96 protein-coding genes, 1 pseudogene and 1 riboswitch (1 of these 98 cut by a window edge) are annotated in these 114733 nt (G+C 66.4%); of the genes and pseudogenes, 67 read left to right on the top strand and 30 right to left on the bottom strand.

Annotated features, from left to right (window positions below; translation table 11 throughout):
* Positions 1 to 910 carry the 5' portion of an IS110 family transposase gene (locus WKB25_RS09160; RefSeq protein WP_340570074.1) on the bottom strand. The gene continues 5 nt to the left of window position 1, outside the view, so only the first 910 of its 915 coding nucleotides appear in the window; its start codon is at positions 908 to 910; the stop codon falls past the left edge of the window.
* Between the two features lie 692 nt (positions 911 to 1602).
* Between WKB25_RS09160 and WKB25_RS09155 the strand changes: the two genes are divergently transcribed.
* Complete coding sequence (locus WKB25_RS09155; protein WP_340570073.1) at positions 1603 to 2592, top strand: fumarylacetoacetate hydrolase family protein; 990 nt, start codon at positions 1603 to 1605, stop codon at positions 2590 to 2592.
* A 14-nt stretch (positions 2593 to 2606) separates the two neighbouring features.
* The gene (gene maiA, locus WKB25_RS09150) at positions 2607 to 3275 is read left to right on the top strand and encodes a maleylacetoacetate isomerase (RefSeq protein ID WP_340570072.1); all 669 of its coding nucleotides are present in this window, start codon (positions 2607 to 2609) and stop codon (positions 3273 to 3275) included.
* Positions 3276 to 3308: 33 nt separating this feature from the next.
* On the opposite strand, the gene WKB25_RS09145 is transcribed toward maiA, so the two are convergent.
* From WKB25_RS09145 to WKB25_RS09135, 3 genes are all read right to left on the bottom strand, one after another.
* Positions 3309 to 4781 (bottom strand): UdgX family uracil-DNA binding protein, encoded by a 1473-nt coding sequence (locus WKB25_RS09145; RefSeq protein WP_340570071.1) that lies wholly within the window; start codon positions 4779 to 4781, stop codon positions 3309 to 3311.
* Positions 4762 to 6045 (bottom strand): putative DNA modification/repair radical SAM protein, encoded by a 1284-nt coding sequence (locus tag WKB25_RS09140; RefSeq protein ID WP_340570070.1) that lies wholly within the window; start codon positions 6043 to 6045, stop codon positions 4762 to 4764. The genes WKB25_RS09145 and WKB25_RS09140 overlap by 20 nt, the downstream gene beginning before the upstream one ends.
* A 90-nt stretch (positions 6046 to 6135) precedes the next feature.
* A complete protein-coding gene (locus WKB25_RS09135) occupies positions 6136 to 7263 on the bottom strand; it encodes a PilT/PilU family type 4a pilus ATPase (RefSeq protein ID WP_025878450.1) in 1128 nt (375 codons plus the stop codon).
* Positions 7264 to 7384: 121 nt separating this feature from the next.
* Here WKB25_RS09135 and WKB25_RS09130 point away from each other — a divergent pair, with 121 nt between their 5' ends.
* From WKB25_RS09130 to WKB25_RS09045, 18 genes are all read left to right on the top strand, one after another.
* Complete coding sequence (locus WKB25_RS09130) at positions 7385 to 7750, top strand: DUF4398 domain-containing protein (protein WP_340570069.1); 366 nt, start codon at positions 7385 to 7387, stop codon at positions 7748 to 7750.
* A complete protein-coding gene (locus WKB25_RS09125; RefSeq protein ID WP_340570068.1) occupies positions 7747 to 8631 on the top strand; it encodes a hypothetical protein in 885 nt (294 codons plus the stop codon). The genes WKB25_RS09130 and WKB25_RS09125 overlap by 4 nt, the downstream gene beginning before the upstream one ends.
* A 323-nt stretch (positions 8632 to 8954) precedes the next feature.
* Positions 8955 to 9191, top strand: coding sequence for a YdcH family protein (locus WKB25_RS09120; protein ID WP_099820399.1), 237 nt, complete (start codon positions 8955 to 8957; stop codon positions 9189 to 9191).
* Between the two features lie 304 nt (positions 9192 to 9495).
* The gene (locus WKB25_RS09115; protein ID WP_340570067.1) at positions 9496 to 10866 is read left to right on the top strand and encodes a pyridoxal-phosphate dependent enzyme; all 1371 of its coding nucleotides are present in this window, start codon (positions 9496 to 9498) and stop codon (positions 10864 to 10866) included.
* A 123-nt stretch (positions 10867 to 10989) separates the two neighbouring features.
* Positions 10990 to 12165: a cystathionine gamma-synthase gene (locus tag WKB25_RS09110; RefSeq protein ID WP_340570066.1), complete on the top strand. Its 1176-nt coding sequence runs from the start codon at positions 10990 to 10992 to the stop codon at positions 12163 to 12165.
* Between the two features lie 49 nt (positions 12166 to 12214).
* A complete protein-coding gene (locus tag WKB25_RS09105) occupies positions 12215 to 13558 on the top strand; it encodes a glycosyltransferase (RefSeq protein WP_340570065.1) in 1344 nt (447 codons plus the stop codon).
* Positions 13555 to 14349, top strand: a complete 795-nt coding sequence (locus tag WKB25_RS09100; protein WP_340570064.1) for an ABC transporter permease — start codon at positions 13555 to 13557, stop codon at positions 14347 to 14349. Before WKB25_RS09105 ends, WKB25_RS09100 begins: the two co-directional genes overlap by 4 nt.
* Entirely contained in the window at positions 14346 to 15563 is a 1218-nt protein-coding gene (locus WKB25_RS09095; protein ID WP_340570063.1) for an ABC transporter ATP-binding protein, read from the top strand. Before WKB25_RS09100 ends, WKB25_RS09095 begins: the two co-directional genes overlap by 4 nt.
* 74 nt (positions 15564 to 15637) lie before the next feature.
* A complete protein-coding gene (locus WKB25_RS09090; RefSeq protein ID WP_340570062.1) occupies positions 15638 to 17164 on the top strand; it encodes a methyltransferase domain-containing protein in 1527 nt (508 codons plus the stop codon).
* On the top strand, positions 17161 to 18072 hold the full coding sequence (locus WKB25_RS09085) for a GDP-mannose 4,6-dehydratase (protein ID WP_340570061.1): 912 nt from the start codon (positions 17161 to 17163) through the stop codon (positions 18070 to 18072). The genes WKB25_RS09090 and WKB25_RS09085 overlap by 4 nt, the downstream gene beginning before the upstream one ends.
* Complete coding sequence (locus WKB25_RS09080; RefSeq protein ID WP_340570060.1) at positions 18069 to 19040, top strand: GDP-mannose 4,6-dehydratase; 972 nt, start codon at positions 18069 to 18071, stop codon at positions 19038 to 19040. The genes WKB25_RS09085 and WKB25_RS09080 overlap by 4 nt, the downstream gene beginning before the upstream one ends.
* A 22-nt stretch (positions 19041 to 19062) precedes the next feature.
* Entirely contained in the window at positions 19063 to 21342 is a 2280-nt protein-coding gene (locus tag WKB25_RS09075; RefSeq protein WP_340570059.1) for a glycosyltransferase family 39 protein, read from the top strand.
* Between the two features lies 1 nt (position 21343).
* Positions 21344 to 24415 (top strand): glycosyltransferase, encoded by a 3072-nt coding sequence (locus tag WKB25_RS09070; RefSeq protein ID WP_340570058.1) that lies wholly within the window; start codon positions 21344 to 21346, stop codon positions 24413 to 24415.
* Positions 24415 to 24966 carry a hypothetical protein gene (locus WKB25_RS09065; RefSeq protein WP_340570057.1) on the top strand — a complete coding sequence of 184 codons (552 nt, stop codon included), beginning with the start codon at positions 24415 to 24417 and terminating at the stop codon, positions 24964 to 24966. Before WKB25_RS09070 ends, WKB25_RS09065 begins: the two co-directional genes overlap by 1 nt.
* Positions 24967 to 24968: 2 nt before the next feature.
* Complete coding sequence (locus tag WKB25_RS09060; protein ID WP_340570056.1) at positions 24969 to 25406, top strand: GtrA family protein; 438 nt, start codon at positions 24969 to 24971, stop codon at positions 25404 to 25406.
* On the top strand, positions 25403 to 26386 hold the full coding sequence (locus WKB25_RS09055; protein ID WP_340570055.1) for a glycosyltransferase family 2 protein: 984 nt from the start codon (positions 25403 to 25405) through the stop codon (positions 26384 to 26386). The genes WKB25_RS09060 and WKB25_RS09055 overlap by 4 nt, the downstream gene beginning before the upstream one ends.
* Positions 26387 to 26465: 79 nt before the next feature.
* Positions 26466 to 27320: a GNAT family N-acetyltransferase gene (locus tag WKB25_RS09050; protein ID WP_340570054.1), complete on the top strand. Its 855-nt coding sequence runs from the start codon at positions 26466 to 26468 to the stop codon at positions 27318 to 27320.
* Positions 27310 to 28071 (top strand): PIG-L family deacetylase, encoded by a 762-nt coding sequence (locus WKB25_RS09045; protein WP_340570053.1) that lies wholly within the window; start codon positions 27310 to 27312, stop codon positions 28069 to 28071. The genes WKB25_RS09050 and WKB25_RS09045 overlap by 11 nt, the downstream gene beginning before the upstream one ends.
* A gap of 18 nt (positions 28072 to 28089) precedes the next feature.
* On the opposite strand, the gene WKB25_RS09040 is transcribed toward WKB25_RS09045, so the two are convergent.
* The 4 genes from WKB25_RS09040 to WKB25_RS09025 form a co-directional block, all read right to left on the bottom strand.
* Complete coding sequence (locus tag WKB25_RS09040) at positions 28090 to 29499, bottom strand: mannose-1-phosphate guanylyltransferase/mannose-6-phosphate isomerase (protein ID WP_340570052.1); 1410 nt, start codon at positions 29497 to 29499, stop codon at positions 28090 to 28092.
* A 15-nt stretch (positions 29500 to 29514) separates the two neighbouring features.
* A complete protein-coding gene (locus WKB25_RS09035; RefSeq protein WP_340570051.1) occupies positions 29515 to 30873 on the bottom strand; it encodes a phosphomannomutase in 1359 nt (452 codons plus the stop codon).
* A gap of 123 nt (positions 30874 to 30996) precedes the next feature.
* Entirely contained in the window at positions 30997 to 31935 is a 939-nt protein-coding gene (locus WKB25_RS09030) for an electron transfer flavoprotein subunit alpha/FixB family protein (RefSeq protein WP_340570050.1), read from the bottom strand.
* Positions 31935 to 32681, bottom strand: coding sequence for an electron transfer flavoprotein subunit beta/FixA family protein (locus WKB25_RS09025; RefSeq protein WP_340570049.1), 747 nt, complete (start codon positions 32679 to 32681; stop codon positions 31935 to 31937). Before WKB25_RS09025 ends, WKB25_RS09030 begins: the two co-directional genes overlap by 1 nt.
* Positions 32682 to 32894: 213 nt before the next feature.
* On the opposite strand from WKB25_RS09025, the gene WKB25_RS09020 reads away from it, so the two are divergent.
* The 6 genes from WKB25_RS09020 (at position 32895) to rfbD (ending at position 37714) form a co-directional block, all read left to right on the top strand.
* Positions 32895 to 33221, top strand: coding sequence for an EamA family transporter (locus tag WKB25_RS09020; protein ID WP_340570048.1), 327 nt, complete (start codon positions 32895 to 32897; stop codon positions 33219 to 33221).
* Between the two features lie 81 nt (positions 33222 to 33302).
* Positions 33303 to 34193 (top strand): class I SAM-dependent methyltransferase, encoded by an 891-nt coding sequence (locus WKB25_RS09015; RefSeq protein WP_340570047.1) that lies wholly within the window; start codon positions 33303 to 33305, stop codon positions 34191 to 34193.
* A 113-nt stretch (positions 34194 to 34306) separates the two neighbouring features.
* Positions 34307 to 35362, top strand: a complete 1056-nt coding sequence (gene rfbB, locus WKB25_RS09010; RefSeq protein WP_340570046.1) for a dTDP-glucose 4,6-dehydratase — start codon at positions 34307 to 34309, stop codon at positions 35360 to 35362.
* Between the two features lie 14 nt (positions 35363 to 35376).
* Positions 35377 to 36264, top strand: coding sequence for a glucose-1-phosphate thymidylyltransferase RfbA (rfbA, locus tag WKB25_RS09005; RefSeq protein WP_340570045.1), 888 nt, complete (start codon positions 35377 to 35379; stop codon positions 36262 to 36264).
* Positions 36261 to 36818, top strand: a complete 558-nt coding sequence (gene rfbC, locus WKB25_RS09000; protein ID WP_340570044.1) for a dTDP-4-dehydrorhamnose 3,5-epimerase — start codon at positions 36261 to 36263, stop codon at positions 36816 to 36818. The genes rfbA and rfbC overlap by 4 nt, the downstream gene beginning before the upstream one ends.
* Positions 36815 to 37714 carry a dTDP-4-dehydrorhamnose reductase gene (gene rfbD, locus WKB25_RS08995; RefSeq protein WP_340570043.1) on the top strand — a complete coding sequence of 300 codons (900 nt, stop codon included), beginning with the start codon at positions 36815 to 36817 and terminating at the stop codon, positions 37712 to 37714. Before rfbC ends, rfbD begins: the two co-directional genes overlap by 4 nt.
* A 41-nt stretch (positions 37715 to 37755) precedes the next feature.
* On the opposite strand, the gene WKB25_RS08990 is transcribed toward rfbD, so the two are convergent.
* Positions 37756 to 40368, bottom strand: coding sequence for a DEAD/DEAH box helicase (locus WKB25_RS08990; protein WP_340570041.1), 2613 nt, complete (start codon positions 40366 to 40368; stop codon positions 37756 to 37758).
* A gap of 173 nt (positions 40369 to 40541) precedes the next feature.
* Between WKB25_RS08990 and WKB25_RS08985 the strand changes: the two genes are divergently transcribed.
* Both WKB25_RS08985 and WKB25_RS08980 read left to right on the top strand, forming a co-directional pair.
* Positions 40542 to 41273, top strand: coding sequence for a CoA transferase subunit A (locus tag WKB25_RS08985; protein WP_340570040.1), 732 nt, complete (start codon positions 40542 to 40544; stop codon positions 41271 to 41273).
* A 1-nt stretch (position 41274) separates the two neighbouring features.
* Positions 41275 to 41907, top strand: coding sequence for a CoA transferase subunit B (locus tag WKB25_RS08980; RefSeq protein ID WP_340570039.1), 633 nt, complete (start codon positions 41275 to 41277; stop codon positions 41905 to 41907).
* Between the two features lie 32 nt (positions 41908 to 41939).
* Here WKB25_RS08980 and WKB25_RS08975 read toward each other — a convergent pair whose 3' ends face one another.
* Positions 41940 to 44006, bottom strand: coding sequence for a glycoside hydrolase family 99-like domain-containing protein (locus WKB25_RS08975; RefSeq protein WP_340570038.1), 2067 nt, complete (start codon positions 44004 to 44006; stop codon positions 41940 to 41942).
* Between the two features lie 118 nt (positions 44007 to 44124).
* On the opposite strand from WKB25_RS08975, the gene WKB25_RS08970 reads away from it, so the two are divergent.
* Entirely contained in the window at positions 44125 to 44715 is a 591-nt protein-coding gene (locus tag WKB25_RS08970; RefSeq protein ID WP_340570037.1) for an alpha-ketoglutarate-dependent dioxygenase AlkB, read from the top strand.
* An 84-nt stretch (positions 44716 to 44799) separates the two neighbouring features.
* On the opposite strand, the gene WKB25_RS08965 is transcribed toward WKB25_RS08970, so the two are convergent.
* The 4 genes from WKB25_RS08965 to WKB25_RS08950 are packed head-to-tail and all read right to left on the bottom strand — an operon-like array spanning position 44800 to position 48309.
* Positions 44800 to 45441 (bottom strand): ABC-type transport auxiliary lipoprotein family protein, encoded by a 642-nt coding sequence (locus tag WKB25_RS08965; protein WP_340570036.1) that lies wholly within the window; start codon positions 45439 to 45441, stop codon positions 44800 to 44802.
* Positions 45438 to 46364 (bottom strand): MlaD family protein, encoded by a 927-nt coding sequence (locus WKB25_RS08960; RefSeq protein WP_100551507.1) that lies wholly within the window; start codon positions 46362 to 46364, stop codon positions 45438 to 45440. The genes WKB25_RS08965 and WKB25_RS08960 overlap by 4 nt, the downstream gene beginning before the upstream one ends.
* Positions 46365 to 46367: 3 nt before the next feature.
* Positions 46368 to 47195 (bottom strand): ABC transporter ATP-binding protein, encoded by an 828-nt coding sequence (locus WKB25_RS08955; RefSeq protein ID WP_340570035.1) that lies wholly within the window; start codon positions 47193 to 47195, stop codon positions 46368 to 46370.
* A 1-nt stretch (position 47196) separates the two neighbouring features.
* On the bottom strand, positions 47197 to 48309 hold the full coding sequence (locus WKB25_RS08950) for an ABC transporter permease (protein WP_340570034.1): 1113 nt from the start codon (positions 48307 to 48309) through the stop codon (positions 47197 to 47199).
* Positions 48310 to 48410: 101 nt separating this feature from the next.
* Here WKB25_RS08950 and WKB25_RS08945 point away from each other — a divergent pair, with 101 nt between their 5' ends.
* On the top strand, positions 48411 to 49670 hold the full coding sequence (locus WKB25_RS08945; protein WP_340570033.1) for a threonine/serine exporter family protein: 1260 nt from the start codon (positions 48411 to 48413) through the stop codon (positions 49668 to 49670).
* 132 nt (positions 49671 to 49802) lie between these two features.
* Here the strand turns inward: WKB25_RS08945 and WKB25_RS08940 are convergent, their stop codons facing one another.
* From WKB25_RS08940 to WKB25_RS08930, 3 genes are all read right to left on the bottom strand, one after another.
* Complete coding sequence (locus WKB25_RS08940) at positions 49803 to 50186, bottom strand: H-NS histone family protein (protein ID WP_089238647.1); 384 nt, start codon at positions 50184 to 50186, stop codon at positions 49803 to 49805.
* 221 nt (positions 50187 to 50407) lie between these two features.
* Positions 50408 to 52111, bottom strand: a complete 1704-nt coding sequence (locus WKB25_RS08935; protein ID WP_340570032.1) for a proline--tRNA ligase — start codon at positions 52109 to 52111, stop codon at positions 50408 to 50410.
* Positions 52112 to 52170: 59 nt separating this feature from the next.
* Complete coding sequence (locus WKB25_RS08930) at positions 52171 to 52548, bottom strand: DUF4124 domain-containing protein (RefSeq protein WP_340570031.1); 378 nt, start codon at positions 52546 to 52548, stop codon at positions 52171 to 52173.
* 80 nt (positions 52549 to 52628) lie between these two features.
* Here WKB25_RS08930 and pssA point away from each other — a divergent pair, with 80 nt between their 5' ends.
* The 3 genes from pssA to rimI are packed head-to-tail and all read left to right on the top strand — an operon-like array spanning position 52629 to position 54411.
* On the top strand, positions 52629 to 53408 hold the full coding sequence (pssA, locus tag WKB25_RS08925; protein ID WP_100462840.1) for a CDP-diacylglycerol--serine O-phosphatidyltransferase: 780 nt from the start codon (positions 52629 to 52631) through the stop codon (positions 53406 to 53408).
* On the top strand, positions 53405 to 53917 hold the full coding sequence (locus WKB25_RS08920; protein ID WP_340570030.1) for a hypothetical protein: 513 nt from the start codon (positions 53405 to 53407) through the stop codon (positions 53915 to 53917). Before pssA ends, WKB25_RS08920 begins: the two co-directional genes overlap by 4 nt.
* A complete protein-coding gene (rimI, locus tag WKB25_RS08915; protein WP_100551513.1) occupies positions 53914 to 54411 on the top strand; it encodes a ribosomal protein S18-alanine N-acetyltransferase in 498 nt (165 codons plus the stop codon). The genes WKB25_RS08920 and rimI overlap by 4 nt, the downstream gene beginning before the upstream one ends.
* A 66-nt stretch (positions 54412 to 54477) precedes the next feature.
* On the opposite strand, the gene WKB25_RS08910 is transcribed toward rimI, so the two are convergent.
* From WKB25_RS08910 to WKB25_RS08890, 5 genes are all read right to left on the bottom strand, one after another.
* Entirely contained in the window at positions 54478 to 55299 is an 822-nt protein-coding gene (locus WKB25_RS08910; RefSeq protein WP_340570029.1) for an EamA family transporter, read from the bottom strand.
* Positions 55300 to 55428: 129 nt separating this feature from the next.
* A complete protein-coding gene (locus tag WKB25_RS08905; protein ID WP_340570028.1) occupies positions 55429 to 58287 on the bottom strand; it encodes a valine--tRNA ligase in 2859 nt (952 codons plus the stop codon).
* Positions 58288 to 58321: 34 nt separating this feature from the next.
* Positions 58322 to 58513 carry a YqaE/Pmp3 family membrane protein gene (locus WKB25_RS08900; protein WP_025879360.1) on the bottom strand — a complete coding sequence of 64 codons (192 nt, stop codon included), beginning with the start codon at positions 58511 to 58513 and terminating at the stop codon, positions 58322 to 58324.
* A 19-nt stretch (positions 58514 to 58532) separates the two neighbouring features.
* Positions 58533 to 58958: a DNA polymerase III subunit chi gene (locus WKB25_RS08895; protein WP_025879359.1), complete on the bottom strand. Its 426-nt coding sequence runs from the start codon at positions 58956 to 58958 to the stop codon at positions 58533 to 58535.
* Positions 58959 to 59055: 97 nt separating this feature from the next.
* Positions 59056 to 60534 (bottom strand): leucyl aminopeptidase, encoded by a 1479-nt coding sequence (locus tag WKB25_RS08890; RefSeq protein ID WP_340570027.1) that lies wholly within the window; start codon positions 60532 to 60534, stop codon positions 59056 to 59058.
* 104 nt (positions 60535 to 60638) lie between these two features.
* On the opposite strand from WKB25_RS08890, the gene lptF reads away from it, so the two are divergent.
* Together lptF and lptG are read left to right on the top strand one after the other, a co-directional pair.
* Entirely contained in the window at positions 60639 to 61721 is a 1083-nt protein-coding gene (gene lptF, locus WKB25_RS08885) for an LPS export ABC transporter permease LptF (RefSeq protein WP_340570026.1), read from the top strand.
* Positions 61718 to 62824, top strand: a complete 1107-nt coding sequence (lptG, locus tag WKB25_RS08880) for an LPS export ABC transporter permease LptG (protein ID WP_099820361.1) — start codon at positions 61718 to 61720, stop codon at positions 62822 to 62824. Before lptF ends, lptG begins: the two co-directional genes overlap by 4 nt.
* 82 nt (positions 62825 to 62906) lie before the next feature.
* Here lptG and WKB25_RS08875 read toward each other — a convergent pair whose 3' ends face one another.
* The gene (locus WKB25_RS08875; RefSeq protein ID WP_340570025.1) at positions 62907 to 63395 is read right to left on the bottom strand and encodes an RDD family protein; all 489 of its coding nucleotides are present in this window, start codon (positions 63393 to 63395) and stop codon (positions 62907 to 62909) included.
* Between the two features lie 56 nt (positions 63396 to 63451).
* On the opposite strand from WKB25_RS08875, the gene xerD reads away from it, so the two are divergent.
* Together xerD and WKB25_RS08865 are read left to right on the top strand one after the other, a co-directional pair.
* Positions 63452 to 64429 (top strand): site-specific tyrosine recombinase XerD, encoded by a 978-nt coding sequence (gene xerD / locus WKB25_RS08870; RefSeq protein ID WP_340570024.1) that lies wholly within the window; start codon positions 63452 to 63454, stop codon positions 64427 to 64429.
* Between the two features lie 100 nt (positions 64430 to 64529).
* Positions 64530 to 65321, top strand: a complete 792-nt coding sequence (locus WKB25_RS08865) for a thioredoxin fold domain-containing protein (RefSeq protein WP_340570023.1) — start codon at positions 64530 to 64532, stop codon at positions 65319 to 65321.
* Positions 65322 to 65442: 121 nt separating this feature from the next.
* Here WKB25_RS08865 and WKB25_RS08860 read toward each other — a convergent pair whose 3' ends face one another.
* Entirely contained in the window at positions 65443 to 67554 is a 2112-nt protein-coding gene (locus WKB25_RS08860; RefSeq protein WP_340570022.1) for a glycosyl hydrolase family 18 protein, read from the bottom strand.
* Between the two features lie 742 nt (positions 67555 to 68296).
* Between WKB25_RS08860 and purL the strand changes: the two genes are divergently transcribed.
* From purL to pncB, 17 genes are all read left to right on the top strand, one after another.
* The gene (gene purL / locus WKB25_RS08855) at positions 68297 to 72181 is read left to right on the top strand and encodes a phosphoribosylformylglycinamidine synthase (RefSeq protein WP_340570021.1); all 3885 of its coding nucleotides are present in this window, start codon (positions 68297 to 68299) and stop codon (positions 72179 to 72181) included.
* 438 nt (positions 72182 to 72619) lie between these two features.
* Positions 72620 to 79807, top strand: a complete 7188-nt coding sequence (locus WKB25_RS08850) for an ESPR-type extended signal peptide-containing protein (protein WP_340570020.1) — start codon at positions 72620 to 72622, stop codon at positions 79805 to 79807.
* Between the two features lie 186 nt (positions 79808 to 79993).
* Entirely contained in the window at positions 79994 to 81847 is a 1854-nt protein-coding gene (locus WKB25_RS08845; RefSeq protein ID WP_340570133.1) for a S8 family peptidase, read from the top strand.
* A 135-nt stretch (positions 81848 to 81982) separates the two neighbouring features.
* Positions 81983 to 83704: a type II secretion system ATPase GspE gene (gene gspE / locus WKB25_RS08840; protein WP_340570019.1), complete on the top strand. Its 1722-nt coding sequence runs from the start codon at positions 81983 to 81985 to the stop codon at positions 83702 to 83704.
* 24 nt (positions 83705 to 83728) lie between these two features.
* Positions 83729 to 84949, top strand: coding sequence for a type II secretion system F family protein (locus tag WKB25_RS08835; protein WP_340570018.1), 1221 nt, complete (start codon positions 83729 to 83731; stop codon positions 84947 to 84949).
* Positions 84950 to 84996: 47 nt separating this feature from the next.
* On the top strand, positions 84997 to 85440 hold the full coding sequence (gene gspG, locus WKB25_RS08830; RefSeq protein WP_032951922.1) for a type II secretion system major pseudopilin GspG: 444 nt from the start codon (positions 84997 to 84999) through the stop codon (positions 85438 to 85440).
* Between the two features lie 6 nt (positions 85441 to 85446).
* Positions 85447 to 85941, top strand: coding sequence for a GspH/FimT family pseudopilin (locus WKB25_RS08825; RefSeq protein ID WP_180166719.1), 495 nt, complete (start codon positions 85447 to 85449; stop codon positions 85939 to 85941).
* On the top strand, positions 85938 to 86357 hold the full coding sequence (locus WKB25_RS08820; RefSeq protein ID WP_025876704.1) for a prepilin-type N-terminal cleavage/methylation domain-containing protein: 420 nt from the start codon (positions 85938 to 85940) through the stop codon (positions 86355 to 86357). Before WKB25_RS08825 ends, WKB25_RS08820 begins: the two co-directional genes overlap by 4 nt.
* On the top strand, positions 86354 to 86986 hold the full coding sequence (locus tag WKB25_RS08815) for a type II secretion system protein J (RefSeq protein WP_340570017.1): 633 nt from the start codon (positions 86354 to 86356) through the stop codon (positions 86984 to 86986). Before WKB25_RS08820 ends, WKB25_RS08815 begins: the two co-directional genes overlap by 4 nt.
* Positions 86983 to 87846: a general secretion pathway protein GspK gene (locus WKB25_RS08810; protein ID WP_340570016.1), complete on the top strand. Its 864-nt coding sequence runs from the start codon at positions 86983 to 86985 to the stop codon at positions 87844 to 87846. The genes WKB25_RS08815 and WKB25_RS08810 overlap by 4 nt, the downstream gene beginning before the upstream one ends.
* Entirely contained in the window at positions 87843 to 89012 is a 1170-nt protein-coding gene (locus tag WKB25_RS08805; RefSeq protein WP_340570015.1) for a PilN domain-containing protein, read from the top strand. The genes WKB25_RS08810 and WKB25_RS08805 overlap by 4 nt, the downstream gene beginning before the upstream one ends.
* On the top strand, positions 88987 to 89706 hold the full coding sequence (gene gspM / locus WKB25_RS08800; protein WP_208081807.1) for a type II secretion system protein GspM: 720 nt from the start codon (positions 88987 to 88989) through the stop codon (positions 89704 to 89706). The genes WKB25_RS08805 and gspM overlap by 26 nt, the downstream gene beginning before the upstream one ends.
* Positions 89696 to 90484 carry a hypothetical protein gene (locus WKB25_RS08795; protein ID WP_340570014.1) on the top strand — a complete coding sequence of 263 codons (789 nt, stop codon included), beginning with the start codon at positions 89696 to 89698 and terminating at the stop codon, positions 90482 to 90484. The genes gspM and WKB25_RS08795 overlap by 11 nt, the downstream gene beginning before the upstream one ends.
* Positions 90485 to 90493: 9 nt before the next feature.
* Positions 90494 to 92704, top strand: a complete 2211-nt coding sequence (gene gspD, locus WKB25_RS08790) for a type II secretion system secretin GspD (RefSeq protein ID WP_340570013.1) — start codon at positions 90494 to 90496, stop codon at positions 92702 to 92704.
* A 395-nt stretch (positions 92705 to 93099) separates the two neighbouring features.
* Complete coding sequence (locus WKB25_RS08785) at positions 93100 to 93954, top strand: glycosyltransferase (RefSeq protein WP_340570012.1); 855 nt, start codon at positions 93100 to 93102, stop codon at positions 93952 to 93954.
* Positions 93951 to 94790 carry a glycosyltransferase family 2 protein gene (locus WKB25_RS08780; RefSeq protein WP_340570011.1) on the top strand — a complete coding sequence of 280 codons (840 nt, stop codon included), beginning with the start codon at positions 93951 to 93953 and terminating at the stop codon, positions 94788 to 94790. Before WKB25_RS08785 ends, WKB25_RS08780 begins: the two co-directional genes overlap by 4 nt.
* Before the next feature lie 84 nt (positions 94791 to 94874).
* On the top strand, positions 94875 to 96062 hold the full coding sequence (gene pncB, locus WKB25_RS08775; protein ID WP_340570010.1) for a nicotinate phosphoribosyltransferase: 1188 nt from the start codon (positions 94875 to 94877) through the stop codon (positions 96060 to 96062).
* Here the strand turns inward: pncB and WKB25_RS08770 are convergent.
* Positions 96053 to 96418 (bottom strand): type 1 fimbrial protein, encoded by a 366-nt coding sequence (locus WKB25_RS08770; RefSeq protein WP_100462866.1) that lies wholly within the window; start codon positions 96416 to 96418, stop codon positions 96053 to 96055. The two genes, pncB and WKB25_RS08770, sit on opposite strands and share 10 nt — an antisense overlap.
* Positions 96419 to 96840: 422 nt before the next feature.
* Here WKB25_RS08770 and WKB25_RS08765 point away from each other — a divergent pair, with 422 nt between their 5' ends.
* The 4 genes from WKB25_RS08765 (at position 96841) to WKB25_RS08750 (ending at position 101877) form a co-directional block, all read left to right on the top strand.
* A complete protein-coding gene (locus tag WKB25_RS08765) occupies positions 96841 to 97380 on the top strand; it encodes a fimbrial protein (protein WP_049469455.1) in 540 nt (179 codons plus the stop codon).
* 86 nt (positions 97381 to 97466) lie between these two features.
* Complete coding sequence (locus tag WKB25_RS08760) at positions 97467 to 98195, top strand: molecular chaperone (protein ID WP_089238705.1); 729 nt, start codon at positions 97467 to 97469, stop codon at positions 98193 to 98195.
* Positions 98196 to 98287: 92 nt separating this feature from the next.
* The gene (locus WKB25_RS08755) at positions 98288 to 100852 is read left to right on the top strand and encodes a fimbria/pilus outer membrane usher protein (protein ID WP_340570009.1); all 2565 of its coding nucleotides are present in this window, start codon (positions 98288 to 98290) and stop codon (positions 100850 to 100852) included.
* Positions 100843 to 101877, top strand: a complete 1035-nt coding sequence (locus tag WKB25_RS08750) for a fimbrial protein (protein ID WP_340570008.1) — start codon at positions 100843 to 100845, stop codon at positions 101875 to 101877. Before WKB25_RS08755 ends, WKB25_RS08750 begins: the two co-directional genes overlap by 10 nt.
* A gap of 99 nt (positions 101878 to 101976) precedes the next feature.
* Here WKB25_RS08750 and WKB25_RS08745 read toward each other — a convergent pair whose 3' ends face one another.
* Together WKB25_RS08745 and ettA are read right to left on the bottom strand one after the other, a co-directional pair.
* Entirely contained in the window at positions 101977 to 103293 is a 1317-nt protein-coding gene (locus WKB25_RS08745; protein WP_340570007.1) for an NCS2 family permease, read from the bottom strand.
* Between the two features lie 130 nt (positions 103294 to 103423).
* Complete coding sequence (ettA, locus tag WKB25_RS08740) at positions 103424 to 105088, bottom strand: energy-dependent translational throttle protein EttA (RefSeq protein WP_025876664.1); 1665 nt, start codon at positions 105086 to 105088, stop codon at positions 103424 to 103426.
* 251 nt (positions 105089 to 105339) lie between these two features.
* Here ettA and WKB25_RS08735 point away from each other — a divergent pair, with 251 nt between their 5' ends.
* The 6 genes from WKB25_RS08735 (at position 105340) to ribD (ending at position 110053) form a co-directional block, all read left to right on the top strand.
* On the top strand, positions 105340 to 105816 hold the full coding sequence (locus WKB25_RS08735) for an RcnB family protein (RefSeq protein ID WP_340570006.1): 477 nt from the start codon (positions 105340 to 105342) through the stop codon (positions 105814 to 105816).
* Positions 105817 to 106000: 184 nt separating this feature from the next.
* Positions 106001 to 107254, top strand: coding sequence for a serine hydroxymethyltransferase (glyA, locus tag WKB25_RS08730; RefSeq protein WP_340570005.1), 1254 nt, complete (start codon positions 106001 to 106003; stop codon positions 107252 to 107254).
* A 67-nt stretch (positions 107255 to 107321) separates the two neighbouring features.
* The gene (locus tag WKB25_RS08725) at positions 107322 to 107741 is read left to right on the top strand and encodes a hypothetical protein (protein WP_340570004.1); all 420 of its coding nucleotides are present in this window, start codon (positions 107322 to 107324) and stop codon (positions 107739 to 107741) included.
* Between the two features lie 29 nt (positions 107742 to 107770).
* The gene (locus WKB25_RS08720; RefSeq protein ID WP_340570003.1) at positions 107771 to 108214 is read left to right on the top strand and encodes a hypothetical protein; all 444 of its coding nucleotides are present in this window, start codon (positions 107771 to 107773) and stop codon (positions 108212 to 108214) included.
* 94 nt (positions 108215 to 108308) lie between these two features.
* Positions 108309 to 108830, top strand: coding sequence for a transcriptional regulator NrdR (nrdR, locus tag WKB25_RS08715; RefSeq protein ID WP_025876654.1), 522 nt, complete (start codon positions 108309 to 108311; stop codon positions 108828 to 108830).
* Between the two features lie 137 nt (positions 108831 to 108967).
* Positions 108968 to 110053 carry a bifunctional diaminohydroxyphosphoribosylaminopyrimidine deaminase/5-amino-6-(5-phosphoribosylamino)uracil reductase RibD gene (gene ribD, locus WKB25_RS08710; protein ID WP_340570002.1) on the top strand — a complete coding sequence of 362 codons (1086 nt, stop codon included), beginning with the start codon at positions 108968 to 108970 and terminating at the stop codon, positions 110051 to 110053.
* A gap of 68 nt (positions 110054 to 110121) precedes the next feature.
* On the opposite strand, the gene WKB25_RS08705 is transcribed toward ribD, so the two are convergent.
* From WKB25_RS08705 to WKB25_RS08695, 3 genes are all read right to left on the bottom strand, one after another.
* On the bottom strand, positions 110122 to 110766 hold the full coding sequence (locus WKB25_RS08705; RefSeq protein ID WP_340570001.1) for a hypothetical protein: 645 nt from the start codon (positions 110764 to 110766) through the stop codon (positions 110122 to 110124).
* Positions 110753 to 111634 (bottom strand): hypothetical protein, encoded by an 882-nt coding sequence (locus tag WKB25_RS08700; protein WP_340570000.1) that lies wholly within the window; start codon positions 111632 to 111634, stop codon positions 110753 to 110755. Before WKB25_RS08700 ends, WKB25_RS08705 begins: the two co-directional genes overlap by 14 nt.
* 150 nt (positions 111635 to 111784) lie before the next feature.
* Positions 111785 to 112408, bottom strand: a complete 624-nt coding sequence (locus WKB25_RS08695; RefSeq protein ID WP_340569999.1) for an outer membrane beta-barrel protein — start codon at positions 112406 to 112408, stop codon at positions 111785 to 111787.
* A 243-nt stretch (positions 112409 to 112651) separates the two neighbouring features.
* A riboswitch (FMN riboswitch) is annotated at positions 112652 to 112798 on the top strand.
* Between the two features lie 77 nt (positions 112799 to 112875).
* On the opposite strand from WKB25_RS08695, the gene WKB25_RS08690 reads away from it, so the two are divergent.
* The 3 genes and pseudogenes from WKB25_RS08690 to WKB25_RS08680 all read left to right on the top strand — a co-directional run.
* A complete protein-coding gene (locus WKB25_RS08690; protein WP_340569998.1) occupies positions 112876 to 113502 on the top strand; it encodes a riboflavin synthase in 627 nt (208 codons plus the stop codon).
* A complete protein-coding gene (gene ribB / locus WKB25_RS08685) occupies positions 113499 to 114599 on the top strand; it encodes a 3,4-dihydroxy-2-butanone-4-phosphate synthase (protein WP_340569997.1) in 1101 nt (366 codons plus the stop codon). The genes WKB25_RS08690 and ribB overlap by 4 nt, the downstream gene beginning before the upstream one ends.
* 7 nt (positions 114600 to 114606) lie before the next feature.
* Positions 114607 to 114733 (top strand): annotated as a pseudogene (locus tag WKB25_RS08680) (6,7-dimethyl-8-ribityllumazine synthase); the annotation flags it as partial.

Below are 114733 nucleotides of genomic sequence, written 5' to 3'. Positions count from 1 at the left end.
CGGGGGTCGGTCCGCTTTGGGCGTCACGTACTCGGGCGTTGAGGATCACCAGCATCTTGCGCATCACTGCCACGATGGCCACTTTGGCCTCCTTGCCGCGCGCCCGCAGCGAGGGATAAAAGTCCCGCAATCGAGGTTCGTGCTGCAGCGCCGACATGCTGGCCATGTAGAGGACCTGGCGGATCTCGGCTCTACCACCGTGGATACTTCGTTTGCCGCGCACCGTCCCGCTGTCATGGGACATCGGGGCCACACCGACCAGGCTGGCGATGGCTTTTCCGCTGATCTTGCCCAGTTCCGGCAGGTAGCTGGCCAGCACAGCCTGCAGCGCCGGACCTACACCCTTCATCGACTTCATGACGGCCAGCTGAGGCTGCTCGGCAACCTGTTCGGCGATCCGCTTTCCCAAGCGTTCCACCAGCCTCTGCAAGCAGCTGATGTTGGCCTGAAGCAGCCGGCGCACTTCACGACTGGCCACCATTTCCTGCTGCTGCCGCGCGACGGTCAGCGCGTGCATCGCCTGTCGACGTGCCCGCACGAACTCACGCATTTCCTGCTGCCAAGGCTCCAGTGGCTGATAGGAATGCAGCTTCACCAGCGCGGCCATCTTCGCCAAGGCATAGGCATCCAAGCGGTCGGTCTTTGCCATCTGGCCCAAGCCCTGGGCCAGTTTTCGCGCCCGCAGGGCATTGGCACGGACCACCGGATAACCAGTCTTGTGCAGGAAGTCCAGCACGGGCTGTTCGTAGCCGCCGGTGGCCTCCAACACGATCTGGCCGGCCGGATGCTGCTGCAGCCAGAGGTCCAATTCAGCAAAGCCGGAAGGGGCATTGTTGACCTGAAGGGTTTCCCCGTCCGTCGTGCTGACATCCAATTGGCGCTTGCTTACATCAATCCCGATCCCGTTCATCGCTCCACTCCGCTAGTCTGGAAAGGTCGAGAGCTCCCCCGCTTGCCCAGTCTTATCGCTTCGAGTGCTCGCTCCAGCAACTGTTCGGGCGGATCAAGGGAGATTCCGGCGTGGGCGCCAAGCTACATGGCGATCGCTCAGATCCAGGCTTGTACGGCGGCCCACGCCGGCTCTCGACCCTTACGCTGCCAGATTCCGATCAGATAAGGCTTGGCCGCGGCATCCATGCCGCGGACACCCCCGCAACCGGACCCACCCCGCCTTCGACAGATTTCCGCGATCTGTCGGAATTGCATGGCCTGCTCTGGGTGGGTGTCGACCTTGGTCGACACGTAGATCCACGCCATGCGTGGATGTTCTTCGTTCAATTGTCGAAATATTCGATTTCGATGGAGATCCATCCACGCATGGCGTGGATCTACCAGCCGTCACCGGAAAACTGTCGAGGGTCACTTCATGGATGGGTTCACGGCGTGTCCTGCAGGCCCACACCGCCCCGCCCAACCCACAGAAAACCCAGCGCCGGCTGTTGCTGTTGCTCCGGCCGTGGCTTGAAAGCTTCTCCAGGTGCAGGGCGCAGCCCTGCCTAACCCCCACTACGGTAGGGTGAGGCGATGCCGCGCTGCAGCTTGGCTGCGCCGCATATTTGATTACACTTGAAACTTGTTTGCCCACGACTCCGGACACCCACCATGAAGCTTGGTTCCTTGAAGGAAGGCGGCCGCGACGGCACCCTGATCGTCGTCTCGCGTGACCTGCGCCACGGCGTGCGCGCCACCGGCATCGCCGCCACCCTGCAGTTGGCCCTGGAGGACTGGAGTCATCTGGCTCCGCGCCTGAATGCCCTGTATGACTCGCTCAATGCCGGCGACGCCGATGGCGTGTTCGACCTGGACCCGCAGGCCCTGGCCGCGCCGATGCCGCGCGCCTATGAATTCGTTGATGGCAGCGCCTACCTGCCGCACGTCGAGCGCGTCCGTCGCGCCCGCGGCGCCGAGGTGCCGGAGAGCTTCTACAGCGATCCGCTGATGTACCAGGCCACCAGTGCCGGCTTCTACGGCCCCCGCGACGCGGTCAAGGTGGTCAGCGAGGACTACGGCATCGACCTGGAAGCAGAGATCGTGGTGATCACCGACGACGTGCCGATGGCGGCCAGCCCGGAGCAGGCCGCCGGCCACATCCAGCTGATCGGCCTGGTCAACGACGTCTCGCTGCGCAACCTGATCCCGGGCGAGCTGGCCAAGGGCTTCGGTTTCCTGCAGTCCAAGCCGCGCTCGGCGTTGTCGCCGGTGTTCGTCACCCCCGATGAGCTCGGCGCTGCCTGGCAGGACAGCAAGGTGCACCTGCCGCTGCTGACCCATATCAACGACAAGTGGTTCGGCGCGCCGGAAGCCGGTGTCGACATGCAGTTCAACTTCGCTCAACTGGTTGCACACGCGGCGAAGACGCGCCCGCTCAGCGCCGGCACCATCGTTGGCTCTGGCACCATCGCCAACGAAGACACCAGCAAGGGCGCTTCCTGCTTCGCCGAACAGCGCGTGGTGGAAACCCTGCGTGACGGCAAGCCGAGCACGCCGTTCATGTCCTTCGGCGACGTGGTGCGCATCGAGATGCTGGATGCCGCCGGCAACAGCATCTTCGGTGCGATCGAGCAGCGCATCGAACAGGCGACCAAGCCCTGAGCATGGAGGCGGCGATGGAGATTACGGTCGACGACGGCATCGTGCTGTACACCTACTGGCGATCCAGCGCCGCCTACCGCGTGCGCATCGGCCTGGCATTGAAAGGCCTGGCCTTCGAAGCACGACCGGTGCACCTGGTGCGCGAGGGCGGTGAGCAGCACCATGACGCCTACCGCGGGCTCAACCCGCAGCAGCTGGTGCCCACGCTGCTGCATGACGGTCACGTGCTGACCCAGTCGCTGGCGATCCTGGAGTATCTGGAAGAGCGCTTCCCGCAGGTGCCGCTGCTGCCGGCCGATGCCGCTGGCCGCGCACGGGTGCGGGCGCTGGCGCAACTGGTGGCCTGCAACATCCACCCGATCAACAACCTGCGGGTGATGCAGTACCTGGAGCGCGAACTGCAGTTGCCCGCTGATGCGCGCACGCAATGGACGCTGCACTGGATGGCCGAGGGCTTCGCGGCGATGGAGGCGATGCTGGCCGCCAGCGCGGAGACAGGCACGTTCTGCCACGGCGACCGCCCGGGTCTGGCCGACATCTGCCTGTTGCCGCAGCTGTACAACGCGCATCGGTTTGGTCTGGATCTGGCGGCATACCCCACACTGCGCCGCATTGAAGCGGCCTGTCAGCAGCTGGACTCCTTCATCGCTGCACGCCCCGAAAACCAGATCGATGCCGCCTGACGTGCTGCTGTGCTCGCCGGGCATGGCCCGGCGCTACCGGTCTCCGGCGGGCGCGGAATCGGCTGCCAGCAGTTGCCGCAGGTCATCGCGGAACAGCCGGTAGGCGTCCTCGCGTCGCGTCTCATTCTTCTGCCGCAGTACCCAGGCTGGATGCACGGTGGCGTAACCCCGGGTGCCATCCTCCAGCATGAGCCAGCGGCCACGGTCGCGCATCAGGTTGAAGCTGCTGCCGAACAACGCGGTCGCTGCCGTGGCACCCAGGCAGACGATCATCTTCGGTTTCACCCGTGCGATCTCGCCCTGCAGCCACGGCCGGCAGGCGTGTACATGACGGCTCTCCGGGCGCTTGTGCAGGCGAAGCTTGCCGCGCCGTTCGTGGTGGAAGTGCTTCACCGCGTTGGTCAGGTACAGCGTGCTGCGTTCGATGCCCAGTTCCTGCAGTGCGCGGTCCAGCAGCTTGCCGGCCGGCCCGGCGAAGGGGCGACCACTCAGATCCTCGACATCACCGGGCTGTTCGCCCACCAGCATGATGCGTGCGTCGGCACGACCTTCGCCGAACACGGTCTGGGTGGACGCTTCCCACAATGGACACTGCCGGCAGACGGCCGCTTGTTGGCGCAGCGCCTGCAGGCTGCCATCGTCTGCAATAGCATCGGCTGCATCGTTCTGCCGCGCTGGAATACGTCGTTGCGGTGCCTGCGCCGGCCGATCGTGCATCTCCTGCACGCGGCTGGCTGCATCGCGCACAAGGCCAGGCAACAGCTGTGCTTCGGGAAGATGCTTCCAGTACCGGGTGGGCATTTCCTGCTGCATCATCCGCGTGTTGAGGCGCGCCGGATTGAAGATGCTGGCGTAATAGGTCTGCCACAGCGTTTCGCGTGCATCTTCGGCGGGCGCATCCTGGCGGGTACCGCCATCGCCGAACCATAACGCGCTGCCATCCCATTGCACGCTGCGCGTGGGCGTCAGGATCGCCCAGCGCATGCCGGCGAAACGGCGGGCGAAGAACGGTGCGACGCGGTCGACGATGTTGTGATCGGGTTCGAACCAGGCAATGAACGCGTCGCTCTCGCCGGGCACCTCGCGGAAGCGCACGAAGGCTTTCATCTTGTGCGTATCGCGGCGCACCGCCTGTGCCAGCGCCATCAAACGCAGCACATCGGCATCGGCCGGATTGGAGAGCACCGTGCGTTCGCCGTGGGTGATGCGCCACAGCAGGCGATACAGCAGCGGCAGGCGCTGCGGATCGCGATGGCACAGGCAGGTCGCGGCCAGTTCCACGAAGTCACGTGGCACGTTCGGTGCGGTGGCACCGTCGGGCAACGGCGCCTGCTGCACCGCCGGCGCATCCAGCAGGGACGCCCCGGCATCCACCAGCCAGTCCAGCTGCTCAGGGCGCACGCCGCGCAGCAATGCCTCCCGCGCTGCGTTGCGCCAAGCATCCAGCGACCAAGGCGGGTCCACCTGCAAAGACCAGCGTTGCATCTCAGGCAGCAGGCGCGGCATCGAACAGCGAGCCCTGGCGGGGTGGTGGGGCCAGCTTCGCGCGCAGCGCTGCCGGATCATCCAATGCGTTGCGGGGATGGTGGTCGGCCAGTTGCACGAACGGCAGCAGCTTGCTCATCGGTGCCTTCAGCCGGGCGACGTCGGCCACCCGCAGGCGACCGTGACGGCGAGCCATCAGCACGCGCTTGACGTTGCGCACGCCCAACCCGGGTACCCGCAGCAGCAGCTCCTTCGGTGCAAGGTTGAGGTCCACCGGGAAGCGCTCCGGATGGCGTATCGCCCAGGCCATCTTCGGATCGATGTCCAGGTCCAGCATGCCGCCCTGGGTGGTGTCGGTGATCTCCTCCACACCATAGCCGTAGAAGCGCAGCAGCCAGTCGGCCTGGTACAGCCGGTGTTCGCGCTGCAGCGGGGGCGGTTGCAGCGGCAGCTGGCGGCTGGCATCGGGAATCGGGCTGAAGGCGGAGTAGTACACCCGGCGCATGCGGTAGTTGCCGTAGAGGCTGTCGGCACTGGTCAGGATCTGCTGGTCACTTGCACCGTCGGCGCCGACGATCATCTGTGTGCTCTGTCCGGCCGGTGCGAAGCGGGGCGGGCGAGGGCGCGCGTTGTGGCTGGAAACCGGCGCGATCAGTGCCGGCGCCTTGCGGGCTTCCTTGGCTTCTTCGATGCGCCAGCGCAGTTCACCCATCGCGCCGCGGATTGATGTGCTGGTCTTTTCCGGGGCGAGCGTAGCCAGGCCCGCCTCGGTGGGCAGTTCAACGTTGATCGACAGGCGATCGGCGTAACGACCCGCAGCGGCCAGAAGCTCTGGCGATGCCTCGGGGATGGTCTTCAGGTGGATGTAGCCGGCGTACCGATGCTCTTCGCGCAGCCGTCGTGCCACCTCCACCATGCGTTCCATCGTGTAATCCGCATTGCGGATGATGCCGCTGGAAAGGAACAGGCCCTCGATGTAATTGCGCTTGTAGAAGTCCAGGGTGAGCGTGACCACCTCGTCCACGCTGAAGCGCGCGCGCTGCACATTGCTGGACACCCGGTTTACGCAGTAAGCGCAGTCGTAGACGCAGAAGTTGGTCAGCAGGATCTTCAGCAACGACACGCAGAGGCCATCGGGCGTGTAGCTGTGGCAGATGCCCATGCCTTCGGTACTGCCGATGCCGCCGGAGGCGCGCGAATCGCGCTTGCCCGCACCGCTGGAGGCGCAGGAGGCGTCGTATTTTGCGGCGTCGGCAAGGATGGCCAACTTGCGGATGGTTTCCATTGAGGAAACCTACGCACGAGGGGTCTCATTGGATGAGACCACCCCTTAACCCTTCAGGATTACGCCGGGCCATGCCCAGCGGGCGCGCCGTCAGAACCCGTGGGTAATGCTCGGCGCGCCGGCCGAGAAGTCCGCATACGGATCATGCTCGCCGCTACCGCCTTCGGACAGGCGGAACTTCAGCGCCAGACCATCGCGCGAGTCGGCCGCGCGCAGTGCCTCTTCCTGATCGATGGTGCCGTTCTTGGCCAGGCGGAACAGGCACTGGTCGAAGCTCTCCATGCCTTCTTCCAGCGAGGCCTCCATCGCCGCCTTGATCTCGTGCACCTGGCCGCGACGCAGCAGGTCGCGGATCATCGGCGTGTTGATCAGCACTTCGGTGGCCGGCAGGCGGCGCCCCTCCTTGTTCTTCACCAGGCGCTGGCTGATCACCGCACGCAGGTTCAGGGCCAGGTTCATCAGCACGTTCTTGTGCGCGCTTTCCGGGAAGAAGTTGAGGATGCGCTCGATGGTCTGGTCGGCGTTGTTGGAGTGCAGGGTGGCCAGGCACAGGTGACCGGTTTCGGCGAAGGCGATTGCCGCTTCCATCGTTTCGGCATCCAGGATCTCGCCGATCAGGATCACGTCCGGTGCTTCGCGCATCGCGTTCTTCAGCGCATTGTGGAAGGCATGGGTATCGAGCCCGACCTCGCGCTGGTTGACGATGGACATCTTGTGCTTGTGCAGGTACTCGATCGGGTCCTCGATGGTGAGGATGTGACCGGTGGTGGTGCTGTTGCGGTGATCGATCATCGACGCCAGCGAGGTGGACTTGCCGGAGCCGGTGGACCCCACCACCAGCACCAGCCCGCGCGGGGTCATGATGACGTCCTTCAGCACCTGCGGCAGGTTGAGCTCTTCGATGCTCGGAATCCGGCTGCGGATGGCGCGGATGACCATGCCCACTTCACCGCGCTGCTTGAACACGTTGACGCGGAAACGCCCGGCGTCGGCCAGGGCGATGGCCATGTTGAGCTCCAGCTCGCGCTCGAACTGGGGCACCTGACCCTCGTCCATCAGCGAGTAGGCGATCTTCTTCACCATTCCCGGCGGCAGGCCGGTATTGCCGAGCGGATACAGCTTGCCCTCGATCTTGATGTAGACCGGCGCGCCGGTGGTCAAGAACATGTCCGAAGCGTTCTTTTCGGTCATCAGCTTCAGGAAGTAGCCGATATCCATTGCGAATTTTCCCCAACGAAACTGCCGGCGCCCGTTGCAAGCACGGTACCCGCTTGACGACAATGGCCGCGAACCGACAACCGGTACGGCCTCCCCAATGAAACGACTTAGCTTCGCACGAATGCGCCACAGCCTGTATGTGATGGCGTTTGCATTCGCACTCTCTGCCCCCGCCTGGGGGCAGGACGGCGCGCTTGAACTGGCGCAGGCCCGGCAGGCGGTGGACAAGGCCACCCAGGCCGATGCCGACCAGTACGCCCCGGACCTGATCGGGCTGGCCCGTCAGGGGCTGGAGCAGGCCCAGCGTGCCGCGGGCGACCGTCGCGAGCGCAAGAACGCACCGGCCCTGGCCCTGCGCGCCACCGTGGACGCCGATCTGGCCCGTGCCCGCAGCGAGGAAGCCACGGCGACCGCGCAGCTGCAGCTGCGCCGCAACGAGGTCAACCAGCTGCAACGCCAGTTGTCGACCGGGGAGGACCGCCGATGAAGACCATCTCCGGCCTGACCCTGGCCACACTGCTGGCCCTGCCGACGCTGGCCCTGGCCGCTGACAACCCGATGGTGGGCCAGCTGAGCCAGCGCCTGATGGCGATCCAGGCCAATCCGGACACCGCCGAGCTGGGCGCTTTCGAGCGCATGCAGGCGCAGCAGGCCATCGCCACCCTGGAGAAGGCCAAGCGCCGTGACCAGGAGCTGGCCACCTACCTGGCCGAGCGCCGGGTCGAGATCGCCGAGACCGCCGTGCGGGCTGCGCTGGCCGCGCGCGAGGTCGATCGCCTGGAACGGACCCGCAGCGACCTGCTGATCGAGGCCAGCCGCCGCGATGCCGCCCGCGCCCGCCAGGAAGCCGAGCAGCTGCGCATGCAGGCGCAGATGCAGGCAGAAGAGGCCGAACGCCTGCGGCAGGCGGCCGAGGCCGAGACCCTGGCCCGCCAGGATGCCGAGAACGCCCTGACCAGCGTGGCTGGCAAGCAGCAGCAGCGCCTCAGCTCGGCCCAGCAGAACGCGGCCAAGCTGGCCCGTGAGGAAGCCGAGCTGGTCTCGGGGCAGAAGCTGCCGGGTTCGAAGTTCGATGGCCGTGGCGAGGTCTTCACCTTCGCCGGTGACGCGTTCGCTGCCGGGGCCTCCAGCCTGTCCGGTGGCGCCCGCAATCAGGCCAAGGCCCTGGCCGAATACGTGAACATCGGCAAGAAGGGCAGGATCCGCATCGAGGCTTACGACAGTGCCAATGGCGTCGGCCAGAAGCGGGCCGAGGCACTGCGCGATGCGCTGGTCTCGGCCGGCGTCGCCAGCAGCCGCATCCAGGTTGCCGGCAAGAAGGCGGCGTCCACCCGGGCCCGCTCGGCCGAGGTCGTCATCGCCCCGTAATTGCTTGATATTGTTTGTTTTTCGTTGTGTTGAGTATTCAGCCTGAACCCCGCCTCGGCGGGGTTCGGTCTTTTTGCCGCAGGGGCTTGAACCCCGTCCAGAGCAAGCGTAGGGTCAATTGTCCGGGACGCAATAACGCGGACCGGACGATGGGAGGGCCGGGCCGATGCAAGCAGGGCGCGAACCGCAGCAGATCGACGTGCGCAGGCCAGTGCCGCACGTTGTTGTGGGCACCCATGTGGGCATCGACCGGCACTCCTCCATGAACAACGCCCCGTGCCTTGCGGCCGGGGCGTTCGTGTATCTGTCGAAGGAGGTCCATCATGTTTGAAGATCAGCCCCAGAGCGAGATCGACGCCCGTCGCGCGCGCGATCCGGAGTTCCGGGCACTCCATGACCAGCACCGCAAGTTGAACAAGAAGTGCATGGATGCGGAGTTGGGTGTACTCCCGATCGATGATGTCACCCTGGGTCGAATGAAGCGCGAGAAGCTGCTGGCCAAGCAACGCCTTCTGCGAATGTACGAAACACCGCTCGCAAACTCGTCCCCCACGCATTGACGCCCCCCCGGTCGTGCCCGGAATGGCATGACCCGGCCATCGATGGCCCCGCCAGGCACTCCTGACCTGGCAACGCGGCGCCGCTGAACGCAGGCGTCGCGCCAAGGCACCACACGCGGTGGTGCCTTGGCCCTGCAGGCACGTCCCCCGATGCGGGCGGTACCGGTCTCCTCGTCGATCCGGGGCCGTCCGCATCCCTTTTTGGGCGGGGTGTCGCCTTGACATCGAACCGGCCTGACTTTCGTCGCCATCCGTCGGATAATCACCGGTCCGGCCCTGCGTGGCGCGAACCGAAGTTCCCCGAATGCCCATCCATTCTTCCGTCCTCGAACTCATCGGCCAGACCCCGATCGTCAAGGCCCAGCGCCTGGATGCTGGCGTCTGCGAGCTCTACCTGAAGCTCGAAAGCGCCAACCCGGGCGGATCGATCAAGGACCGCATCGGCCTGTCGATGATCGAGGCGGCAGAAAAGCGCGGCGACCTGAAGCCCGGCGCCACCCTGGTTGAAGGCACCGCCGGCAATACCGGCCTGGGCCTGGCACTGGTGGCGCAGCAGAAGGGCTACAAGCTGATCCTGGTGGTTCCGGACAAGATGAGCCGGGAGAAGATCTTCAACCTGAAGGCGATGGGTGCCGAAGTGCGCCTGACCCGCTCGGACGTGGCCAAGGGCCACCCGGAGTACTACCAGGACCTGGCCAAGACCATCGCCGAGCAGACCCCGGGCGCCTACTTCATCAACCAGTTCGGCAACCCGGACAACCCGGCCGCGCATGAGTTCGGCACCGGCCCGGAGATCCTCGAGCAGATGGATGGCGATCTGGATGCCATCGTGTTCGGCTGCGGCAGCTCCGGCACCATGACCGGCCTGTCGCGCGCGTTCGCCACGCTGTCGCCGAAGACCGAACTGGTGCTGGCCGATCCGGTCGGCTCGATCCTGGCCGAATACATCAACGACGGCGTGCTCAACGACAAGTCGGGCAGCTGGCTGGTGGAAGGCATCGGCGAGGACTTCCTGCCGTCGATCTCCGACTTCAGCCGGGTGAAGCTGGCCTATGCCATCACCGACGCCGAGAGCTTCCATACCGCGCGCGAGCTGCTGGCCAAGGAGGGCATCCTCGGCGGTTCCTCCACCGGCACCCTGCTGGCGGCGGCGCTGAAGTACTGCAAGGCGCAGACCACGCCGAAGAAGGTGCTGGTGCTGGTCTGTGATACCGGCAACAAGTACCTGTCGAAGATGTACAACGACTACTGGATGCTGGACAACGGCTTCCTTGAGCGCCCGCAGCACGGCGACCTGCGCGACCTGATCCTGCGCCCCTATGGCCAGCGCGACACCGTCGTGATCGGCCCGAACGACCTGCTGACCACCGCCTACCAGCGCATGAAGCTGTATGACGTGTCGCAGCTGCCGGTGATGGATGGCGACCAACTGGTTGGCATCGTCGATGAAAGCGACGTGCTGCTGCATGTGTACGGCGATGAAGCACGCTTCCGCGACCCCGTGGCCACCGCCATGGTCAGCAAGCTGGATCGCCTGGATGTGAAGTCGCCCATCGAGGCGCTGCTGCCGGTGTTCGACCGTGGCCAGGTGGCCATCGTGATGGATGGCAATGCCTTCCTCGGCCTGATCACCCGCATCGATCTGCTGAATTACCTGCGTCGGCGCGTTCAGTAAGGCGTTTATCGCCGCAGATCGCTGCTGAATCCCGGTTTATCCGCGTCAAAGCTCGTTAAGGCCGCGCTGATAGACTCCCGCTCCTTCGACGGCGCCGGTCATCGGCGCCATTCAGGAATCGACATGTCCAAAGCTTCTTCCCCGGACCGCGCACTGGCGCTGGCCACCCTGGCCATCCATGGCGGCCAGTCGCCCGACCCGAGCACCGGCGCGGTGATGCCGCCGATCTACGCCACCTCGACCTATGCACAGTCCAGCCCGGGCGAACACCAGGGCTTCGAGTATTCGCGCACGCACAATCCGACCCGCTTCGCCTACGAGCGTTGCGTGGCCTCGCTGGAAGGCGGCACCCGTGGCTTCGCCTTCGCGTCGGGCATGGCCGCCAGCTCGACGGTGATCGAACTGCTGGATGCAGGCAGCCACGTGGTGGCGATGGACGACATCTATGGCGGCAGCTTCCGCCTGTTCGAGCGCGTGCGCCGCCGCACCGCCGCACTGGATTTCAGCTTCGTCGACCTGACCGATCTGGCTGCCTTCGAAGCGGCGATCACCCCGAAGACCAAGATGGTCTGGATCGAGACCCCGACCAACCCGATGCTGAAGATCGTCGACATCGCCGCGGTCGCCGCCATCGCCAAGCGCCATGGCCTGATCGTGGTGGTCGACAACACCTTCGCCTCGCCGATGCTGCAGCGTCCCTTGCTGCTGGGTGCGGATCTGGTGCTGCATTCGGCCACCAAGTACCTCAATGGCCATTCGGACATGGTGGGTGGCATGGTAGTGGTCGGTGATGATGCGCCGTTGGCCGAGCAGATGGCGTTCCTGCAGAACTCCATTGGTGGCGTGCAGGGCCCGTTCGACAGCTTCCTAGCCCTGCGCGGCCTGAAGACGCTGCCGCTGCGCATGAAGGCGCACTGCGCCAACGCGATGGCGCTGGCACAGTGGCTGGAAAAGCACCCGGCGGTGGAAAAGGTGATCTACCCGGGCCTGGCGTCGCACCCGCAGCATGCGCTGGCGGGCAAGCAGATGAACGGCTACGGCGGCATCGTCTCGATCGTACTGAAGGGCGGCTTCGACGCAGCCAAGCGCTTCTGCGAGAAGACTGAGCTGTTCACCCTGGCCGAGTCGCTGGGTGGCGTGGAAAGCCTGGTGAACCACCCGGCGGTGATGACCCATGCGTCGATCCCGGTGGCGCGGCGGGAGCAGCTGGGCATCAGTGATGCGCTGGTGCGGTTGAGTGTGGGTGTGGAGGATGTGGGGGATCTGCAGGTGGACCTGGAAGAGGCACTCGCTGCTTGAGGTGCAATTTCCCATCGCTGCCGTGGACGCGCCGGGAAGGCGTACCCGAATGAGTGGACCTGCGGTCCCTTTGCTGGCGCGGCTGTACCGTTCGCTGCTGCCGCGTGCGCTGCGCGAATGGCTGGCACGGCGTCGCAACCAGCGCCTCTGCGACGGATTGCGCTTTGCCCGTGGTCCGGCCTGGACGCTGCCCGACCCGACGGCGTCGCAGTCCTCCCCTACCCCCGCCCCGGTGTGGAAACGGGGCGTGAACGTGTTGGGTTACCTGCGCGGCCAGTTCGGGCTGGGTGTGAGCGCGCGCGCTTACAGCCAGGCACTGATGAGCGTGGGTTACCCGGTATCCCTGCAGGATTCGCGCGTGGCTGTCCCGCACGCCAATGCAGACCAGAGCCTGGTGTCGCACTTGCAGCCCGGCGTGGGCGCATTTGCCACCACGCTGGTATTCGTCAATCCGGACCACTTCAGCGAAGCGATGGCGGCCCGCGGGGACGTGGAGCGGCCACAGCGAGTGGTGGCCTGCTGGTTCTGGGAGTTGCCGCGCGTGCCCGATGCCTGGCGTGAGGCGGTGGCCGCCGTGGACGAGATCATCGTGGCCACGGAATTCGTTGCCGATGCCTTCCGCGCAGTTACTGACAAGCCTGTCACCCGGATCCCGTTCCCCTTGCTGGACGCCGAGCCCAGCGGCCTTGTGCGTGCCGACTTCGGCCTGCCCGACGGCGCTTTCGTGTTCCTGTGCACCTTCGACTGCAATTCCGCAGTGGCACGCAAGAATCCCGGCGCCGTCATCAGCGCTTTCCGCGCAGCGTTTCCGCCGGAGCGCAAGGACGTCGTGCTGATGTTGAAGTCCAGCAACGGCCATCGAAACCCGGACGCCCTGCGCCAGTTGCTGGCTCTCGCCGGCACCGACCCCCGCATCCTGCTGCGCGATGACGTGATCGATGTCCGGCATCTGCAGGCGCTTCAGCGCCACTGCGATGCTTACGTTTCCCTGCATCGTGCCGAAGGGCTCGGTCTGGGCATGGCCGAGTGCATGCGACTCGGCAAGCCGGTCATCGCTACCGGCTGGTCGGGAAACATGGATTTCATGAATGCAGGCAACAGCCTGCTGGTGGATTACACGCTGGTGCCGGTCAAGACCGGCGAGTACCCGCACGCCGAAGGCCAGGTATGGGCCGAGCCGGACGTCCGGCTCGCGGCCACGTTGATGCAGCAGGTGGTTGACCACCCTGCCGACGTTGCCGACCGGGTCGGGCGGGCGCGTCGGGAAATTGAACATGGCATGTCGCTGCAGCGCTCAGGTGCGTTGCTGGCGGCGTACCTGGAGAGCCCCCCCCCCTTGGCCGTGCTGGCGTCGCCGGAAGCGCGCGGTCTGTCTGGAGCAGGAATCCCATGAGTAGTGTGTTGCGCTCCCTCTGGAGCTACCGATTCTTCATCCTCTCGTCGATCAAGAACGATCTTCGGGCACGGTTCACCCGCAGTAAGCTGGGTGGGCTGTGGATGGTGATCCACCCGCTGGCGCAGGTGCTGATCTTCGCGCTGATCCTGTCCGAGGTCCTGTCGGCGAAACTGCCGGGCGTGGACAACAAGTACGCCTACGCGCTGTACCTGATGGCCGGCATGCTGTTCTGGACGTTGTTCGCTGAAACCATCCAACGGTGCCTCACGCTGTTCATCGACAACGCCAATCTGATGAAGAAGATGGCGTTTCCACGGCTGTGCCTGCCGGTCATCGCGGCAGGCACCATGCTGGTGAACAACGTGCTCCTGTGCGCGGCCATCTTCGGTGTTTTCGCCGTGCTGGGCCACTTCCCGGACGCGAACGCGATCTGGCTTCCGGTACTGGTGCTGATGACCCTCGCCCTGGCGATGAGCCTGGGCACCCTGCTGGGCGTGATCAATGTTTTCATGCGCGATCTCGGTCAGGTCATCCCCGTCGTGCTGAACGCGCTGTTCTGGCTCACGCCCGTGGTCTACAACCTTAATGCGCTGCCCGCGCGCTACCAGGCGTGGTTCAAGTTCAACCCGCTGTATGTGCTGGTCACCAGCTATCAGAACGTGCTTGTCTACGGCAAGCCCCCGCTGTGGGGCCAGCTAGCTGGATTGGTGCTGGCCACGGTCCTGCTGGCAGGTGTTGCATTGGTGATGTTCCGCAAGTCCAGCGCTGAAATGGTGGATGCCCTATGAATTCTCTGTTGAAGGTGCGCGGCGTCGGCAAGTGCTACTCGCGCTGGAACAGCGAGTGGATGCGTTTCATGTCCTGGTTCGGCCTGCCGGTCAAACCGGCGGAACAGCACTGGGTGCTGCGCGACATCAGTTTCGCGGTAGGCCCTGGCGAAAGCGTGGGCATCGTGGGGCAGAACGGCGCCGGCAAGAGCACCCTGCTCAAGCTGATCACCGGCACCTCCCAGCCCAGCAAGGGCAGCGTGACGCAGACGGGCAAGGTGTCGGCGATCCTCGAACTGGGCATGGGCTTCAACCTCGACCTGACCGGGCGCCAGAACGTCTACCACGCCGCCGGGTTGATGGGCCATCCGCAGCAGGCCATCGCCGATGCCATGGATGACATCGAAGCGTTCGCCGAGATTGGCGAGTACTTCGACGCACCCGTGCGGACCTATTCCAGCGGCATGCAGATGCGCGTGGCGTTCAGTGTGGCTACCGCGTTCCGGCCGGACCTGCTGATCGTCGACGAAGCCTTGTCGGTGGGTGACGCCTACTTCGTGCACAAGTGCTTCGACCGCATCAAGGCATTCCGCGAGCAAGGCACCAGCCTGTTGTTCGTGTCGCACGATCCCACCGCCGTGCAGGTGCTGTGCGACCGGGCCATCCTCCTGGAGGGGGGGCGGCTGCTGCTCGACGCCGATCCCAAGCAGGTCATTGACTACTACAATGCGCTGATCGCGCAGAAAGAGCAGGGCACGATCAACGTGGCCGTGCGCGAGGACGGAGCTGCGGCGATCTCCTCGGGCACCGGCGAAGCAGCCATCGATACCGTGCAACTGCTCAACGACAAGGGCGAAGCAACCGAATATGTCGCCGTCGGCGAGTCTGTGAGCCTTCGCGTCGGGGTCAAAGTGTCTGCCCCGATCGACAAGCTGGTCTTCGGTTACATGATCCGCGACCGTCTCGGGCAGACCATTTTCGGTACCAACACCCACCATACCGAGCAGGTGGTCTCGGGAGTGGTGGCCGGTCAGGCGCTGACCTTCAGCGCAGACTTCATCGCCACGCTTGGACCCGGGACCTATTCTGTGTCGCTTTCGCTGAGTGATGCCCAGGACCATCTCAGCCACAATTATGAATGGCGCGACATGGCCCTTGTCTTCTCCGTCGCCAACATGGACAAGCAGTACTTCATCGGGACCAGCTGGATACCCCCCCGGATATCCATCGCGTGACAGGCTATGCCGCAGTTCACAGGCTCCGGCGTGCCTCGACCCTACAAGCATCTAGATAATCTGAGGATCCATCGATGTCATCCAGTCAGGAAAGCTTGATTTCAGCCGACGAGGTCATGCGTCGCGTGCGCATGCGCCTGGGCGTTGGCGACATCGGCACGGGCGGTACGGCTTCGGCCGTCCTCACAAGCGTGGTAGCGGGAACCCACAGCGCGGCGCCGAATGCCGTCTTCAAACCGCCGACCGCTGACTTCAAGAAGCGGACCGAGTACGTGCTGGCCGATTTTCTTGGCTACGATGACCTCGCATTCGTTACCCACGCGTATGAAGCGATCCTGCATCGCGCGCCCGACGAGCACGCACGCAGCCATCTCCAGTCCCTGCGTTCGGGCGCGGCCAGCAAGATCGAGATCCTTGCTGCGCTGCGCTGGTCGCCGGAAGGGCAGACCAACGGGGTGCACATCGACGGTCTGTTGATCCCGTACAAGCTGCATGCCTGGCGCCGGATTCCGGTCCTGGGCTGGATGCTGCACTGGGTGCATGCGCTGGTGCGCCTGCCGCGCCATGCGCGCGCTGTGGAAACACACATCTCGGCGGTCAGTGGCGACCTGCAGTTCTTCCAGGGCACCATTTCCCAGGTGGTGGCCGAACAGGCTGCGCGCCTGGAGTCGCAGGAGCAGGCCCTGCAGCGCATGCCCAGTACTACCCAGGTGGATGAGCTCGGGCAGCGCATCAACGTGCTGGCAGAGCAGGTAGCCGAACAGCTCGCCATGCTGCAGGCGATGCCGCGCATGACCGAGGAGCTTGCGGCTCTGCAGGCAATGCCGCGTTTCCGCCCGGCACCGCGGCCGCCGGTGGCAAGTACCGAAGCCGCCGCCCCGACGGTCGATGCGTCGGCGGTGGATTCGGACCTGGACGAACTGTATGCCGCGTTTGAAGATCAGTTCCGCGGCCCGCAGACCGAGATTCGCGAACGCCTGCAGCCGTATATCAAGTTTGTCACCGACGTAGGCGCGGGTACCCCGTCCGCGCCGGTGCTGGATCTTGGCTGCGGTCGTGGCGAGTGGCTGGACATGCTGCGCGAACAAGGCCTGCATGCCTCTGGCGTGGACCTCAACAGCCTGTTCGTGGAGGAATGCGAGAACAAGGGACTGAGCGTCGAGTACATCGACGCGTTGAGCAAGCTCCGCGCGCTTCCGGATGCATCGTTGGGCATGGTGACGCTGTTCCATCTTGCCGAGCACCTGAGTTTCCGTACGCTGATCGACCTGTTCGATGAAGTACGGCGGGTGCTGGTGCCGGGCGGCGGCTTGATCGTGGAAACGCCCAATCCGGAAAATGCCCTGGTCGCCCAGTGGGCCTTCTACATGGATCCCACCCATCGCAACCCGCTGCCGCCGCAGATGCTGCGCTGGATGGTGCAGGCGCGCGGCTTCGCACAGTCCGACATCAAGCCGCTCTTCGAGGCACGTGGTGTGTCCGAGGTTGACTTCGTTGCCGACGATATTCCCGGTTCGGCCACCATCAATGCACTGGTCAAGCCTCTCCACGCATCGCGCGATTACGCGATCATGGCGCGCAAGTCGGTGTCGGCACCGTGACCTCGAAGGTGCTGGTCACAGGCGCGACCGGCTTCGTCGGTGGACACCTGCTGGCGGCAATCGCCGCTGGCCGGTTCGGTCCGCGGTGCGCGGCCGTCGTGCTTCCGACCGGGCTGGATCTGCGGGACGGCGAGGCACTGGCTGGGTTCATCGCCGACCAGCGCCTGGATGCCGTCATCCACCTGGCCGCGCAGAGCTTCGTGCCGCGCGCCATCGCCGAGCCGAGGGAAACGTACGAGATCAATGTGATCGGTACCCTCAACCTGATCCAGGCGCTGGAAGCCGCCGGTTTCAGCGGTCGCATGCTGCTGGTGAGCTCCGGCGACATCTACGGCCGGGTGGCGGAATGCGACCTGCCGGTCACTGCGGCCACCGTGCCTCATCCCGGCAACCCGTATGCGTCCAGCAAACTGGCCGCCGAGGAGCTGTGCCTGCAATGGTCGCGTCGGACCGCCGCGCAGGTGCTGGTGGCCCGCCCGTTCAACCACATTGGGCCGGGGCAGAGCGACCGGTTCGTTGTATCCTCCTTGGCACATCAGGTAATGGCCATCAAGGAGGGACGGCAACCTGCAGTGATCGATGTCGGTGATATCGACGCAACGCGCGATTTCAGCGATGTCCGCGACGTGGTATCTGCCTATGCGGCGATTCTCGCCCACGGGCAGGATCAGACCCGTTACATCGTTGCGTCGGGCGTGGAGCGTTCAGTGGCGCAGATCCTGCGCCGCATGCTTGAGCTGGCGCAGGTGCAGGCGGATATCCGGGTCGACGCGGCCCGGCTTCGCCCTTCCGAACAGCGAAGAATGGTGGCCGATCCCTCCGCCACTACCCATGACACAGGTTGGCGTCCACTGATCGATCTCGATCAGACGCTGGCCGACATATTGCAATCAGTGAGAAGCCAATGAGCACCAAATCCGCGTTGATTACCGGCATCACCGGTCAGGACGGCGCCTACCTGTCCAAGCTGCTGCTGGAGAAGGGTTACACCGTGTACGGCCTGCTGGCCCGTCGCAGCACCGATACCCTGTGGCGCCTGCGCGAGCTGGGTGTGGACAAGCAGGTCCAGCTGATTGATGGCGATATTTCCGACCTGTCCTCGTTGATCCGCGCGATGCAGCTCTCCGCTGCCACCGAGGTATACAACCTTGCTGCGCAGAGTTTCGTCGGCAGCTCCTGGCAGCAGCCGGTGCTGACCGCGCAGCTCGATGGCGTCGGTGTGATCAACATGCTTGAAGCGGTACGGATCGTGCGCCCCGATGCGCGTTTCTACCAGGCCTCGACCAGCGAAATGTTCGGCCTAATCCAGGCCGAGATGCAGGACGAGCGCACGCCGTTCTACCCACGCAGCCCGTACGGCGTCGCCAAGCTGATGGGCCATTGGGCCACCGTCAACTACCGCGAAAGCCACGGCATGCATGCCTCCAGCGGCATCCTGTTCAACCACGAATCGCCCCTGCGCGGCATCGAATTCGTCACCCGCAAGGTGACCGATGCGGTCGCGCGCATCAAGCTGGGCCTGCAGGACAAGTTGCACCTCGGCAACATCGATGCCAAGCGCGATTGGGGTTTTGCCGGCGACTACGTCGAGGCCATGTGGCTCATGCTGCAGCAGGACAAGGCCGATGACTACGTGATCGCCACCGGCATCACCACCACCGTGCGTGACATGTGCCAGATCGCCTTTGCCCACGTCGGGCTGGATTACCAGCAGCACGTGGTCATCGACGAGAAGTTCCTGCGCCCGGCCGAAGTGGACGTGCTGCTCGGCAACCCGGCCAAGGCCCAGAAGGCCCTGGGCTGGACGCCCAAGACCAGCCTCCAGCAGCTGATCACCTCGATGGTGGACGCGGATCTTCGCCGCCTCCAGGCCTGACCGGGACCCCAGAACGCAGCGAATGGAAGACAAGTTGAACCAGCGTATTGAACTGAGCGACCGGCGCGGCGCGCGCCTCCCTGCCGTGGCATGGGCGGCGGCGGCCACGCTGCTGGCCCTGCTGTTGGTGTGGTGGTGGGGCGTGTTCCAGGCCGACCCCCGCCACGCTCCGCAACTGCAGGCCGAAAGCGTGCAGATGGACGGCTTCCGCGCGGAGGGCAAGGGCTTCCGCGCCGTGGGTGACCAGCCTTCGCATTCGCTTGCCGGGCAATTCCGCCTGCGCACGGACAAGCGCTATTCCTTCGCGTTCTCCGTCGATACCGCCCCGGGGGCGCCCGCCGCCGTCGTGGTGGACCTGTTCGGACCGGGCTACGACAATCCTGCCCAGGAGCGGACGTTCGCCACCCAGCCGGGCCAGACCTCCGTGCATTGGTCAGACACCATGGACGTCGGGCATGACGTGCCGGACGTGGTGTCGTTGCGCATCTTCTACGATGGTCCTCCGGGGCTGCTGCTCAGTGACATCCGGGTGGTCGAAGTGCCGACCTGGCGCATCTGGGTCGGTCACCTGCTGATGGCATTGCTGATCGCCGCCGCCGTGGCGCTGATCGCCGCTGTCGCCGACTGGACCCGCAAGGATGACACGGTGGCCCCCGCGTACGTTCCGTGGTCGTTGCTGGTCGCCCTGTGGTTGGGCGCTGCGCTGGTTCGGTTCGTTGCCGCACAGCTGTTGCCTTACTGGTCCGGCGACGAATACGTCTACAAGATGATCGCCTCAGGCATCTGGGCCGGTGGCGGTCGATCCGGCATCCCGCTGCCCGACCAGATCCAGCATGCGACCAACCTGCCCAACATGCTGTACCCGTATCTGATCGCACCGAGTTTCATGATCGGTGACTCGTTCTATACCGGCGTACGGTTGATCAATGCGCTGATTGTCGCCTCCGGGCTGTTCCCCACTTACCTGATGGCGCGGCGCTTCCTCAATGGTCGCCTGAGCTTGGTGGTCGCGGTGGCCGCCATCGCGCTGCCGGGGGTCTTCATCTCCGCCTACGCGGTCACCGAGGTGCTGTACTTCCCCCTCTACCTCTGGGCCTGCTGGGCGGGTGTGCGCTGCCTGGAACGACCCGGCTCGATCGCCCCGCCGATATTCTTCGGTGTCTGGATCGGCCTGATGCTTAACGTACGCCTCAACGGCATCACCGTATTGATGGCGGCGTTGATGACCTGGGGACTCGTCGCGCTGCGTGACGGGACACTGCGTCAATTCTTGACGCGTCCGACCTGGTTGCTGGCGCCGCTGTCCAGCTGTCTGGTCTTCAAGATGGTGACGGTCAGCCTGTCGGCGCCGACCACCGACGGGCTGGGCATGTATGGCAACCGCCTGGGCGGCTGGCAGCATACGATCATGTCCGACCTGCACGGCGCAGCCGGGCTGCTGCTGGGCCACCTGACGATCCTGTCGATCCCGTTCTCGCTGGCACTGGCTGCGGGCATCGCCATGCTGCTGCCCTGGCGCAACCAGCGCACGCTTGCACAGGTGCGCACGACCAGCCTGTTTCTGCTGATCGCCACGGCCGGCGCAATCGGCATGGCGATCGTGTTCACCGTCGGTATCTCGCCCAGCGACCTGGGCGGACTTGGACGCTGGCACAGCCGCTATTACTTCTCGTCCTTCCCCCTGCTGTTGATCCTGCTGTTCGTTCCCCGCCCGCGCCGCGAACAATCAGCACTGGCCTGGTATGCCTACTGGGGCGTGCTGGCCAGCGTGCTGGGCGCCGCGATGCTGTTCGTGATGGTGCTCAAGCTCAATGCCTCGCCCTGGTTCGGCGCCACCGTGGACAGCATGGAAGCGCAGTGGTACCGGTTCACGCGATGGTGGCTGGTCGGTTTCGTGGTCCTGGTGCTGGCGATCGCCGCTGTGCGCGACGGCTGGCTGCGGCGGACCCTGCAGCTGGCGCTGCTGGCCACGTGGCTGATGGTGGCCAACGCCGGCACCTGGCATGAGCTCAGCCGCAGCCCCGGCGCGTTCGACGCGCGCTGCGGCGCCCTGGCGCATGAAATGGTCGCCCATGACCCCGGCGGCATCGCCGTGGTGGCCAGTGGTCGCCGCGAACTGGTCGACAACGTCTTCTTCCTGCCCTACCTGCCGGTCGCCATGCGCATGCTGCCTGACGGCGGCGTGGTGGATGGCCGCACGCTGGCAAGCGCGCGCTACGTTTTGGCGGATGAGCGCATCCAAGTGACACATGCAACCCGTCTCCCCGGCACGGGCACCTGCAGCATCTATAAGGTCGACTGACATGAGCAACGAGCACAGCCCACTTCACGTCCCCGCCGAGCCGGCGCGCGCAGCGCGCCCGGTTTCAGTCGTGATCCTGACCTGGAACGGACTGGAGTACACCAAGCCCTGCCTGGCCAGTGTCCTGAAGCACACCGACACCTCGTGCGTGGAGGTGATCGTCGTCGACAACGGCAGTACCGACGGCACGGTGGAGTACCTGGGCAAGATCGCCGGCATCTCCACCATCTTCAACGGCGACAACCTGGGCTTCGTGCGCGGCAACAACGCAGCGCTGCGCCTGATCGATACCGATCGCGACGTCATCCTGCTCAACAACGACACCGAGATCGATGACCCGCGCTGGATCGAGAAGCTGCAGGCCACTGCCTTCGGCGAAGATCGCGTCGGTGTCGTGGGCTGCCGCATCCGGCGCCTGGATGGGGCCGATTTCCAGCACGCCGGCACCTACATCCCTGACCGCAGCTACTGGGGGCAGCAGCTGGGCTCGGGTGAGAAGGACATCAACCAGTACGCCTACGACCGCGAAGTGGAAGGCGTAGTGTTTGCATGCGTCTATATCCGCCGCGAGGTGATGGACGCGGTGGGCTTCCTGGACGAAGACTTCTTCTCCTACTACGAAGACACCGACTACTGCCTCAAGGCGCGCGCCGCCGGCTTCCGGGTGATGAACTGCGGTTCGCTGACCATCCGCCACCGCGAGCATGGTTCGACCTCGGTCAACAAGGTCAGCCACAACGACATGTTCCTCACGTCCAAGGAAACCTTCCTGGGCAAGTGGAAAGACGTGCTCGATGCTCGCTACCAGTACAAGGTGCACCTACATTCGACCTTCTTCCGCCCGGTCGGCTATGCGATGACCGCCCGGCAGATCGCCAGTGGCCTGGACAATGCAGGTGTATCGGTCTCCTACGAGTACCTGTACGGCCTCGACAGCGTCCTGCCCATCGCCGAATCGCGCGCTCAGAACACCGGCGTCTACACGCTGGAAGTCATCAAGCAGCGCGAAGCACCCGGCACGGACGTGCCGCGGCTGGTCTACGGCCAGGCCGATGCCTTCAACCGTGTCACCGAGGGCTACCGCATCGGCTACACCATGCTGGAGACCACCGGCGTTCCGAAGGAATGGGTGGACGGCTGCAACACGATGAACGAGTTGTGGGTGCCAACCGAGTTCAACAAATGGACCTTCCAGCGCAGCGGTGTGACCGTGCCGGTGAAGGTGATGCCGCTCGCGCTCATCGACACCAATCACTTCAACCCGCGCATCCGCGGCATGAAGATCGATGGCGTCTTCACGTTCCTCTCGATCTTCGAGTGGGGTGAGCGCAAGTCGCCGGAAATCCTGTTGCGCGCCTTCAGCCGCGCCTTCCGTAGCACCGACCCGGTGGTGCTGATCTGCAAGTATTCCAACAGCGATCCGGGCGTCGACCCGGAGGCCATCATCCGCGGGCTCCAGCTGGACCCCAATGGCGGCCGCATCGTGTATTCGGTCAACGAATCGGTGCCGTATTACCAGGTGGCCCAGCTGTATCGCTCGGCAGACTGCTTCGTGCTGCCGACGCGCGGGGAAGGCTGGGGCATGCCGCTGCTCGAGGCAATGGCATGCGGCATCCCGGTGATCGGCAGTTACTGGAGTGCCCAGCAGGCCTTCATGGACGAGGACAACAGCTATCCGCTGCAGGTGTCGCTCACCCCGGCCGAGGCGAAGTGCCCTTACTACCATGGCTTCCAGTGGGCGCTCCCCGACGAAGACCACCTGGTCGCGCTGCTGCGCCATGCCTTCGAGCATCCGGACGAAACCCGGGCTAAGGGTGAGCAGGCGGCGCGTGACGTCAGTGAGCTCTGGTCGCTGGAGCGCTCCTCCGAGCGCATGCGCGCGCGCCTGGCCGCGCTCAATCCGCAGGGCTCCAGCCTGCCGGAAGTGCCCGCCGCGGTGCGCAGCCGTATCGGCATCGATGTTTCACGCGCCATGGGCGGTGAAGTGTCCGGCGTGGGCCGCTACGTCGCGATGCTGACCAAGGGCCTGTCCGAACACCAGGCAGAAACCGGGCGCGCGCGCGATTACCTGCTGCTGCCTGGGTTCGGCGACTTCGTGCATCCCGACTACGCGCCCGGCAAGCAGTCCGGCCTGCAGACACGCCTCGGCAGTGGCATGACGCTGTACCGGGGTCCGCTGCCCGCGTTCAAGGATCCCGACCATTTCGTCCCCGGGCTGGACCTGGTGTATTGCGCCGGCAACGTGTTCCCGGTTGGCGTGGGCGCCAACGCACTCATGGTGGTGCACGACACGACGTTCCTGTCGCATCCGGCGTACCACACCGCCGAGAACATCGCCCTGTGCTCGAGCAACTTCGAGCGCGCGGTGCAGGCCGGTGCAAGCTTCGTGGCCGTCTCGGAGAATTCGCGCCGCGACTTCCTCAAGCACTACAAGGTGGCCGAAGACCGCGTGCACACCATCCACTGCGGAATCGATCCGGCGACCTTCAAGCCGGCATCCAGGTCGCAGATGCACAGCGTGAGCCAGCGTTACGAGCTGCCCGAATCGTTCTTCCTGTACGTGGGCAGCATCGAGCCGCGCAAGAACCTGATGACCCTGCTCAAGGCGATGCTGGCCTACGACGGCCCGGAAACCCTGGTGGTGGTGGGGGCGTCGGGCTGGCTCAACGATGACCTGCGCAAGGTAATGAAAAGCGCCGGTGCCAAGGTCAAGGTGCTCGGCTATGTGCCGATCCAGGACCTGCCGGCGCTCTACAGCCGCGCGACGGCGTTCGTGTACCCGTCCCTCTACGAAGGTTTCGGCCTGCCCGTGGTCGAGGCCATGGCCTGTGGAACGCCGGTCATCACCTCGGCCAACAGCTCGCTGCAGGAGATCGCCGAGGGTGCGGGCCTGCTGCTGCAGGATCCGTTGGATCCCGCGGAAATGACCCGTGCGCTCGAGCGGATTTCCCAAGACAGCGCCTATGCGCAGCAACTGGTGCAGGCAGGCCGCGAGCGTGCGACCCGTTACAGCCTGCAGAACCAGGTGGCAGGCCACATCGAGCTGTTCAGCAAGCTGATCAAGGAGTCGTGATGCGCACGTTGCCGTGGATCGCCCTGCTGCTGACCAGCCTTGCCGGCTGCAGCGCCACTGAAACACCGCCCAGCATGTCACCCGACGGCGCCGCCACGTCGGCCGAGCCGGCGGGTAAAGCCGCACTGGCCACGGTGCCGGCGTGGATGTCCAGCGCCGCGGCCGATGCGTCGCTGGTGTGCTATCTGGACGTCGTGGAAGGTGCCCCTGCCGGTGGCAACGGATGGCGTGCCGGTGCAGGCGATGCCATCCGGATCGCGGGCTGGGCAGTGGAGACGGGCGCGACGGCGCAGCGCGCCGGGGCGATCCGGCTGCACAGCCTGGCGCCGGGCGGTACGGATGTGTATTTCGCGGCCGAACGATCGGATCGCGCTGACGTCAGCGCGTCGCCGCAGTTCGCCGCCGCGCCGCCGTCGAATGCGGGGCTGACCTCCAGCATCCGGCTCGATGGCGTGGCGCCGGGGCCGTATGAGATCTTCTACGTGATTGGTGACGCTGGAAAGGCCGTGGCCTGTACCTTGGGTCCCTCGCGCGTGTTGACCGTTGGCTGAGCATGGTCGTTGAGATCGCACAATGGCGCAGCTGGTCGCAGCGACTGAGCGTCAAGACGCTCAGGTCACTGGCCGGGGAGATGGGCAGGTTTGGCCTCGTGGGTGGCATCCAGCTGGTGGTCGACTGGGCACTCTTCGTCGCCTTGTCCTGGGCCGGCTTGGGGGTGGTACCGTCCAACCTGGTGTCCCGGGCAGGCGGTGCCGCGTTCGGGTACTGGCTCAACGGCAAGTACACTTTCGCCGGCGGCAGCGGGCTTGGCCGGAACCAGATGATCCGGTTTGTGGTCACCTGGATCGTGATGAGCGTATTGAGTTCAGCGATCGTGTGGATCGTCGGGCACAAGGCGGGCCTGGGCTGGGCATGGCTGGTCAAGCCCGCCGGCGACGCCGCGCTTGCCCTGCTGAGCTTCTTCATTTCAAAGCATTGGATTTATCGATGAATTCTCCTTCCGCACCGTCCCGCATCGCCGTCGTGATTCCTAGCTACAAGGTGACCAGGCACATTGCCGGCGTGGTCGCGGCGATCGGCAGCGAAGTAGCACTAATCTACTGCGTCGACGACGCGTGCCCGGAACGGAGTGGCGATTTCATCGAGGCCAACGTCACCGATCCCCGCGTGCGCGTGCTGCGCCACGCCGTCAACCAGGGCGTGGGCGGCGCGGTGATGACTGGCTATCGACAGGCGATCATCGACGGAGCGTCGGTGGTGGTGAAGGTCGATGGCGATGGCCAGATGGACCCGACGCTGCTGCCGCAGTTCGTCGCACCCATCCTGCGCGGCGAAGCCGACTACACCAAGGGCAACCGCTTCTGGGATCTGCGCCAGATCAAGCAGATGCCGCCGCTGCGCCGGATCGGCAACCTTGGCCTGAGCTTCATGTCCAAGGCCTCCACCGGCTACTGGGATCTGTTCGATCCCACCAACGGCTACACCGCCATCAGCACCTCTGTGGCCAGCCACCTGCCCATGGACCAGATCAGCCGCCGTTATTTCTTCGAGACGGACATTCTGTTCCGCCTCAACACCATGCGCGCGGTGGTGGTCGATATTCCGATGGACGCACGTTACGGCGATGAGGAAAGCGGACTGAAGGTCGGCAAGATCCTCGGTGAATTCGCCTTCAAGCACGCGCGCAACACCTTCAAGCGGATCGGCTACAACTACTTCCTGCGTGACCTGTCGTTGGCATCCTTCGAGCTGGTCGCTGCGCTGGGCCTGCTGCTGCTGGCGGCCACCTTCGGTGGCTGGCACTGGTGGCACTCGGCCCAGGACGGCGTGTCCACCCCGCTGGGCACGGTGATGATCGCCACGGTGGCCGCTGTTTCCGGCCTGCAGTTCCTGCTGGCCTTCCTGGGCTACGACATCGCGTCGGTACCACGGCGCCCGCTTACTGCCCTGCTGGTGCCGCGCAGGCTATAGTTCGGGGCAGAAGCGCGTCGCGTCGCCGGGGGGTTACCGGTATGCGTGTGCTACCCTTTGAATTGCCCTGGAGACGCTCTTGGACATCCGCCCCGCCGGTACGGCACCGGAACTGCTTCGCCATTACCAGTCGATTTTCGCCAAGTGCTTTCCACAGGCCACGCACCTGGACGCGGCCTACCTGGAGTGGCTGTATGTGCGCAATCCGGCCGGCCCGGTGATCGGCCTGGATGCGTGGGACGGCGATCGCTTGGCCGCGCATTACGCCTGCATCCCGGTGGCAGCGATCGTGGGCGGTCAGGCCTGCCGGGTCATGCTGTCGCTGAATACGGCGACCGATCCCGATTATCAAGGGCAGGGGCTGTTCACCAAACTCGCTGAGGGCACGTACGCGGCGGGCGACGAGCAGGGCATGGCCGCCGTGTATGGCGTGGCCAACGCCAATTCCACCCCCGGCTTCCTGCGCAAGCTCGGCTTCACCCTGGTGGGGCCGCTGGACGCCAAGGTTGGCGTCGGCGCGCTGCTGCCGGAGCGGGCCTCGTCTGCCCTGGGGGACGTGCAGTTCCGCCGGGACTGGGACCGCGCCTCGCTGCAGTGGAGGTGCGCCAATCCGCACCGTGGCTACCGGCTGGCTCGATCGAGCGCGGGCGGAACCCTTGCCCATGCGCCAACCGGCAAGCCGCTGCTGTCGGCGTTCGCTGCGCTTCCCGAGGCGCTGGAAGGGCTCGGATACGGCTCGTCCGGGCTGGGCATGCGCCTGCACCTGGGCATGGTGCCGCGCTCGATGGGGGCGCTGAAGGGCGCCTGGTTCGAGCTGCCGGCCCGGCTGCGCAGCAGCCCCTTGAACCTGATCTTCCGCACCCTGGATGGGCGTACGCAGGTGCCCGCCACCGATGCCGTGCTGTTCAGCGTATTGGACTTCGATGCGTTCTGATACTGGCCCGGTGGTGTTCCTGCTGGCGCATCCGGATGATGAGTTCGGTGTGTTCCCGTGGATCGAACGCGCATTGGCGGATGGTCGCCCGGTGCGCTGCGTATGGATGACCGATGGTGGCTGGGGCGGGCAGGACATCGGCCGCCGCCAGCGTGAAAGCGAACACGTCCTGTCCGCGATGGGCGTGCCGCTGGACGCCATGCATTTTCTCGGCGGCGAGCACGGGTTCGCCGACGGCGATCTGTGGAATCGCCTGGACGAGGTGATCGAGGTCCTGCGTGCGCGTTATCGCGCACTTGCGCCCAGCCACATCGTGGTACCGGCATGGGAGGGTGGCCACCCCGATCATGATGCTTCGCATCTGGCCGGGCTCGCATTGGCTGCCGAAAGCGGAGGCGAGGTGCTGCAGTACACCCTGTACCAAGGAGACAAACTGCCCGGGCCGGTGTTCCGCGTGCTCTCGCCGCTGCCGGCCAATGGACCGCACCAGACCATTGCCGTGAGTGCGGGACAGCGCGTGCGCTACATCACCGCATGCTTCGGTTTTCGATCGCAGTGGAAGAGCTTCGTGGGCCTGCTGCCCTTCTACGCATTGAAGCTCGCCTTCAGCCGCTACCCCTTCGTGCTGCAGCCGGTGCAGGCCGGCCGTACCGCGCAGCGGCCCCATCCAGGCCCGCTGCTGTACGAGCGACGGGGCGGACCCAGCTATGAGGTGTTCGCCGAACGCACCGCGCCCTACCGCGAACGATAGGGCGCGTGTACGCGAAGATCAGGCTGGGGCGCGCCCGTACTGATCTTCGAATCGCACGATGTCGTCTTCGCCGAGGTAACTGCCGGACTGCACTTCGATCAGCTCCAGTGGCAGCTTGCCGGGGTTCTTCAGGCGGTGGGTCACGCCCAGCGGGATGTAGGTGCTCTGGTTCTCGGTGAGCAGGATCACGTCCTCGCCACGGGTGACTTCGGCCGTGCCGCTGACCACGATCCAGTGTTCGGCGCGGTGGTGGTGCATCTGCAGGCTCAGCGTCGCGCCGGGCTTGACCGTGATGCGCTTGACCTGGAAGCGCGCGCCGTTGTCGATCGAATCGTAGGCGCCCCACGGGCGGTACACCTTGCGATGCGCGGCCGCTTCGCTGCGCCCATCCCGCTTGATCCGACCCACGATCTCCTTGACGTCCTGCACGCGGTCCTTATGACCCACGAACACGGCGTCGTCGGTTTCCACTACGACCACATCGTCCAAGCCGACCATCGCAATCAGGCGGTTGCCGTATGCATAGCTGTTGTTGCAGTCCAGCGCGATCACGTCGCCGTGCCAGGCGTTGCCACTGGCATCCTTATCCGACACTTCCCACAGGGCCGACCACGAGCCGACATCATTCCAGCCGGCATCCAGCGGCACCACGGCCGCATCGGCGGTCTTTTCCATCACCGCGTAATCGATCGAATCGCTGGGGCTGGCCGCGAACGCGTCGGCATCCAGACGGATGAAATCACTGTCACGCGACGCCTTCTCCAGGGCGGCCCGGCAGGCAGCCAGGATGGCCGGCTGCAGCGCTTCCAGTTCCTGCAGGTAGCGTGAGGCCTTGAACAGGAACATGCCGCTGTTCCAGTAGTATTCGCCCGATGCCACGTACTGCTCGGCCGTGGCCAGGTCGGGCTTTTCCACGAAACGGTCGACGCCGCGCACGCCCGCGCCGGCCTGCGCCTTGATGTAGCCATAGCCGGTTTCCGGCGCGGTCGGCACGATGCCGAAGGTCACCAGCTTTCCGGCGTCGGCCGCGATCGCGGCCTGGCCCACGGCGGTGTGGAACGCGGCGTCATCGCGAACGACGTGGTCGGACGGCAGCACCAGCAGCAGCGCGTCTTCGCCCGATGCCAGCGCCTGCAGCGCGGCAATGGCAATGGCCGGTGCGGTATTGCGCCCGATCGGCTCCAGGATCAGCGCCTGCGGCGTCACGCTGCATTCGCGCAGCTGCTCGGCGGCCATGAAGCGATGCTCCTGGTTGGCCACGATGATCGGCGCCTTGCCGGCGATGGCGGCGACCCGGTTCCAGGTCGCCTGCAGCATCGTGGCGTCGCCTACCAGCGGCAGGAACTGCTTGGGGTACGCCTCGCGCGACAGCGGCCACAGGCGCGTGCCGGAGCCACCGGAGAGGATGACGGGAAGAATGGGCAACATGAAGATCATCCTGAATCAGTGTTGGGGGGCTTGGCCGCCGATCAGGGCGGTCAGCTCTTCGGTCCGGGCGCGCAGCAGCGCGGCATCGCCCCGGGTTTCGACATTCAGCCGCAGCAGCGGTTCGGTGTTGGAACTGCGCAGGTTGAAGCGCCAGGTGGCGAATTCGACGCTGACGCCGTCGGTGTGGTCCAGCGCCGGGTCCTGTGCGGTGTAGTGCGCCAGCACCCGGGCTACGGTGGCCCTGGCGTCCTCGACGCGGAAGTTGATTTCGCCGCTGCAGGGGAAGGCCTGCATGCGGTCGGCGACCAGGTCGCCCAAGGCGGTACCGGTCTGCGAGACCAGTTCGGCAATCAGCAGCCACGGGATCATGCCGGAATCGCAGTACGCGAAATTGCGGAAGTAATGATGGGCGCTCATTTCGCCGCCGTAGATCGCATCTTCGGCGCGCATGCGCTCCTTGATGAACGCATGGCCGGTCTTGCTCATGATCGGCATACCGCCGGCCTGTTCGACCATTTCCACGGTGTTCCACGTCAGGCGCGGGTCATGGATGATCTTGCCACCGGGCGTACGCTTGAGCAGCGCCACGGCCAGCAGCCCCACCAGGTAATAGCCTTCGATGAACTCGCCGTGGCTGTCGAAGAAGAAGCAGCGGTCGAAATCGCCGTCCCAGGCGATACCGAAATCGGCACCGTGGGCACGCACCGCATCGGCGGTGGCGGCGCGGTTTTCCGGCAGCAGCGGGTTGGGGATGCCGTTCGGGAACGAGCCGTCGGGCTCATGCTGGATACGGATGAATTCGAACGGCAGGTGCGGCGCCAGTTCGTCGATCACCAGTCCGGCGCCACCGTTGCCGGCATTGACCACGATCTTCAGGGGCTTGAGCTGGCTCACGTCCACATACCCCAGCAGGTGCTGGATGTAGGCGGCTTTGTCGGTATCGCTGCGCACCTGCCCCTCCCCCGAGGGCAGCGGTGCGTTGCCTGCGGCGAAGTCGCGGACATCAAACAGGCCGGTGTCGCCGCTGATCGGGCGCGCGTGCTCGCGCACCAGCTTCATTCCGTTGTAGCCCATCGGGTTGTGACTGGCGGTCACCATGACGCCGCCGGCCGCTTTCCGATGGAAGGTCTGGAAGTAGACCTCTTCGGTGCCGCACAGGCCAATGTCGATCACGTCCCGGCCGGAGCCGGTGAAGCCTTTTTCCAGCGCGGCCTGCAGTTCCGGGCTGCTCAGGCGGATGTCGCGTCCCAGCACGACAGGGCCGGGTCCCAGCAGGGACGCGGTGCCGGCGCCAATACGCTCGGCCAGGGCGGCGTCCAGTTCTTCCGGTACGCGGCCGCGAATGTCGTATGCCTTGAAACAGGGGAGCGTCATCAATGCAATCCTTACAGGGGTGACCGCCGATTATAGCGACAGCATTCTGAGGATCATGTCGCTTTTCCAGACAGCATAAAGCCGTGCAGCGCTGAGCTGCACGGCGTTTGGTTCACATTGCGTTTACAGTGCCGCTTCCAACTCCGGCAGCAGGGTGAACAGATCGCCCACCAGGCCGATGTCGGCGATCTCGAAGATCGGCGAATCCGGGTCCTTGTTGATCGCCACGATCGTGCCGGCGTCCTTGATGCCGGTCAGGTGCTGGATGGCACCACTGATACCCACGGCCACATACAGCTCCGGCGAAATGATCTTGCCGGTCTGGCCGACCTGCAGGTCGCTCGGCACGTAGCCGGCATCGACCGCAGCGCGCGAGGCACCGACGGCGGCACCGAGCTTGTCGGCCAGCTGGAAGATGACCTTGAAGTTCTCTTCCGAACCGACGCCACGGCCACCGGAGACCACGCGCTTGGCGCTCTGCAGGTCCGGGCGGTCGCTGGCGCCGGCGGCCAGGCCGACGAAACGGGTGTGGCTCGGCAGGGCCGCATCGACGCTGGCGGCTTCAACAGAGGCACTGCCACCCTGAGCGGCTTCCGGCCACGACGCGGCACGCACGGTGGCGACCACGATCTGCTCGGCCGGTGCTTCCACGGTGATGATCGCGTTGCCGGCGTAGATCGGGCGCTTGAAGGTGTGGCTGCCTTCGACGGCCATCAGGTCCGAAACCTGGTTGACGCCGAGCAGGGCGGCCACACACGGCATCAGGTCCTTGCCGAAGGTGGTCGACGGGCCGAACACGTGGGTGTAGCCCTTGGCCAGCTGCGCGATCTGCGGGGCCAGCACCTGGGCCAGGGCCTGAGCGTTGGCGGCGTTGGCCACGGTCAGGACCTTGGCGACGCCGGCAATCTTGGCCGCTTCAGCCGCAACGGCGGTCGGGTCGGCGGCCAGCACCAGCACGTCAATGCTGGCGCCGGAAATGGCTGCAGCAGCGCTGACGGTCTTGGCGGTGGCGGCGTTGAGCTTGCCGTCGTGGTGCTCGGCGATGACGAGAATCTTGCTCATTACAGCAGCCCCTTCTGCTTGAGTGCGGCAACCAGTTCGGCCGCGTCCTTGACCATCACACCCTTGCTGCGCTTGGACGGCGCGGCGTACTGGGTGGTCTTGAAGGTGTCGGCAGCTTCAACGCCCAGATCGGCCAGCTGCAGGGTTTCCAGCGGCTTGGCCTTGGCCTTCATGATGTCCGGCAGCTTGATGAAGCGCGGCTCGTTCAGGCGCAGGTCGGTGGTGACCACCGCCGGCAGATCCACTTCCAGCGTTTCCAGGCCGGCGTCGACTTCACGGGTGACCGTGGCCTTGCCATCGGCAATCTCGAGCTTGCTGGCGAAGGTCGCCTGCGGGCGGCCCCAGAGCGTGGCCAGCATCTGGCCGGTCTGGTTGGCATCGTCGTCGATGGCCTGCTTGCCCAGGATCACCAGATCGGGCTGCTCCTTCTCGACCAGCTTGAGCAGGGTGCGCGCGCCGGTCAGCGGCTGGATGGCCTGGTCGGTGACGACGTGAATCGCACGGTTTGCACCCATGGCCAGGCCATTGCGCAGGTGCGCCTGGGCGTCGGCCGGGGCGATGGTGGCGACCACGACCTCGGTGGCGATGCCCTTGTCACGCAGACGCAGAGCCTCTTCCAGGGCGATCTCATCGAAAGGGTTGGGGGACAGCTTGACGCCGTCGGTAACCACGCCGGAACCGTCCGGCTTGACCTGAATGCGGACGTTGTAGTCCACCACGCGCTTGTACGCGACGAGGATTTTCATCTGGTGCGGGATCCTTGATAGTGCGGGAAACGTCCGGCCCTGAAGTAGCTGCCGGTTCGGGGGGTGGGACAGCGATTCTAACTGTCCGCGAGCCACCATGCGAATGCGTATGGTGCTGCCCTGCGTTGTATGCTCCGACCTGCCTTCACGCGCCCACCAACAGGATCTTCGATGCCTCGCTCCGATGCTGGCCTTACGCCCCCTGTAATTGCGATGATCCTGGTGACCCTGGCCATGCTGGCCTGCGGGCAGGTGCTGTTCAAGCAAGCGTCGGCGCACCTGTCCTTCGCACGGCCGGCAAGCTTCCTGTCGGGCACATTCATCATCGCGCTGTTCATCTACGGCGCTGCAACGCTGCTTTGGCTGGCCGTACTGGCGCGGGTGCCGCTGTCGCTGGCATTCCCCTTCTACGGTCTCTCGTTCCTGCTGGTCCCCGCCTTCGCATTGTTGCTGCTGCACGAGCCCATCCGGCCACAGACCTGGATGGGGGGCGCTGTCATCCTGGTGGGCGTAGTGATTTCTTCTTGGGGCCAGCGTTAGTAGCACCCAGGCCTTTCATTCAGACAGACAGACTGCGCGGCTTCGGCGCGCACGCAGCTACACGGAAACGGAATGACGAACATGGACATCGCAACGATCCAGGTGGGCCAGCAATGCCCTGCCTGCCACCAGCTCCTTGGCACGGGCCTGCAGGATTGGCATCGTGCCTGCGGCCAATGCAGCTACGAAGGCAGCACGCTGAGCGTGGACATCGATGTTCACGGCGTTACGGAGGTGGTCGATGAAGCGATTCGCGAGGAGGGTCTTGGCCACCTGCGCAAGCGGAACTTCGAGGCATTGGAGGCCGACCTGGCGGCGCGGGTCACTGCCGCAGGGGGCGGGCGCCCCCGCCTGCTGGATGTTGGCTGCGCGCATGGATGGTTCCTCGAAGCGGGCCGGGATGATTTCGATGTCACCGGGATCGAGCCCGATTCGCGCGTTGCCGATATGGCGGTCGCGCGTGGCCTGCCAGTGCGGAAGGGCTTCTTCCCTGACGTGCTCGCCTCTGATGAGCGCTTCGATGTGATCGTGTTCAACGACGTGCTTGAGCACATTCCTGACATCGGCGCGGCATTGCGCGCGTGCGTGCGTCATCTGCAGCCCGGTGGCTGGGTGGTGGTCAATGCTCCGGCCAGGACAGGCGTGCTCTACCGGATATCCAGGGTGATGGCAAGGCTTGGCCTCCCCGGAACATTTGATCGCATGTGGCAAAAGGGCTTTCCGTCGCCGCACGTGCACTATCTGGATGATGCCAGCATGCAGGCCATCGCCGGCCATGTCGGCTTGGGGCTCTCGGCGGTTCGCTCACTGCCGTCGATCAGCACGCACGGTCTTTACGCCCGGATACGGACAGACCGGAGCGTCTCGCCGGTCAAGGCCGGCCTGGTGGCCGCTGTGCTCACAGTGGCCAGTCCGCCAATGCGCCTGCTCCCGGCCGACATCAAGGTCTGGATGTTGCAGGTCACCCGCTGAGTAGCGCGTTCATGCTTGCCAAGTGCCCTCCACACAGCCGTTGTATGCTTCCCGGCTGATGTCGGGCCGCCAGCGGGCTGCCCGATGGACCAAACCGAACAGGAGAACGGGTAGTGCCCACATGGCTTGTTACCGGCGGAGCCGGATTCATTGGCGGAAATTTCGTGCTCGAGGCGGTCGCCCGGGGCGTACGCGTGGTGAACCTCGATGCGCTGACCTACGCGGGTAACCTGAAAACCCTGGCACCGCTCGACGGCAACCCGGACCACGTATTCGTACAGGGTGATATCGGAGACCGCGCGCTGGTCGCGCGGCTGCTGGCAGAGCACCAGCCCGATGCCGTGCTGAATTTCGCCGCCGAAAGCCATGTCGACCGTTCGATCGATGGCCCTGGCGCATTCATCCAGACCAATGTGGTGGGTACCCTTGGTCTGCTCGAGAGCGTGCGCGACTACTGGAAGACGCTGCCTGCCGACAAGGGCGCGGCCTTCCGCTTCCTGCATGTCTCCACCGACGAGGTGTACGGCACCCTGGGCGAGACCGGCAAGTTCAGCGAAACCACCCCGTATGCACCGAACTCGCCGTACTCGGCGTCCAAGGCCGCCTCGGACCACCTGGTCCGTGCGTTCCACCATACCTATGGGCTGCCGGTGCTGACCACCAACTGCTCGAACAACTATGGTCCGTACCACTTCCCGGAGAAGCTGATCCCGCTGGTGATCGCCAAGGCGCTGGCCGGCGAGCCGCTGCCGGTGTACGGCGATGGCAAGCAGGTGCGCGACTGGCTGTTCGTGACCGACCACTGCGAGGCGATCCGCACCGTGCTGGCCAAGGGCAAGGTGGGTGAGACCTACAACGTCGGTGGCAATTCGGAAAAGCAGAACATTGAAGTGGTGCAGGCGATCTGTGCATTGCTGGACCAGCGCCGCCCGCGTGCGGACGGCCAGCCGCGCAGCAGCCAGATCACCTACGTGGCCGACCGCCCGGGCCATGACCGCCGCTACGCGATCGACGCCTCCAAGCTGAAGAACGACCTGGGCTGGGAGCCGGCCTACACGTTTGAACAGGGCATCGGCTTCACCGTCGACTGGTACCTGGACAACCAGGAATGGGTGAACGGCGTGCTCGACGGCAGCTACCGCCTGCAGCGCATCGGCACCGCAGCCTGAACCAAGGACACGACATGACCCAACGCAAGGGCATCATCCTCGCCGGCGGCTCCGGCACCCGGCTGTACCCGATTACCAAGGGCGTCAGCAAGCAGCTGCTGCCGGTGTATGACAAGCCGATGATCTATTACCCGCTGAGCGTGCTGATGCTGGCGGGCATCCGTGAAGTACTGATCATCAATACCCCGCACGAACAGGCCTTGTTCCAGCAACTGCTGGGTGACGGTTCGCAGTGGGGCATGGACATCCAGTACGCGGTGCAGCCCAGCCCCGATGGTCTGGCGCAGGCCTATCTGATCGGCAAGGACTTCGTGGCCGGCAAGCCGAGCTGCCTGGTGCTGGGTGACAACATTTTCCATGGCCATGGCCTGCGCGAAGTGCTCAAGCACGCCGACGAACGCGTGGATGGTTCAACCGTGTTCGGCTACTGGGTCAACGATCCGGAGCGTTACGGCGTGGCCGAGTTCGATAAGTCCGGCAAGGTGATCGATCTGGTCGAGAAGCCTGAGAATCCGCGTTCCAACTACGCGGTGACCGGTCTGTACTTCTACGATGGCAACGCCAGTCACCACGCAGCGGAGTTGAAGCCTTCGCCGCGCGGCGAGCTGGAGATAACCGATCTGAACCAGCGCTACCTGCGCGAAGGCAACCTGCATCTGGAGCCGCTGGGCCGTGGCTATGCCTGGCTTGATACCGGCACCCACCAGTCGCTGCTGGAAGCGTCCAACTTCATCGAGACGATCCAGACCCGTCAGGGCCTGCAGGTCTGCTGCCCCGAGGAAATCGCCTTCGGCCAAGGCTGGATCACCGCCGAGCAGCTGGAAGCACTGGCTGCACCGCTGATCAAGAATGGCTACGGCCAGTACCTGCACAAGCTCGCCCTGCGTGGAGTCGTTCCGTGAAAGTGATTGAAACCAAGTTGCCCGGTTGCGTAGTGATCGAACCGGCTGTGTTCGGAGACGAGCGCGGCTTCTTCTTCGAGGGCTGGAATGCTGCTCGATTTGGTGGGTTGGGGCTGCCGGATCGTTTCGTGCAAAGCAATGTTTCCTCGTCCAGCAAGGGCGTGCTGCGGGGGCTGCATTACCAGTGGCCGCGACCGCAGGGCAAGCTGGTCAGCGTGCTGGAAGGCGAGGTCTATGACGTAGCCGTGGATATCCGCCGCGGCTCGCCGACCTTTGGTCAGTGGGAGGCGGTGGTCCTGAGTGCGCGGAACAAGCGACAGTTCTGGATTCCGGAAGGATTCGCGCACGGCTTTGCCGTGCTGTCCGATACGGCGTTGTTCCACTATCTGTGCACCGATGTCTACGTGAAGGAAGTGGACGCTGGCGTGCGCTGGAACGATGCCGACATCGCCGTGGACTGGCCGGTCAGCGCCCCGACGCTTTCAGCCAAGGACGAGAACGCACCGTTCCTGAAGGACATCACCGAAGATCGCCTGCCGGTGTACATGCCATGAGCATGCTGGTGTTCGGTGGCAACGGCCAGCTCGGCCAGGAACTGCTGCGTGCGCTGGCCCCGCTGGGCCCGTTGATTGCGACGACCCGTAGTGGCCAGCTTCCCGATGGCAGTGCCTGCGAAGTGGCTGACTTCAGCCAGCTCGACAGCCTGCCAGCATTGCTTGATCGCCTGCAGCCGTCGGTCGTGGTCAACGCGGCCGCGTACACCGCTGTCGATCGCGCAGAGCAGGACGCGCAGGCTGCCTTCGTCGCCAATACACAGGCACCCGGCATGATCGCGCGCTGGTGTGCGGCCCACGACGTGCCGTTCGTGCATTACTCCACCGACTATGTTTTCGATGGTCAGGGCAGCACGCCCTATCGCGAGGATGAGCCGACCGCGCCGCTGGGTGTCTACGGCAACAGCAAGCGCGATGGGGAGGACGCGGTGCGTGCGGCGGGTGGCCGCCACCTGATCTTCCGCACTGCGTGGGTATATGCCTCGCATGGTGCGAACTTCCTGCGCACGATGCTGCGCATGGGTGCCGAACGCGATCAGCTGCGGGTGGTGGTCGACCAGATCGGTACGCCGACGCCAGCGGCAGTGATCGCGGATGTCACCGTGCAGGCGCTGCAGCATCCGGGATCGTTGTCCGGTACCTGGCATCTGACGGCCAGTGGCCAGACCAGCTGGCATGGTTTCGCCGAAGCGATCTTCGCCGAAGCGCTGGCTACCGGCGTGTTGGCGAAGGTGCCGGCCGTCGAGGCGATTCCCAGCTCCGAGTATCCGACGCCGGCCCAGCGCCCGGCATGGTCGGTGCTCGACAACCGGAAGCTGCAGCTGGATTTCGGCATCGCGCTGCCGACGTGGCAGGATGGCCTGAAGCGGGTAATGGCGGAGATTGCGCCAGCCTGAAGAATTTCAGCCCTGTCTGCCTGCGTTGCTGGGATTGCAACTCAGGATCTGCGCAGTACCCTGCGCGACTTCTGCGGGGCTCCCGGCAACGGCATCAGCAGCGCCTGCACATCATCCTCGTTGAAGCGGGGGCCGGTGTTGCTGCCGCCTTCGAGAATCGCGTCGGCCAGCTCGGCCTTGCGCTGCTGCAGCTCGGCGATCCGTTCCTCGACGCTGCCCGCGGCGATCAGCTTGTAGACGAACACGGGCTGATCCTGGCCGATGCGATGGGCGCGGTCGGTGGCTTGGTTCTCGGCGGCCGGGTTCCACCACGGATCGAAGTGGATGACGGTGTCGGCGGCGGTCAGATTCAAGCCCACGCCGCCGGCCTTCAGGCTGATCAGGAACACGGGAACCTCGCCGTCCATGAAGCGCTGCACCGGTGTGACCCGGTTCTGAGTGTCGCCGGTCAGGGTCACGTAGGCCAGGCCCAGTGCATCCAATGCCTGCGCAATCAGGGCCAGCATGCCGGTGAACTGCGAGAACAGCAGGATGCGGCGTCCTTCTTCGACCATGGACGGCAGCATCTCGCGCAGCAGGTCCAGCTTGGCTGAGCCTGCAGTGCGCGCGGGTGCATGGCCCGGCAGAAGACGCGGATCGCAGCAGACCTGGCGCAGTTTCAGCAACGCGTCCAGTACCACGATGTGATTGCGCGCCAGCCCACTGCCGTTGATCGCTTCGCGGATCTGCTTTTCCATTGCCGCGCGCACGGTTTCGTACAGTTCGCGCTGGCCGCCTTCCATCGCTACAGTGCGGGTGATGACCGTCTTCGGCGGAAGTTCGGAGGCCACCTGGTCCTTGCGTCGGCGCAGGATGAATGGACGCAAGCGCTGGGCCAGCAGCTGTGCACGCCGGCGGTCGCTGCCGCGCTCGATGGGGTGGCGCCAGTGCTGGTTGAACTGCTTTTCGCTGCCGAGCAGCCCGGGCAGCAGGAAGTCGAACTGCGTCCACAGCTCGCCCAGATGGTTTTCCAGCGGGGTGCCGGTCAGGCACAGTCGATGACGGGCCAGCAGCGTGCGCAGCGTGGCCGCTGCACGTGATCTGGGGTTCTTCACCTGCTGTGCCTCGTCCAGGATCAGCAGGTGATAGGAGTGCGCCTGCAGCGCGTTTTCGTCGCGCCAGAGCAGGGGGTAGGTGGTCAGTATCAGATCATGTGCGGCAATGGCGTCGAACTGCGTGTCACGCCCAGGCCCGTGCAGGGTCAGGACGCGCAGATCCGGGGTGAAGCGTGCAGCTTCACTCTGCCAGTTGTGCAGCAGCGACGTCGGCACAACCACCAGCGCCGGCTTGTCCAGGCGGCCGCTCTGCTTTTCAACCAGAAGATGGGCCAGGGTCTGCAGTGTCTTGCCCAGGCCCATGTCATCGGCCAGCACGCCGCCGAGGCCCTGCTGGCGCAGGTACTGCAGCCAGGACAGGCCTTCAAGCTGGTAGCTGCGCAGCGTCGCGCGCAAGCCCTGGGGCGCTGGGACTGCGGCCATCGCAGGTGCGTCCAGCAGGCGCTGCACGCGTGCGCGGGTATCGTTGCTGCTGTGCAGTCGCAGCTGCGCGGCGTCCTGCAGTGCCTGCAGGCGTCCGCGGTCGTGCGCCTGCAGGCGCAGCGGTTGCCCGCGGTCGCCGAACAGATCCGCCAGCAGCGCGATCACCGGTTTCAGCCGGGCTGCCCGCAGGGCAAGACGTTCATTGTCCGCTGTCGTCAGCAGTACGTTCTCGTCATCGCCGATCGCGTCCAGCTGGCCGCGCAGCCAGCGCGGATCGGACTGCAGTACGCCCTGCAACAGCGGAGCCAGCGCAATGCTGCGGCCATCGATGTCGATGGTCAGGGCCAGGTCGAACGCGGAGTTGTCGGTGGACACCGACCGTACATCCAGGTCGATCTCCTCCACCCGGGTGATGCGATGACGGAAGGCATCGTCGGTCTCGATCTTCCAGCCCAGCGCTTCCAGCCGCAGCACATCCTCCAGCAGGAAGCGGGTCCAATCGAAACTGCGCAGCACGAACAACGGACCGCCGCCCTCCAGCACGACGCGCGGTTGCCGCTCGCGGTGCAGGTGGACGCTGTGCAGTTCAGCTTCGCGCCGTGCCTCCCCGGCCAGGTCACGCGGCAGCAGGTAGAGCTGGCCCTCGCTGTCGTGGACGAACAGCGACGGGTCGTCGAGAAAGCGCACGTGCTCGCCGTACTCGAAGGCCACGGTGGCGACGTCGAGCCACTGCGAAGGATCGCGCTCGGTGAGCCAGGCAGGACGGTATTCCATGCTGTGCAGATGCAGGATCGGCGTCATCGCCTGGAGCGGCAGGGTGGGCAGCGTGGGATTGGCTGCCGGACGCAGCGGACCCGGATCTCCTTCCAGTGAGGTCTGCAGCGCAGCCAGCAGCACGGCGGCAACGTGCTCGCAGTGTCCGCCAGCTGGGCAGGTGCAGTGACTCTGCAGGGCGCTGTGCGGGGTACGGGCGCTGGCGTCCAGATCGATCGACACCTGTCGACCCTCGACCTGCGCGGTCAGCAGAGGCGATTGGTAGCGCAGCTCGCGCACTGCCGACACGTGGTCATTGCCCTTTTCCAGCGTCCCGGCATCCAGCCAGCGGGACAGTTCCCCTCCGGTGAATACTTCGGCCATGCGTCGTCCTGTCCTCTCCGTCTACAGCACGCGTTGCCAAGGGCACCGCAAGCGCGAAAGGGGACATTCTACGGATTGGCAGCCCGGCATGCCGGTTCATGCTGCGGCGCATCCCAGCCGGCGTCGGGTGTGCCGCTAGAATGGCGGCATTCTCACCGGGTAGGGCAGTAGAGATGCAGCAATCAACTTCCAGCGGCATGCGCAGCAAGCGTTTCGCCTCTGCGGCGGATGCCCTGCAGGGCGTGGTCGCTGATGGCCAGGTTCTGGCCGTGGGTGGCTTCGGCCTGTGCGGTATTCCCGAGGCACTGATCGCCGCGCTGCGCGACAGTGGCGCCAAGGGCCTGACCGTGATCTCCAACAACGCTGGCGTGGATGGCTTCGGCCTGGGCCAGCTGCTGGAAACCAGGCAGATCAAGAAGATGATTTCATCGTACGTGGGCGAGAACAAGGAGTTCGAACGGCAGTTCCTGGCCGGCGAACTGGAGCTGGAATTCAATCCGCAGGGCACCCTGGCCGAGCGCCTGCGTGCCGGCGGTGCGGGTATTCCGGCGTTCTTCACCGCTACCGGCTACGGCACGGTGGTGGCCGAAGGCAAGGAAACCCGTGAGTTCGACGGCAAGCACTACGTGATGGAAACTGCGCTGCGCGCCGACGTGGCGTTGGTAAAGGCCTGGAAAGCCGACGAGGCCGGCAACCTGGTGTTCCGCAAGACCGCGCGCAACTTCAACCCGGCCTGTGCGATGGCCGGCAAGGTCTGCATCGTGGAAGTGGAGGAGGTGGTGCCGGTCGGCAGCATCGATCCGGACCAGGTGCATCTGCCGGGCATCTACGTGCACCGCATCGTGCACAACCCCACTCCCGAAAAACGTATCGAACAGCGCACCATCCGTGCGGAGGGCAACTGACATGGCATGGACCCGCGACGAGATGGCGGCGCGCGCTGCGCGTGAACTGACCGATGGCGCCTACGTGAACCTGGGCATCGGCCTGCCGACGCTGGTGGCCAATCACATTCCCGAAGGTGTGGACGTGTGGCTGCAATCGGAAAACGGCCTGCTGGGTATCGGCCCGTTCCCGACCGAGGCCGAGGTGGACGCCGACCTGATCAATGCTGGCAAGCAGACCGTGACCGCGCGCGCCGGTGCCAGCTATTTCGGCAGCCATGACAGCTTCGCGATGATCCGCGGTGGCCACGTCAATCTGGCCATCCTGGGTGCAATGCAGGTGACCGACATGGGTGACCTGGCCAATTGGATGGTGCCCGGCAAGATGGTCAAGGGCATGGGCGGTGCGATGGACCTGGTGGCTGGCGTGCAGCGCGTGGTGGTGCTGATGGAGCACACCGCCAAGAACGGCGAACACAAGATACTGGCCGAATGCACGCTGCCGCTGACCGGTGTGGGCGTGGTCGACCGCATCATCACCGACCTGGCGGTATTCGATGTGACCGATGGCGGTCTGGTGCTGGTGGAGACTGCCGCGGGTGTGGGCGAGGATGAGTTGAAGGAAAAGACTGGCGTTGCGTTCAAGCGCGCCTGATTGAAAGCGCGGGGGCCGTTGGCCCCCGGTGCTCAACTGCGGCGGGCGTAGGCGTACGTCGTGTCCTGGGGCGAGGGCAGCCCGAGCAGGGTTGCAGCATCCTGCTGGCTGTAGCCCGCATGGCGCGCGACGAGGGTAAAGGTTCGCTCAATGGCGTGGGCGAGAGTGCCGTCCACCTGCCCGGCCTCGGTGTCGAACAGCGAGGGCTGCAAATGCGTGTCCAGCATGGGCCGCAAGGCTTCAAGCCGCACCCAGAACATGCTGCCAGCGATGAAACTATCGACGTTGGTGTCGGCCTGCGCCACGCCGAATCGGCTCAGCAACGCCTGCACGTTGCGTTCGTTCGCGCCCCAGAAATAATCCAGACGTTGCACGTGCCCTTCCGGCGGCACCAGGCCAAGAGCGGGGTCATTGGCAAACGCCTCGACGATGCCGGGCGCCCGATCAGGCGCCATCAGGCGATCAATCAACTCGTTACGCCAGCGGTCGCCATCGTTGCGGTGGGTAGAGCGCTTGGTATGCAGTTTCAGCACGATGTCCTCGCCCTCTTCAAGCAGCGAATCGGCGACGTGCAGGAAAGGAAGAATGTCGCGACCATGGTTGGCAAACGCATGGATCTCAGCGTCGATGCCACTGGCCGCCAGCACATGTGTGATCTGGGCGTGTCGCTCATGGGTGGTGGTGACCACCACGCGCCAGGAAAGGCCGGTTGCGTGCACCTTGTCCAGCAGTTCTGCAAAAACGTCCGGATACCACGCATGAATCACCACGCACGGTCTTGTCGGTGTCTGCCGTGACGCAACCGGCGACAACGCCTCACGGGTCGCCTGCAGCCAGGCATGCCCCAGCCGTGCATCCGGTTCCAGCACGGCGCCTTCGGCCCACTCGTTCCAGGCATTGATGAACACCATGCGCTGGTTCTGCGGGGCCGTCGCCAGGCGCTCATGCACGGTGCTGCGCAGCCAGTCGCGGTAGCCGCGCGGCGAAGCATGCAGATACACGCGCCCGCGCCCGGAACGCCGGGCCTCGTTGTCCCAGCCCGGGTTGACCCCGGGATAAAGCGGGTAATCGGGCAGGGGGCGGGAGGCGATTTCGCTGGCCAGTTCGCGCCAGTCGCGCACGTCGCCATTGAAGTCGGGATTGAGCAGCCACTGCTGCGCCGACAGCGAGGAAGGGTTGCTCATGTTCGGAGGGAATTCGACGGCAGCGTCGAATCCGATGTCACGAGGGTCTGGCCGTTCAAAACCTTGAACGTAGGCCAGGTGGATCTCGCCCACGCCATTGTCGCGACACCAGCGGCGCCAACGGTCGGCGGTGGCACGTGCATCGGGCAGCAGATGGGGGCGGTAGACCAGCAGCATCGGCAGGCCGTCGACCTTCAACGCTCGCCGGTCGCACAGATAGGGCGCGATGTGGGCGATGAAGGCCAGATCGTCTTCGGCGCTGTGCTGCTGGCCGATCAGGATGTCATCGTCGCGCCCGTCCCAGCGCCGCGCCCAGTTCTCGTTGGCCCAGCACAGGCAGAACGGCAAGTCGATGCTGTCGTCGTCCAGCCACTGGCGCAGCGGGTCTTCCATCAGCGTGCGGCCGCTGAACCAGTAGTAGTAGAAGCAGAACGCGCCTATACCGTATTCGGTCGCCAGGCGCGCCTGGTCACGCATCACCTGGGGATTGCGCAGGTCGTAGAAACCCAGATCGGCAGGCAGGCGTGGCTGAACATGGCCTTCGAACTGCGGTAGGGCGCGGGTGACGTTGCGCCATTCTGTAAAGCCCTTGCCCCACCAGGCATCGTTCTCCGGGAACGTGTGGAACTGCGGCAGGTAGAACGCCACCAGGGTAGCGGGCAGTGGCGAGGGCAGGATGCCTTCACGCCAGGGGACGTGGCCGATCGCTGGCTCGTCGGCGCGCCACCGCAATTGGGCACTGGCGCGCGGTCCGCTGACGTCCTGCTGTCCTTTGGGCGGCGGCGGCACCCAGTCGCCATGACGGGCCAGCCAGCGCGTGCGCAGGCGATCACGCTGCGCCTGTGACAGCGGCAGCGCCCGAAAGGCTGCGCGCAGCAGCGGGAACAGTACCCGGCGCAGGTTGATGCCGGTCATCTCACGTGCTCGTTCAGGAGGGCGCGTGAGCAGGGTTTCGCAACGTAGATGTCGGTCATTTCTCCATTTTCAGCGTTGGCGGCCGTCGGGGCAAACATCACCGTGCTAGCGTTGACCAATGCTGTTCCCCCACGACCTGCCAGACGCCGACGTCCGCCACCTGACCGGGTGGCTGCCCGCCGCTGAAGCCGACGCTCTCCAGCAGGCATTGGCACAGGAAATTCCCTGGGAAACCCACCGCATCCGCATGTTCGGCAACTGGGTGGATTCACCACGGCTGAGCTGCTGGATCGGCGATACGGAAGCGCGTTACCGCTATTCAGGCGCCGAGTTCGTGCCCCATCCGTGGCCACTACAGCTGTCCGCGCTGCGCGATCGGCTGCAGCTCGAGGGCGTCGGTCGATTCAACAGCGTTCTGCTCAACCGTTATCGCGGCGGCACCGACTACATGGGCTGGCACAGCGACGACGAACCCGAGCTGGGGCCTGCGCCGCTGATCGCCTCGTTGAGCCTGGGGGCAGCACGACGGTTCCTGCTGCGCCGACGGGACGATCCGGCACGCAAGGCCGAGTACCTGCTCGGCCACGGCGACCTGCTGCTGATGGGGGGCGCTACCCAGCGCCACTACCAGCACGCGCTGCCGAAGATGGCGCGGGTGCAGGGCGAACGCATCAACCTTACATTCCGCTGGATCACGCCGCGGACCTGACGACGGTCCCGGACGATTCATCCACGCATGGCGTGGATCTACCCGTTTCGCAGGACCAGGCCCGGCGCAATCAGCGGAAACCGATCAGCGCTTCAGCGCCTGCTTGTCGTTCTGCCCGCTGGTCAGCGTCCAGCCGACCACGTCCTGTGCCACCTGCTGCAGGCCGCGCTCGAAGGCGGCGGCTACTGCCGACACGTCGGTGCTGCCCACCGGCTGCAGCTGGCGGAAGGTGCGGTCGGCGACCACGCGCTGGTTGGTCACGTCGATCAGCTTGGCGTTGATCTCGATGACGACCGTTGGCGTTGTCTGGCCCTGGTAGTCCGATTCGAAACGACGGATGTCGGTCGACAGCTTGTAGTCGGCGCGGATGCCGGCGGCAACGCGGGCCACGCCGTGGATGCGGCCGGAATCCTCGAAGCCGCGCAGCAGGGTGTCCTCGATCATGTCGGTGGCCGGCTGCGCCCAGCTGGCGCCCTTGTAGATCTCAAGCTCCGACGGCGTCGGCCGCACGTTGATGCGCGGGCTGTCGACCATGCGCGCGGCGCTGGGCTTGGCCAGCACCAGTTGCCAGTCGGCCTGTGGCCAGCTGGGGTCGACCTTGACCTGCACGGCCGGCGAATACAGGGTGACGGGGTTCTTGTCGCCGCTGCCGAGGATCGAGCAGCCACCCAGCAGGGTGGCCAGCGACGCTGCCAGCAACAGGCGCGGAAGGGTGGTCGGGCTCATTTGGGTTCGAACTCCTTCGGGGCGTCGCGGCCGAGCAGGTAGCGCGCGGGGTTGTTCTCGAGTCGGTCGCTGACCCTGCGCAGGTCGCGGATCAGGCCACGCAGTTCACCCAGGGTCGGGCCGAGCTGGCCGAGGCCGTCATTGGCGAAGCTGTTGATGGCCGCGCGGTTTTCGCCGAGGATCGAATCGGCATTGCCGGCGGCTGAATCAAGCTTGGCCAGGGTGGCGTCGAGCTTGTCGATGATGCCCGGCAACTGCTGCACCAGGTTCTTGTCCAGGCGCTCGATGGTGCCGTTGGTGGTCTTCAGGGTCGTGTCCAGGCTGCGCGCGGCATCGCGCGCGCTGAGCAGCAGCGACTGCGTGCCCTGGTCGCGGTCGGCGAGGCCGCCACTGATCGTTTCCAGATTGGCCAGGGTGGCGTTGATCGAGGCGACGTTGCGGTCGCTGAGGATCTGGTCCATGCGTTCGACGATGCGGTTGGCCACGTCGGTGATGTTCTGCAGCGCCGACGGCGTGGTCGGGATGATCGGTGCCGGGTCCTTGTTGACCGTGGTCAGCGCCGGCGACTGCGGCGTGCCGCCGCTGAGCTGGATGATCGATGGGCCGGTCAGGCTGGTGATCGCCAGCTTGGCGCGGGTATCGGTCTTGACCGGCGTGGTTGAGTTCAGGCGGATGCGTGCGACCACCTGGCGCGGATCGTCCGGTACCAGGTTCAGTTCGGTGATCGAACCCACCGCGATGCCGTTGTACTGCACCGGGCTGCCGACCGACAGGCCGGTCACCGCTTCACGGAATACCACGCGGTATTCCTGCCAGGTGCGGTCGGAGGAGTACTTGGCGGCCCACAGGCCGAAGGCCAGCAAGGCCAGGCCGGTGATCAGGGTGAACGCGCCGATCAGCACGTAGTTGGCTTTCGTTTCCATGGCTCAGGCACTCTCGATCTGTTCGCCACGCGCGGCGCGCGCGCGGGGTCCGTGGAAGTATTCCTGGATCCACGGATGATCCAGTTTCTCGATTTCCGGCAGCGGCGCATTGGCCACCACCTTGCGGTCGGCGATGACCGCCACCCGGTCGCAGATGGCATACAGCGTGTCCAGGTCGTGGGTGATCAGGAACACGGTCAGCCCCAGCGCTTCCTGCAGGGTCTTGATCAGGCGGTCGAACGCGGCCGCACCGATCGGATCCAGGCCGGCGGTCGGCTCATCCAGGAACAGCAGCGGCGGGTCGAGCGCCAGCGCCCGTGCCAGGCCGGCGCGCTTGCGCATGCCGCCGGACAGCTGCGAGGGCAGCTTGTTGATCGCATCGGCGGGCAGGCCGGCCAGTTTCACCTTCAGCAGGGCCAGCTCGTAATGCCAGCGCTCGGGTAGTTCGCGGTGATGTTCCTTCAGCGGCACCTGCACGTTCTCGCCGACGGTCAGCGACGAGAACAGGGCGCCGTCCTGGAACAGCACGCCGGTATTGCGTTCGATGTGCAGGCGGCTCTCGGGATCGTCGGCACGCGCGTCGCGGCCGAGCACCTCGATCTGCCCTTCATCCGGCACACGCAGGCCCAGGATCGAGCGCATCAGCACCGATTTGCCGGTGCCCGAGCCGCCAACCACGCCAAGGATCTCGCCACGGCGCACGTCCAGGTCCAGCCCTTCGTGCACGGTCTGGCTGCCAAAGCGGTTGACCAGCCCACGCACGCGGATGGCCAGGTCGTGGCCTTCGTCGTCCTGCATGGGCACTTCTTCGGGGGTCGGATGCGTGCTCATGTCACCAGTCCATGTGCATGAACCACAACGCCGCGAAGGCGTCGATGATGATCACCAGCGAGATCGTCTGCACCACGCTGGAGGTGGTGCGCTCGCCGACCGATTGCGCGGTGCCTTCCACCTTCAGGCCTTCCAGGCAGCCGATCAGGCCGATCACCAGCGCGAATACCGGTGCCTTGGACAGGCCGACCAGCATGTGCCGCACTTCCATCGTGTCGTGCATGCGCGCGATATACATCTGCGGCGGGATGTCGAGGTCGAACGCGCCGACGGTGATACCACCGGCCAGGCCGGCGATCATCGCGATGAAGGTCAGCAATGGCAGCGTCACCAGCAGCGCGACCAGGCGCGGCAGCACCAGCAGGTCGATGGGGTCGAGCCCCAGGGTGCGCATCGCATCGATTTCCTCGCGTGCCTTCATCGCACCGATCTGCGCGGTGAACGCACTGGCGGTGCGGCCGGCCAGCACGATCGCGGTCAGCAGCACGGCGAATTCGCGCAGGAAGGCGATGTTCACCAGTTCGACCACGAAGATCTCCGCGCCGAAATCGCGCAGGATGGTCGAGCCCAGGAAGGCGATGACTGCGCCGACCAGGTAGGACAGCAGCGCGACCAGCGGCACGGCGTCCAGCCCGACCTGCTCCATCTGGTGCACGGTCGCGGTCAGGCGGAAACGTCGCGGTTCCTTGACCAGGCGTGCGGCCTTGACCAGGTTCTCACCGAGGAAGCTGCACAGCGCCTTGATGTTATGGCCCGTGGCATGGACGCTGACGCCCAGCCGCTCCAGTGCCGCCAGCACGCCGAAGTCACGCTTCGGCTTCGGACGGTCGTCGGCCACTTCTTCGATGGTGCACACCAGCGCCTGGTGGTCCGGGCGGAACTGCAGCGCGTGTTCGCCAAGATCGGCACGATGGGCGACCCGCAGCACCTGCAGCACGCCGGCCGAGTCGAGCTGCTCGATGCCGGTGGCGTCGATGCCGGTCAGCGTGTCCGGAACGCCACGCAGCACTTCGGCCGCGGCCAGCGCGGTCTTCAGGGTCCAGTGGCCGGACAGCCGGATCAGTCCCGGATCCTGAGCGTCCTGTTCGAGCTGGGGGGCGTGGGGCGGGGTCATGGGGGCCATTCGGGTCGCAGCATAACCGTTCTGAATTGCACGTCGCGTCGAACCAGGATGAATTTCTCCAGCAGAGCCTGACGTAGGTAATACTACGGCGCATGTCCGCAGACGCTCACACGATCCCCACGCCCCAGGCCACCTACGCGCAGCGCGTGGCCTTCGTTTCCGAGATCGCCGGCCGCCTGCACAGCTACGGCACAACGGCCCAGCGCCTGGAGGCGGCGGTGGTTGCATTGGCCCGGCAGCTCGATCTGGATTGTGAACCGTGGTCGAATCCCACCGGCATCATCCTCAGTTTCAGCGACCCGGCACAGGCCATCGGCTCCAGCGACATCACCCGGGTGATCCGGCTGGCGCCCGGCGAGAACGACCTGCACAAGCTCAGCGTGGCTGACGGGATCGCCGAAGAAGTGGCCAACGGCCGCATGAGCATTGCCCAGGGCCACACCGCGCTGCGCCAGCTGGACAAGGATCCGGGCTGGCGCGGCAAGCTGCGCACCATCCTGTCTTTCACCCTCGGTGCGGCCGGCGTGGCGGGCATGTGGAAGCTGCCGTGGCTGGACATCGCCACCGCCGGCGTCATCGGCCTGCTGATCGGCCTGCTCGGCATGGTCACCGACAAGCGCCCGGCCAGCCGTGAAGCGGCCGAAGCGCTGGCGGCGCTGCTGGCCGGTCTGGTCGCCACCGTGGTTGCCAGCTTCGTGGGCGCCCTGAATCTCAACACGGTGATCATCGCTTCGCTGGTGGTGCTGCTGCCGGGCATGTCGCTGACCAATGCGGTCAATGAACTGGCCAGCCAGCACTGGGTGTCCGGCACCGCGCGCTTTGCCGGCGCGTTGACCACGATCATGAAGCTCAGTGTCGGCGCGATGATCGCGGTGACCCTGGCCGATGTGCTGGGGCTGGACCCGATGATCCGTGCCTCGCGACCACAGGGACCGTGGGTGGAGTGGGGCTCGCTGCTGACGGCGGCGTTCGCCTTCGCCATGTTGTTCAAGGCCAACCGCCGCGACTATCCGTGGGTGATCGCCGCCTCGGTGGCCGGTTACGCGATCTCCAAGTTTGGTGGTCATGCCTGGGGTACGCCGGCCGGCATCTTCCTGTCGGCGATGCTGCTGACCGCCGGCGGCAACCTGTTCGGGCGCGTGGTCGGCCGTCCCGGCGCGATCATCCGCCTGCCGGGCATCATCATGATGGTGCCTGGCAGCACCAGCCTGCGTGGTGTGCTGACCCTGGTCCAGCAACAGGACGTGGGCGCCGGCCAAAGCGTGTTCCTGACCGTGTTGAACGTGGTGATGGCGCTGGTCGCCGGCCTGCTGTTCGGCAACCTGCTGATGCCGGCGCGCAAGACGCTGTGATCAGGGGTGGTAGCGCCGGGCCATGCCCGGCGGATCGGGAAACCCACCGCTGCGCTCGCCGGGCATGTCCCGGCGCTACCCCAAAAAAACGCCGGCTTTCGCCGGCGTTTTTCATTCCTGCTGCAGTCGGCCTCAGGCCTTCTTGATCAGGAAATCTTCCGGCTTCTTGCTGCCCTTGGCGGTCAGCTCGGCCATCCAGCGCGGCTGCTTGCCACGACCGGTCCAGGTTTCCTTCGGGTTGGCCGGGTTGCGGTACTTCGGTGCAACCTTGCCCAGCTTGCGGCCGGCGGTCTTGGACGGGGCCTTGGTGGCCTTGGCGACCTTGCGCGCGCGCGGTGCGGGTTCACCACCGAACAGTTCCTCGATGGTGTAACCCTCGGTCTTGGCCAGCTTGCTCAGCTGGGCACGCACCTTGGTGATCGGGCGACGCTTGGCGACGATGGTCTGCTGCTTCTTGGCTGTGCGGATCAATGCGCCCAGCTCACGTGCAGACAGGCCGGTCAGGTCGATGCTCATCAACGATTACTCCAGAAACTAATTTAGGGACAGGGACGAGCCGGTCCGTGGCGTCGCGGGACAGAGTAATGAGGAATTAATCCCAGCACAAATAGTTGCGGTCACCGTCTGTCGGCTGGCTGGCCCGGTTGCGACCATTTTGACCGGATTATGTCCACTGCGATTTTCCGGGAACGGCCATCCGGAAAAAAAAGACCGGGGTATACCCCGGTCTTTTCCGATCAACCCTGCAGGCGCTGCAGCAGGGTAACCTTGTCCAGGCTCTCCGCTTCGGCGGCGCGACGCGAGCGGTACTCGAAGGTGCCTGCGGCCAGGCCGCGTTCGCTGACCACCACGCGGTGCGGGATGCCGATCAGTTCCATGTCGGCGAACATCGCGCCCGGGCGCAGGCCGCGATCATCCAGCGCAGCATCCAGGCCGGCGTCGCGCAGCTCCTGCAGCAGGCCTGCCGCTGCATCGGCCACACCCGTGTCACCCTTCGGATTGATCACGCAGACCACCACCTGCCACGGCGCCATCGCGTCGGGCCAGATGATGCCGGCGTCATCGTGGTTCTGTTCGATGGCTGCGGCGACCACGCGCGAAATGCCGATGCCGTAGCAGCCCATCGTCATCACCGCGGCCTTGCCGTTCTCGTCCAGCACGGTGGCATCGAGCGCTTTCGCATAGGTGCGGCCCAGCTGGAACACGTGACCGACTTCGATACCGCGGGCGATTTTCAGTTCGCCGCCATCCAGCGCACGATCACCCGCGCGTACATTGCGGATGTCCGCCACTTCCGGTTCGGCCAGGTCGCGGCCCCAGTTGACGCCGGCCAGGTGGAAACCGGCCTCGTTGGCACCGACGACGAAGTCGGACATCGCGGCCACTTCGCGATCGGCGACCACGCGGATCGGCTTGGCCGGCGCGACCGGACCGAGGAAGCCCGGCACGCTGCCGAGGAACTCGGCGATCTCTGCTTCGCTGGCAAAACGCTGTTCGTCCAGGCCGGCAACCTTGCCCAGCTTGATTTCGTTGACCTCGTGGTCGCCACGCACCAGCACCAGCACGAACTGCTGTGCCTTGCCTTCACCGGCGATCAGCGCCACCGACTTCACGGTGCGCTGCAGGTCGATGCCGAGCAGGGCGGCAACGTCCTCGCAGGTCTTCTGGGTCGGGGTCTCGACCTTGCGCAGCGCTTCGCAGGCCGCAGCGCGCGCAGCCGGATCGGCGGCAATGGCCGCTTCCATGTTGGCGGCGTAGTCCGAGCCGGTGGAGAACACCAGCGCGTCTTCACCGGAATCGGCGATCACGTGGAATTCCTGCGAGGCGTCACCGCCGATCGCACCGGAATCGGCCTGCACCATGCGGAAGTCCAGGCCCAGGCGGGTGAAGATGCGGCTGTAGGCCATCTTCATGTTTTCGTACTCGCGCACGAGATCTTCGTCGTGCAGGTGGAACGAATAGGCGTCCTTCATCAGGAACTCGCGCGCACGCATCACACCGAAGCGCGGGCGGATCTCGTCGCGGAACTTGGTCTGGATCTGGTAGAAGTTCACCGGCAGCTGCTTGTAGCTGGACAGTTCGCTGCGCGCGAAATCGCAGGCCGCTTCTTCGGCGGTGGGGCTGTAGCAGAAGGTCTGCTCCTTGCGGTCCTTGATCTTCAGCAACTGCGGGCCGAACTTCTGCCAGCGACCGGTCTGCTCCCACAGTTCCTTCGGCTGGATGGTCGGAATCTGGAATTCGACGGCACCGGCACGGTCCATTTCCTCGCGGACGATGCGTTCGACCTTGCGCAGCACGCGCAGGCCCAGCGGCGACCAGGTGTACAGGCCGGATGCGAGCTTGCGGATCATGCCCGCGCGCAGCATCAGCCGGTGGCTGGTCAGCTCGGCGTCGCTGGGGGTTTCCTTGGTGGTGTGCAGGTGGAACTGGGAGAGGCGCATCGTCGGCTTCGGATTACGGCAGAGACACCTATTCTGCCAGCCCGGCCGATACCCTCCCTTCAACCCGCCGGAGGGCAGTACGCCTTGATTGCCGCCTCGGCCAGGGCCTTCTGCGCACTGCGCTGTTCCGGGGTAAGCGCGGTATCGGCCTTGCCGTCGCCGTCGGTGTCGTGCATTACCTGGCCACTGCCTTCCAGCAGCGCCACGTTGGTGCGGGCGGTGCTGCATTGCTCCGGCACCGGCGCGGCGGCAGGCTCCGGGGCTGCGTCCGCCACCGGCGTCCTGGCCTGGGCACGGGTCTCGTACTTGGCCCCGGCCGGCGGCGTTTCCGAATACTGCGTCACGCCCTTGGCGTCCTTCCACTTGTAGACAGGGCCGGCCAGCGCAGTGGTACTGGCCAACAGCAGCAGGCAACCCAGGCAGGACAGGGCACGCATGGCAAACTCCGCAGAATGGGCGTAGAACGCCGATTGCAGCATTGGCGCCGACCGCTGGCAAGTCGATTAAACTGGATTCCATGGACCCGATCACACCGCCGCCGCGCTCGCGCACGATTTACCTGCTGCCCAACCTGTTCACCACGGCTGGGCTGTTCTCTGGCTTCTACGCCATCATCGCCGCGGCCAACGGGGATTTCGTCAACGCCAGCATCGCCGTGTTCGTGGCAGCGGTGATGGATGGCCTCGATGGCCGTGTCGCGCGCCTGACCGGCACCAGCAGCGAGTTCGGCGTGCAGTACGACTCGCTGGCCGATCTGGTCAGCTTCGGCATGGCGCCCGCACTGGTGATGTACCACTGGTCCCTGTCGGAACTGAAATACGACGGCGAGCTGGTCGGTCGCCTGGGCTGGGCGGTGGCGTTCCTGTACGCCGCCTGCGCGGCGCTGCGTCTGGCCCGCTTCAACACCCAGGTAGCCGTGGTCGACAAACGCTGGTTCGTCGGCCTGGCCAGTCCGGCTGCCGCCGGCCTGATGATGTCCTTCGTCTGGGCCTTCGCCGATGGCACCCTGGGCTGGAACGGCAACGAGCTGCGCTTCGTGGCGCTGGCGGTGACCCTGGTCGCCGCATTGCTGATGGTCAGCCGCATCCGCTTCTGGAGCTTCAAGGGTGGCGCGGCCAAGGAGGGCGCACGTTCAGACCGTGTCCCGTTCCTGGTGCTTGCACTGGTGCCGATCGCCATCGCCATCGCGGTGATCGACCTGCCACGTGTGTTGCTCGTCGTCGGCATCCTCTACGCCCTGTCAGGCCCGGTGATGTGGGGTGTGCAGCGCCTGCGCAAGAAGCCCGAGGCAGCGTGAGCCAGGACCTGCCCGTGTTGTGGTCCCCGGCCCAGCAGGCCTGGCTGCAGGCCATGGGCTACACCGTCTATCACGATGGCCAGTTGGCCGCCGAAATGGACGCGGCATTGCAGCTGAGCGTTGCTGAAGCCGCAGCCTCGGCACCCGTGCCGGTCGAGCCGACGCGCACGGCTCCACCTTCGATGCGGCACGCACCCAGCCAGCGCGACGCGGCGCCGGAACCTCGACCCGAGCGCGCGCCACCACGCACTGCCGTGCCGGTGGTGGCGCCGGATACCGTACCGGCGGCGGCCCGTCCGCTGCCCACCGGCAACGCGCGCCAGCCGCTGGTGCGCCTGCCTGATCGCCTGCAGATCGCGCTGTTGCGCGCCTCGGGCTGCAATCCGAACGACCCGGCTACACAGACACTGATGGAAAGCTGGCCGCTGGAACAACTGCGTCGCGACCCCGCAGCCAAGCGCGCGTTGTGGCCGCAGCTGCGTGCGCTGCGCAAGGGCGGATCCGCATGAGTGCGGTCAGCCAACCCGGGCCGGTGGCCATGCGTGCACTGCGCGAAAGCGATCTCAACGCGGTGATGGCCATCGAAGTGCGTGGCTATCCCTATCCGTGGACCCGCGGTATTTTCCTGGATTGCCTGCGCGCCGGTTATCCCGGCCTGGCCATGGAGCGCGATGGCCTGTTGATCGGCTATGGCGTGCTCAGCCTCGCTGCCGATGAAGCGCACGTGCTGAACATCTGCATCGATCCGCTGGTGCAGTCGCGTGGGCTCGGCCGCCAGCTGCTGCGTGCGCTGGTCCGCCTGGCCGCTGATCGAGGCGCGCAGCGGGTGTTTCTGGAAGTGCGTCCGTCCAATACCCCGGCCCTGGCGCTGTATCACAGCGAAGGCTTCAACGAGATCGGCCGGCGCCCTCGCTACTATCCTGCTGCGCAGGGGCGCGAAGATGCGCTGGTGATGGCAATCGAACTGGTGGACGGCGAGCTGGAGACAATGCCGCCGCTGTAACGGAGAGGGTTGCCGGCCAGCAGCCGGCACTGCCAATGAATCGCCGCCTTGGTTGGTACGCCGTTCTCACGCCAGCCGCAGCGCCAACACGCCGGCCACGATCAACGCCGCCGCCGCCCAGCGAGCACGCGGTACACGCTCGCGCAGCAGGAACACCGAGATCAGCAACGCGAACAGGATCGACGATTCGCGCAACGCCGACACCATGGCCACCGGCACCTGGGTCATCGCCCACAGCGCCATTGCATACGATGCGGTGGTGCCGATGCCGCCAGCCACGCCCAACGGCCAGTGCTGGCGCGCATACGCCAGCAGCGTGCCGCGCTGCCGATGCAGCGCCCACAGCGGCAACGGAATGCCCGACAGCAGGAACAGCCACAACGTGTAGCTCAGCGCATTGCCGGACAGCCGCGCACCCTGCGCATCGACCAGCGTGTAGGTGGCGATCATCGCGGCGGTCAGCAACGGCAGGCGCAACTGGCCAGCACGCGCACCGCGTGCCATGCACAGGATGCCGCCGCTCACCAGGATGACACCGAGCCAGGCTGAAGCCGGCAGGTGCTCGCCGAGCGCGGCGCCGGCCAGCGCAACGAGGATCGGCGCGCAGCCGCGCATCATCGGATACGCCAGGCTCATGTCGACCTGCTGGTAGCAGCGTGCGACCAACGCGTAGTACGTCACCTGCAGCAGCACCGATGCGATCAGCCACGGCCAGCTTTCCGCGGCGGGGAAGGGCAGCCACGGCAAGGCCAGTGCAGACAACAGCGCGGCGCTGCCAGTGACCAGCACCGTGCCGAGAAACTTGTCCGGCCCGCGTTTGACGATCGCGTTCCAGCTGGCGTGCAGTGCCGCGGCAGAGAGGACCAGCAGGAAGATGGAAAGTGGCATCGGATGATGATGCCAAAAGGCAGGGGTGGGTGCCGACCTTGGTCGGCACATCGTTCTGCAGGGTAGGTGCCAACCATGGTTGGCACTTCACAGTGGTGCGGACCACGATCCGCACCCACCCGGGAGGCGTTACAGCTTCGCGCGCTGTTCGCGCAGGCCGGCCAGCTGGTTGTTCCAGTCGACCAGGCGCACGCGTTCCTGCTCGATCACCGCCGGCGGCACCTTGTCGGAGAACTTGGCCAGCTTGGTCTCGCTCTTCTCCTGTTCGCTTTCTACGCGCTTGATCTCCTTGTCCAGGCGCGCGCGCTCGGCATCGAGATCAACCAGGCCTTCCAGCGGCACCAGCAGCTTCAGCTCACCGACGATCGCGGCGGCTGCCGGCGGCGCACTCTGCGCGTCTGCCAGCCACTGGATGCTGTCCAGCTTCAGCAGGAACGACAGCGAGGCACTGAAGCGCTCGATGCGCACGCGGTCCTGGCTCTGCCCGGCATGTTCCAGGCCGGCCAGCAGGCGCAGCGGCACCAGCTTGGACGGGGCGACGTTCAGTTCGCTGCGCACGCGGCGCACGGCACTGATCACCGCCTTCAACCATTCAACGTCGGCCTCGGCCTGCGCATGATTGCCCTCGAACTCGGCGGCGGTCGGGTACGGACGCAGCGACAGTGTGGTTTCGGCCAGGCCCAGGCGCGGGGCCAACTGCTGCCACAGCTGTTCGGTGATGAACGGGGTCAGCGGGTGCAGCAGGCGCAGCAGCGCTTCCAGCACGTACAGCAGGGTGTGGCGCGTGCTGTCGGCGTCGGCCGCATCGGCACCGTTCAACGCCGGCTTGCTCAGTTCCAGGAACCAGTCGCAGAACGCGTTCCAGGCGAACTCGTACAGGCACTGCGCCAGCAGGTCGAAGCGATAGGCGGCGAAATGGCCCTGCGCTTCGGCGGTGGTAGCGGCCAGGCGCGCGAGGATCCAGCGCTCGGCATCGGTACGCGGCGTCGGCACGCCAGTGAACGCTGCACCTTCGGTGTTCATCAGGGTGAAGCGGCTGGCGTTCCACAGCTTGTTGCAGAAGTTCTTGTAGCCCTCGGCGCGGTTCATGTCGAACTTGATGTCGCGGCCATGGGTGGCCAGCGCGGCGATGGTGAAGCGCAGCGCATCGGCACCATGGGCGGCGATGCCGTCCGGGAATTCCTTGCGCGTGGCCTTCTCGATCTTCTCCACCATGCGCGGCTGCATCAGCCCGCCGGTGCGCTTGGCCACCAGGTCATCGATGGTGATGCCGTCGATGATGTCCAACGGGTCGAGCACGTTGCCCTTGCTCTTTGACATCTTCTGGCCCTGGCCATCGCGGATCAGGCCGGTGAAGTAGACGTCCTTGAACGGGATCTTCCCGGTCAGGTTGTCGGTGGCCATGATCATGCGCGCCACCCAGAAGAAGATGATGTCGAAGCCGGTGATCAGCACCGACGACGGCAGGTAGCGGTCGAAACCGCGCTCGGCCATCGCCTGCTCGTTCGGCCAGCCCAAAGTGGAGAACGGCCACAGCTGCGAGGAGAACCAGGTCTCCAGCACGTCGCTTTCCTGGCTCAGCACGACGTCGCTGCCGAGATTGTTCTTCGCCCGCACTTCCTCTTCGCTGCGGCCGACGTAGCAGCTGCCGGTGGCGGCATCGAACCATGCGGGAATGCGGTGGCCCCACCACAGCTGGCGGCTGATGCACCAATCCTGGATGTTGGTCATCCAGTGGCGGTAGGTGTTGATCCAGTTCGGCGGCACGAACGAGATCGAGCCCGGCTTTCCATCGGTACCTTCGACCAGCTCCAGGCCACGACGCGCCAGTTCGTCCATCTTCACGAACCACTGGTCGGTCAGGTACGGCTCGATCACCTGGCCGGTACGGTCGCCGCGCGGCACCTGCAGCTTGTGCGCCTTGGTCTCGACCAGGATGCCCAGGTCTTCCAGCTCAGCCAGCACGGCCTTGCGCGCGTCGTAACGGTCCAGCCCCTGGAAACGTTCCGGCGCGTTGTCGTTGATCGCGGCCACCGGCGTGAACAGGTTGATCATCGGCAGGCTGTGGCGCACGCCCACCTGGTAGTCGTTGAAATCATGCGCCGGGGTGACCTTGACCACGCCGGTGCCGAACGCACGGTCCACATAGTCATCGGCGATAACCGGCACGCGACGGCCGGTCAGCGGCAGCATCACGCTCTTGCCGATGAGGTGCAGGTAACGCTCGTCTTCCGGATGCACCATCACCGCGGTGTCGCCCAGCAGGGTTTCCGGGCGGGTGGTGGCGACCACCAGGTAATCGCGGGTTTCGCGCAGGGTCTCCACGCCGTCGGCATCGCGCTCGACGTGTTCGTAGCTCAGGCCTTCATCCAGCTGGTAGGCGATCGACCACAGGAAACCGTCTTCCTCGGCGCTCTCCACTTCCAGGTCCGAGATCGCGGTCTTCAGCACCGGGTCCCAGTTGACCAGGCGCTGGCCGCGGTAGATCAGGCCCTGTTCGTGCCAGCGCACGAAGGCTTCGATCACCGCTTCGGACGGCTGCGGGTCCATGGTGAAGGTGCTGCGCGACCAGTCGGCCGAGGTACCGAGGCGGCGCATCTGCCGTTCGATGATGTCGCCGGACTGCTGCTTCCACTCCCACACCTTGCCGATGAAGCCCTCACGGCCCAGCGAATCGCGGGTCTCGCCGTTGCCTTCCAGCGCCAGGTTGCGGCTGACCACCATCTCGGTGGCGATGCCGGCGTGGTCGGTACCGACCTGCCACAGCGTGTCGTAGCCGCGCATGCGGTGGTAACGCACCAGCGCATCCATCAGGGTCTGCTGGAAGGCATGACCCATGTGCAGGGTGCCGGTCACGTTCGGTGGCGGCAGCAGGATGGTGTACGGCTCGCCCTTGCCGGACGGCTTGAAATGGCCGGCCTTCTCCCAGGCCTCGTAGAGGTCGGTCTCGAAGGACTTCGGGTCGTAGCTGGAGGCGAGTTGGGTCATGCGGGGGAACCAGTCATCAAGGCGGGAAGGGAGATCAGCGCGACCCGAGGGTGCGCCGGATCTTCTGGTCGGTGTGGTACTGGCTGACCGAATAGGCAGCCCAGATGGCGGCGGGCAGCCAGCCGATCAGGGTGATCTGCAGGATCAGGCAGACGATGCCGGCAAACGGCCGGCCGATGGTGAAAAAGGACAGCCAGGGAAGAATCAGGGCGATCAACAGGCGCATCAAGGGGGCCTCGCTGGGCTTACATGTCGTGCTTGTTCAGGTCGTAACCGGCGGTCTTGTACTGGCGCCAGCGCTCGCGCAGCGGTTCGCGCGCTTCCGGGTCGGCCGGCACCACTTCCAGCACGCGTTCGCACTGGCCCAGCCAGGGTTCGTCGCGCAGGTTGATCACCAGCGGCCGCACCGGGGCCTCACCGCCGGGCGGGGCGATCAGTACCAGGGCTTCTTCCTCGTCCACGTCCTCACCTACGATCTGGTGCGGAATGTAGGCATCGTCGTCGAACGACCAGAGAAGTTCGTCAAGTTCTTCGGCCTGGGCCTGGTCGCGGGCCAGTACCAGGGTGAACAACCCGGCGTCGTTGGCCTTGCGCGCCAGCTCGCAGACCAGGCGCAACGGCTCGGTCAGGAAACGGGGCTTGGCGATCAGGTAGAAGTCGGCGCGGGGCATGGCGGCATCCAGGTGAGGCAGGTGCCGATCCATGCCGGGTGGCGGCTGGACCGGCGAGGCCCCGGCCGGCGGTTGCCGGCCAGGGTCAGGTACAGCGTCAGGCGCGGGCGACCTGGTCCAGCAACCACTGGCTCAGCAGGCCGACCGGACGGCCGGTGGCCATGCCACGCTTGCCTTCATCGCTGGCCACGCCGGCGATGTCCAGATGGGCCCAGCGCTGGCCTTCGGCGAAGCGCGACAGGAAGCAGCCAGCGGTGATGGCACCGGCCCAGCGGCCGCCGATGTTGTAGACGTCGGCGAAGCTGGAATCCAGCATCGGCTGGTACTCGTCCCACAGCGGCAGGCGCCAGGCGCGGTCGAAGACCTGCTCGCCGGCGGCCAGCAGCTCGTTGGCCAGGTCGTCGTGCTTGCTCATCAGGCCGGCGGTCTGGTGGCCGAGGGCGACCATGCAGGCACCGGTCAGGGTGGCCACGTCGACCAGCGCCTGCGGCTCGAAGCGCTGTGCGTAGGTCAGGGCGTCGCACAGGATCAGGCGGCCTTCGGCGTCGGTGTTGCCGACTTCGATGGTCTTGCCCGACATCGAGGTGATGACGTCGGACGGGCGGTAGGCATTGCCGTCGATGGCGTTTTCCACCGCCGGCACTACCACCACCAGGTTCAACGGCAGCTTGGCCTTGACCGCGGCGACGAAGGTGCCGATGACGTTGGCGCCACCGCACATGTCGTACTTCATCTCTTCGATGCCGCCCTGGGTCTTCAGGTTGACGCCACCGGTATCGAAGGTGATGCCCTTGCCGACCAGCACGTAGGGCTTGGCGTCGCCACCATTGCTCCACTTGAGTACGACCAGGCGCGGGCGGTTGGCCGAACCACGGGCCACGGCCAGCAGCGAGCCCATGCCCAGCGCTTCCATCTGGGTCTCGTCGAGGATCTCGGCTTCGGCGCCATCATGCTCGTCGGCGAATTTCACGCCCACTTCAGCCAGATAGGCCGGGGTGCAGTAGTTCGGCGGCAGGTTGCCCAGTTCGCGGGCGAACTCGACACCGGCAGCGATGGCCTGGCCCTGGGCCAGGGCCTGCGCATCCTCACCGGTGATGGCCAGCTGGGCCAGGCCGGCATCGTCGGCCTTCTTCTTGCCCAGGGTGGCGGTGTAGCGGTAGGCCGCGTGGTCGGCGGCAATCACCGCCTGGCGGATCGCCCAGGCCGCGTCGCGGTCCTTCACCGCCACCTCGGACAGGGTGAACAGTGCGCTGCGGGCAGCGCCGGCCTTCAGTGCGCGCACGGCATCACCGACCGCCTTCAGGTACTGCGGCACGCCGAAGCGGGCGGCATCGCCGAGGCCGACCACCAGCACGCGCGGGGCGGTCACGCCCGGCAGATCGTGCAGCAGGGTGGTGGCGCCGGTCTTGCCGGACAGGTCGCCGCGCTGGGCCAGGGCGGCCAGGCGGCCACCGCTTGCAGCATCCAGTGCCTGCGCGGACGCAGTCAGGGTATGGTCGGCATAGGCGCCGACGACGAGGCAGTCAACGGCGGCCGAAGCCGCAGCGAGGTGGTTCAGGGTGAATTCGAGAGCCATTGAGCAGATTCCATTGGCAAGTCCGTACAATCGCGGACCGTTTACGCCCAGACGCTAGACTGGGCGGCACCGCGAACGAACCTGAGAGTTTAAACCACCGCCCCATGTTGAAGCTCGACCGCTATCTATTGGGCGATTTCGTCCAGAGTTTCCTGGCTACCCTGATCGTCCTGCTGGTGGTCAGCGTGGGCGGCGTGCTGGTGGACATCCTCGGCAACATCGCCGACGGGCGGCTGCCGGCCAAGCTGCTGTTCTCGCAGCTGGGCCTGCAGTTCATCGTCTACATGCCGCTGATCCTGCCGCTGGCACTGATGCTGGGCCTGCTGCTGGCCATCGCCCGCCTCTACCGCGACTCGGAAATGGCGGTCATCACCGCCATCGGTGTCGGCCCCAAACGCCTGCTCAAGCCCCTGCTGCTGCTGGTGCTGCCGGTGATTGCGGTGGTCGGCGCCTGTTCGCTGTGGCTGGGGCCCTGGGCCCAGCGCACCGCCGAACAGATGATCCAGGACGCCAACCGCAGCGTGCTGATGGCCGGCCTGGAGCCAGGCCGGTTCACCCCGCTGCCCAATGGTGGCGTGGTCTATGTGGCCTCCATCTCCCCCGATGGCAGCCAGCTGGGCCGGGTGTTCCTGCAGCGGCAGAAGGAGGATCGCCTTGAAGTGGTGTCCGCCGCCAGCGGTCGCATGTACTTCGAAGGCGCCCGCCAGCGCTTCCTCGAACTGGATGATGGCCACCAGCTGGAAGGGCCGGCGGCCGGTGCACTGGATTACCGTCTGGCCACCTTCGCCCGCAACGACGTGGCCCTGCCCGACGGCAGTGAGGCCCGCAAGAGTGATGACCCCGAACTGATGCCGACCACCGCGCTGTTCGGCGACAAGCGCCCCGAGGCGCAGGCACAGCTGCATCGCCGCCTGGCCCCGCCGCTGATTGCGCTGGCCTTCGCCCTGCTGACCGTGCCGCTGGGCCGCAGTTCGCCGCGCCAGCAGCGCTACGGCCGGATGATGCTGGCCCTGCTGGCCTACATGGTCGGCACCAACATGATGTTCATCGGCAGCGGCTGGATTGCCAATGGCCAGATTCCGCCAGCGCTTGGCCTGTGGTGGCTGACCCTGCCGCTGCTGGCACTGGCGATCTGGATGTACGCGCGTGATGGCCGCATGGCCCGCCCGAAGGGAGCCCGCGCATGATGCTGCGACCGATGCGTTTCGATCTGTACCTGGGCCGGGCGGTGCTGGGTACCGTGCTGCTGACCTGGGCGGTGCTGGTCGGCCTGGACGTGCTGATGGCCTTCTCCGGTGAATTCAAGGACATCGGCAAGAACGGCTATTCGCTGGGCCATGCTGCTGCCTGGGTGCTGTACACCGTGCCGCGCCGGGCCTACACGATGTTCCCGACTGCGGCGGTGATCGGCGCGCTGATGGGCCTGGGCCAGCTGGCCGCGACCTCGGAGCTGACCGCGCTACGCGCGCTGGGCCTGTCGCGCAAGCGCCTGAGCGTGTCGGTGGCGATCGCCCTGTCGTTGTTGACTGGGCTGATGGTGATCAGTGCCGAGACCCTGGGCCCCTGGGGCCAGAACCGCGCCGATTCACTGAAGATGAGTGCCAAGTGGGGCACCGACATGGCGGTGGCGCGTTACTCCGGCCTGTGGGCGCGTGAGGGTGACACGTTCCTCAACGCACAGACCGGCGAAGAACAGCTGGTGGGCGAAAAGGGCACCCGGCTGATCCTGCGTGACGTGCGCCTCTACAGGATCAACGAGGACGGGCGGGTCGGCACGCTGACCCATGCCGCCACCGCCGAGCATGACAAGGACGGCTGGGTGCTGACCGGCGTGCGCCGCGACACCTTCGGCGAGCGCTCGGCAACGCGCCAGGAAGTGGCTCGTGAGCCGTGGAATTCCAAGCTGGACGCCGGAGCCCTGGCCACCGGCATCGCCAAGCCGCGCAACCTCAGCGTGTCCGAGCTGAGCACCAGCATCGCCTACCGCGAGCGCAACGGGCTGGATGCACGCGACTACGAGGATGTGTACTGGAGCCGCTGGTTCTACCCGTTGAATGTGCTGGCGCTGTGCCTGGCAGCGGTGCCGTTCGCGTTCGGTTCGCTGCGCAGTGGCGGCATGGGCAAGCGCCTGTTCCTGGGCATCCTGTTCGCGCTGGCGTTCTGGCTGCTGCAGCTGTTCTTCGGGCGCATGGCCGGTGCGCTCAAGTTCGACTATCGCATTGCCTACGCGCTGCCGCCGATCGTGATGCTGGCGGTGTCCGGATTGCTGTTCCGGCGCAAATCGGGCTGATGCCGGTAGCGCCGGGCCATGCCGGGCGAAGGTGTGCGATATCCCGTGTGCGCCGGGCATGGCCCGGCGCTGCCAGCACAGGTCAGCGCTTCGGCATCCGCAGCACCCGCGTGGCACTCGCGCGGTCGTGCCAGGTCAGCCGCTGGCGATCCACCAGCGCCCACCAGAAGCCCAGTCCGCCCAGCAGCAACGACAATGTGCCCACCGCGAACCGCAGCCACAGCTGGCCGCGTCGCAATGGCTTGCCATCGCGTGATTCCAGCTTCAAGCGCCACGGGCGCATGCCCAAGGTCTGCCCGCCGCGCCGCCAGCTGGCGGTGGCGTACCACCCGGTGATTGCCCAGCACACCGCCCACAGCAGCCATTGCCATGCACTGAAAGGCGCGATGTTCTCGCGCTGCGCATGGCCGCTGAACGTATAGGCCAGGGTGAACACGGTGCCGGCCAGCATCCACAAGGCCAGCACCGGCAACGCGTCATAGATCATCGCCAGCAGGCGCCACAGCAGCAGCGCGCGCGGGCGGGGCGTATCAGCGGCAACGTGGGCCGCATCGGTGGCGGGGCTCGACATGTGCCGAGCATACGCAATGCTGGCCGTGCCCGCAGTTGGCCTCGTATCCTGCGTGCATGGCCGTCACTTCCACTCCCGCCGAACGTCGTCAGCTGGTCCAGCAACTGCCCGGGCTGCGCGGCGAGGACAGCCAGCGCATCCAGCGCTTCCTCGATGCGATCTGGGCCGAGCACGGCCTGGCCCGCGCCACGCTGGACAGCTACCGCCGCGACCTCGAAGGCCTGGCGCGCTGGTGTGACGGGCGCGACGGTGGTCTGGCCGGCGTTGAGCGCGCTGGCCTGTTCGATTACCTGGCTTGGCGCACCCGCCACAACTGGTCGCCGCGCAGCAATGCGCGGCTGCTGTCGGCGCTGCGCGCGTTCTTTGCCGACGCCGTACGCCGTGGCGAACGCAGTGAAGATCCCAGCGCACTGCTCGATCCGCCGAAGCTGCCACGGCTGCTGCCCAAGGCGCTGGCCGAAAGCCAGATCGATGCGCTGCTGGCGGCGCCGGATATCGACAGTCCGCTCGGCCTGCGCGATCGCGCCATGCTGGAACTGATGTATGCCGCCGGGCTGCGGGTGAGCGAGCTGGTGCTGTTGCCCGCCACGGCGGTGAACCTGCGCCAGGGCGTGCTGCGGGTGACCGGCAAGGGCAGCAAGGAGCGCCTGGTGCCGCTGGGCGAGGAGTCGCAGTACTGGCTGGAACGCTACCTGCAGCAGTCGCGACCGCAGCTGGTGGGCAAGGGCAAGGTGCAGGCGCTGGTCGACGGGCAGACGCCCTTGTTCATCGAACCGGCGCTGCATGGTTTGACCCGCCAGGCGTTCTGGCACCTGGTCAAGCGCTACGCGGCGGTGGCCGGTATCGACCCGGCGCGGATCAGTCCGCATGGCCTGCGGCACAGTTTCGCCACCCACCTGCTGAACCGTGGCGCCGACCTGCGCGCGCTGCAGATGCTGCTGGGCCACAGCTCGCTGTCCACCACCCAGATCTACACCCTGGTCGCACGCGAACACCTGCAGAAGCTGCACGCCCGCCATCATCCACGCGGCTGAGCCCACGGCTGAGCCCCTGCCGGGCCTGTGCGCGGCATCGCGGACCGCTCAGGATGGCTGTGTCAGAATCCGAAGTCTTCTTTCTGCTGCGGACTGCTCCATGCTCCGATTCGCCATCGCCGCCGTGTTCGGCGCGCTCAGCCTGAGTGCCTGCGCCCAGCCCGCCCCGCCCGCCGCAAAGGCGCCCGCCGCAGCGGCAGCCAAGGCCGGCCCTGCCGCCACGGCCAATGCTCCGGCCGAGCAGGCCGTGCGCAAGGCCCTGACCGAGCTCAACCCCGGCTTCCAGGTGGACTACATCGGTGCCGCGCCCTTTCCGGGCTTCCGTGAAGTAGTGGTCTCCGGCCAGCTGCTGTACGTCTCTGACGACGGCCGTTACCTGTTCCAGTCGCAGCCCTACGACACCCGCGTCAAGAGCCCGGCCAACAGCGAAGGCCTGCTGGGCTACCGTCGCGACCTGCTGGCCAAGGCCAACCATGGCGACCGCATCGTGTTCGCCGCGCCGAACGCGAAGTACACCATCAGCGTGTTCACCGACATCGAATGCGGCTACTGCCGCAAGCTGCACGAGGACATCGCCGAGCTCAACCGCAACGGCATCACCGTTGAATACCTGGCGTTCCCGCGCATGGGCCTGGGCAGCAAGGATTACACCGACATGATCTCGGTCTGGTGTGCGGCCGATCGTCGCCAGGCACTGACCAATGCCAAGCGTGGTGGCACGGTGGCCGCGAAGAATTGCACCAACCCGGTGGCCATGCAGTACGCCCTGGGCCAGCAGTTGGGGGTGAACGGTACGCCGGCCATCTTCGCGCCGGATGGCACCCAGCTCGGCGGCTACCTGCCGCCTGCGCAGCTGCGTGCCGCGTTGGAGAAGCTGTCAGCCAAGCGCTGACCGCCGCTGACCTTTTTCTGTAGAGCCGAGCCCATGCTCGGCTGCGGACACATCAGCCGAGCATGGGCTCGGCTCTACAGGTTGGAAACCGGGGATGCCAGTCGCATCCCCGGTTGTCTGCTTATTTCAGGCCATCACTGACCGCCTTGGTCAGCGTGCCCTGCGCGTCGTCGCCGCTGAACTCCCAGACAAACGCACCGCCCAGTCCCTGGGTCTTCACGTAGCCCATCTTGCGGGTGATGTTGGCCGGGGTATCGAAGCTCCACAGCGTGCTGCCGTTGTAGATCCAGGTGGCCCCGGCGGTATTGTCGGTGTAGCCCTGCCACGCCAGGTTCTTCAGCACCTTCCAGTCTTCGATGCCGGCTTCATACGTGCCGGGTGCCGCACCGGTGGCGCTCTGGTACAGGCCGTTGTTGACGTTGGTCACGCCGGTCCAGCCGCGCCCGTAGTAGCCGATGCCCAGGTTGAGCTTGGCGGCGGGAACACCACGGCTGATGAAGGCCTCGATGGCATCGTTGCTGTTGTACAGCTTCTGGTCGCCGGTGGACGGATCACTCGGCGAATCGAACAGCGCCGACTGGTGATTGGTCTTCGCATCCCACGCGCCGTGGAAGTCGTAGGTCATCACGTTGATGTAGTCCAGGTACGGGTGGTACGCGGCCGGATCGGTGACGCGGATCTTGTCGATGCCGGCGCCGACCGCCACCGTCAGCAGCAGGCCCGGACGCACCGCATCGAGCTGGCGGCGGAACTCGGCCATCAGCGCAGTGAAGTTGGCATTGTCTTCGGGCGTGCCGCAGGCGATACCGCAGGCCACCGGATATTCCCAGTCGATGTCGATGCCGTCGAACACGCCCAGCGCCGCGCCGGGGCCACCGGCACCGTCGGTCACCGGCAGGTTGCCCTTGATGTAGGCGTCGATGCACGAGGCGACGAAGGCCTGGCGGTTGGCCGGTTGCGCTGCGCTGGAGAAGCCACGCGACCAGGTCCAGCCACCCAGCGAGATCAACACCTTCATGCCCGGGTACTTGGCCTTGAGCTGCTTGAGCTGGTTCCAGTTACCGCGCAGCGGCTGGTCCCATGTGTCGGCGCTGCCGCTCACGCTTTCGCCGGCACCGAAGGCCTTGGTGTAGTCGGCGAAGGCATCGCCACCGGCACCGCTGTTGGGATCCGACGCCTGGGTGATGCCCACTTCGCAGCGGTTGTTGCGCACGTTGCCGAAGGCGTAGTTGATGTGGGTCAGGCGCGCGGCCGAACCGCTGCTGTCGATGTTCTTGACCCGGTAGTTGCGGCCATAGATGCCCCACTGGGTGAAGTAGCCGATGACCCGCTTGCCGGTGGTGCCACCGTCGCCGGCCAGGGTGCTGGCGGTCACTGCCGTCCCCTGCGCCGACGCATTGCCGGCGTTGTCGCGGGCACGCACGCGGTAGCTGTAGCTGGTGGAGGCGGTCAGCCCGCCATCGACATAGCTGGCGCTGGACGGTGAACCGACCAGGCTGCCGTTGCGGTACACGTCGTAGCCGGCCAGGCCGCTGCCACCGGTGTTGTCGGTGGACGGGCTCCAGCTCAGGGCGATGCTGTTGGCGGTGCGGGTACCCACGGCCAGGCCACCGGGCACGCTGGGCGCGGTGGTATCGCCGCTGGCTGCGTTGACGGTGATGGTGATGGTCGCGGTGCTGGCGGTGGCGTTGTTGTTGTCGGTGGCTACGGCGCGCAGAGTGTGGCTGCCCGCGCTGGCGTTGGCCCAGCTGGCGCTGTACGGCGCGCTGGTGTCGACCCCCAGCGAACTGCCATCGCGGAAGAACTCGACCTTGCTGACGCTGCCGTCCGCATCACTGGCATTGGCGGTCACGTTGACCGTGCTGCCGGCGCTGAAGGTGGCGCCGTTGGCCGGCGAGGTCAGGCTGACCACTGGCGGCTGGTTGGCGCCGCCGCCGTCGCAGGCGCCGAGGTTGGTGTAGTAGGGCGCCCCGGCCGGATGGTCCGGCGGTGCGTTCCAGATGTCCTGGTTCGCCCGGTAGAGGACGCCTCCTTTCTGCAGGGTATCGCCACTCCGGTAGATCTTGGCCTGGTCCCATTCGGCCACGCCGGCACAGCTGGCGGCCTGGGCCATGCCAGGCAGGGCCACCGCCCCGGCGAGGGCCAGCAGCCAGGCCAGACGGCGCGGGCGACAGCGATGAAGGGAAGGGTGGGCACTGCGTACATCGGCACTCTGCACAAGCGGGTCGTACATGGTGTGTCTCCGATCGATGGTTGGCGCACGGGCCAAGACGGCGCCGCACGTAACGCAGGGTCCGGACGTCGCCGGGGAAGGCGACGGAGGGGGCGGACGGAGGTACCTGGTGGGCCGGGGAGAGAGTCCGGCGCCAGGTGGGGACAACGTTGTCATCAATTGCGTGGTCAATCCGTGAGCGAGTGCATGGTTCGGGGATTTGGGCGAGCGCGGCGCTGGCGCGCGGTCGGCGGCCATCGGCGGAGCCCCCTCGTGGTTGGGGTCTAGAGCAGGTTCCGGGGTTGGGCCCGGGCGGGTTCATGCGCGCGCCAGCCACGAAAGACAGAACAAAAAATCAAGATCAAACGCCGATCGCTTCGCTCTCAGGCGTCTGATTTCCACATTTCCCTGGTCGCCGGCCAGCGGCCGGTAACCAAGGAGCATCCACGCATGGCGTGGATCTACCGTGTCGACCAAGGTCGACACCTACCAACAGCAGCAGGAAATCTGTCGAGGGTGGGGTGGTGGGGGCCAGCAGGACCGTTGGCGCCATCGAGCCCCCATGGATGGGTTTACGGCGTGTCCTGCTGGCCCCCACCGCCCCACCCAGCCCACAGCAAGCCAGCTTTTGCTTTGGCCGTTGCTGTTGCTTCGGCTCTGACGGTTGCTCTGGCCTCTGCGGGTGCCGGGCGCCGCCCGGCCGAAGCCTCCCCCCGCTTCCGGTACAATGTCGGGCCCGTTTCCCAACTACGGTTCCCCGGACATGATGGTCCTCGAGGGCGCGCCCGCCCTGTCGCCGTTCCGCCGCGAACGTCTTGAATCCCGCCTGCAGTCCATCGCTCCCTCCCTGCGCATCAGCGGTGCCTGGCACGTCTACTTCGTGCAGGCCGAGGGCACTGCTGCCCCCGACGTCGATACCCTGTGCCGCATCCTGGAAGCCCGCCCGCAATCCGAGGCGGTCGCTGACGGTGCAGTCAGCCGCATCGTGGTGCCGCGCCTGGGCACGCTGTCGCCGTGGTCGAGCAAGGCCAGCGAACTGGTCCGCGGTGCCGGCCAGCCGGTGAGCCGGGTCGAGCGTGGCCTGCGCATCGATGTGCAGGGCTGGCCGGCCGATGCCGCCGCCCAGCAGGCGCTGGTCAAGGTGCTGCACGACCCGATGACGCAGTCGGTGCTGGAGACCGTCGACCAGGGCCAGTCCCTGTTCTCGACCCCGGCCCGTGGCGAACTGGAGCGCGTGCCGGTGGAGCAGCTGGAGGCCGCCAACCAGCGCCTCGGCCTGGCCATGGCGCAGGACGAGATCGACTACCTGCGCGAGCGTTTCACCGCGCTGGGCCGCTCGCCGTCGGACGTGGAACTGATGATGTTCGCGCAGGCCAATTCCGAGCACTGCCGGCACAAGATCTTCAATGCCAGCTGGACCATCGACGGCCAGGAGCAGGACCGCTCGCTGTTCCGGATGATCAAGAACACCCACCAGCAGACTCCGCAGCACACGCTCAGCGCGTACAGCGACAACGCGGCGGTGATCGAAGGCCACCCGGCCTCGCGCTATCGTCCGGACCCGGCCAGCGGCGAGTATCGCCGCGAACCGCAGGTGCCCAGCGCGTTCCAGATCAAGGTGGAAACGCACAACCACCCGACCGCGATCGCGCCGTTCCCGGGCGCGTCGACCGGCGCCGGTGGTGAAATCCGCGATGAAGGCGCGACCGGTCGTGGTGGCAAGCCGAAGGCCGGCCTGAGCGGATTCTCGGTCTCGCACCTGCGCATTCCCGAGCTGCCGCAGCCGTGGGAAGCACCGCGTGCGCTGAACCCGCGCATGGCCCCGGCGCTGGAGATCATGACCGACGGCCCGCTCGGCGGCGCCGCGTTCAACAACGAATTCGGCCGCCCGGCGCTGCTCGGCTACTTCCGCAGTTTCGAACTGCCGGAAGGCGCCGACCTGGTGCGCGCCTACGACAAGCCGATCATGCTGGCCGGTGGTCTCGGTGCCATCGATCGCGTGCAGGTCGACAAGATCCTGCTGCAGGACGGCGATGCCGTGATCGTGCTCGGCGGCCCGGCGATGCTGATCGGCCTCGGCGGCGGGGCCGCCAGTTCGGTAGCCTCCGGTGAAAGCGCCGAGGATCTGGACTTCGCCAGCGTGCAGCGCGACAACCCGGAAATGGAGCGTCGCTGCCAGGAGGTCATCGACCGCTGCGTGGCGATGGGGACCAACAACCCGATCAAGTTCTTCCATGACGTCGGTGCCGGTGGCCTGTCCAACGCCATTCCCGAACTGCTGCACGATTCCGGCGTGGGCGGCATCATCGACCTGGGCAAGGTGCCCACCGACGATCCGTCGTTGTCGCCGATGCAGCTGTGGTGCAACGAGTCGCAGGAGCGCTACGTCCTCGGTGTGGCGCAGGAGCGCCTGGCCGAGTTCGCCGCGCTGTGCGCACGCGAGCGCTGCCCGTTCGCTGCGGTGGGCGTGGCTACCGCCGAGGAACACCTGGTGGTGGCCTACGGCGCCGTGCCGGGCAACATCCCGGCCGATGCGCCGATCGACCTGCCGATGGACGTGCTGTTCGGCAAACCGCCGAAGATGCACCGCGATACCGCACACCCGCCGGCACCGCGCTGGCCGGCGCTGAAGACCGGTGGCCTGGATCTGCAGGAAGCCGGTCTGCGCGTGCTCGCGCACCCGACCGTGGCTTCCAAGAACTTCCTGGTCACCATCGGCGACCGCAGTGTCGGCGGCCTGACCGCGCGCGAGCAGATGGTCGGCCCGTGGCAGCTGCCGGTGGCCGACGTGGCAATCACCCTGGCCGATTTCGACGGCGTGGCCGGCGAGGCGATGGCGCTGGGCGAACGCACGCCGCTGGCGCTGCTGGACGCGGCTGCTTCGGCACGCATGGCCGTGGGCGAAGCACTGACCAACCTGTGCGCGGCCCCGGTCGACGCGCTGGATGAAATCAAGCTGTCGGCGAACTGGATGGCCGCTGCCGGCCACCCGGGCGAAGACGCGCTGCTGTACGACGCAGTGAAGGCGGTGGGCATGGAACTGTGCCCGCAGCTGGACATCAGCATCCCGGTGGGCAAGGACTCGCTGTCGATGCAGGCGCAGTGGCACGACCAGGGCGAGGCGCACAAGAGCGTGTCGCCGGTGTCGCTGGTGATCACCGCGTTCGCGCCGGTGGCCGATGCACGCCAGCAGCTGACGCCGCTGCTGGACCGCGACATCGACAGCGAGCTGTGGTTGATCGGCCTCGGTGCCGGCAAGCAGCGCCTGGGTGGTTCGATCCTGGCCCAGGTGCACGCCGACCACGGCGACCTGCCGGCGTTCGCCGGTGCCGCCCCGGACCTGGACGACCCGCAGCGCCTGCGTGGCTTCTTCGAGCTGATCCGCGATGCACGCCAGGCCGGCCTGCTGCGCGCGTACCACGACCGCAGCGACGGTGGTGCGTTCGCCGCGCTGTGCGAAATGGCCTTCACCTCGCGCCTGGGCCTGGACATCACCCTCGACGCGTGGGGCGATGATCCGTTCCGCAGCCTGTTCAATGAAGAGCTGGGCGCCGTTGTGCAGATCGCCCGCGAAGACCGCGCCGCGTTCGCCGACCTGGTCGAGCGCCATGCGCTGACCGAGTGCGCGCAGCGCATCGCCAAGCCGACCACCGCGCCGGTGGTGCGGGTGTCGCTGGCTGGTGACTCGCTGGCCGAATGGCGCTGGGAAGCGTTGTTCGATGCCTGGTGGTCGGTCACCCACGCCATGCAGAAGCGCCGCGACAATCCGGCCAACGCCGATGCCGAGCGCGAGATCGCCCGCGCCTTCACCGCGCCGGGCCTGAAGCCGAAGTTGAGCTTTGATCCCAATGAGGACGTCGCCGCGCCGTTCGTGCAGACCGGGGCGCGTCCGCGCGTTGCGATCCTGCGCGAACAGGGCGTCAACGGCCAGATTGAAATGGCCAACGCCTTCGAACGTGCCGGCTTCCGCGCATTCGACGTGCACATGAGCGACCTCATCGAAGGCCGCGTGGCGCTGCAGGACTTCACCGGCCTGGTCGCCTGCGGCGGCTTCAGCTACGGCGACGTGCTCGGTGCCGGCCGTGGCTGGGCGACCTCGATCCTCGAGCGCACTGCGCTGCGCGATGCCTTCGCCGCGTTCTTCGCGCGCGAGGACAGCTTCGCCCTGGGCGTGTGCAACGGTTGCCAGATGATGAGCCAGCTGAAGGACATCATCCCCGGTGCCGAGCACTGGCCGCAGTTCCGTCGCAACGCCAGCGAGCAGTTCGAAGCCCGCACCGCGCTGCTGGAAGTGGTGGAGTCGCCGTCGATCCTGCTGCGTGGCATGGCCGGTTCGCGCCTGCCAGTGGCGGTGGCGCATGGCGAAGGCCAGGCGGTGTTCGACAACGCCGTCGACCAGGCCACAGCCCGTGTCGCGTTGCGTTACATCGATGGCAACGGCAACGTCGCCAGCCAGTACCCGCTGAATCCGAACGGCTCGCCCGACGGCATCACCGGCCTGACCAGCACCGACGGCCGGGTGACCATCATGATGCCGCACCCGGAGCGCACCCCGCGCGCGCTCAACCTGAGCTGGGCCCCGGCCGAGTGGCAGGGCGATTCACCGTGGATGCGCATGTTCCGCAACGCACGGGTATGGTGCGGCTGATCGCACACGCGTTGCGCAGCTGACGATGCCATCGCGTATGGAAACCCGCCGGGAAACCGGCGGGTTTTTCTTTTTGAATACGGAAACCCCTGTGCTGTCCATCAGTTACATACGTTTTCATATGTGAGGATTTCCTCACGCACGCCTAACAAAATACGTACATAAACAAGTGAAACAGTGAACTGCTTCACGGCAATGGCTTTTGCTGCGTCAAACTCTTGACGATTCGCAAAGATGCCGTTAACACTTGACCCCCGTTTCAAATCTGTTCATCCCGCAGTAACCGCACGGCGCATGCGCTCGGTTTTCTGTCCCTGCGCGCCGTTCGGCAATACCCGCAGTAAATCACGCGAATGACGCCCCCAGGGGACGTTGAACCACGAAGGTTCGGCGGTGGCGTTGCTTTGCCCAAAACCAGTCCAATCAGGAGCCGTACCGATGAATCGGATTTATCGCAAGGTCTGGAACAAAGCATTGGGTCAGTTGGTGGTGGCCTCGGAACTGGCCTCTTCCAGCTCATCAGGCGGGGTCGTCGACCAGCGCCGCAGTGCGACGGATGCCGCGCCGGCACGACTGGCCGCAGCGCTGGCCTTGGCAATGGGACTGGGAATGACCGGCATCGTTTCGGCGCAGTCGGTCGAGATTGGCGGCAGCGCGAACTGCGTGGTGCTCAACAGCAAAGTGGTGGACAAGTGCGCGGTCGATGGCACTGCCAGCGCCAAGGGCAGCAACGCGGTGGCGATCGGTGCGGGTACCAGCGCCACCGGCGCCAACAGCGTGGCGCTGGGCGCCGGTTCCAAGGCAGCACGCGCCAACACCGTCTCTGTCGGTGATGCCGGCAAGGAACGGCAGGTGACCAACGTCGCCGCCGGTACCGCCGCCACCGATGCGGTGAACAAGGCGCAGCTGGATGCACAGGCACGCGCCACGCAGGCTGCGCTTGCGCAGGCGGCGGCCGAGGGCAGCCGCTATTTCAAGGCCGATGGCGCTGGTGACAACAGCGACGCGGCGAAGATCGAAGGCGAGGGGGCCATCGCGGTCGGCAGTGGCAGCCAGTCGCTGGCCAACGCCACCACTGCGGTCGGCACCCAGGCGATTGCTGCGGGAGTCGGTGCCAGTGCCTTCGGCCAGAACGCGCTCGCCTTCGGTGATGCCAGCGTGGTGGTCGGGCAGAGCGCGGCCGCATTCGGCCTGGGCGATACCGCCGTCGGTGCCCATGCCGTGGCCGCCAGCGAGAACGGTGCGGCCACCGCACTGGGCGCACTGTCCGAAGCCAGCGCCGATGGCGCAACCGCGGTCGGTGCAGGCGCGGTGGCGATGGGCCCCGGCAGCACCTCGCTGGGCCGCGGTGCAACTGCCGCCAACGAAGCCTCGATTGCAGTTGGTGCGTTCAGCACCGCAGTGGGCGAGTACAGCACGGCGCTGGGTTCCAATTCGGCGGCCGTGGCCACCGGCAGCGTGGCGCTGGGCGCCGGCTCGCTGGCCGATCGCGTGGATACCGTGTCGGTGGGTGCGGTCGACTACGGCCTGACCCGGCAGATCACAAGTGTTGCCGCAGGTACCGAAGATACCGATGCGGTCAACGTCGGTCAGTTGAAGGGTGTGGCGGCAGTAGCCGATACCACCGCCAAGCGCTTCCAGGCCACCGGCAGCAGCAACAGCGATGCTGGCGCATTGGCCGAGGGAGATGACGCGCTCGCCGCTGGCGAAGCCGCCAATGCAATCGGCAACGGCACGACCGCCGTCGGTGCAGGTGCGACCGCTGTCGCGCAGAACGCCACTGCGGTCGGCAACAACGCGCTGGCGTCGGGCCAGAACAGCGCGGCCTTCGGCAACAACGCGCAGGCAGTCGGTCCGGGCAGCGTCGCCGTCGGCGGTGCTGCGGTGGATACCGATGGCAATCCGCTGATCACCAGTGGTGGCGTGCCGGTAGAGACCGGCGCCACCAGTGCCGGGGTCGGTGGTACCGCTGTCGGTGCCAGCGCCGATGCCGGCGGTTTCGCCGCGTCGGCGTACGGCGTGGGTGCCTACGCGGCGGGTGTGCAGTCGTCGGCGTTCGGTGCGGTCTCCAATGCCATCGGCGACTACTCCACGGCCGTCGGTACGCAGAGCAACGCTACCGGTACCAGCAGCGTGGCCATCGGTGGTCCGGCGGATCTGATCCCGGGCCTGGGCTTCTTCGTGCAGACCCAGGCCAATGGCGAAGCGGCCACGGCAGTCGGTGCGGGCGCGATCGCCAGCGGTGACCATGCCGTGGCCAATGGCAGCCTGACCGAGGCCTCCGGTGCCGAGTCGGTCGCCGTGGGCTACTTCGCCTATGCACCGGGCGAGAACGCCAGCGCACTGGGTGCGCAGACCTGGGCCAGTGGCGCGCAGAGCACCGCCGTCGGCTACTACGCCACCGCGCGCGGTGCCAACAGCGTTGCACTGGGTGCGAATTCCGAAGCGGTGCGCGCCAACAGCGTGGCCGTGGGCAGTGCCGGCAACGAGCGGCAGATCACCAGCGTGGCGGCCGGCAGTGAAGCCACTGATGCAGTGAACAAGGCACAGCTGGACGCCGTGGCCAGCACCGCCGACACCACTGCGCGCTTCTTCCAGGCGCAGCCGGAAAGCGGCAGCGATGTAGGCGCCTATGCAGAAGGCGAGGGTGCGGTCGCGGCGGGTTCGGCCAGCAACGCCATCGGTGCCGGTGCGTTGGCACAGGGTGCAGGCGCGGCGGCCATCGGCGCCGACAGCGTGGCACTGGGCCGCAATACCTTCGCCGACGGTGACGGTGCAGTGGCCGTGGGTGGCCTGAGCCAGGCGTACGACGAATACAACCAGCCCCTGCTGGATGACCAGGGCAATCCGGTGCAGATCGGCACCACCGCGTCGGCCGGTTCCACCGCCGTCGGCAATGCCGCGCAGGCCACCGGCGCCAGCAGCAGCGCCTTCGGTACTGCGGCGCAGGCCACCGGCGACAACAGCTTCGCGGCAGGCGGCAAGTCGCGCGCTACCGGCAGCTATGCCGTTGCCATCGGTGACAGCGCCTTCGCCAAGGCCGATGACAGTACCGCCGTGGGTGGCTACAGCACCGCCAGCGAGGAAGGCGCCACCGCCTTCGGTGCTGGCGCGTGGGCCACTGGCCGCAATGCCTCGGCGTTCGGTCCGGCGGCATGGGCCAGTGCCAACGGCGCGACCTCCATCGGCTACAACAGCTGGGCCAACGGCACCAGTTCCACCGCCGTCGGGCGCGGTGCCTTCAGCTACGGCGACAACAGCGTTGCGCTGGGCTTCCAGGCACTGGGCAACAGCATCAACAGCATCGCCATCGGCACCAACACGGTGGCCGGCGGTGAAAGTGCGATCGCCCTGGGCGCGGGCAGCACGGCCAGTGGCAACAACGCGGTTGCACTGGGTGCGGGTTCGGTGGCCAGCCGCGACCGCAGCGTGTCGGTGGGCAGCGCCGGCAACGAGCGGCAGATCACCAGTGTGGCGGCGGGTACCCAGGCCACCGATGCGGTGAACAAGTCGCAGCTCGATGCGGTTGCGGCCAGTGCCGCGACCACCAGCAAGTACTTCCAGGCCAGCGGCAGCGCCGGCAGCGATGCCGGTGCCTACGTGGAAGGCGACAACGCGCTGGCCGCCGGTGAATCGGCCAATGCCATCGGCAACGGCGCCACCGCGCTGGGCAGTGGCGCCAATGCGCTGGCCAGCAATGCACAGGCCATCGGCTTCAATGCGCTGGCCACTGCAGCCAATGCCAGCGCCATTGGTGCCAATGCACAGGCGACCGGCGAATACGCCACCGCGCACGGTGCCGAGAGCGAAGCCAGTGGCGAGCAGAGTGCGGCGTTCGGTGCGGCCTCGGTGGCCAGTGGCGCCGGCAGCACCGCCACCGGCGTGTTGTCCGAGGCCAGCGGCGAGGAAGCCGTGGCGGTAGGTTACTTCAGCAATGCCAGCGGTGAGGCCGCCACGGCGGTCGGCAGTGAAAGCGTGGCCAGCGGCACCGCTTCGGCGGCGTTCGGCATCGGCGCCGAAGCGACCGGCGGCTACAGCACCGCCATCGGTGGCTACGCCAACGCATCGGCATTCAACGCCACCGCCTTCGGCAACTTCGCCAACGCCTCCGGCTCCAACAGCGTCGCGCTCGGCGGCGATTCGGAAGCGTCCGGTGCCTACAGCACCGCCACCGGCCAGGGCAGCCTGGCTACCGGCACCAATGCCGTGGCCGTCGGTGGTTCGTTGTTCGGCCTGCTGGCGACCGAAGCATCCGGCGACTATTCCACCGCGGTCGGTGGCGGCGCCTATGCGCCGGGCATCAACAGCACCGCGCTGGGCAATGCGGCGGAATCGCGCGGCGCCAACAGCGTGGCGCTGGGTGCCGATTCGATTGCAGACCGCGACAACACCGTGTCGGTCGGTGGTGGCGGCAACACCCGCCAGATCACCAACGTGGCCGCCGGTACCCAAGGTACCGATGCAGTGAACAAGGATCAGCTGGACGCAGTGGCCGCCGAGGGGGCCAAGACCAGCAAGTACTTCCAGGCCAGCGGCAGCGCCGACAGCGATGCCGGTGCCTACGTGGAAGGCGACAGCGCGCTGGCTGCCGGTGAAGCGGCCAATGCGATCGGCAACGGCGCCACCGCGCTCGGCAGTGGTGCCACGGCCGTGGCCGCCAATGCGACTGCGGTAGGCTTCAACACGCTGGCGACGGGCAGCAATGCGGCTGCGGTGGGCAGCAACGCGCAGGCCACCGGCGCAGACAGTGCCGCACTCGGCAACGGCGCGGTGGCCAGTGGCATCAGCGCCACGGCCACCGGCACCGCGGCACAGGCCAGTGGCGTCTACAGCACGGCCAACGGTGCGGAGGCGGTCGCCAGCGGTGCGCAATCGCTGGCCAGTGGTTTCCGCAGTGCAGCCTCGGCCGATGGCACCACCGCCATCGGTGGCTACAGCGAAGCCAGCGGCCGTCTCGGCACTGCGCTGGGCTACGGCTCGGCCGCGACCGGTGCCAACACCACGGCGGTCGGCTTCGGTGCAGCAGCAGCAGGCAGCGGCGCGGTCGCCGTCGGTCAATCCAGCGAAGCCAGTGGCGCAGAGAGTGTTGCCATCGGTGGCAGCACCTTCTTCGGCCTGATCCCGTCGCGTGCCAGCGGTACCGGTGCAGCGGCCTTCGGTGCCGGTGCCTGGGCCACCGACGACTACGCCACCGCCATCGGCTGGAACTCGTGGGCCGATGGCGCCGAGTCGACCGCGCTGGGTGCCAGCGCTACCGCCAACGGTGCCAACAGCGTCGCCTTGGGCGCCGGTTCGAAGGCTGACCGTGACAACACCGTGGCCGTCGGCAGTGCAGGCAACGAACGCCAGGTGACCCACGTCGCCGCGGGCACCGAAGGCACCGATGCGGTCAACAAGAACCAGCTTGATGCCGTCGCTGCCACGGCGGACAAGACCAGCAAGCACTTCCAGGCCAGCGGCAGTGCCGACAGCGATGCCGGGGCATACGTCGAAGGCGACAACGCGCTGGCTGCCGGTGAAGCAGCCAATGCGATCGGCAACGGCGCCAGTGCGCTCGGCAGCGGTGCCACCGCAGTCGCGGCCAACGCCACCGCGGTCGGCTTCAATGCGCTGGCCAGCGGTGCCAATGGCGCGGCGCTGGGCAATGCGGCACAGGCTACCGGCGTAGACAGCGTGGCCCTGGGCAGTGGTGCCGCCGCCAGCGAGCTCGGTTCCAGTGCCACCGGCGCCGCTGCGCAGGCCAAGGGTGCCTACAGCACCGCCAGCGGCGCGCAGTCCACCGCCAGCGGCACGCAGTCGCAGGCCAGTGGCTTCCGTGCCACGGCAACGGCGGACGGCGCTTCGGCGCTCGGTGCCTACGCCGAGGCCAGTGGCCGTCTCGGTACCGCGGTGGGTTATGGCGCCAAGGCCGTGGGCGGTAACGGAACGGCCCTCGGTGTCAGCGCCCAGGCCAACGGGGCCAATAGCGTCGCCTTGGGTGGCGGCTCGGTCGCCGACCGTGCCTACACCGTGTCGGTGGGCAACGTCGGCTTGAACCGGCAGATCACCAACGTCGCCAACGGCACCGAGTGGGACGATGCCGTCAATCGCGGGCAGCTGGATGTGGTCGCCTTTACAGCCAACACCACCAACCGCTACTTCCGTGGTAACGGCAGTGGAACCGCGAGCGCAGTGGGCGCTGATTCGGTGGCGATGGGTTCGACTGCCACCGCCGTCGGCGCACGCAGCATCGCGTTGGGCAGCAACGCCACGGTGCCCGCCAGCGGTGCGATTGCCATGGGTGCCAACGCCGGTGCGACCGGCGTCAACTCGGTGGCTCTGGGTACGGGCGCGGCCGCCCTGGAGGCCAACGTGGTGTCGGTCGGTGGCGGCAACGGCACAAACGGCCCGGCTCGGCGCCGCATCGTCAACGTCGCCGACGGCCGCATCGCCGCCGGCAGCAGCGATGCCGTGACCGGTTCACAGCTCAACGTCACCAACCAGCGCGTGGGCGCGGTGGAAACCCGGGTCGGTGATTTCGACTCGCGCATCGCTACCGTTGAAACCAGCGCGGCCAGTTCGGTCGGCTACGACGATGCCAGCCGTGACCGCCTGACGCTTGGCGGGATCCAGGGCACCACCATCGACAACGTCGGCGCCGGCAGCATCACCTCCGGCAGCCGCCAGGCGATCAACGGTGGCCAACTGTTCCAGTCGCTCAGCGATGCCGCCAGCTTCCTCGGCGGCGGTGCCAGCGTCGGCATGCAGGGTGTGTTCGTTGCGCCGAACTATGTGATCCAGGGCTCCACCTACAGCAACGTCGGCGACGCGCTGGGCGCACTGGACCGCAAGGTCAGCGAGATCGATCGTCGCACCGCCAGCGGCACGCGTTCCGGTGCGGCCAGCCTGCGTTCGATGGTCGCTCCGCTGGATGCCGACGCGGCCAGCGCGGCCACGGCGTCGGCCAGCGCCGATGCGAGCCTGGCGGATGGCGGATCGACCACGGCGCGGGTGCAGGGCACTCCGACTGCAGCCAGCGCAGGCAGTGCGCAGCCGGCACTGGTCGCAGGCGGTGGCATCAACGCCGTCGCGATGGGTGATGGCGCTGTGGCCAGTGGTGCATCGTCCACCGCTGTCGGCCAGGGCGCGAGTGCGACGGCGGCCAATGCGGTGGCGCTGGGCCAGGGCTCGGTAGCCGATCGCGCCAACACCGTCTCGGTGGGCAGCGAGGGCAACGAACGCCAGGTCACCAACGTGGCGGCCGGTACCACCGCAACCGATGCGGTCAACAAGGGCCAGCTGGATCGTGGCATCACCACCGCCAACAGCTACACCGACAGCCGCGTGCAGGCGGTGTCCGACAGCTTCGATGTGTTCAAGGGTGAAGTGGATGGACGCCTGCGCCACATGGATCGCCGCATCGACCGCCAGGGCGCGATGAGCTCGGCGATGCTCAACATGGCCACCAGTGCCGCCGGCATCCGTACCCAGAACCGGGTCGGCGTCGGCATCGGTTTCCAGGGGGGCGAGTCGGCCATGTCGCTGGGCTACCAGCGTGCGATCAGCGATCGCGCCACGGTCACCATCGGTGGTGCCTTCAGCAGTGATGACAGCTCGGTCGGCGTCGGTGCCGGCTTCGGCTGGTAAGTGCGCAACAACGTGCCGGTGGGTCATCCCATCGGCACGTCGAGCAGTGAGCGCCAAAGGGGCGTGGCACGGCAACCCTGGTGGGCCAGCCAGGGCAGTCGCAGGGAGTGATGGCCGTAGTGAGCTCCGTCCGAGCAACGGGCGGAGAAGGAAAGCTCAACCATGACCTTGAAGAGGATTTCGAACGTGACCAAGAAGCAGACCCTTCGCATCAATGTGCTGGCGGCCGCCATGCTGTCGCTGACCGCCGTTGGCGCTGTCCACGCCGCCGGGTTGCCGGTGCACGAGCCGGTGCGCCAGGCAAGCGCTGCCCAGTCGGGCACCGACCGCATCATCGTCAAGTACCGCGCCGGCACGGCCGCCGCACTCGACCGTTCGGCCAAGTTGTCCACCGTGCAGTCGGCGTTGACCCGGGCCAGCCTGTCCGGTGGTGCGGCGCGTGCCAGCACGTTGGGGCCGCAGGTGGTGCGCAGGCTGGGCGTCGGCGCCGATGTGATCCGCCTGCAGGGCCGTCTGGCGCCTGCCGAGCTGCAGCGGGTGCTGAAGGAGCTGAAGGCCGATCCGGCCGTGCAGTACGCCGAGGCCGACGTGAAGCTGCGTCGCAGTGAACTCCGGGCCGGCGATGTGCAGCCGGCGCTGGCGCCGAACGACCCCTACTATCAGCAGTACCAGTGGCACCTGCACAACGCCACCGGTGGCATCAACGCGCCGGCGGCGTGGGATGTGTCGCAGGGTGAGGGTGTGGTGGTGGCGGTGCTCGACACCGGCATCCTGCCGCAGCATCCGGACCTGGTCGGCAACCTGCTGGAGGGCTACGACTTCATCAGTGACGCCGAGACCTCGCGCCGCGCGACCGACGATCGCGTGCCGGGCGCACAGGACTATGGCGATTGGGTTGAGAACGACAACGAGTGCTACAGCGGCTCGCTCGCCGAAGACAGTTCCTGGCATGGCACCCATGTGGCCGGTACCGTAGCTGAGCAGACCAACAACGGCGTCGGCATGGCCGGTGTCGCGCACAAGTCCAAGGTGTTGCCGGTCCGCGTACTTGGCAAGTGCGGTGGCTACCTGTCCGATATCGCCGATGCCATCACCTGGGCTTCCGGCGGCACCGTGGCGGGGGTCCCGGCCAACGCCAATCCGGCCGAGGTCATCAACATGAGCCTGGGTGGCAGCGGCAGCTGCGACGGTACCTACCAGGATGCGATCAACGGCGCGATCTCGCGCGGTACCACCGTGGTGGTGGCGGCCGGCAACGAGACCGACAACGCCTCCAGGTACCGCCCGGCCAGCTGCGATGGCGTCGTTACCGTGGGTGCCACCCGCATCACCGGTGGCATCACCTACTACTCCAACTACGGCACCCGCGTTGACCTGTCCGGCCCGGGCGGTGGCGGCAGCGTCGACGGCAACCCGGGTGGCTATATCTGGCAGTCCGGCTCTGATGCGGCCACCACGCCAGCGTCGGGTAGCTACAGCTACATGGGCATGGGCGGCACGTCGATGGCCTCGCCGCACGTGGCCGCCGTCGCTGCACTGGTGCAGAGCGCGCTGATCGCCAAGGGCAAGGATCCGCTGGCCCCGGCGGTGATGCGTACCCTGCTGAAGGAAACCGCACGTCCGTTCCCGGTCAGCATCCCGACCGCCACCCCGATCGGCACCGGCATCGTCGATGCCAAGGCTGCGCTGGCCAAGGCACTGGAAGAGCCGTGCACCGAGAACTGCGGACCGGTGGCGACGCCGCTGACCAACAAGGCCGCGGTGGGGGGGCTGAACGGCACTGCCGGCAGCAGCCGCCTGTACAGCTTCGAGGCAGCCGCCGGCAAGCAGTTCAGCGTGATCACCTACGGTGGCACCGGCAACGTCTCGGTCTACATTGCCCAGGGGCGCGAGCCGAGTGCCAGCGACAACGATGCCAAGTCGACCCGTCCCGGCACGTCCGAAACGGTGCGGGTGAACAAGCCGGTGGCTGGCACCTACTACATCAAGGTGGTGGGCGAAGCGGCCTACAACGGCGTGAGCATCCTGGCGACCCAGTAATAACCGACTGTCGTAAATGAATAAGCGCGGCCCGTCACCTGTGTGACGGGCCTCGTCTTTTTACGAAAGAAGAATCGGAGCGGGTGGAAACCACGGCTTAACTGCTAAAGTCGGGACGATCGACAGGAGAGTCATGTGAACGCGCTCGCTGCCACTGCCACCGACGACACTGAAGGCCGCATCCTCGATGCGCTGCTGGCACGTGGTCGGCTCAAGGAAGGAGATCTGGCACGTGCGCGGCCGCTGCATGCCGAAGCCGGTGGCAGCCTGCTCGGCCTGCTGGTCCGGCTGGGGCTGGTGTCCGAACGTGACCAGGCGCAGGCCAGCGCCGATGTGCTGGGCCTGCCGCTGCTGGAGGGGCGCCAGCTGCCTGAATCGCCACCGCAGGCGCTGGCCGAAGGCCTGCCGCTGTCGCTGCGCTTCCTCAAGCAGTTCCACGTGTGCCCGCTGGCGCTGGATGAACACGGCGTGCAGCTGTGGTTGGCCGATGCCCACGATCCTTACCCGCAGCAGGCCGTGCAGTTGGCACTGGGTGTACCGGTCACGCCGCTGCTGGGCATGCGCGCGGAGATCGATGACCTGGTCGAGCGCTGGTTCGGCCAGGGCCGCAGTGCAATGGGCGCGATCGTGGAAACCGCCGATGGCGAAGGCGGCGCAGTGGACGATATCGAGCACCTGCGCGATCTCGCCTCGGAAGCGCCGGTAATCCGCCTGGTCAACCTGGTGATCCAGCGCGCGGTCGAACTGCGCGCATCGGACATCCACGTAGAGCCTTTCGAAAACCGGCTGAAAGTGCGTTACCGCGTCGATGGCGTGCTGGTCGAAGGCGAGAGCCCGCCGGCCAACCTGACCGCCGCGGTGATCAGCCGCATCAAGATCATGGCCCGGCTCAACATCGCCGAGCGCCGCCTGCCGCAGGATGGCCGCATCATGCTGCGCGTGCAGGGCAAGGAACTGGACCTGCGTGTCAGCACGGTGCCCACCGCGCACGGCGAAAGCGTGGTGATGCGCCTGCTTGATCGCGAGACGGTGGTGTTCGACTTCCACCGGCTGGGCTTCACCGATGCCTTCCTGCCGCAGTTCCGCAAGGTGCTTGAACAGCCGCACGGCATCCTGCTGGTGACCGGCCCCACCGGTTCGGGCAAGACCACCACGCTGTACACCGCGCTGAGCCAGCTCAACACCGCCGACGTCAAGATCATCACCGTTGAAGATCCGGTCGAGTACCAGATCGAAGGTATCAACCAGATCCAGGCCAAGCCGCAGATCGGGCTGGATTTCGCCAATGCGCTGCGCAGCATCGTGCGCCAGGATCCGGACATCATCATGATCGGCGAAATGCGCGATCTGGAAACCGCGCGCATCGCGATCCAGTCGGCGTTGACCGGCCACCTGGTGCTGTCCACGCTGCATACCAACAATGCCGCGGGTGGCATCACCCGCCTGCTCGACATGGGCGTGGAAGACTATCTGCTCACTTCCACCATCAACGGCATCCTGGCCCAGCGCCTGGTGCGCCGGCTGGAGCCGACCCACGCCGAGCGCTATGAAGCCTCGCCAGAAGAGATCGAGCGCTTCGACCTGCGTCGCCTGCAGCCGCACGGAACGATCCACCTGTATCGGCCGAAGCCGTCGGCGCTGGCGCCGACCGGCTACCTGGGGCGCACCACCATCATGGAATTCCTGGTGATGAACGACGCGCTGCGGCGTGCGGTGATGCGTCGCGATGGCATGGGCGAGATCGAGCGCATCGCCCGTGAAGCCGGCATGCGCACCATGTACGAGGACGGCCTGAGCAAGGCCCTGAGCGGGCAGACGACCCTCGAGGAAGTCCTGCGCGTGACCGAGGAAGGCTGATGCGCGCAGGACGCAGGGGCTGACATGCCGAACTATCGCTACAAGGCGCTCAATACGCACGGCGAGATCTTCGACGGACAGATGGAAGCGGCCAGCGAGGCCGAGCTGGTCGCTCGCCTGCAGGACCAGGGCCATCTGCCGATGGAAACGCAGCTGGCCGACGGTGGTGCGGTTGGTGGCACCAGCCTGCGCGGCCTGTTCCGCCAGCGTCCGCTGCAGGGCGCGGCACTGCTGCAGTTCACCCAGCAGCTGGCTACGCTGCTCGGTGCCGGGCAGCCGCTGGACCGCGCGCTGTCGATCCTGCTCAGCCTGCCCGAAGACGAGCGCTCGCGCCGTGCGATCACCGACATCCGGGACGTGGTGCGCGGTGGCGCGCCGCTGTCGACTGCGCTGGAACGCCAGCACGGCCTGTTTTCGCGCCTGTACGTGAACATGGTGCGCGCCGGTGAAGCCGGTGGCAGCCTGCACGACACCCTGCAACGCCTGGCCGATTACCTCGAGCGCAGCCGTGCGCTGCAGGGCAAGGTGATCAACGCGCTGGTCTACCCGGCGATCCTGCTGGTGGTGGTGGGCGGTGCGCTGCTGTTCCTGCTGGGCTATGTGGTGCCGCAGTTCGCACAGATGTACGAAAGCCTGGACGTAGCGTTGCCGTGGTTCACCAACCTGGTGCTGCAGCTGGGCCTGTTCGTGCGCGACTGGTGGGTGCTGCTGCTGGTGGTGCCGGGCGTGCTGCTGCTGTTGTTCGAACGCAAGGCGCGGCAGCCCGCGTTCCGTCTGGCGCTGGATGGCTGGCTGCTGCAGCGCCGCAGCATCGGTCGCCTGCTGGGCGAACTGGAAACCGCGCGGCTGGCGCGCACCCTGGGGACATTGCTGCGTAACGGCGTGCCGCTGCTGGCGGCGCTGGGCATCGCCCGCAACGTGCTCGGCAACCGCGCGCTGGCTGCCGATCTGGAAACCGCCGCCGACGAGGTCAAGAACGGCACCGGCCTGTCGCTGGCGCTGTCGCGCGGCAAGCGCTTTCCCCGGTTGGCGCTGCAGATGATCCAGGTCGGCGAGGAGTCCGGCGCGCTCGATACCATGCTGCTGAAAGCTGCTGATACTTTCGAACAGGACAGTGCCCGCCGCATCGACCGCCTGCTGGCGGCGATGGTGCCGGCGATCACCCTGGTGCTGGCCTCGGTGGTCGGTGCGGTGATCGTGGCCGTGCTGGTGCCGTTGTACGACCTCACCAACGCCATCGGCTGACGATGGCCTCCTGCAACCCCGACATCCCGTACCTGAAAGGACCGACCATGATTGCTTCCCGTCGACCGATCCGCCTTTCCTTCACCGCCGCACGCCACCAGTCGGGCATGAGCCTGCTGGAGATCATCATCGTCATCGTGCTGATCGGTGCGGTGCTGACTCTGGTCGCCAGCCGCGTGCTCGGCGGCGCCGATCGCGGCAAGGCCAACATCGCCAAGGCGCAGGTGCAGACCGTTGCCTCCAAGGTCGACAACTACCAGATCGACACCGGCAAGCTGCCTGCCTCGCTCAACGACCTGGTGACCGCACCGGCCGGCGTTGGTGGCTGGCTCGGCCCGTATGCCAAGCCTGCCGACCTCAACGACCCGTGGGGCCACGCGCTGGAGTACCGCGCACCGGGCGAAGGCCAGGCGTATGAACTGATCAGCCTGGGCAAGGACGGCAAGGCCGGCGGCAGCAGCGTCGACGCTGACATCCGCTACCAGCCGTAAGCACGCATGCTGCTTTTCCTGCCGCGCCGGTTGTCCCGCCCGCGCCTGCACGGCAGGCGCGCAGCGGGCCTGTCGCTGCTGGAAATGCTGCTGGTGATCGCGCTGATCGCGGCCATCGGCCTGATCACCGCCGCTGGCATGTCGCGCGGCTTTGCCGGCATGCAGCTGCGCAGTGCAGGCAAGGACATCGCCAACCAGCTGCGCATGGTGCGAGCGCAGGCGATTGCCCGCGGCGAGCCGCAGCGCTTCGTGATCGAACCGGCACAGCATCGTTGGCAGGGCGCCAGCCAGCGCCACGGTGAAGTGCCGGCCAAGCTGAAGGTGCAGTTCGAAGGTGCCGCACAGCTGGCCACCGCGCCCGGCCAGGGCGTGATCGAATTCCATCCCGACGGCGGCTCCAGCGGCGGCCGCATCCGCCTGCAGCTGGAGAGCGCCGAGTGGCGCATCGATGTGGGCTGGTTGACCGGTGAAGTCCGTTCCGGACCGTGGCGGGCGCAATGAGGTCGCGCGCCCGTGGCTTCACCCTGCTTGAAGTGATCGTTGCCTTCGCACTGCTTGGGTTGGCACTGACGCTGTTGCTGGGCAGCCTGTCCGGTGGCGCGCGCCAGGTGCGCGATGCCGAGCTGCGCACGCGCGCGGTGCTGCACGCGCAATCATTGCTGGCCGCCGCTGGCGTGGAAGCGCCACTGCAGGCCGGCAGCCAACAGGGCGAGTGGGAGCAGGGGCGATATCACTGGCAGCTGCAGGTGCAGCCCTGGGCCGAGCCGCGCAGTGGTGCGCTGCCCGCTGCGCAGTCGCCGGGTGCACCGTGGCTGGCGGAACTGCAGTTGCAGGTGCGTTGGGGCGACAGCGAGCGCGAGCAGTTGCGCTGGCGCAGCCTGCGCCTGTTGCCGCCTGCGCTGGAGAATGCGCGATGAGGCGCCACTCGCGGGGCTTCACGCTGATCGAAGTCATGCTGGCCACGGTGCTGCTGGCTGGCGGCCTGGCGTTGGCGTTCGCCAGCGTACGCTCGGCGATGGCGATCAGCCAGCGCGGTGAGCAGATTGCCGCGCAGAGTGAACGCATGCGCGCAGTGCAGGCTCTGCTGCGGCGCCAGCTCGCCAGCGCCCTGCGCAGCCCGCTGGAAGTGCCCGATCCTACCCGCGAACCGGTGTTCTTCCAGGGCGACGATCAGGGCATGCAGTTCGTAGCCGACCTGCCGGGCTATCTCGGTCGCGGCGGCCCGTACCTGCATGCGCTGCAGGTGGATGGTGCAGCCGGCCACCGCCGTTTGCTGCTGGAGCTGGTGCTGCTGCAGGAAGGCGAGCGCATCGAAGAGAACCCGCCGCGCCCGCCCGAAGTGCTGGTGGAGGGCTTGAAGGATGTACGGCTGCGCTATCGCGGTGTCGACGCCAGCAACGGGCAGATGACCGAATGGTTGCCCCGTTGGGATGACACCCGGCGCCTGCCGTTGCTGGTGGAAGTGCAGATCGTGCCAAGCAGGGGCGCGCCGTGGCCGCCGCTGGTGGTGGCACTGCGTGCCGGCGGCAGCGGAGGCGCGCGATGAAGCGTCCACGCGGTGCCGCACTGGTACTGGTGCTGTGGCTGATCGCGCTGATGACCGCGCTGGTCGGTGCCTTTGCGCTCAGCGCACGGGTCGAGCACCTGCAGCAGCGGGTGCTCGGTGATGATGCACGCGGCCAGGAGCGCGCGCGCGCGGGCCTGGAATACGCACTGCTGCGGCTGCAGCCAGACCCGCAGCGTCCGCCGTGGCAGGCCGACGGCCGCGCCTATCGCTGGCAGTTCGACGACGCCCGCATCGAGATCCGGGTGCTGGACGAGAACGGCAAGATCAACCTCAACCTGGCGGATGCGGCGCTGCTGTCCGCATTCATGCAGGCATTGGGCGAGCCGGCTGAAACCGCCAAGCAGTTGGCCGGTGCGATCATCGACTGGCGCGACGAAGACAGCCTGCTGCAGCCGGGTGGCGGTGCCGAGGCACCGGAGTACGCTGCCGCAGGCCTGCCCTATGGCCCGCGCAACAAGCGCTTTGAAACCCTGGGCGAACTGCAGCGGGTGCTGGGAATGCGCGGATCGCTGTATGCCGCGATGCTGCCGCACCTGACGCTCTACAGCCGCCAGGCGCGCCCGGATCCACGCTTCGCCAGTGGCCCGGTGTTGACGGCAATGGGCCTGGATGCGGAACAACTGCTGGCGCAACGCGCCCAGCAGGAGCGTGACGGAGATAACGCTGTGGGTGCATCGGCGCTTGCCAGCGGCAGTGGCACCTATAGTATCGAGTCCCGCGCCACTGACGGCAGCGGACGCCTGTCGGTGCTGCAGGCGGTGGTGCGCAACGGATCGGGCGGGGTGCCCGGCCGGACCTACACAGTGCTTCGCTGGGAGCAGGGAATGGCAGCAAGATGACGGCTTGGCAGGACAGTCTGCGGCAGGTGCAGGGCCAGATCGGCCCCGGGGCCGGCCGTTTCCTGCGCTGGTGGCGGCAGTCGTTGCTGGCCTGGGTGCCGATGCGCTGGCAATGGGCGCTGGGCTGGTCGCAGACCCGCCTGCTGCTGCAGTGCGAAGACGGGCAGCTGCAGGTCTGGCGCGAAACCGGTGACGGCCTCGAGCCCGTGGCCCGTCTTCCGTGGCCGCTGCAACCGGCGGACCTGGATCGCGTGCTGGAGCCGCGCCTGCGCAGCCTGCCACGGGTGTGGCTGCTGCCCGCCGGGCAGGTCCTGCGGCGCAATCTGCGTCTGCCCGCCGCGGCAGGTGACCGCCTGCGTGCGGTGGTCGGCTACGAGATCGACCGGCAGACACCGTTCGAAGCCAGCCAGGTCAGCTATGACATCCGTGAACTGGGCAGTGCCGGCGAAGGCCTGCTACAGGTGGAGCTGGTGGCCTGGCCGCTGCGTCAGCTCGATGAGTGGCGCGCGCAGATAGGCGACTGGGCAGATGCCTTGGCCGGTGTCGATGCGATAGATGCACAGGGCCGCGCGTTGCAGGTCAATCTGCTGCCGCCCGCGCAGCGTCAACAGCGGCCGGACCCGATGCGGCGCTGGAACCTGCTGCTTGCCGCAGCGGCGCTGGTGATGCTGGTGCTGGCAGCGATGCAACTGCTGGACAATCGCCGCGCCGCCGTCGATGCACTGCGCGAAGACGTCGAGCGCAGCGCCCGCAGTGCGCGTGGCGTCGCCAGCGAACGCAGCCAGCTGCAGGCGCTGCTGGATGGAGCGACGTTCCTGGAAACACAACGCAACCAGCGCGCCAGTACCGTCGAAGTGTGGAATGAGCTGACCCGGCGCCTGCCCGATGGCACCTACCTGGAAAAACTGGCGATCGAGAACAACAGCCTGCAGCTGATCGGCCTCAGCAGCGAAGCATCGCAGCTGGTTCCGCTGCTGCAGGACGCGCCGCAGTGGCGCAAGGTGAACCTTACCGGCGTGCTGCAGGCCGATGGTGCCGCCAGTGGCCGCGACCGCTTCACCCTGACCGCCGAGCTGCAGCCATTGCCCTCGGCGGCACCTGCGCCCGCAGCCGCCGCGACTGAAACCACGGAGGCGGCCCATGCCGATGCCAAGCGCACGCCGTGACCGCTGGCTGGCACTGGCACTGCTGTTGGCAGTGTTGGGCCTGGCCTACCTGCTGCTGGTGCACCCGTGGTTCACCCAGCCATTGCTCGCGATCGACGCCGATGCCGCTGCCCTGCGCGAACGCCAGCAGCGCGTACAGGCGCAGCTGCAGCAGCAGCCGCAGATCGAACAGCGGCTGCGCGCGACCCGCGACGCCCTGCAGCAGCGCCCGGGGTTCCTGCAGGAAGCCACCGCCGAGGCCGCTGCGGCCGCGCTCGGCGCACGCCTGCAGGATGCGGTGGCGATGGCCAGCCCGGGCAACCGCAGCTGCACCATCAGCAACCGCACGCCATTGAGCGACAACCGTCGCGACGCCGCTTTCGTCCGCGTGGCCATGCAGGTGCGCCTGCGCTGTGGCGTGGCCGAACTGGCCACTGTCCTGCATAGCCTTGAGACCGGCAGCCCGCGCCTGTTCGTGGACAACCTCAACCTGATCGCACAGCGCTTCCAGCAATCGCCGAACGAATCCGGCCTCGGCCTGGATGTGTCCTTCGAGCTGGCCGGCTACCTGTTGCCAGGTGCTGCCGCCGATTCCTCGACAGCGCCCGTGGCCACGCCACCTGCAGCGGCGCCGGTGGTGTCGCCGCCGGCACCTGTACCGGCACCGGCGGAGCAGCCTGCTGCCGATGCGCAGGAGGTGGCCGATGAAGCTTGAACAGATCAACCTGCGCACCGGGCTGCTGCTGGCGCTGGCCGGATGGGCCGCTGCGACCTGGTTGGCCACCGGCTTCGGCCTGGGCAGCAGGCTGCCCACGGTCAGCACGGAGGGCGACGCCCAGGCCGCGCTGCCGGCGTTGCCCCTGCTGGCCGCCGAACGCATGGCCAGCGCAGACAGCTACAGCGTGATCAGCGAGCGGCCCCTGTTCGCCGAAGACCGCAAGCCGCGCCCGTATCTGCTGGGGGGCAGCGAAGCCGCCGCCAGTCCCGCGCTGCGCCTGACCGGCGTGCTGCTCACCCGTGATTTCAGCATGGCCACCTTCACCACCGAGCAGGGCCGATCGTTGCGCCTGCGCCTCAACGGTGATGCAGTCGATGGCTGGCAGCTGGTTGCATTGGAACCGCGCCAGGCCACGGTGATCGGCTCCAGTGGCAGCCAGGTGCTGGAGCTGGCCGTGTTCAATGGCCAGGGCGGTGAAGCGCCGACGGTCCTGCGCGGGGCCAATGGCGCACCGCCTGTGCCCGGCGCGGTGGTTCCGCCGCCACCGCCACAACCGACGCCCAGCCAGACTCTGCCCAACCCACGTGCCACCGATGGCAACGTGGCGCCGGCGTCGCCTGCACCGGCTGCGGCCGTCGCACCCCCTGCCAACACCAACGGTCCCAGCGAAGCGCAGATGCAGGCCATCCGCGAACGCATCCAGGCCCGCCGCCGTCAGCTGCAGCAACAGCAGCAACAACCGTCGCCGCCCCCGGGCGATGGCACCAACCGATAGAGTGAATGCATGAATCTGCGTTTTCTTCCCTGGTCCCTTGCCCTGACGCTGCTGGTCGGCTGCAGCACCGTGTCCGCTCCGCATGTGCAACGCAACGGTAACCTGCAGCCATCGGCCAGCGCCGGTCAGGCCGCCACCGATGCGCAGACCGAAGCGGCCGATCAAGCCCAGGGGACGCCGCAGGCGGTGATCCGCCGTGGCACCGGCACCATGATCAACCGCGAGGCCGCGCGCAAGCCTTCGCCCGCGCTGCATGCGGCCAGCTCCGGTGAAGCGACCTTCAACTTCGAAGGCGAGTCGGTACACGCAGTGGTCAAGGCCATCCTCGGTGACATGCTCGGCCAGAACTACGTGATCGCGCCCGGGGTGCAGGGCACGGTGACCCTGGCCACGCCCAAGCCGGTGTCGCCGGCACAGGCACTGAATCTGCTGGAGATGGTGCTGGGCTGGAACAACGCCCGCATGGTCTACAGCGGTGGCCGTTACAACATCGTCGCCGCCGACCAGGCACTGGCTGGCACCGTGGCGCCGAGCACCGCGCCAGCCTCCAGCGCACGCGGCTTTGAAGTGCGCGTGGTGCCGCTGCAGTTCATCTCCGCCACCGAGATGAAGAAGGTGCTGGAGCCCTATGCGCGGCCCAATGCCATCGTCAACGTCGACAGCGGCCGCAACGTGATCACCCTGGGCGGGACGCGTGCCGAACTCGAGAACTACCTGCATACCGTCGAAATCTTCGACGTCGACTGGCTCTCGGGCATGTCGGTGGGCGTGTTCCCGATCCAGTCCGGCAAGGCCGAGCAGGTCGCGGCCGATCTGGAAAAGGTGTTCGGCGAAGAGAGCAAGACGCCGAGCGCCGGCATGTTCCGTTTCCTGCCGCTGGAAAACGCCAACGCCGTGCTGGTGATCACCCCGCAGGTGCGCTATCTGGACCAGATCCAGCAGTGGCTGGACCGCATCGATACCGCTGGTGGCAGCGCGCGCCTGTTCTCGCATGAACTGCGTTACATCAAGGCCCGCGATCTGGCTGAACGCCTCAGCGAAGCCTTTGCCAGCAGCGGTAATCGCAGTGGTTCCGGCGCGGCATCGCTGGCACCGGGCGCCATTCCTTCGCAGCTGGGCAGCGATGGCGAGCGCGGCATGGACGCCAACAACGGCAGCAGCTTCAACAACACGGTGGGGGGCAGCAGCGCCAGCAGTGGCGGTGGCAGCTCCGGCTCCCTGAACCTGCCGCAGCGCCAGTCGGGCAACGTCAGCATCAGCCTGGAAGTGGAAGGCGATCGTGTCGGCGTGTCGGCGGTGGAAGAGACGAACACGTTGCTGGTGCGTTCGACGCCGCAGGCCTGGCGCTCGATCCGCGAGGTGATCGAAAAGCTGGACGTGATGCCGCTGCAGGTGCATATCGAAGCGCAGGTGGCCGAAGTCGGGCTGACCGGCGACCTGAAGTACGGCGTGAACTGGTACTTCGACAACGCCGTAGCAGGGCGCGCGCTGACCGGCGCGCTGTCCGGGTTGACCCTGCCGGCAGCGGCGGGCGGCTCCTGGAACACCTTCGCCGGTGCGGTGACCGGCAACGATGGCGCCAACTGGGCGTTCACCGGCCACAACGGTGCCGCCGTGGTCAGCGCGCTGGACAAGGTCACCGACGTGCGTCTGCTGCAGACACCCTCGGTGTTTGTGCGCAACAACGCCGAGGCCACGCTCAACGTCGGCGACAAGGTGCCGATCAACACCACCACGGTCAACACCGGCATCGGCACCAGCAGCTACAGCTCGGTGCAGTACATCGACACCGGCGTGATCCTCAAGGTGCGCCCGCGCGTAACCCGCGACGGCACGGTGTTCCTGGATATCGTGCAGGAGATCAGCAGCGCATCGGACGTGCCGGAAAACTGCAATCCGCAGGAGCGCAACTGCAATCCGCGCATCTCCACCAAGAAGCTGGCCACCGAGGCGGCGGTGCAGAGTGGGGACACCATCATGCTGGCCGGCCTGATCACCGATTCGGCCACTGATGGCAGCAGCGGCATTCCCGGCCTCAGCCGGATTCCGGTGCTGGGTGCGCTGTTCGGCCAGAAGAGCCGCACCAGCCGTCGTTCGGAAGTGATCGTGCTGCTGACCCCGACCATCGTCCGCAACGGCCAGGAAGCACGCACCCTGACGGACGAATACAGCCAGCGCTTCCGCGCGATGGAGCCACTGAGCCAGCCGGGCAGGAAGTAAGCCGGCCGGGCGGCGCCCGGGTAACGCGCCATCGCATGCGCGCTGTCGCTCCCACGCTTCGCTGCGCGAACCGCGGGCCCCGCTTGCCAGCTTCCAGACCCCCGCCGCGTCGCGGCCGGCCCCTGACTCAGGGGGCTCTGCCCCAGACGCGACCCCGTGTCCGGTAGATCCACGCCATGCGTGGATGCTTTTCGTCTCAATGTCGGAATATTCGATTTCGACGGAGATTCATCCACGCATGGCGTGGATCTACTGGCCACCGGCCCGCCATCCCCCAGGAACCCAGCAGTTGCTGTTGCTTCGGCCCTGGCTTGAAGCCTCTGCGGGTGCCGGGTGCAACCCGGCCGACACCCACCCGGTGCTACGCTGTGGCCACCGACAACCACGGAGGCGGGATGGGGGCGATCGTGTTGTTGCCGCTGGGCGTGGACGACGCGGTACTTGACCGCTGCCTGGCCGCGCTTGATGCCGGTACCGCAGCGGGTACATCGATCTGGCTGGGCGATGACGCGCAGGCCGGGCCACGTGCACAGGCAGTGGTCGAACACTGGCTGGCACATACCCCGCTGCAGGCCGAATACACCCGCCGCGCCAGACCCCTCGGCGAGGTTGCCCACCTGGACGAAATGCTGCGTGCCTGCGATGGCCTGGACGTCGCGGTGCTGGCCCCGGACAGCGTGCCTGCACCGGGATGGCTGCAGCAGTTGCAGGCCACGTTTGCTCGTGACGCCGCCATCGCTACCGCCACGCCGTGGTGCAACGTGGGCGAGACCGCCGCCTGGCCGCGGTTGGGCGAGCTCAACCCAGAACCGGACGACCCGGCGCTGCTGGCCCACGTCTGCGCCGCACTGCCGGCCCTGCACCCCGAACTCCCCTCGGCAGTCACCCACGCGGTGCTGGTGCGCGCCAATGCGCGGCGGCGCGCCGGTGGCCTGGATGCAGAAAGCTACCTGGGCTGGAACGCGGCGCTGGTCGATCTGAGCCTGCGCATGGCGGGCCTCGGCTGGCGCAACGTGTTGTGCGAAAACGCCTTCGTCAGCCGTGCCAGTGAAGCGCCCAGCCGCGACGGCGATCTGGAGGCATTGGCCGCGCGCTGGCCGGGCTGGGTACCGCGGCTGGCTGACTTCCTGATGCATGATCCGCTGCATACGTTGCGCCAGGACCTGCAGCACAACCTGCAGCAGGCGATAATGCCGCGCGGGCAGGGCGACCTGTTCGTGCCGCCATCACCGCTGGAGCCGCCTGTTTGAATGCCGCCATTGCCGCCATCGTCGTCACCTACCAGAGCGGCAGCACCATCGATGCCTGCCTGTCGCGACTGCGCCAGGCGCAGGACGTGGCCGAGATCCGGGTGATCGACAACGGCTCGCTGGATGACACTCTGGAGATCGTGCAGCGCCACGCCAGCCACGATCCGCGTGTACGTTTCATCGCCAACCCGGACAACCCCGGTTTCGCCGCGGCCAACAACCAGGGTGTTGCTGATTCACACAGCCCGTGGCTGGCCTTCATCAATCCCGACCTGATGGTCGAAGTCGATACCCTTGCAGCACTGCGTGATCGCGCCGGTGCGGTGGGTGACAGTCTGCTGGGCGTGGAGCAGGTGGACGAACATGGCCAGGCTGACGAAGCGGTGCGGCGGCGTGATCCGGACTTCCTCGCCATGCTGCGCTCGCCCGGGCGCGGCGCGCGGTTGGCCATTGCCCGCGACCCGGTGCAGCCGTTGCAGCAGGTGCCGGCATTGTCCGGTGCGCTGCTGCTGATGCCGCGCGCCCTGTTCGATCGCATCGGCGGCTGGGATGCCGGCTACCGGCTGCACGCCGAAGACCTGGACCTGTGCCGCCGCGTGCGTGAGGCCGGTGGCGTGGTCGCCATCGCCAACGACCTGAAGGTGACCCACGTGCGTGGGGTGTCCAGCCGCTCGCGCCCGTTCTTCGTGGAATGGCACAAGCATCGCGGGCTGTGGCGCTACTTCAGCAAGTTCGAAGCGTCGCAGCGGTCGCTGCCGGTGCGGGTGGCGGTGTGGGGGGCGATCTGGGCTCACGCACTGGTGCAGGTACCGAGGTTGCTGCGCAGGTCGCTGTAACGCGCTTCCACGGAATCATCGACGCATGACGTGGATCTACTGGCGGCGCCCCCGGTTCACCCCTACAGGCGCATAATTCCAGCCATGCCTATCATCCAGTCCCTGCTCGACACCGACCTGTACAAGTTCACCATGATGCAGGCGGTGCTGCACCAGCACCCCGGCGCGCAGGTTCAATACCGTTTCAAATGCCGCACCCCCGGTATCGAACTGGCCCGCTTCATCGACCAGATCGATGAGGAGATCGAGCACCTGTGCAGCCTGCGCTTCAGCAATGAAGAGCTGGATTACATGCGTGGCCTGCGCTTCGTGAAGCCGGATTTCGCCGACTTCCTCGGCCTGTTCCACCTGGATCGCAAGTACATCCAGCTGCGTGCGTCGAAGACGGTGCCCGGTGAGATCGAGCTGGATATCACCGGTCCGTGGCTGCACACCATCCTGTTCGAAGTGCCGCTGCTGGCGATCATCAACGAAGTCTGGTTCCGCAACACCACCACTGCGGATTTCGCCGAAGGCGAACGCCGCCTGCAGGCCAAGGCCGCGCTGCTGCGCGATACCCCCGGCTTCGAACAGTGCCGCATCGCCGACTACGGCAGCCGCCGCCGCTACTCGCGCGACTGGCATGCACGCCTGCTGCCGCTGCTGCGCGACGCGCTGGGCCCGCAGTTGGTCGGCACCAGCAACGTGCACTTCGCGCGCCTGTACGGCATGACCCCGCACGGCACCATGGCCCACGAATACCTGCAGGCATTCCAGGCGCTGGGTCCGCGCCTGCGCGATTCGCAGGTAGCGGCACTGGAATCGTGGGCGCGCGAGTACCGCGGCGACCTCGGGATTGCGCTGTCCGACGTGGTCGGGCTGGATGCGTTCCTGCGCGACTTCGACATGTATTTCTGCAAACTGTTCGATGGCGTGCGCCATGATTCCGGCGACCCGTTCGACTGGGGCGACCGCATGCTGGCCCACTTCCAGCAGCGCCGCGTTGACGCGCGCAGCAAGGTGCTGGTCTTCAGCGATGGGCTCGACATCACCAAGGTGATGCGCCTGTACGACTACTTCCGCGGCCGCTGCCAGGTGGCGTTCGGCGTGGGTACCCATCTGACCAACGATCTGGGGCCGACCCCGCTCAACATCGTCATCAAGATGGTCCGCTGCAATGGCCAGCCGGTGGCCAAGCTCAGTGACTCACCGGGCAAGAGCATGTGCGATGACCCGGGTTACCTGTCCTACCTGCGGCAGGTGTTCGAACTGCCGGACCCGGCTCAGGGGTAGTCGACCACCACCAGATAGGCGCCTCGCAGCGGTTGGCGCTGGGAGGCTTCCAGGCGATAGCGCTCGGAGAACGACAGGTCGCCGGCACGCAGCGTGCGTGCGGCCACGGCCAGCTGCTGGCCATGGCGGCCGCCTTCCCGCAGCGTTGCCGTTTCACCTTCGCCCAGCGCCGTCACAGCCACCTTGGCGCCCTTGGCCGACGGCGGGCATGCCTCCAGGCTCAGCTCCTGCTGGGACAGGCGCGTCGTGCAACCGGGATCGACGATGCGACCGCTGAAGCGGACGCTTCCGCTGCTGGCCTGGGCCAGCGCGCTGACGGACATCAAGGCCACGCACAGCAGGATCGAGCTCTTCATGACACGTTCTCTGGTTCGGTGTGTCCTAGTTAGCGACAACCGCGAACAGTCATTGATAGGCAGTGTTTCGTTCTGCTAGGGCCATCACCCGAGAAGGGTGATGCGCGTCAAATAACGCCGTTTTTACCTGCAAACGCGGCCTATGATCGAGTGCCATTTGCGTCGCACGCCAAGCCTGCCTTGGCTTCCCGGACGCCCTCCATTTTTTGAGCTACCACGTCAATTTATTGGCGTCAATATGTTGTGTTCATAAAAAATTATGAGAACTGGGTCACATTTATGCATATACTTGCGTCACGGATTCAGGGAGAGGTACGTCCGAATCCGGCGACAGGTGAGACGCAAGGAAGGGTCCGATGCCCGGCAGTGCTCCTTGCTTCCTCCTCTACTTTCCATCTCTTCAGTAGGGTTAGGTACAAGCAATGCACAAGATCAAATTCATCGCGGTTCTGATGCTGGCTGCCGCTCCGCTGGCCGCCAATGCTGCCGACGGCACCATCACCTTCAACGGCAAGGTCACCGACAAGACCTGCACCATCTCGACCCCGGGTGGCAAGGACTTCTCTGTCAACCTGCCGACGGTCTCCAAGAGCACCCTGGCTGCCGCCGGTGCCGTCGCCGGTCGTACCCCGTTCGCGATCAACCTGACCAAGTGCAGCGCCGGCAACGTCGCTACCTATTTCGAGCCGGGTTCGACCGTTGACTTCAACAGCGGCCGCCTGAACAACCAGGCTGCAGCCAATGCTGCCGGCAACGTGCAGCTGCAGCTGCTGGGCTCGAACAACCAGTTCCTGCCGGTCAAGGCCTCGGGCGCCAACCAGGCCCAGGACAACTCGCAGTGGGTGACCGTTGCTGCCGATGGCACCGCCAACCTGAACTACTACGCTGAGTACTACGCGACCGCCGCCGCGACTGCCGGTGAAGTCACCAGCAACGTCAAGTACACGATCATCTACAACTGATCGTAGCCGTACCCCGCACTGGCCGGCGTACGCGCCGGCCAGTGCTTCGCGGCCCTTGGCCACACATCTCGAGCGTAGTAATTCCGATGAAAGCAATCTTTCCCCGGGCGCTGCTGCTGGCAGCGTTCACGCTGCCCTTCTGCCAGAACGCTCTGGCTGGCGTGGTGGTCAATGGCACGCGAGTGATCTACCCGGCGCAATCGCGCGAAGTCACCGTGCAGGTCGACAACGTGGGCGACTCGCCCGCGCTGGTGCAGGCGTGGGTCGACAGTGGCGACGCCAACCAGACCGCTGATACCAGTGATGCACCGTTCGTGCTGACGCCGCCGATCAGCCGTGTCGAGCCCGGTCGCAGCCAGGCGCTGCGCCTGATCTTCTCTGGCGCGCAGCTGCCGACCGACCACGAATCGGTGTTCTGGCTCAACGTGCTGGATGTGCCGCCGTCGCCGGAAAGCGCCGACAGTGGCGAACAGAACTACCTGCAGGTCGCGTTTCGTTCGCGCCTCAAACTTTTTTACCGGCCGCAGGGCCTGAAGGGCGTCGCCAACGACGCGCCTGCAGCACTGCGCTGGACCCGCAGCGGTGATCGCCTGCGGGTGGAAAACCCCAGTCCCTTCCATGTGACCCTGGCTGAAGTGCATGCCGTGACCGGCAGCGGCGAACGGCCGGTCGAAGAGCAGGGAAAGATGGTTGCACCGAAGCAGAGCCTGGATTTCGCGGCTCCGGCCGGCATCGAGCAGGTCCGCTTCATCACCATCAACGACTACGGCGGCCGGGTCGAACACACGATCCGCCTGTCCGCGACCGGGGGCTGAAAGCGCCGCGTGGGCCATTGGCCTGCGCATCCCGCAACTGCCGCCGTGCGGCGAATTGAAGGAATGTCAGTGTGATCGGAAACAGATTGACATTGTCGATCCATCAGGCGCTTTGCCTGTTGGCTGCTGGCGTCGCCTGCCCAGGATGGGCACTGGCTGCACCGGCCAATCTCGGCGAACAAGCGCTGATGGCGCAGAGCAGTGCGGCAACGGCGCGTGCGCCGGAACAGGCGCAGTTCAATTCCAGCTTCCTGTCTGGCCAGGCCAAGCAGGTCGACCTGGCAGCATTCTCCAATGGCAACCCGATGGTTGCCGGCAACTACCGCGTCGACGTCTACGTCAACGGCGCATGGCAGGGCCGCCGCGATCTGCAGTTCAAGGCCGATGCGCAGGGCCGTGTCGATGCCTGCCTGGATGTGGCGACGCTGGAAGAACTGGGCGTGGACAGCGAAGCGGTCCTGCTCCAGCAGGATCCGTCCGCAGCCCTGGACAAGAGCACCTGTGCGCCGGTGCAGCAGCGCATGGCCAACGCCTACGGCGCCTATGACAGCGGCAACCTGCGCTACGACCTCAGCATCCCGCAGGCGTTCATGCGCCGCGAAGCCCGAGGCTATGTCAATCCCGCACTGTGGGACCGCGGCATCAATGCCGGTTTCGTTGGCTACAGCTTCAACGCGATCGACAGCGACAGCCGCACCGACGGTGGCAACCGCAACCGCAGCGCCTACCTGGGCCTCAACGCAGGCCTGAACCTGGGCGGCTGGCAGTTCCGCCACGATTCCAACCTGACCTGGAACGAAGGCGACGGCCGTCATTGGCAGAGCATCGCCACCTATGCACAACGCGGTATTCCGCAGGTGCGCGGCATGCTCACCCTGGGTGAGGCCTACACCAGTGGCGAGCTGTTCGATTCGATCGGCTACCGCGGTGCCAGCCTGGCCAGCGACGATCGCATGCTGCCCGATTCGCTGCGCGGTTACGCGCCGATCGTGCGTGGCATCGCCGAGACCAACGCGCGCGTCGAAGTCCGCCAGAACCAGCAGCTGATCTATTCGGCCTCGGTGTCGCCGGGCAACTTCGTGATCGACGACCTGTACCCGACCGGTTACGGCGGCGACCTGGAAGTGAGCGTGGTCGAAGCCGATGGCCGTCGCCGCGAGTTCAAGGTTCCGTTCGGTTCGGTGCCGCAGATGCTGCGCGCCGGTGTATCCCGCTATGCGATTACTGCCGGCCAGGTCCGCAACAAGCAGCTGCGCGATGAGCCGTGGCTGATGCAGGGCACCTATCAGCGCGGCATCGGCAACCAGCTGACCCTGTACGGCGGCAGCGCGTTGAGCGATGGCTACCTGTCGCTGCTGTACGGTATCGGCGTGTCCACGCCGCTGGGTGCCTTCGCCGCCGATGTCACCCATGCCCGTACCTCGTTCGATCATTACGGCAACAGCACCGGCGCCAGCGTGCGCCTGAGCTACAGCAACATGATCGGCGAGACCGGCACCAACCTGACCCTGGCCGCTTACCGCTATTCCACTGAAGGCTTCTACAGCCTGCAGGATGCGCTGTACGCACGCGACGCCGACGATCGTGGCATCGATCCGAGCACCCGCGGCCGCCAGCGCAGCCAGTTCCAGCTGACCCTGAACCAGCCGCTCGGCCGTCGCTGGGGCGCGCTGTACGTGACCGGCTCGGTGCGTGACTTCTATGATCGCCCCGGTACCGCCAAGCAGTACCAGGTGGGCTACAACAACGCCTGGCGCTCGGTGAACTTCGGTTTCTCTGCACTGCGTACCGAAGAAGGTGCGCTGGGCCGTGCCGATACCCAGTACCTGTTGTCGATGAGCGTGCCGCTGGGCCGCGGAACCCGCCCGGTCTCGCTCAGTGCCGATGTCGGTGTGCGCGAACGCGGTGGCTACGACAGCAGCCGTGTAGGCATCACCGGCGCCGCAGGCGTGGACAACAACTTCAGCTACGGCGTGGCCCTGTCCGATACCCGCGATGGTGGCACCACCGCAGTCGGCAATGCCGAGTACCGCAGCCGCTACACCGCTTTGAACGCGACCTACGGTCATTCGCGTGACTTCCGCCAGGCATCGTTCGGTGCCAACGGCAGCCTGGTCATGCACAGTGGTGGTGTGACCCTGACCCCGCAGCGCGGCGAAACCATGGTGCTGGTCGAGGCACCGGGTGCACGTGATGCCATGGTCAGCAACGCGCCGGGCCTGCGCATCGATGGCCGCGGTTACGCCGTGGTCCCCTACGTGTCGCCGTATCGCCTCAACACCGTGACCCTGGATCCGCAGGGCATGGCTCACGATGTCGAGCTGGAAAGCAGCAGCCAGTCGATCGCTCCGTTCGCCGGTGCCATCAGCTACCTGCGCTTCGATACCCGCAAGGGCAATGCGCTGCTGATCCAGGTGCGCAACGCCGACGGTCGCACGCTGCCGTTCGGCGCGCAGGTCAAGGACGAAACAGGCCAGCCGGTGGGCATGGTCAGCCAGGGCGGCCGCCTGTACGTGCGCAGCGAGAAGAACCAGGGCAGCCTTCAGGTTGAATGGGGCTCCGGTGCTGACCAGCGCTGCACGGTTGATTACCAGGTACCGGCGGGCGCCGATGCGTCCAAGACCGGTTTCATCCCGCTGGAGGCAGCATGCCGATGATTCTCTTCCGTGGCCGCAAGGCGCTGGCCACCTTGACCGTGCTTGGCGGCGTGCTGCTGGCCCAACAGGCCAGCGCCTCCTGTCGCATCCAGTCCAGCTGGTTTACCGCTCAGGACGTGACGATGGACATGGGGCAGATCGTGATCCTGCCCAGCACTGCCGTAGGCGGTGTGATCAAGGAAATCAGCGTGGCGATCAATCAGCAGAACAGCGTCGCCCGCTGTGACTGGTCAGGTGGTCGTTCCGTCGGCGAGTACGTCAATGCAGCGCAGCGCCGGCCGGTTGCCGGCTTCTCCAATGTCTATGAAACCGATGTCGCGGGCGTGGGCATCCGTCTGTTCCGCGACTCCGGTGCCATCCAGACCTACTACCCGCACTCCATCAATTTTGCCGGCAACGCCACCATCTCGCTGGTCGGCGGTCAGTTCCGCATCCAGCTGATCAAGACGGCGGCACAGACCGGCTCAGGCACCATCGCACCGAACGGCCGCTTCACCACGTACTACTTCGACGGTGATGGTGCTGGGAGACCGGTGCTGACGTCGACCTTCAAGGGCTCGGGCACCACCGTGGTCAGCCCAACCTGCGAAGTACAGGCCGGCAGCCGCAACATTCCTGTGGATTTCGGCAGCGTGCCCAACACCAGCTTTACCGGCGTCGGCTCCAAGGCCGTCAACCGTGATTTCGACATCCGCCTGAACTGCCAGGGCAGCAACCTTGCGCAGTTCCAGAGCAAGGTCGGCATCCGTCTGGATGCCGACCAGGATGGTTCGAACATGCCGGGCGTGCTCAAGCTCAGCGCCGCTGCCAACAGCGCTACGCGCATCGGCATCCAGATGGTGCAGCGTGATGGCAGCAGCGAGCGCGAAGTGCGTTTCGGCCAGACCATCAACCTCGGCACGACCACTATTGGCAGCTCTACGTTGAGCCTGCCGCTGCGCGCACGCTACGTGCAGACCCAGGCCGGTACCGTGGGTGCCGGTGTTGCAAACGGGCAGGCAACCTTCACCATCCAGTACGAGTGAAGGCCACGCGGCACCGGGTAGTGCCGGCCGCTGGCCGGCAACTGCAGGATTCCCGAAGCATGTGAAGTTGCCGGCCAGCCGCCGGCAACAGCCGCCGGCTCACTCCAGCGCGTAACGCAGCACGAACAGCACCGCCACCAGCCACACTGCCGGATGCACCTCGCGCCAGCGGCCGGTGCCGGCTTTCAGCGCAGCATAGGCAATGAAGCCGAAGGCCAGGCCGTTGGCGATGGAATAGGTGAACGGCATCGCCAGCGCACACAACGCGGCCGGCACCGACTCGGTCAGGTCGCTCCAGTCCACTTCCACCAGCTCACGCAGCATCAGCCCGGCCACGAACAGCAGCGCCGGCGCGGTGGCATAGCCGGGCACCATTGCCGCCAGTGGCGAGAACAGCAGTGCGGCCAGGAACAGCGCGGCCACCACCAGCGCGGTCAAACCGGTACGGCCACCCACCTGCACGCCGGAAGCGCTTTCTGCGAAGGCGGTGGTGCTGCTGGTGCCCAGCAGCGAGCCGGCGACAATCGCCGTGCTGTCGGCCAGCAGCGCGCGACCGAACCGCTTCTGTGCGCCCGGCAGCTTCAACAGGCCGGCACGGCCGACCACGCCGTACAGCGTGCCGGTGGCATCGAACACTTCCACCAGCACGAACACCAGCACCACCTGCAGCAGCACCGCCATCGGCGCGCCACCGTTGTGGTGCAACAGGCCGGGCAGGTCCAGTTGCAGGAAGGTCGGTGCCAGGCTCGGCGGCAACGACACCAGCCCGTGGTACTGCAGATCGCCCAACGCCCAGCCGGCCGTGGTCACCGCCAGGATGCCGATCAGGATCGCGCCGCGTACACGCCGCGCTTCCAGGATCGCAATCAGCAGGAAGCCCCCCAGTGCCAGCAGCGGCGGTGCGGTATTGAGCGGGCCCAGCGCCACCAGCGTGTCCTCGTTGCCGATGATCACGCCGGATTTCTGCAGCGCGATGATCGCCAGGAACAGGCCGATGCCGGCCACGATCGCCGACCGCAATGACGCCGGAATACCCGACACCAGCCACGCGCGCACGCCGGTCAGCGACAGCACCAGGAACACCAGGCCGGAAATGAACACCGCCGCCAGTGCCTGCTGCCAGGGCAGGCCGGCAGCACCGACCACGGTGAAGGCGAAGAACGCATTCAAGCCCATGCCCGGTGCCATGCCCACCGGGAAGTTGGCCGCCAGTGCCATCACCACCGAGCCCAGCGCGGCGGCCAGGCAGGTTGCCACGAACACCGCACCCGCGTCCATGCCGGTGGTGCCGAGAATCTCTGGATTGACGAAGACGATGTAGGACATCGTCAGGAAGGTGGTGACACCGGCCAGCAGTTCGGTGCGCACGGTGGTGCCGTGCTGCTGCAGCTGGAACAGGCGTTCGAACAGGGACATGGGGGATCTCACGACAAGGTGTCACGACCAACGGTCGTGACCTACCCGAATGCCAAATGTGGGTACCGACCGTTGGTCGGTACGCCTCCTAAATGAGAAAGGCCGCGCGAGCGCGGCCTTTCCGGTTGCCTTACTTCAGCGCCTTGAAGCGCAGGCGCTTCGGCGCAGCGTCGTCGCCCATGCGGCGGCGCTTGTCTTCTTCGTACTCGCGGTAGTTGCCCTGGAAGAACTCCACGTGCGAATCGCCTTCGAACGCCAGGATGTGGGTCGCGATGCGATCCAGGAACCAGCGGTCATGCGAAATGACGAAGGTGTTGCCCGGGAACTCCAGCAGCGCATCTTCCAACGCCCGCAGGGTTTCGATGTCCAGATCGTTGGACGGTTCATCGAGCAGCAGCACGTTGCCACCCTGCAGCAGGGTCTTGGCCATGTGCAGGCGGCCGCGCTCACCACCGGACAGCGACCCGACCATCTTCTGCTGGTCCTGGCCCTTGAAGTTGAAGCGGCCGATGTAGGCGCGCGACTGGATCTCGATGCCGTTGATGTTGAGGATGTCCAGGCCGCCCGCGATTTCCTGGAACACGCTGTGGTTGCCTTCCAGCGCGTCACGGCTCTGGTCGACATAGGACAGCTGCACGGTCGGGCCGACCACGATCTCGCCGGTATCCGGCTTTTCCTGGCCGGTAATCATCTTGAACAGGGTCGACTTACCGGCACCGTTGGGGCCGATGATGCCGACGATGGCGCCCGAGGGCACCAGGAAGTTCAGGTTGTCGAACAGCAGGCGGTCGCCGAACTTCTTGGAGACGTTCTTGAACTCCATCACCGCCTGGCCCAGGCGCTCGCCCGGCGGGATGAAGATTTCATTGGTCTCGTTGCGCTTCTGGTAATCGACCGACTGCAGCTCTTCCAGGCGGGCCAGACGGGCCTTGCCCTTGGTACGGCCGCCCTTGGCGTTCTGGCGCGACCACTCCAGTTCCTTCTGGATCGCCTTCTGGCGAGCCTTTTCCTGGTTGTCTTCCTGCTTCAGGCGCTCATCCTTCTGGGTCAGCCAGTCGGTGTAGTTGCCCTTCCACGGAATGCCGCGGCCGCGGTCCAGTTCCAGGATCCACTCGGCGGCGTTGTCCAGGAAGTAGCGATCATGGGTGACCGCCACGACGGTGCCGGTGTAGCGCGCCAGGAACTGTTCCAGCCATTCCACCGACTCGGCGTCGAGGTGGTTGGTCGGTTCGTCGAGCAGCAGCATGTCCGGCTTCTGCAGCAGCAGGCGGCACAGTGCCACGCGGCGCTTTTCACCACCGGACAGCTTGCCGACGATGGCGTCCCACGGCGGCAGGCGCAGCGCATCGGCGGCCACGTCGAGCTGGTTTTCCAGGGTGTGCGCGTCGCCGGCAGCGAGGATCGCCTCCAGGCGCTCCTGTTCCTTGGCCAGCGCGTCGAAATCGGCGCCTTCTTCGGCATAGGCCGCGTAGACCGCGTCCAGCGCAGCCTGTGCCTGCAGCACTTCGCCCACGCCTTCCTCAACCGCTTCACGCACGGTCTTGGTCGGGTCCAGCTCCGGTTCCTGCGCCAGGTAGCCGACCTTGATGCCGGCCTGCGGACGGGCTTCGCCCTCGAAATCGGTGTCCACGCCGGCCATGATCTTCAGCACGGTGGACTTGCCGGCGCCGTTCAGGCCCAGCAGGCCGATCTTCGCGCCCGGGAAGAAGGACAGCGAGATGTCCTTGATGATCTGCCGCTTGGGCGGGACCACCTTGGACACGCGGTTCATGGTGTAGATGTATTGCGAGGACATGAGGTCTCCGTAGGCGCGACCCTGCGCCCGGTCCGTCACGGGGAACTTCCCGTTGCGGCAGCGGGCACAGACTGAATGGAATACCCCCAATTATAGCCGGAACCGGTTCCGGCCCGCGCTGGCCGCAGCGCCCGGGGCTGGCCGCGGCCTGAATACCGGTCACAGTCCCGCAGCGGGAAGCGTTTCCAGCCGGAAACCGTTCAGATCGCATGCGCAAGATGGGATCACCACCCACCCAGCAGAGGTCTCCCATGCAACTCCATCGACTCATGGCCGGCGCCGTGGCCTCTGTACTGGCGCTGGGCGCCATCGCCCCGGCCTTCGCCGACAACGACCACCGTGGCCGCGACCACGACCGCCGTGAGTGGCGCGAAGATCGCCGGGAATGGCGTCACGACCGCCGCGACTGGGAACGCGACCGCCGCGAAGCACGCCGCGATTACCGTCACGACCGCCGTTACGACCACGGCTATTACCGCCCGGCACCGCCGCCGCCGCGCGTGGTCTACAGCCCGGGCTACCGGCCCGGCTATGGCTATGGCTGGCAGCGCGGCCACCGCTACCGCGATTACTACCGCGGCCCGATCTACGTGGTGAACGACTACCCGCGCTACCACCTGCGTCGCCCGCCGTACGGCCACCACTGGATCCGCGATGACCGCGGCAACATGCTGCTGGTCGCCGTGGCCACCGGCATCATCGCCGACTACATCATCAACAACCGTTGATGCAGTGCCGGGGTCGGATCCCTTTCCAACGGAAAGGGCTTTGACCCCACAACGCCATTGGAAACCATACGGGGCCGGATTCGTTCGTCGAATCCGGCCCCGATCGTTTCGGCCCCAGCAGGCCGGGGCGGGGCTACAATCAAGGGCTGAGCCGTACCCCTTTCCCCGCCTGCTGGAGTACCCGATGTTCCCGCGTGACGTCCGCATCGAAACCTACGATCCCGAACTGGCCAAGGCCATCGCCGCTGAGACCCAGCGCCAGGAAGACCACGTCGAGCTGATCGCCAGCGAGAACTACACCAGCCCGGCAGTGATGGAAGCGCAGGGCAGCCAGCTGACCAACAAGTACGCCGAAGGCTACCCGGGCAAGCGCTACTACGGTGGCTGCGAGTACGTGGACATCGCCGAACAGCTGGCGATCGACCGCCTCAAGCAGCTGTTCGGCGCGGACTATGCCAACGTGCAGCCGCACAGCGGCTCGCAGGCCAACCAGGCCGTGTACTTCGCGCTGCTGCAGCCGGGAGACACCATCCTCGGCATGAGCCTGGCCCACGGCGGCCACCTCACCCACGGCGCCAAGGTCAACGCCTCGGGCAAGCTGTTCAACGCCGTGCAGTACGGCGTCAACGACCAGGGCCTGATCGATTACGACGAAGTCGAGCGCCTGGCCCTGGAGCACAAGCCGAAGATGGTCGTGGCCGGCTTCTCGGCCTACTCGCAGGTGATCGACTGGGCGCGCTTCCGCGCCATCGCCGACAAGGTCGGTGCCTACCTGTTCGTCGACATGGCGCACGTCGCCGGCCTGGTTGCTGCTGGCGTCTACCCGAGCCCGCTGGAACATGCCCACGTGGTCACCTCGACCACCCACAAGACCCTGCGCGGCCCGCGCGGCGGCATCATCGTCGCCAAGGGCGCCGACGAGGACCTGGTCAAGAAGCTGCAGTCGATCGTGTTCCCGGGCATCCAGGGCGGTCCGCTGATGCACGTCATCGCCGGCAAGGCCGTGGCCTTCAAGGAAGCACTGGAGCCGGGCTTCAAGACCTACCAGCAGCAAGTGGTGAAGAACGCCCAGGCGATGGCCAACACGCTGATCGCGCGCGGCTACAAGATCGTCTCCGGCGGCACCCAGAACCACCTGATGCTGGTCGACATGATCGGCAAGGACGTGTCGGGCAAGGACGCGGAAGCCGCGCTGGGCAAGGCCCATATCACCGTCAACAAGAACTCGGTGCCGAACGACCCGCGTTCGCCGTTCGTGACCTCGGGCCTGCGCCTGGGCACGCCGGCGGTGACCACCCGTGGTTACGTGGAACAGGACTGCGTGGACCTGGCCAACTGGATCGCCGACGTGCTCGACGCGCCGGCCGACGAAGCCGTTATTGCCCGCGTGCGCGATGCGGTCAGCGCGCAGTGCCGCAAGTACCCGGTCTACGGTTGATCGGGCACTGGGGTCGGATCCCTTCCCAGCGGGAAGGGCTCTGACCCCGGGCATCGGAGTACCGCGCATGGATGAGCGTCGCCTCAAGTATCTCTATGCAGCCTTGGCTGTACTCTTCGGCCTGCCCAGCCTGGTGGGCGGCGGGGCCGCAGCGATGATGCTGCTGTTGATGGGGCTGGGGCAGTTTGGTCACGGCACCTTGGCATCGGTGACGCTGATGCCGCTGTGGGGCCTGTCCGGAATTGCCGGCTGCCTGGCCTGGCTGTGGCTCAGCGCGGGTTACCTGATGCAGGGACGTGCCGGTCTGCGCGTGCGGCCGGTCTGGTGGCGCATGCTGCTGGCCGGTGGTCTCGCCGCCATGCCGCCGCTGGGGCTGGCGCTGTGGTGGGGCATCACGGTCCATGCCGAAGGCTTCAATCTGCTGCTGTTGGGGCCGTCGATGCTGGTGCCGGCGGGCATGCTGGTGTGGCTGAAAAGGCAGGCGTGAGATCGCGCGCCGGAAGAGAGAAAGAACGCATGGATGAGCGTCTGCACAAACGCCTGTATATCGCCCAAAGCCTGCTGCTGGGGTTGCCTGCACTGGTGGCCGGTGGTGGCGTCGCCGGGTTTGGCATCTACACGTTCCTGGTCCGCCACGGCCTGATGCGCGGCGACGAAGGTGCCGTGCTGTTCCTGTGGGCGAGTGCGGGTGTTGTCGGGTTGCTGGCATGGCTGTGGCTCAGCATCCGCTATCTGCGGCAGGGGCGCGAAGGCCTGCGGCGCTCACCGGCGCTGCCATGGGTCGGGCTGGTGCTTGGCGCCATCGCGGCGCTGGCCGTGGTCGGTGTGGTGCTTTTCAGCTTGTTTGCCGGCAGCCCCTGGCAGGTGCTGGGGTATCTGGTGCTGGGCGTCCCGCTGCTGTTGCCGGCGGCGCACCTGGGCTGGCTGCGTCGCGCGCCCGGCATTGCCGAACAAGGCTGATTGCAGGCGACATTTGCTGGGACAGCCCTTCTCAGGTACCGTTGCGACGCTGCCACGACCGTGGCAGCAGGTACTTCCCTGAGCCAGGCGTTCAATGCATTGCCCCTTCTGCCAGCATGCCGATACACGGGTCATCGACTCGCGCGTCTCCGAAGACGGCGCGACGATTCGTCGTCGGCGTGAGTGCGAGGCGTGCAATGAACGCTTCAGTACCCTGGAAACCGTCGAACTGAAGCTGCCGGCCATCGTCAAGAGCGATGGCACCCGCGAGGCCTTCGATGCCCGCAAGGTCCGCGCCGGCTTCGACCGCGCGCTGCAGAAGCGTGCGGTGCCCGAAGAGAAGATCGAAGCGGCGGTACGCGCGGTGGTGCATCAGCTGCGCATCAGCGGCGAACGCGAAGTACCGTCGATCAAGGTCGGCGAGTTCGTCATGAATGAACTACGCAAGCTTGACCATGTTGGTTATGTGCGTTTCGCCTCGGTCTACCGCAGCTTCGAGGACGTGGCCGATTTCCGCGAGGAGATCGAGAAGCTCGAACGCGACCTGCCGTCGAGCACCGAACAATTGCAGCTGCTGGGCGATGTGATCGCCCTGACCAAGAAGAAGAAGGGCTGACGCCCGTTGCCCTGGTGGGGGCCAACCTTGGTTGGCACTGTGCCGCCATCCACGCATGGCGTGGATCTACTGAGCGGTGGTGGGTGCCGCCATCCACGCATGGCGTGGATCGGTACCAACGGCGCTACCATGGCAGCATGAGCACATCGTTCACCGTCCCTGACCACCTGCACATGGCCACCGCATTGCGGCTTGCCGAGCGTGGTGCGTACACCACCCGCCCCAATCCGATGGTCGGCTGTGTGATCGCCCATGGCGAGCGCGTGGTCGGGCAGGGCTGGCACCAGCGTGCCGGCGGCCCGCATGCCGAAGTGTTTGCCCTGCGCGAGGCCGGCGCCGAAGCACGTGGTGCCACCGCCTACGTCACCCTGGAACCCTGCGCGCATTACGGACGCACGCCGCCATGCGCATTGGCGCTGATTGACGCCGGCGTGTCGCGTGTTGTGGCCGCGATGCGCGACCCGTTCCCGAAGGTCGATGGCGGTGGTTTCGATCTGCTGCGCGAAGCCGGCATCGAGGTCGCCGAGGGCTTGATGGCCGCGCAGGCGCGCGAACTCAACAAGGGCTTCCTGTCGCGCGTGGAGCGCGGTCGTCCGTGGCTGCGGGTGAAGCTGGCCGCCAGCCTGGATGGCCGTACCGCGATGGCCGACGGCAGTTCGAAGTGGATCACCGGCCCCGCCGCGCGCGAGGATGTGCAGCACTGGCGCGCACGTGCCAGCGCGATCCTCACTGGTGCCGACACGGTGATCGCCGACGACCCGATGCTGACCGTGCGCCTGGCTGACACCGAAGTGATGCCACCGTTGCGGGTGGTGCTGGATTCGCGCCTGCGTTCGCTGGAATGCAGCCGTGTGCGCGAAGGGGGAGCGCCGACGCTGTACCTGCATGATGCGATGATCAGCCCGCCCGACGCCGCTGACGCGGCATTCGCCAGCGTCGCTGTCCGCCACGGTCGCCTTGATCTGGGCGCGGTACTGGCACTCCTCGCCGAGCGCGGCATCAACGAAGTGCATACCGAAGCCGGCGCGACGCTGGCCGGTGCGCTGCTGCGCGGCGGTTGGGTGGACGAGTTGCTTCTCTATCAGGCACCGACCCTGTTCGGTGACAGCGGCCGCCCACTGCTGGCTGGTCTTGGCATCGACGCGATGGACCAGCAGCGCCGCCTGCGCGTGGTCGATCAGCGCCAGGTCGGCGAGGATCTACGGTTGCTGCTGCGCCCCTGAAAAAGGGGCGGAGGGGATCCAGTCGTCTATGCGACAAACGACTGGATCCCCTCCGTCCCTTTTTCAGTTCAGCGATCCTCGTCGGGCAGGTGCTCGTTCCATTCGAAGAACGGCAGGAACGCGTCAGCCAGTCCGCTCATCAGCGGCGCTGGGTTCTGTATGCGCCAGGCACCACCGTCATGTTCGCGATGGAACGGCACCGTGATGATCCTTTCCCGGTCCGGTGCCACGGCAATCATCTGCGTATATGCCGTCGCCAGCCCCCTCGCCATCTGCGGCGGGTGCGGCCCATTGAACGGCACGCGATGCTGCCGATACACGGGCAGCAGTGCCGACAGGTCGGGCAGGTGGCAGCGATAGTCGACGTCGGCACTGTCGGCCTGCGCACGGCGCACGCTGTCGGTAGCGCAATGCACCGACTTCTGCCGCTTGCGCAGCGCCGCGGCAGCCTTCGGCCAATCAGCCAGTTCGGGTGCCTCGTCCAGATGGCTTGCACCCGCCAGTGCCGCCGCGAGGGCGGGCCCGTTGTCGGTATCGAGATAGCGGGCCAGCGTTGCCTGTGCCGCTGTATCGCCGTGCACGATCACCTGTGCATACAGGTCGAATACCTGCACGGGCGTCAGCGCAGGTGCCGACGCCAGTGCAATGCCAGGGGCCAGCAGCAGCGCAGCGAGCCCCAGCTGTTTCAGCAGAACCACCTCACGCGCACGCATCGGTCCACATCATCTCGGCCATCGGCCGCAGTGCCTTGCACTCCTGCGTCATTTCCTCGGCCGACATCACCTGCGTCTTGGCCTTCAACTCTTCGGTCATCGCATCCACACCGCTGATCTGGTCCGGCGCGATCTTTGCCACGCAGCTGCGGTGCTGTTGCAGCAGCAGGTCGCAGGCCGGCACGCCGGTCACCTTCGGTGCCTTGGCCGCTTCAACGTCCTGCATCCAGCCATCGAACGGCGCCAGCGCATCCAGCACCGGCCCCACCAGATCATCGAAATTGGCGCTGTACCAGTAGCCCTTGTCCTTGGCGGTATACAGGGTGAGGGTGCCGGTCACGGCCTTGCGTGGGCCACTCTGCAGGGCCTTGGTATAGGCCTCGGTGAAGCGCGCGCGCGGAGCCTTGTCCTCACCCGTCAGGCTGGCGAGGAACAACGGCTGCACGCTGCCCAGGTCGGCCAGCTGGCAGCTGAAATCGACCTTGGCGATCTTCTGGTCGTCCACGTACTCGTTGTCTTCCACCGTGCTGCGCGTGGCACGGCACTGCGAGGCCTTCAGCGCCTTGGCATACATCGCTTCGGCCGCTGCGGGATCGCCCGTTACGCCAGCCACGGCCAGCACGGTCTGCCACGGTTCGGCCAGGGCCTGCGCCATCATGCCCGGCACCGGCGTTACCGAGTCTTGGCCGTCGAAGGCCGGCTTCAGCGCGTCGTTGAGCGTGCGCGTGGCGGCGGCATCGTCTTCCAGCAATGCACGTGCGTACAGATCGAACGTCTGTTCGGGTGTCAGCTGCGCAGGTGCGGCGGCGGCGAACAACGGGGCGCACAGCAGTGCGGTGGCCAGCAGGCCGCGGATCGGGGTCTTCATGACGGTGTTCCTGTTCCAGAGGGCGGCAAGCCTAGCGCACTTGCCATGGCATTCGATGGTGCGCGACAGCCAAGCGCATTGCGCGCGGCGGCCAACAAAAAAACGGGCCCCTTGCGGGACCCGTTCGATCACACGACGAGGATCGGGCAATCAGAAGCTGGCGCGCACGCCGGCCGAGTACTGGGTGACGTCGCGGTAGCCGGAGATCTCACCGACCAGGCCCCAGGTACGGGTGAAGTTGATCTGGCCACCGAGGGTACCGACCCAGGTGCCCTTGAACTCGTTGCCGCCGTCCATGTAACCGGCCTTGATCCAGGCTTCGGTCATGCGCGATGGCTTGCCACGCAGGCCCATGGTGGCGCGCACCAGGTTGGTGTGGTCTTTCACGGTGAAGCGGCCGTAGTCCACGTCCTTCACGGTGATCTCCGCCTGCTGGCGGACCCAGGCGATGTCGGCGGTGTAGTCGACGCGGTCGCTGAAGGGCATGTGGTAACCGATGCCCAGCTCCGGCTGGTTCAACTTCAGCTTCATCGAGCCGTAGTCGTAGTCGTAGCTCTTGCTGGCGTAGTTCCAGCCGCCGAACACGTGCACCTGCTCGGCCAGCGCGATCGAACCGCGCACATAGCCACCATCAACCTTCGGATCGTTGAACACGTCGTCGTCGGTCTTGACCTGGGTCCAGCCGCCTTCGACGTAGGTGTAGCTCAGGGCGTCGGCCGAGGCCGAGAACGGTGCGGCGGCCAGCAGGGCGGCCACGATCAGGATCTTGCGCATGGGAATTCCTGTGAATTTCAGTCCATTGGCGGCCCACCTGTGCGGCAGTCCGTGGCGACCTCATGTCGTCCGAACGCCGATTTTAATGAAAGTTTTACGAAATGCGAGCGACGGCCGTCACAGGCCTGGGCACGCCCGGGTGGGGTCGGATCCGTTTCCCATCGGGAAACGGCTCTGACCCCGGGGCATCCGACCCCGTTCAGCCCGGGCTGGTACACTGGGCGGGCCGGTTCGCCGGTACACAAACGTCTTCAGGGCGGGGTGCAATTCCCCACCGGCGGTAGGTGCGCAAGCACAAGCCCGCGAGCGCCCCGGCCTTACCGCCGGGGGTCAGCAGATCCGGTCCAATGCCGGAGCCGACGGTCATAGTCCGGATGAAAGAAGACGGTGCCACAGGGCCTATGCGGCCCTGCGCCCGCCTGTTTGCCTTGCGGCGTTTTTCGCTCACTTTTCGCGGAGAACGTTACTTGTTTACTGGAATCATCGAAGGCGTCGGCCGTCTGGCCGCTCGCGAATCCATCGGCGGCGATGTCCGCTTTACTTTCAATGTCGGGAATCTGCCGTTCGACAACGTGCAGATGGGCGAGAGCATCGCCATCAACGGCGTCTGCCTCACTGTCATCGCGTTCGACGCCAGCAGCTTCCAGGCCGATGCGTCCACCGAGACCCTGGGCCTGACCACGCTGGGCCAGCTGGCCGAGGGCGCCGTCATCAACCTCGAACGTGCCATGCGCCCGACCGACCGACTTGGCGGCCATCTGGTCAGCGGCCACGTTGATGGCCTCGGCCAGGTGCTGTCCATCCACGAAGATGCCCGTGCCCAGCGTTGGCGTTTCGCCGCGCCGGCCGCACTGCGCCGCTACATCGCCAAGAAGGGCTCGATCTGCGTGGACGGCGTCAGCCTCACCGTCAACGAAGTGGACGACGAAGGCTTTGAAGTCGCGCTGATCCCGCACACCGTGGCCAATACCGCGTTCTCCGCCACCGGCGTGGGCAGCGCGATCAATCTTGAAATCGACCTGGTCGCTCGTTATGTCGAGCGGCTGATCGGAGTGCCGACCAACGGTCAGCACCCACAGGGAGATGCCGCATGAACTTCGCCTCCATTCCCGACATCCTGGAAGACATCCGCCTCGGTCGCATGGTCGTCATCGTCGATGACGAAGACCGCGAGAACGAAGGCGACCTGATCATGGCTGCCGAGCTGGTCAAGGCCAGCGACATCAACTTCATGGTCACCCACGGCCGTGGCCTGGTGTGCCTGCCGCTGACCCGCACCCGCGCCGCCGACCTCGGCCTGGCGCCGATGGTGCAGGCCAATACCGCGCAGTTCCAGACCAACTTCACCGTCAGCATTGAAGCGGCCGAGGGCGTGACCACCGGCATTTCCGCTCATGACCGCGCCCACACCATCCGCACCGCGGTGAAGCCCAACGCCAAGCCGGCCGATCTGCACCAGCCGGGCCACATCTTCCCGCTGATCGCCCAGCCCGGCGGCGTGCTGACCCGCGCCGGCCACACCGAAGCCGGTGTGGACCTGGCCATGCTGGCCGGGCTGGAGCCGGCCGGCGTGCTGGTGGAGATTCTCAACCCCGATGGCAGCATGGCGCGCCGCCCGGAGCTGGAAGTGTTCGCCCGCGAGCACGGACTGAAGATGGGCTCGATCGCCGACCTGATCGCCTATCGCCTGGCCACCGAAAAGACGGTCGAGCGCGTCGATGAGCGCGAGATCGAGACCGAATTCGGTCCGTTCAAGCTGGTCACCTACCGCGATCGCATCGCCCACGACCTGCATTTCGCCCTGGTTCGTGGCACCCCGGACGCTGACACCCCGACCCTGGTGCGCGTGCAGGTGGAAAACCCGCTGGCCGACCTGCTGCACTGGCGGCGTGATGACTTCGGCGTGGCGGCGACCGATGCGCTGCGTGCCATTGATGCCGAAGGCAGTGGCGTGATGGTGGTGCTGCAGGCCCCGCGCGACGGCGAAGGCCTGCTGGCCCGCCTGCGCCAGCAGCCGGCGCCGGTGGTGCCGGGCAAGGACAAGGACGTGAGCCAGTGGCGCCGCAACGGTGCCGGTGCGCAGATCCTGTCCGACCTGGGCCTGGGCAAGCTGCGCGTACTGGGTACCCCGCGCCGCCAGATCGGCCTGGCCGGGTACGGCCTGGAAGTGGTGGAGACGGTCACCCCGTAAACCCCTTGGCGTGCCGGTGCTGAACGGCGTGCTGGCAGTGGAACGCGTGGAAGATGCCGAGGCCCGCGCAGGCGGCAGCCACGGCAACAAGGGCGAGGAAGTCGCACTCGCCGCATTGGAAATGGTCAACCTTC

Source organism: Stenotrophomonas sp. G106K1, from assembly GCF_037969685.1.
Lineage (GTDB): Bacteria > Pseudomonadota > Gammaproteobacteria > Xanthomonadales > Xanthomonadaceae > Stenotrophomonas > Stenotrophomonas lactitubi.
This window is presented reverse-complemented; position numbering and strand designations above follow the sequence as displayed.

Bases quoted from the DNA above. Each gene is read 5' to 3' on its own strand.
- ribB (WP_340569997.1), top strand. From the start codon at position 113,499: ATGAACTTCGCCTCCATTCCCGACATCCTGGAAGACATCCGCCTCGGT.
- WKB25_RS09125 (WP_340570068.1), top strand. From the start codon at position 7,747: ATGAAGACCATCTCCGGCCTGACCCTGGCCACACTGCTGGCCCTGCCG.
- WKB25_RS08980 (WP_340570039.1), top strand. From the start codon at position 41,275: ATGGCATGGACCCGCGACGAGATGGCGGCGCGCGCTGCGCGTGAACTG.
- ribD (WP_340570002.1), top strand. From the start codon at position 108,968: ATGAGCACATCGTTCACCGTCCCTGACCACCTGCACATGGCCACCGCA.
- WKB25_RS08815 (WP_340570017.1), top strand. From the start codon at position 86,354: ATGAGGCGCCACTCGCGGGGCTTCACGCTGATCGAAGTCATGCTGGCC.
- WKB25_RS09115 (WP_340570067.1), top strand. From the start codon at position 9,496: ATGCCCATCCATTCTTCCGTCCTCGAACTCATCGGCCAGACCCCGATC.
- WKB25_RS08745 (WP_340570007.1), bottom strand. From the start codon at position 103,293: ATGTCCCTGTTCGAACGCCTGTTCCAGCTGCAGCAGCACGGCACCACC.
- WKB25_RS08955 (WP_340570035.1), bottom strand. From the start codon at position 47,195: ATGAGCACGCATCCGACCCCCGAAGAAGTGCCCATGCAGGACGACGAA.
- rimI (WP_100551513.1), top strand. From the start codon at position 53,914: ATGAGTGCGGTCAGCCAACCCGGGCCGGTGGCCATGCGTGCACTGCGC.
- WKB25_RS08810 (WP_340570016.1), top strand. From the start codon at position 86,983: ATGAAGCGTCCACGCGGTGCCGCACTGGTACTGGTGCTGTGGCTGATC.
- WKB25_RS08905 (WP_340570028.1), bottom strand. From the start codon at position 58,287: ATGACCCAACTCGCCTCCAGCTACGACCCGAAGTCCTTCGAGACCGAC.
- WKB25_RS08795 (WP_340570014.1), top strand. From the start codon at position 89,696: ATGAAGCTTGAACAGATCAACCTGCGCACCGGGCTGCTGCTGGCGCTG.
- WKB25_RS09025 (WP_340570049.1), bottom strand. From the start codon at position 32,681: ATGAAAATCCTCGTCGCGTACAAGCGCGTGGTGGACTACAACGTCCGC.
- WKB25_RS09030 (WP_340570050.1), bottom strand. From the start codon at position 31,935: ATGAGCAAGATTCTCGTCATCGCCGAGCACCACGACGGCAAGCTCAAC.
- WKB25_RS09020 (WP_340570048.1), top strand. From the start codon at position 32,895: ATGATCCTGGTGACCCTGGCCATGCTGGCCTGCGGGCAGGTGCTGTTC.
- WKB25_RS08735 (WP_340570006.1), top strand. From the start codon at position 105,340: ATGCAACTCCATCGACTCATGGCCGGCGCCGTGGCCTCTGTACTGGCG.
- ettA (WP_025876664.1), bottom strand. From the start codon at position 105,088: ATGTCCTCGCAATACATCTACACCATGAACCGCGTGTCCAAGGTGGTC.
- WKB25_RS08805 (WP_340570015.1), top strand. From the start codon at position 87,843: ATGACGGCTTGGCAGGACAGTCTGCGGCAGGTGCAGGGCCAGATCGGC.
- WKB25_RS08970 (WP_340570037.1), top strand. From the start codon at position 44,125: ATGCTGTTCCCCCACGACCTGCCAGACGCCGACGTCCGCCACCTGACC.
- WKB25_RS08705 (WP_340570001.1), bottom strand. From the start codon at position 110,766: ATGCGTGCGCGTGAGGTGGTTCTGCTGAAACAGCTGGGGCTCGCTGCG.
- WKB25_RS09035 (WP_340570051.1), bottom strand. From the start codon at position 30,873: ATGACGCTCCCCTGTTTCAAGGCATACGACATTCGCGGCCGCGTACCG.
- WKB25_RS08825 (WP_180166719.1), top strand. From the start codon at position 85,447: ATGCTGCTTTTCCTGCCGCGCCGGTTGTCCCGCCCGCGCCTGCACGGC.
- WKB25_RS08835 (WP_340570018.1), top strand. From the start codon at position 83,729: ATGCCGAACTATCGCTACAAGGCGCTCAATACGCACGGCGAGATCTTC.
- WKB25_RS09110 (WP_340570066.1), top strand. From the start codon at position 10,990: ATGTCCAAAGCTTCTTCCCCGGACCGCGCACTGGCGCTGGCCACCCTG.
- glyA (WP_340570005.1), top strand. From the start codon at position 106,001: ATGTTCCCGCGTGACGTCCGCATCGAAACCTACGATCCCGAACTGGCC.
- lptG (WP_099820361.1), top strand. From the start codon at position 61,718: ATGATGCTGCGACCGATGCGTTTCGATCTGTACCTGGGCCGGGCGGTG.
- WKB25_RS09080 (WP_340570060.1), top strand. From the start codon at position 18,069: ATGAGCACCAAATCCGCGTTGATTACCGGCATCACCGGTCAGGACGGC.
- xerD (WP_340570024.1), top strand. From the start codon at position 63,452: ATGGCCGTCACTTCCACTCCCGCCGAACGTCGTCAGCTGGTCCAGCAA.
- WKB25_RS08985 (WP_340570040.1), top strand. From the start codon at position 40,542: ATGCAGCAATCAACTTCCAGCGGCATGCGCAGCAAGCGTTTCGCCTCT.
- WKB25_RS08945 (WP_340570033.1), top strand. From the start codon at position 48,411: ATGTCCGCAGACGCTCACACGATCCCCACGCCCCAGGCCACCTACGCG.
- WKB25_RS08930 (WP_340570031.1), bottom strand. From the start codon at position 52,548: ATGCGTGCCCTGTCCTGCCTGGGTTGCCTGCTGCTGTTGGCCAGTACC.
- WKB25_RS09065 (WP_340570057.1), top strand. From the start codon at position 24,415: ATGCGCACGTTGCCGTGGATCGCCCTGCTGCTGACCAGCCTTGCCGGC.
- maiA (WP_340570072.1), top strand. From the start codon at position 2,607: ATGGAGATTACGGTCGACGACGGCATCGTGCTGTACACCTACTGGCGA.
- lptF (WP_340570026.1), top strand. From the start codon at position 60,639: ATGTTGAAGCTCGACCGCTATCTATTGGGCGATTTCGTCCAGAGTTTC.
- gspD (WP_340570013.1), top strand. From the start codon at position 90,494: ATGAATCTGCGTTTTCTTCCCTGGTCCCTTGCCCTGACGCTGCTGGTC.
- WKB25_RS09090 (WP_340570062.1), top strand. From the start codon at position 15,638: ATGTCATCCAGTCAGGAAAGCTTGATTTCAGCCGACGAGGTCATGCGT.
- WKB25_RS08890 (WP_340570027.1), bottom strand. From the start codon at position 60,534: ATGGCTCTCGAATTCACCCTGAACCACCTCGCTGCGGCTTCGGCCGCC.
- WKB25_RS09100 (WP_340570064.1), top strand. From the start codon at position 13,555: ATGAGTAGTGTGTTGCGCTCCCTCTGGAGCTACCGATTCTTCATCCTC.
- WKB25_RS08935 (WP_340570032.1), bottom strand. From the start codon at position 52,111: ATGCGCCTCTCCCAGTTCCACCTGCACACCACCAAGGAAACCCCCAGC.
- WKB25_RS08820 (WP_025876704.1), top strand. From the start codon at position 85,938: ATGAGGTCGCGCGCCCGTGGCTTCACCCTGCTTGAAGTGATCGTTGCC.
- WKB25_RS08940 (WP_089238647.1), bottom strand. From the start codon at position 50,186: ATGAGCATCGACCTGACCGGCCTGTCTGCACGTGAGCTGGGCGCATTG.
- WKB25_RS09045 (WP_340570053.1), top strand. From the start codon at position 27,310: ATGCGTTCTGATACTGGCCCGGTGGTGTTCCTGCTGGCGCATCCGGAT.
- rfbD (WP_340570043.1), top strand. From the start codon at position 36,815: ATGAGCATGCTGGTGTTCGGTGGCAACGGCCAGCTCGGCCAGGAACTG.
- WKB25_RS08770 (WP_100462866.1), bottom strand. From the start codon at position 96,418: ATGAAGAGCTCGATCCTGCTGTGCGTGGCCTTGATGTCCGTCAGCGCG.
- rfbA (WP_340570045.1), top strand. From the start codon at position 35,377: ATGACCCAACGCAAGGGCATCATCCTCGCCGGCGGCTCCGGCACCCGG.
- WKB25_RS08910 (WP_340570029.1), bottom strand. From the start codon at position 55,299: ATGCCACTTTCCATCTTCCTGCTGGTCCTCTCTGCCGCGGCACTGCAC.
- WKB25_RS08950 (WP_340570034.1), bottom strand. From the start codon at position 48,309: ATGACCCCGCCCCACGCCCCCCAGCTCGAACAGGACGCTCAGGATCCG.
- WKB25_RS08875 (WP_340570025.1), bottom strand. From the start codon at position 63,395: ATGTCGAGCCCCGCCACCGATGCGGCCCACGTTGCCGCTGATACGCCC.
- WKB25_RS08960 (WP_100551507.1), bottom strand. From the start codon at position 46,364: ATGGAAACGAAAGCCAACTACGTGCTGATCGGCGCGTTCACCCTGATC.
- WKB25_RS09155 (WP_340570073.1), top strand. From the start codon at position 1,603: ATGAAGCTTGGTTCCTTGAAGGAAGGCGGCCGCGACGGCACCCTGATC.
- WKB25_RS08785 (WP_340570012.1), top strand. From the start codon at position 93,100: ATGGGGGCGATCGTGTTGTTGCCGCTGGGCGTGGACGACGCGGTACTT.
- WKB25_RS08700 (WP_340570000.1), bottom strand. From the start codon at position 111,634: ATGAAGACCCCGATCCGCGGCCTGCTGGCCACCGCACTGCTGTGCGCC.
- WKB25_RS09015 (WP_340570047.1), top strand. From the start codon at position 33,303: ATGGACATCGCAACGATCCAGGTGGGCCAGCAATGCCCTGCCTGCCAC.
- WKB25_RS08865 (WP_340570023.1), top strand. From the start codon at position 64,530: ATGCTCCGATTCGCCATCGCCGCCGTGTTCGGCGCGCTCAGCCTGAGT.
- WKB25_RS09075 (WP_340570059.1), top strand. From the start codon at position 19,063: ATGGAAGACAAGTTGAACCAGCGTATTGAACTGAGCGACCGGCGCGGC.
- WKB25_RS09040 (WP_340570052.1), bottom strand. From the start codon at position 29,499: ATGTTGCCCATTCTTCCCGTCATCCTCTCCGGTGGCTCCGGCACGCGC.
- pssA (WP_100462840.1), top strand. From the start codon at position 52,629: ATGGACCCGATCACACCGCCGCCGCGCTCGCGCACGATTTACCTGCTG.
- WKB25_RS08850 (WP_340570020.1), top strand. From the start codon at position 72,620: ATGAATCGGATTTATCGCAAGGTCTGGAACAAAGCATTGGGTCAGTTG.
- gspM (WP_208081807.1), top strand. From the start codon at position 88,987: ATGCCGATGCCAAGCGCACGCCGTGACCGCTGGCTGGCACTGGCACTG.
- WKB25_RS08900 (WP_025879360.1), bottom strand. From the start codon at position 58,513: ATGCGCCTGTTGATCGCCCTGATTCTTCCCTGGCTGTCCTTTTTCACC.
- WKB25_RS08975 (WP_340570038.1), bottom strand. From the start codon at position 44,006: ATGACCGGCATCAACCTGCGCCGGGTACTGTTCCCGCTGCTGCGCGCA.
- WKB25_RS09060 (WP_340570056.1), top strand. From the start codon at position 24,969: ATGGTCGTTGAGATCGCACAATGGCGCAGCTGGTCGCAGCGACTGAGC.
- WKB25_RS08895 (WP_025879359.1), bottom strand. From the start codon at position 58,958: ATGCCCCGCGCCGACTTCTACCTGATCGCCAAGCCCCGTTTCCTGACC.
- WKB25_RS08750 (WP_340570008.1), top strand. From the start codon at position 100,843: ATGCCGATGATTCTCTTCCGTGGCCGCAAGGCGCTGGCCACCTTGACC.
- WKB25_RS09140 (WP_340570070.1), bottom strand. From the start codon at position 6,045: ATGGAAACCATCCGCAAGTTGGCCATCCTTGCCGACGCCGCAAAATAC.
- WKB25_RS08765 (WP_049469455.1), top strand. From the start codon at position 96,841: ATGCACAAGATCAAATTCATCGCGGTTCTGATGCTGGCTGCCGCTCCG.
- purL (WP_340570021.1), top strand. From the start codon at position 68,297: ATGATGGTCCTCGAGGGCGCGCCCGCCCTGTCGCCGTTCCGCCGCGAA.
- WKB25_RS08720 (WP_340570003.1), top strand. From the start codon at position 107,771: ATGGATGAGCGTCTGCACAAACGCCTGTATATCGCCCAAAGCCTGCTG.
- WKB25_RS09120 (WP_099820399.1), top strand. From the start codon at position 8,955: ATGTTTGAAGATCAGCCCCAGAGCGAGATCGACGCCCGTCGCGCGCGC.
- WKB25_RS09055 (WP_340570055.1), top strand. From the start codon at position 25,403: ATGAATTCTCCTTCCGCACCGTCCCGCATCGCCGTCGTGATTCCTAGC.
- WKB25_RS08965 (WP_340570036.1), bottom strand. From the start codon at position 45,441: ATGAGCCCGACCACCCTTCCGCGCCTGTTGCTGGCAGCGTCGCTGGCC.
- WKB25_RS09095 (WP_340570063.1), top strand. From the start codon at position 14,346: ATGAATTCTCTGTTGAAGGTGCGCGGCGTCGGCAAGTGCTACTCGCGC.
- WKB25_RS09070 (WP_340570058.1), top strand. From the start codon at position 21,344: ATGAGCAACGAGCACAGCCCACTTCACGTCCCCGCCGAGCCGGCGCGC.
- WKB25_RS09105 (WP_340570065.1), top strand. From the start codon at position 12,215: ATGAGTGGACCTGCGGTCCCTTTGCTGGCGCGGCTGTACCGTTCGCTG.
- WKB25_RS08695 (WP_340569999.1), bottom strand. From the start codon at position 112,408: ATGCGCAAGATCCTGATCGTGGCCGCCCTGCTGGCCGCCGCACCGTTC.
- WKB25_RS08860 (WP_340570022.1), bottom strand. From the start codon at position 67,554: ATGTACGACCCGCTTGTGCAGAGTGCCGATGTACGCAGTGCCCACCCT.
- WKB25_RS09145 (WP_340570071.1), bottom strand. From the start codon at position 4,781: ATGCCGCGCCTGCTGCCTGAGATGCAACGCTGGTCTTTGCAGGTGGAC.
- pncB (WP_340570010.1), top strand. From the start codon at position 94,875: ATGCCTATCATCCAGTCCCTGCTCGACACCGACCTGTACAAGTTCACC.
- gspG (WP_032951922.1), top strand. From the start codon at position 84,997: ATGATTGCTTCCCGTCGACCGATCCGCCTTTCCTTCACCGCCGCACGC.
- WKB25_RS09130 (WP_340570069.1), top strand. From the start codon at position 7,385: ATGCGCCACAGCCTGTATGTGATGGCGTTTGCATTCGCACTCTCTGCC.
- WKB25_RS08725 (WP_340570004.1), top strand. From the start codon at position 107,322: ATGGATGAGCGTCGCCTCAAGTATCTCTATGCAGCCTTGGCTGTACTC.
- nrdR (WP_025876654.1), top strand. From the start codon at position 108,309: ATGCATTGCCCCTTCTGCCAGCATGCCGATACACGGGTCATCGACTCG.
- WKB25_RS08760 (WP_089238705.1), top strand. From the start codon at position 97,467: ATGAAAGCAATCTTTCCCCGGGCGCTGCTGCTGGCAGCGTTCACGCTG.
- WKB25_RS08990 (WP_340570041.1), bottom strand. From the start codon at position 40,368: ATGGCCGAAGTATTCACCGGAGGGGAACTGTCCCGCTGGCTGGATGCC.
- WKB25_RS09135 (WP_025878450.1), bottom strand. From the start codon at position 7,263: ATGGATATCGGCTACTTCCTGAAGCTGATGACCGAAAAGAACGCTTCG.